This window comes from Gordonia sp. NPDC003950, assembly GCF_053605205.1.
Genome location: NZ_JBSGIT010000013.1, coordinates 1 through 115,343 on the forward strand (window position 1 = coordinate 1; position 115,343 = coordinate 115,343).

Consider the following 115,343-nt stretch of genomic DNA (forward strand, 5'->3'; position numbering starts at 1 on the left):
GTCCGGGCAGCGGGAAGCCCGGCTGGAATACTTCGGCGTGATTGACGAAGCTCACGCCCGAACGCTGATCAATTCGGGACAGTTGGTCACCGTCAGCGAGTGTCCCACCCTGGACATACCCACGATCAGCACCGCCACCTCGTTGGATCGGATACCGGCGGCGTGGCGTCGTCTCGACGATCCGTTCCCCGCGCCACCGATTGACCCGTCCGGGCACGGCGGATATCTCCTCCCACCACCGGGTGCGTTGACGTATCGGGTTCCGGCGTGGTTGCGGGAAGATCATCGAGTTGGATGGCACCTGCCGGTATCCGCAGTGCGGGCGGCCGGCCAGTGACTGCCAGATCGATCACGTGGTGAAGTTCGTGCACCAGGATCCGATCACCGGTGGCTGGACGGTGGAGTTCAACCTGATGCCGCTGTGCACGCCGGACCACCAACGCAAACATATGGGGTTGTTGATCCCCACCATGCTCGCCGATCGGGCGGTCATCTGGCGCGACCCTGTCACCGGGGAAACCATCACCACCTATCCGCGGTAGTCCACTACCGTCGGGTGATGCTGCGCTGCAACCAGTTCCCAGCTCCACGTTGCGTGGTCTCGAGGATCGTCGTTTCGGCGGAGCTCAAGCCAAGGCCCCTCGTTCCTCGGCCTGCGGGACAACGGGTTTCGGCAAGGTTGATCGCCGCGGGTCAGAGGTTGTTCGGATCACGTTCGGGCAGTGGGCGTTCGGCGATCGGCCGACGGCCGACCGGGGTACGAACTCGCCGTTTCGCGGCTGCATAGACCGCCAGGGTGCGGGTTGCGACCTCGGTCCAGGAGAAGTCCGTGCCAAGACGGGCCCGCGCATTGCGGGCTCGGGTGGCGGCCTCGGCCGGGTCCGACAGCGTGGCCCGCACGGCCGCCGTCAGGCCCGCTACGTCGGCGGGTGCGAAACTCAGCCCCGTCGCCGAATCCTGCACCGCCTCACCGAGTCCGCCGGCTCGAGACACCACCAGCGGGATGCCCGTCGCGGCGGCCTCGAGGGCGACGATGCCGAAGGGTTCATAGCGGCTCGGCAACACGATCGCGGTGCACCGGTGCATCAGATCGACGAGACCGTGATGGTCGACGGCGCCGATGAAGCTCACCGCGCGCGACACCCGGTACCGCCGCGCCTGCTCGACCAACCAGTCGCGCTGCGTTCCGGTCCCGGCCACGGTCAGCGTCGTTCCCGGATGTGTCCGACGGATGCGGGGGAGCGCGGCCAGCAGATCCTGCAGGCCCTTCTCATACTCCAGGCGCCCGGCGAACAGCAGCTCGGCCGGTCCCGACGGAGTCGGCCGCGGGGTGAAAGGCCATGCGGTGATGTCGATCCCGTTGTGGATCACCGTGATGTCGGCGACCGGATCGAACAGTCGCGACACCTCGTCGCACATCGACACCGAGCAGGTGATCAGGGCGTCGGACTCCTCGGCGAGCCACCACTCCACCGAATGTACCTGCCGATTGATCCGGCCGCTCACCCAACCGCTGTGCCTCCCGGCCTCGGTGGCGTGAATGGTCGACACGAGTGGGACGTCGAAGATCTCGGCCAACGCGATCGCCGGGTGCGCGACGATCCAGTCGTGGGCGTGCACCACCTCCGGTGACCAACCGCCGTGCGTCGGGTGGTGGCCGCCGAGGATCGTGAGACCGGCCCGGATGAAGGCATGCCCCATCGCGAGGGTCCACGCCATCATGTCCGTGCCGAACTCGAACTCCAACGGGTCTTCGGCGACGGCGATCACCCGCACCCCGTCGACGACGGTGTCGGTCGTCGGATGCGTCAGCGCATCGGTGCCCGGCGGGCGGCGCGTCAGCACCACCACATCGTGTCCGAGATAGGCGAGTTCGGTGGCCAGATGGTGCACGTGACGCCCGAGACCTCCAACCACCACGGGTGGGTACTCCCAGGAGACGAGCAGAATGCGCATCAGATCGACTCCGCGCGGCCTGCGGCCATCGCCGGGGGGACCCGGCGGGCATCCAGGTCGGCGAAGAGGTTGTCTGCTCGAAACCAGTTGTGGCTCAACCGTTGTGCCTCGCGGTCACGTCCGCTCAGTGCGGCATCGACGATTTCGCGGGTGGCGTGGGCGTGGGTATGCGCACGCGTGACGGCATAGTGGGCGGCGGTGTCCTTGGACACCATGAACGGCCAGTCCGACGACACCGTCAGCAGGGTCTCGCGCACGATCTGGTCGGCGACCCGATTGCGTCCGGCACCCGGTACGACGAGCTTGTCAAGGGCGGCCAGGGCGGTCTCGGTGACCTCGGCATTGAGCTGGACCAGATGCGAGACCTGCGGTCCCTCCCACACCCGCCAGTCCTTTCCCGACCCCCACGACGACGCGGGCAGATCCACCGGTTCGCCGACGAAACCGTCGGCCGCGGCACCGGCGAGCGTCCCCACCCGCACGCCCGCCTCGGGAAGTCGACGCAGCACCCGCTCCAACCAGATCGGTCCCTCATGCCACCAATGGCCGAACAACTCGGTGTCGAAGGCGGCCACCACCAGGGCGGGCCGACCGATCCGGGCGGACTCGTCGATCAGGCGCCGGCGGATGTGGGCGATGAAGTCGTCGACGTGGCGATCGATCACCGCATCCGCGCGCTGCGGGTCATAAGGCTTCTTGGCGTGACCGGGGACCTTCTTACCGGTGACCCGGGCCGGTTTCAGTCCGGTGCCGTGGTCGTAGGTGTGGAAGTCGCGGTAGGCGCCGTGACCCGGATAGCCCGACCGCGGTGACCACACGCGATAGCTGACCTGCAGGTCCCGACCGAACGCCAGCACATCGGTGTCACCGACCGGCCGGGCCAGCGCGGTGTCGCCGTGCAAAGTCGGACCATCGACCATGAAGTGACCGACTCCTGCCGCCGCATACTCGGCTTCCATACCGGGCGCGAAGGCGCACTCGGGTGCCCAGATCCCGCGTGGTTGTCGCCCCCACCGTGCATGGGCGTCGGCCAAACCCTCCGACAGCGAGAACCGGCGCAGCCGCGGATCGAGCAAGGGCGTGAAGGGGTGGGCGAGGGGACCGCCGAGGATCTCGACGACCCCGCTGTCGGCGATCCGGCGCAGCATGGGCGAGCTCCCGTGGCGCCAATGTTGCTCGAAGTCGCCCAATGCGGCCGCCGCCGAACGGTACTCACGCGTCCCCAATTCGCGGCGGGCGTCCTCCCGCGACACCGCGGCCTCGCATGCGCGCAGTTGCCAGTCCGCGAGCCATTCGTACATCGACGCGCAGCAGTGCGAATCGTCGAGTTGTGCGGCCAGTACGGGTGTGATGCCCAACGACATGACGTCCCGCAATCCGTCGTCGGCGAGGCGGCGCAGCATGTCGAATACCGGCAGATACGAACCCGCCCACGACTGATAGAGCCATTCCTCGCCTACCGGCCACCGGCCGTGGTGGGCCAGCCACGGCAGATGCGAATGCAGAACCAGCGTGAACTGTCCCGGTACCGGCGTCGCGTCGGTGATGTGGGGATTCAGGGTCGCACCGCGATCGCGAGAAGGTCCAGACAGGCGTCGATGTCGGCGTCGTCGCGGATGTCGAAGTCGGTGGCCGCGACGGCGGCCACATCGTCCACCAGCTCGTCCGGCCACGGTTGACCGGCGAGGGCGCGTTCGATCTGCGCGTCGATCAACGACCCACCCCACTTCTCGTCCAGGCGCGCCAGCGCCGCGCCGTGATGCACTCCGAGCATGGCCGACACGGTGAACCCGCCGTCGACGAGGAGTTCGGTCAGCTCCGCGGCATCGAGCTCGCGGGTGTGGAACGGGTTGAGTGGGGTGTCGCGGTCGGGGGAGAAGGTGATGCGATTGGGGGTCGAGATCAGCAGTTCGCCGCCGGGACGCAGCACCCGCAGGCATTCGGCGATGAACGCCGGTTGATCCCACAGATGCTCGATGACCTGGAAGTTCACCACCACGTCCACCGAGGAATCCGGCAGCGGGAGAGCGATCAGATTCCCTTGGACGATCTCGACCTCGGGGTAGCGCACCCGCGTGTGCGCGACCGCCGCGTCGTCGTAATCCACGCACGTCACCGAGGCACCGGCGGCGGCGAGCATTGCGGCCCCGTAGCCCTCACCGGACCCGGCTTCGAGAACACGCAGGCCCGCGCAGCGCCCGGTGATGTGGGTGTAGGCGATCTCATGGCGGCGGAACCAGTAGTTCTCGGCGGGAATGCCGGGAACGGTGCGTTCGCCGGTGAGGGCGAGGTGCTGGTCGGTCGTCAGTGCCTGCGGCGCGCCGGGCACGTGTGTCCGGTGTACGTCGGTCATCCCCACGACACTAGTCTCCCCTCCGTTTTGTGAGGTAGTCGATGTCCAGCCCGATAATAGGACGGGTTAAAGTGGGGAGACCGATGGCCTTACCCGCCGGTAAGTTGCCGAACCCGACGCAGGAGGTCGACGTAGACCCATGACAAACATTGTCGTTCTGATCAAGCAGGTTCCGGACACCTGGTCCGAGCGCAAGCTCTCCGACGACGACTTCACCCTGGACCGTGAGGCCGCCGACGCCGTACTCGACGAGATCAACGAGCGTGCCGTCGAGGAAGCGCTGCAGATCAAGGAGGCCAACGGTGGCGAGGTGACCGTGCTGACGGCCGGCCCCGAGCGTGCCACCGAGGCCATCCGCAAGGCACTGTCGATGGGAGCCGACAAGGCCATCCACATCAAGGACGACCAGCTGCACGGCTCCGACGCGGTGCAGACCGCGTACGTCCTGGCCCGCGCGCTGGGCACGGTCGAGGGTGTCGAGCTGGTCATCGCCGGCAACGAGGCCACCGACGGTCGTGTCGGTGCCATCCCCGCGATGATCGCCGAGTACCTCGAGCTGCCGCACCTGACGCACCTGCGCAAGCTGACCCTGGAGGGCGAGACCCTCACCGGTGAGCGTGAGACCGACGACGGCATCTACACCATCACCGCGGACCTGCCGGCCATCGTCAGCGTCAACGAGAAGATCAACGAGCCGCGCTTCCCGTCCTTCAAGGGCATCATGGCCGCCAAGAAGAAGGAAGTCGCCGTCCTCACCCTGGCCGAGATCGACGTCGAACCGTCGGATGTGGGCCTGGAGAACGCCGGATCCACCGTTGCCAGCTCCACCCCGAAGCCGCCGAAGACCGCCGGTGAGCGTGTCACCGATGAGGGTGATGGTGGCGTGAAGGTCGCCGAGTACCTGGTCGGCCAGAAGATCATCTAGGCCCCAGCCGGAACCCATCACCGCGCCCGCGCATTCCCCGCGAATGACGCAGGGCCCCACACACATTCAGGAGAAGGAAATGGCAGAAGTTCTGGTTCTGGTCGAGCAGGACGCCGAGGGCGCCCTGAAGAAGGTGACCAGCGAACTCATCACCGCCGCACGCGCACTGGGTACCCCGTCGGCGGTCGTCGTCGGCAAGCCCGGGTCGGCCGATCCCATCATCGACGGCCTCAAGGAAGCCGGCGCCGAGAAGATCTACGTCGCCGAATCCGATGACGCCGCAGGCTATCTGATCAGCCCGCAGGTCGACGTGCTGTCGTCGATCGCCGAGGATGCGGCCCCGGCCGGCGTCCTGGTCGCGGCCACCGCCGACGGCAAGGAGATCGCCGGGCGCCTCGCCGTGCGCCTCGGTTCGGGTGTGCTCGCCGACGTCATCGACGTCAAGGAGGGTGGCATCGGTATCCACTCGATCTTCGGTGGCGCGTTCACCGTCGAGGCCCAGGCCAAGGGCGACGTCCCGGTCTTCTCGGTCCGTCCCGGTGGCGTCGAGGCCGCCCCGCAGGCCGGTGCCGGCGAGCGCGTCGACGTCGCCGTCCCGGACCAGGACGGTGGCGTGAAGATCACCAAGGTCGAGCCGAACGTCGGCGGCGACCGTCCCGAGCTCACCGAGGCCTCGATCGTGGTCTCCGGTGGCCGCGGTGTCGGTTCGGCCGAGAAGTTCTCGGTCGTCGAGGAACTAGCCGATTCGCTCGGTGCGGCCGTCGGTGCCTCCCGCGCCGCCGTCGACTCCGGCTACTACCCGGGTCAGTTCCAGGTCGGTCAGACCGGCAAGACCGTGTCGCCGCAGCTGTACGTGGCGCTCGGCATCTCCGGTGCCATCCAGCACCGCGCCGGCATGCAGACCTCCAAGACCATCGTCGCCGTCAACAAGGACGAGGAGGCTCCGATCTTCGAGATCTCCGACTTCGGCGTCGTCGGCGACCTGTTCAACGTCGCCCCGCAGCTGACCGACGAGGTCAAGAAGCGCAAGTGACGTCCGTGTCACCTCGGTGACACCGGTCTTCCGGTGACCCCCGACCCCCGTGGTCGGGGGTCACCGCGATTTCAGGGGCGGTTCATGCGACGGTCGGTTGGGCCGCCGACGTGTTCACCCGCCCAGCACCGACACGACGCGCCACCGTCGCCGTCGAGATGTGTCACCTCGCTTTCATCTGGGGTATGACATCAGCCCCGGTCACCGTCTTCACCGGCCGATTCCGCACCCTCGTCGATGCGGGCCCGCTACGGGTCATCCTGACCGACGATCCGTCTGCCGTCGTCGCCGCCCAGCGACTGCGCTACACCGTCTTCGCTGCCGAACCCGGATTCGCCGACACGATCGGTGATCACGAGTCGGGCAGGGACGCAGACCATTTCGACGCCCATTGCGAGCACCTGCTTGCCTGGCACGACGATCACGGCCTCATCGGGTGCGCGCGTCTGCTGCCGCCGCCGCGGGCCATCGCCGCCGGCGGGTGGTACAGCTCGGGCGAATTCGACCTGTCCGAACTCGACGAGATCGCCCCGGCCACCGTCGAGATGGGCCGGGCGTGTGTGCTCGACGGCCATCGTCACGGCTCGGTGACTGCACTGCTGTGGGCGGCCCTCTTCCGTCACCTCGACGAGACCGGCTACCGCTACGTCATGGGTTCGGTGTCGGTTCCGCTGGGCGACAACGCAACCCGCAGTTCCGGTCACCTGGCGGCCCGTGGTTCGCTGCTGCGTGGCGTCCGGGATGTCTTGGCGCAGCGCCATCGGGCCGATTGGCAGGCGTACCCCCATGTGCGGGCCCGCATCGACGGCGTGCTGCTCGACGAGATCGAGCCCCCCGCCTCGGTGACGATGCCGCCATTGATGCGCGCCTACCTGCGACTCGGCGCGAAGATCGGCGGTGAGCCGGCCGTCGACCCGGCCTTCGACGTCGGTGATTTCCTCACGGTGCTCGACACCCGCACAGCCAACTCCCGTTATCTCGACCGGCTCCGTGACTCGGTGGCTCGCCTCGGCGGTGACCGATGACCGCGGTGCTCCCGGCCGTCGAAGCCGCACCGGATCGTCTCACCCGGCAACCCCACGGCAAGGTCTGCCGGCACGATCACCACTCGTGGTACCCGACGAGCCCCTGCGGTGCCGAGTGCCTCGACGCCCCGGCGCTGCGGGCGGGACGAGTGATCGTGGCGGCCCGGTTGATCCGGCTGACGATGGTCCTCACCGTGATCGCATTCCTCGGGGCCCTCGTCGCACCCATGCCACGACTGGTGCGACGCGCGTACCTCCGTCGCTCCGCGCAGGCGGTGCTGCATGCCATCGGCATCCGCATCCTCCTCGACGATCACCGCCCCTTCGGTTCCCGCGCCCGCGGTCTCGTGGTCGCCAACCACATCTCCTACCTCGACATCCTCGCGATCGCGGTGGTGCAGCCCGCGCACTTCGTGGCCAAATCCGGCGTCGCCCAAATGCCGGGAATCTCGGTGCTGGCCAGGCGATTCGGGGTCATCTGCATCGACCGCTCGTCGCTGCGCACCCTGCCCACGGTCATCGGCGAGGCGACCGCCGGACTGTGTGCGGACTCCTCGGTGGCGGTGTTCCCGGAGGGCACCACGTGGTGCGGACACGCGCAGGGCAGCTTCCGGCCGGCCTTCTTCCAATCCGCACTCGATGCCGGCGTCGCGGTCCTCCCGGTCGGGATCGCCTTCAGCGCACGCGGCGGACGGTGCACCGCGCCGGGTTTCATCGGCGATGACGGGCCCGCCGACACGTTGCGTCGGGTGCTGGCGCTGCGCGACCTCACGGTGCACGTCAGCCTGCACGAACCCCAACTGCCGCGCGGCGATCGACGCGCGCTCGCCGCGCGATGCGAGATGCTGATCCGATCGGCCCCGGAGCCCTGGGTTCCGAGCGCCACTGCGCCGAGGATCTGACAACATATATGATGCTGCTCGCGTCTGTGATGGACGCGACACCGATGTTGTCTCACGCGCCGGAAGGGACCGCCACATGTCCGACACCGCCACTCCCACACCACCGACGAAGCTCACCGCCGACCAGGCACGCGCCCGCTTCGCTGACCTGCGTGCCGTCGACGGCACCGTCGACGACGCCGAACTCGACGAGATCTGGGCGGCGCTGCCGACCCTGCGTCCCGAGGAGATGCTCGGCCGGTGGAAGGGCGGCGAGTTTACGACGGGTCACCAGACCAACGGGTTGCTGCCCAAGGTCGGCTGGTACGGCAAGACCTTCATCTCCCGCAATGACGTCCAGCCGCTGGTGTGCCGTGACGAGAACGGGGAACTGTTCTCCAACACCAAGCTGGGCAAGGGAGAGGCCAGTCTGTGGATGATCGAATTCCGCGGTGAGGTCACCGCGTCGATGGTCTACGACGGGCAGCCGGTGATCGATCACTTCAAGCGCGTCGACGACACCACCCTGATGGGCATCATGAACGGAAAAGGCGGCGTCATCGACGGCCGCCACCTGTACTTCTACCTCGACCGGGACTGACCGCAGGGGGTCGCGCCGCCCGGCCGGACGGCCGCGAGAGGGTGCTCGTCCAAGCCGTGCGAAGAGATCGGCCAAGCAGTCGACAAGAGGGTTCCAAGATCGTCGGGTGACGGTGGTGGCCGACATACCGGCCCGACGAAGGAAGCCCTGTGCCCACTCCACCGCCCGCGACCACCACACCACCGACCCGTTCCCGCCTCGTCGCGCGGATCACCCTCGGGGTCTCTTGTGCGGCCACCGCGATGCTCATGCTCGACATCGCCGTGGTCAACACCGCCTTACCCGCCATCGCCCGGGAGTTCGACGCCGATTTCGCCGCCCTGAAATGGGTCATCGACGGCTACACACTGGCCCTGGCCACCATCGTGTTGTCGGCGGGTGCGTGGGCGGACCGGATCGGCCGTCGCCGAGTCTTCCGGATCGGCGCGGTGGTGTTCACCACGGCGTCGGCGTCGTGCGCGCTGGCCCCGGACATGCTGCTGCTCAACATCTCTCGTGTCGTCCAGGGTGTGGGTGCGGCATTGCTGTTCGCCACGTCGCTGGCATTGCTGGCACCCGCCTTCCCCGGACCGACCGCCCGCAGCAAGGCGCTCGCCGCCTACGGGGCCACGATCGGTGCGTCGTTCGCCGTGGGCCCCCTCCTCGGCGGTGTGCTCACCGAAACCCTCGACTGGCGTGCGATCTTCCTGATCAACATCCCGGTCGGGGTGGTGATGATCGGATGCACCCGCCTGGTCGACGAGTCCCGCAGCGAGACACCGCGACGCGGTGACAAGGCCGGTGGGGTGACGGTGATCGTCGCCCTGGCCGCGCTCGCCTACGGGCTGATCGAGGCCAACGCCCGCGGATGGACCGATCCGGTGACCCTGACCGCCCTCGGTCTGGCCGCCGCCGCCATCGTGGTCTTCGTGATCGTCGAAGGTCGCGTGGCACAACCGATGATGCCGCTGTCCTTGTTCGCCAACCCGGGTTTCGCCGGGGCGCAGGTGGCGACCTTCGCGATCTCCGCATCGATGTTCGCGGTGTTCATCTACGTCACGATCTTCCTCCAGGGAGTCGTGGGACTCTCGCCCATCGATGCCGGCCTGGTCTACCTCCCCGGAACCATGGTGATGCTGATCGTTGCAGGGCTGACCGACCGCATCCTGGGGCGGGTCGCGCCGTGGCGGCTGATCGCCGGCGGACTGCTCGCGGTGGGTGGCGGCCTCGCCTGGATGACCATCGGCGGTCTGGACAGCAGTGGCTGGGACCTGATGGGCGGCTTCGTGCTCGCCTGCGTCGGCGCCGGCGTCTTCAATCCGGTGATGAGCGGAATCGTGCTCGCCGAGAGCGGTCTCGACGACGCCGGTCTGGCCACCGGAATCAACGACGTGTTCCGGCAGTCCGGCATCGCGCTCGGGGTGGCGGCACTCGGGGCCGTGTTCCCGGTGCAGTCGGTCCTGAGCGGCGGGTCGCCCGCGGACTTCGTGGCCGCACTCGACACCGCATTGTGGATCAGCGCCGCCGTCGCGATCGGCGGTGCGGTGATCGCCGCGCTCACCATGCGCGGTGCCCGGGCCACCACCGGTGACGCCCCGTCGGCGCAGCATGACGCGACCGGCGACGGCACGAGGGGCGTCGCCCCGATGCCGGTGAACCCATGATCCCCGCCGGAATAGACAACCGACGAACTCGCCCGGTCGGTCGCCGCGACCACGCGTTACCGCCTAGAATCCTCGGATATAGGCGACATCTGGATCGGACGATCGATGCAAGCGAGGAATCCGGCATGCGGGAGTACTTGGTGCTGGGGCCGCTCGAGGTACGACGCGACGGCGTCCCCGTCGAATTGGGCTCACCGAAACAGCGGACGGTGCTCGCGGCGCTGCTCCTGGCACGCGGCGGAGTCGTCTCCAGCGATCGTCTGATCGACACCGTCTGGGGTGACGAACCGCCCTCCGCGGCCACCACGAGTCTGCAGGCCTACATCTCGAATCTGCGGCGCGCACTGCGCGGCGATCGGGGTGAGACGTCCCCGATCCAGCGGGTCGCCGCAGGCTACCGACTCGACCTCGGTGCCGACCGGCTGGATCTGGTGACCTTCGGCGACCTCGTCGCAGGCGCCCGGGCGGCGCGGGACGAGGCCCGGTGGGCCGACGCCCTCGCCGACGCGCACGCGGCGCGCTCCCTGTGGCGCGGCGAGCTGCTGGGCGACGAGGGGACCGATGCGGGGTGGATCGTGGCCGAGGCGGCCGCACTCGCCGAGGCACGCATGGCCGTCGAGGACACCCACATCACCGCACTGCTGGCCGCCGGTGACACCGGCGGCGCACTTGCCGGGATCGTCGCCCTCCGAGCCCGGGACCCGTTGCGCGACAGGGGAGTATGGCTGCACATGGTGGCCCTCTATCGCGCTGGGCGATCCACCGAGGCGCTCGAGGTCTACCGCAGGCACGCGGCGACCCTCGACGAGGAACTGGGCCTGGCACCCAGCGGCGAACTCATCGAACTACAGGGCGCGGTCCTCCGGCACGATCCGGTCATCGCGGCCTGGCCGCGCGCCCCGCACTGGTCGGGTGCCACCGAGGTGGCCATGCCGACCGAGGGCACGAAACCGGTGGCGGCGGTGGCCCCGTCGGCCGCCGAGGACGTACCCCTGGTGGGCCGTGCAGCTCAAACAGAGCGCATCGCAGCGCTGTTCGACGGTCCTGCGACGACCAGATGGCTGCTGCTCAGCGGCCCGGCCGGAATCGGCAAGACCCGCCTCGCCGAGGAGGCGGCCCGGCAGGCCGAAGCGCTCGGCGACATCGTGGTGTGGGTGCGTTGTCCCGACGCGGAAGGGGTCCCGGCCTGGTGGCCGTTGCGGCAACTGTGCCGGGCACTCGACGTGTCGCCGAAAGATGTGCTCACCGTTCCGGCCGGCGTCGACGCCGACACCGCCCGCTTCGCGGTGTACGAACACGTGCAGACGATGCTGGAATCGGTGGCGCCGCAATCGTTGACGGTGATCGTCGACGACGTGCACTGGGCCGACGCGATGACCCTCCGCCTCCTGGCCTACCTGACGACCGTGATGCACACCGCGCCGCTGCGTGTCATCGCCACCGCCCGCGACGGCGAGGGCGGCGACGACACCGAGCGACTGCGCACCGCGTTCTCCCGGGCCGGCGGCACCCTGATCGCGGTGCCGCAACTCGCGCGCGCCGAGGTCGCCGAACTCGTCCGCGTTGTCGCCGATGAGACGCTCGGCCCGACCGACATCGAGACCCTCACCCGGCGTACCGGCGGAAACCCGCTGTTCGTTTCGGAATTCGCACGGCTGCCACCCGAGGAGCGGCGTCGCGAGATGGTCCCGGCGGCGGTGCGGTCGGTGCTCGACCGACGGTTGCTCTCCTTGGACCCCGCGGTCCTGGAAGTGGTCGGATATGCCGCGGTCCTCGGCGAGGAGATCGACGTGACCCTGCTGGCCATGGCAATGGACCGGGACGTCGCCGAGATCGCCGACTGCCTCGACGAAGCGGTCGACGAACGCATCCTGGTCACCACGGCAACCGGCGGCCGGACACGATTCGCTCACGCCCTGCTCCGCGACGAGGCGGCGTCGACGATCCGCCCGCTGCGCCGCTGTCGCATCCACCTGCGCTTCGCCGAGGTCCTCGCCGCCACCGGTGGGGTGGACGCTGCGCCGCGCCGGGCGGCGCACCTGCTGGAGGCGCGTCCGGTCGCCGACGCGGCCGAGGTGGTGGCGGCCTGCCGCGCGGCCGCGGACGAGGCCACCGCACAATGGGATTCGCAGACCGCGGCATTCTGGCTCGATGCGGCGCTGCGCACCCACGAATCGGTGGCCGTGCCCGGCGGCGATACCACCGCACGCGATGACCTGCTGATCGCGCTACTGGCCGCCCGAGCCCGCGCCGGGCAACTCCAGATGGTTCTCGACACGGCAGAAACCCGCCTGTACCAATCGATTCGGTCCGGCGCACTGTCCACCGTGGGACGTTTGGCGAGCAGCCTGATCCGGGCCGGTGGGTCGTGGCCATGGATGGGCCCGACAGACGAGAACGAGAGCCTCCTCGCCGCGTTGAGCGCGGCCGCGACCGCCGTCGGGACCGAACCGGCAAGCCTCGCCCGGGTGCTGGCGGCCTCGGCGATCGGTCACTGCTATCACCACGATCCAGGCGTCCCCGCCGAACTCCTCGCCGCGGCAGATGATCTCGCCGCACATCTCGGTGAGGACGTATTGGCCGACGTCACACTGGCCCGCCTGATCACCTACGCCGGCGTGGCCGAATACGCTGCCGTATCCCTGAATTGGGCGGAGACCCTGCGCGGGCTCACCTACCCCGACGCCGGCGTCGACGAGGTCATCGTCGACGCCGCGTTGACGATGGCGACCATGACGCTGGGCGACATCGACACGACCGAGGCGCTCGTGCGCCGTGGCATCGCGGGCAGCGAGCGGCTCCGATTGCCGATCGTGCGGGCGCAGTTGCGGTGGATGGAGATGTCGCTGGCCGCGTGGCACGGTGATTTCTCGCTGGCCCGCAGCCACTACGAAACCGCCGTCGCGGTGCACGAGCAGACCGAACTGTATGTCGCCGGCAGCAATTGGATGGCCATGATGGCCCTGGCCTGCGAACGCGGCATGCTCGACGAGGTCGTCGACACCGAAGGGCTGCAGCCGCTGGACTGGGCTCGTCGGGTCAGTGAGGGGGCCAGCGACAACCAGGTCGCGGTCCTGCTCGCCGCGGGGATCGCCCGGATCGCCGGAGCGGAGGGCGACCGCAGTCTGGCCCGCACGATGATCACCATGTGGGTCGACGACGACAGGCCCATGGTCTGGACGTCGCTGTGCCACGGCGTCCTCCTGGCGCACGTGGTGGCCGAACTCGAACTGTCGGAGTTCGCGCCGGCATTCATCGACTACCTGACCCCGTACCAGGACTGCGTCGCGACCTTGGGGCACGTGGGATGCGTGGGGCCGGTTGCCCTGGCCCTCGCTGAGTTGCACTACCTCGTCGGCGACGAGAAACGTGGTTACGACGCCCTGGTCACCGCGCACCAGATCGCCCGACAGGGACGTGGGGTGCCCTCGACTCTGCGATGCCGGCTGCTCGCCGCGCAGTTGCAGCCACCGTCGACGGAACGGTCGGAGATCCTGGCCGAGATCGAGTTCCGGTCCCGCTCCCTGGGTATGACGCAGGTTGCGGCGACCGCGGGCGCGTTGCTCGCCGAGCCGGTCGAGTCGGGTGGGACACCGGATTCCACCGCCGCGATCCGCTGACGGTTCTGCTCCAAGGACGTTCCAAGAATGGCGCAACCGGCCCGCCGCATTCTCTGAGGGCATCGATCAGCCAGCACCGCTGGATCACAGTCACACAGGAGAACGCATGTCATCGATCCCCGAGGCGACTCGCCCCGTAGCCGCCGACCCGATCACCGCGGACGTCACCGCGCTGCAGGCCGCGGTGCGCGGCGCCGTCCACCGCCCTGGAGACCCCGGATACCCGTCGGTGACCTTCAACGTCGCCGTCGCCCAGAATCCCTGGGCGGTCGTCGACGTCGCCGACGCGGCCGACGTCGCCGCGGTGATCGGATTCGCCTCCGCCCACGGGATGACGGTTGCGGTCCACGCCACCGGTCACGGCGCCACTCCCGTCGGTGACGGGACGATCGTGGTGCGCACCGCCGCGCTCGACGACTGCGTCATCGACCCGCAGACACGGACCGCGCGCGTCGGCGCCGGGGTGCGGTGGCAGACGGTGATCGACGCCGCCGCACCGCACGGCCTGGCGCCGCTGTGCGGCTCCTCGCCGAGCGTCGGCGTGGTCGGCCTCTTGACCGGCGGCGGCATCGGGCCGCTGGTCCGGACCGTCGGCATGTCCGCGGATCACGTGCGGTCCTTCACTGTGGTCACCGGCACCGGTGCCGTCAAACAGGCCACACCCGAGATCAACCCTGAGCTGTTCTGGGGACTCCGCGGCGGCAAGTCCACCCTCGGCATCATCACCGAGGTGGTCATCGAACTCCCGCCCATCGCCGAGATCTACGGTGGCGCACTGTACTTCGACGGGACCGATGCCGAGGCCGTGCTCCGCGGCTGGCGCAACTGGGCGCAGGCGCTGCCCCGGGAGGTGAGCACCTCGCTCGCGCTGCTCCGACTGCCCGAGATGCCCGACGTCCCGCCGATGCTGGCCGGCCGCCTCAGCGTCGCGGTCCGCGTCGCCGTGGTGGGCGACCTCGCCCACGGACCCGACCTGATCGCTCCGCTGCGAACCCTCGGCACCGTGCTCCTCGACGCCGTCGGCGTCATGCCCTACGCGCAGATCGGGGCCATCCACGCCGACCCCACGGCGCCGATGCCGGCTGCCGAATGCGGGACCCTGCTGCGCGAATTCACCGACGACGCGGCCACCGAACTGCTGCGGGTCGCGGGACCGGAATCGGGCTCGCCGCTGACCATCGTCGAACTACGGCTGCTCGGTGGTGCGCTCGCCGACCGGCCCGCGGTTCCCAGTGCCTTCTGCCACCGCGACGCCGCCTACACCCTGCACACGATCGGCGTCCTCGTCCCACCGATCGCCGATCTGGTCACCGCCGCCGGAATGCAGACCGTCGATGCGCTACGACCCTGGGCGCACGGTGGTGAGATGCCCAACTTTGCGACCACCACCGATCCGGCGTACATCCGCCGCTGCTACGACGAGGACACCGCCGCCTGGCTGTCGGCGCTGGCCGCGCAGCACGATCCACGCGGGGTGCTCCACGTCGGCCAGGTGGTCCGGTGACCGAGGCACCACGCCGATGTGGCGGCGTCAGGAATTTGTCGCTGCCGGTCACGCGTTTATCCTTGGCATCGACATGTCTTTCCCCAGCCGAGTGCCCGTCTACCTCGACCACGCCGCATCGACCGCGATGCGTCCGGAGGCGATCGAGGCGATGAATGCCGTCCACGCCCAGCCCGGCAACGCGTCGTCGTTGCACGGGTCGGGCCGCTGGGCGCGTCGTCTCCTCGAGGAGGCCCGCGAGACCATCGCCGCCGCCGTCGGCGCCCGGCCGTCCGAGGTGATCATCACCAGCGGCGGCACCGAGGCCGACAACCTCGCCATCAAGGGGATCTACTGGGCCCGACGGCAGGCCGACGACCGCCGCCGGCGGGTGGTGATCTCCGCGATCGAGCATCACGCCGTCCTCGACGCCGCCGAGTGGCTTCAGGCACAGGGCGCCGAACTGGTGATCCTGCCCGTCGACACCCAGGGATTCGTCTCACCGGCCGATCTGCGCGCCGAACTCGCCGAGCACGGCGCGCAGACCGCGCTGGTCTCGGTGATGTGGGCCAACAACGAGGTCGGCACCGTCGAACCCATCACCGAACTGGCCGCGATCGCCGCGGAGTTCGGCGTGCCCATGCACTCCGACGCCGTCCAGGCCGTCGGGCATATCCCGGTCGACTTCGCGGCGAGTGGACTCTCGGCGGTCAGCATCGCCGCCCACAAGTTCGGCGGACCGCAAGGCGTGGGTGCCCTCCTGCTCGGCCGCGACGTCGCGTGCGTGCCGTCGCTGCACGGCGGTGGACACGAGCGGGATGTGCGGTCGGGAACTCAACCGGTGGCGGCAGCCGTCGGAATGGCGACCGCACTGCGGCTGGCCACCGAGGAACTGGCCGACTCGATGCGGCAGGTCGCTGCGCTGCGTGACGAGTTGTTCGCGATTCTGCTCGACGTTCCGGGCAGCAGCGCGAACGGACCGATGGATGAGCGACGGCTACCCGGAAACGTCCACATCTCCTTCGAGGGCTGCGAGGGCGATTCGTTGCTGATGCTCCTCGACGCCAACGGTGTCGAATGCTCGACCGGCTCGGCGTGCACCGCCGGTGTCGCGCAGGCCAGTCACGTGCTCCTGGGCATGGGCATCGACATGGCCAGTGCCCGCGGATCGCTGCGCTTCTCCCTGGCACCGACCACCACCCGCGCCGACATCGAGACCGTCGCCGAGGTGATCGGTGAGGTCGTCGAACGAGCCCGCGTCGCCGGGCTGGTCGCCTCCCCGAGTGGGAAGGCACGCTGATGCGTGTACTGGCGGCGATGAGTGGTGGCGTCGATTCGGCGGTTGCCGCGGCCCGTGCGGTCGAGGCCGGTCACGACGTCGTGGGAGTGCACCTGGCCCTGTCCACCGCGCCGGGTGCGTTGCGTACCGGCTCGCGAGGATGCTGTTCCCGTGAGGACGCCGACGATGCGCGGCGGGCCGCCGACGTGCTGGGCATCCCGTTCTACGTGTGGGATTTCGCCGATCGGTTCAAGGACGATGTGATCGACGAGTTCGTCGAGGCCTACGCCGCCGGTCAGACCCCGAATCCGTGCCTGACCTGCAATGAGAAGATCAAGTTCGCGGCCCTGGCCGAGAAGGCGATCGCGTTGGGATTCGATGCGCTGGCCACCGGTCACTACGCACAGCTGACCGACGGGGAGCTGCGTCGGGCGGTCGATGCCGACAAGGACCAGTCCTATGTGCTGGCCGTACTCACCCGCGAGCAGCTCGGTCGCGCGATGTTCCCGATCGGCGACACCCCGAAGCCCGAGATCCGTGCGGAGGCGGCACGTCGCGGACTGTCGGTGGCGAACAAGCCGGACTCGCACGACATCTGCTTCATCCCGACCGGCGACACCCGGGCGTTCCTCGGTGCGCGGATCGGTATTCGTCCCGGCGCCGTCGTCGACGCCGACACCGGTGAACGGCTCGCCGACCACGAGGGCGTGCACGGTTTCACGATCGGGCAGCGCAAGGGCCTCGGTATCGAGGCGCCCGCCGCGGACGGGCGGCCACGGTATGTCACCGACATCGATCCGGAATCGGGAACTGTCCGAGTCGGATCCGAGGAGCACCTGCAGGTGTGGACGATCCGGGCATCGCGTGCGGTCTGGACCTCCGGACAGGCTCCCGACGGGCCGGTCGAGTGCATCGTCCAGGTGCGTGCGCACGGCGGGATGGCACCGGCGCTCGCGACCCCGATCGACGACGCCGGCGGACCCGGCATCGAGATCTCGCTGGCCGAACCCCTGACCGGCGTCGCCCGCGGACAGGCTGCGGTGCTGTACTTGCCCGACGCGCAGCGCGGTGACCTCGTGGTCGGCTCGGGACGCATCAGCGTGACCTCGTCGACGAGACCCGCCGACACCCACGCGGTATCGGCACGGTGAGCACCGGCCGATGAGCCAGCCGCCCACCGGCGTGGGAACCGGCGTCGGTTCCATGCCCGGCACCGACCCGAAACAGGCCGCGGCCGTGATCAACGGTGAACTCGACCTCGCCCATCTCGCCGAGCTTCCCGCGCGCGGCATCGGCGCCGACATGATCGGGCGGATGTCCGCGATCCTGGTGGACATGCCCATCGACGCATCGACCTGGGGCTACCGGCTGGGCACCCGGGGATCGTCGGTGGTGCGTCGCGCCCGCGGCTTCCTCAGCGCCGATCTCGATGCGGTGGAGGAGATCTGGGATACCGCGGGCTTCATCGGTACCGGCCGTGCCGTCAAGGTACAGGCGGCGGGACCGTTCACCCTGGCATCCTCGATCGAGTTGACCAACGGGCACAGGGCGATTCGCGATCCGGGGGCGCTGCGTGATCTCACCGACTCGGCCGTCGAAGGCGTCGGAACGCACATCGCCGAGGTCCGACGCCGGTTGGGTGCGGAGGTGACCGTGCAGATCGACGAACCGATGATCGGTGCGGTCCTCGACGGCACGGTGCCACCGCTGACCCGGCTCGACGTCATCCCGCCGCTGCCGATCGCCGACGTCGCGAACGCGTTGGCATCGCTGGCCGAAGGTATCGACGCGCCGATCATCATCCACAATTGCGGTGCGCCGCGCTGGGATCTGATCGCCCGGGTCCCGGGGGTGGCCCACAGCGTCGACGTCAGCGCGGCCACCGCCACGACCATCGGTGCGGCGGCGCTCGACGCGGAGACACTCGACGGCATCGGCGCGCTCCTCGACCGGGGAGACGTGCTCGTCGCCGGCGTGGTTCCGGCAGAACGGGAACGGCCGGGTGTGCGTGCCGAGACGGTGGCCACATCGCTGGCGGCGGTGCTCGACCGCATCGGATTGAATCGAAAAGTGCTGTCGGAGAAGGTGATCGTCACACCCACCTGCGGTTTGGCGGGCGCTTCCCCACAGTGGGCGACGACGGCCCTCGGTATCTGCGCCCAGGTGGGGGAGTTGCTGGCCACCGACCCGGACGCCTTGTAGCCCCGTCGACCACGGTAGATGCGCGTTCTACTCCCACCTGCACGGAATGCGTGGTGGGTATGTGGGAGTTGCGCGTGCACCTACGGTCGTTGATCGGACGCGGTGGAGGGTCAGCCGTCCAGCTTGGCGACCGAACGTTTCGGGGCGACCTGTCGGTAGCTCGCGTCGAGGAGTTCGGCGACCTCGGTCCAGTCGGCATCGTCGTCGAGCAGGATCCCGAGCCACCCGTAGGGGCCCAGATATGCGGGCAGGAAGAACCTCGGATCGGCGCTCAGCGCCTCCCGCTCGGCGGGTTCCGGGATGAACAGCAACGACTGATCATGCCGAGGCCCACCCTTCTCACCGCCACCGTAGTTGCCGAACATCTTTCCGCACCGGAACGTCGGGCGGCCGTGTGCGACAACCTCGGTGGTGTCCGGGAGGGCGAGCGCGATCTCGCGGACCCGGATCAGGTGCGGATCGGCGTCGTCGAACATGATCGGATGCGGCATGGGTGTCCTCTCCCTGCGTGGTCCGGAACCTCTTGCGCCGTACCGTACGCGACTCGGGCGACATTGCAGTGCGGTCTCGGATTCCCGAGGTCCTCGCCACAGCCGACACGCGGACGTAGGCTTCGAACAGATCACGTCGAGCAGCGAGCGTGGTCCGCCATCGAGTAGGACAAACGAAGGAGGCGGCCATGTTCATGACCATCATCAGCGCCATCGTGGTGGGCGCAATCATCGGAGCACTGGCGCGACTGGTGATGCCGGGCAAGCAGGCGATCGGCGTGATCATGACCATCGTCCTGGGAATCGCCGGATCACTGATCGGGTCCTGGATCTGCTATTCGCTCTTCGGATACAGCAACGACAACGGCGGCTGGAAGGTCATCCCGTTCATCGTGGGAATCGCTGTCGCCGCGGCGCTGATCGCGGGGTATGTTGCGCTGATGGGACGCCGAGCGGTGCACTGATCCCGGCTGAGTGGCGGGCGGCCGGAGGTCGACGAGGTCTGTCGGGGGGCTCCGATACCCTCATGACGTGGCAGATGAGGAGCAGACCCCGATCGATCCCGGCATCCGGGAGCAATGGTCGACGCTCGCCGAAGAGATCCGCGAGCATCAGTTCCGGTACTACGTGAAGGACGCCCCCGTCATCTCCGACGGGGAGTTCGATCGGCTCCTCCGCCAACTGCAAGAACTCGAGGACGCGCACCCGGAGCTGGCGACCGCGGACTCGCCGACGAAGCTCGTCGGCGGCGGATTCTCCACCGCGTTCACCCCGGTCGATCACCTCGAACGAATGCTGTCGTTGGACAACGTCTTCGACGCCGACGAGATGCGGACGTGGGTCTCACGCGTCGAGGACGAGGTCGGCGCCGGCGTCGAGTACCTGTGTGAACTCAAGATCGACGGCGTCGCGCTGGCCCTGGTGTATCGGAATGGCGTCCTCGACCACGCGGTCACCCGTGGTGACGGCCGCACCGGTGAGGACGTCACCCTCAACGCCCGCACCATCGAGGACATCCCCGCGCGGCTGACGTCGACACCGGAGTACCCCATCCCCGACGTCCTCGAGGTACGCGGAGAGGTGTTCTTCCGGGTGGAGGACTTCGAGGCCCTCAACGCGTCGTTGGTCGCCGACGGCAAACCCCCGTTCGCCAATCCCCGTAACTCTGCGGCGGGTTCGCTGCGGCAGAAGAATCCGCAGATCACCGCTCGCCGCCGGCTGCGGATGATCTGCCACGGCGTGGGTCACATCGAAGGATGGCGGCCCGATTCGCTGCACCACGCGTATCTGGCGTTGGGTGCCTGGGGCCTGCCCGTCTCCTCGCACACCACCAAACTCACCGGTGCACAGGCGATCCTGGACAAGATTGATTACTGGGGCGAGCATCGTCACGACGTCGAGCACGAGATCGACGGGATCGTCGTCAAAGTGGACGATTTCGGGCTGCAGCGCAGGCTGGGGGCGACGTCGCGGGCGCCACGCTGGGCGATCGCCTACAAGTACCCGCCCGAAGAGGTGACCACCAAACTCCTGGGAATCGAAGTGGGCGTGGGACGGACCGGACGCGTCACCCCGTTCGCCGTACTCCAACCGGTGCTGGTGGCCGGCTCCACGGTGGCGCGCGCGACCCTGCACAACGAGTCGGAGGTCAAACGCAAGGGCGTGCTCATCGGTGACACGGTGACCATCCGCAAGGCCGGCGACGTCATCCCCGAGGTCCTCGGCCCCGTCGTCGACCTCCGCGAGGGCACCGAGCGCGCGTTCGTGATGCCGGATCGATGCCCGGAATGCGGTGCGCCGCTACGTCCGGAGAAGGACAGCGACGTCGACATCCGATGCCCCAACGCCGAGAGCTGCCCGGCACAGTTGCGGGAGCGGCTGTTCCATCTGGCCGGGCGGGGATCCTTCGACATCGAGGCACTCGGATATGAGGCGGCGACGGCGCTGCTGTCGGCCGGGGTCCTGAAGAACGAAGGCGATCTATTCTCGCTGACCGCCGACGACCTGACCAAGACCACCCTGTTCACCACCAAGAACGGTGTGTTGTCGGCCAACGGAAAACGACTGCTGGCCAACCTTGACAACGCCAAACACGTTGCGCTGTGGCGGGTTCTGGTCGGACTGTCGATCCGCCACGTCGGACCGACCGCCGCACGGGCGCTGGCCACCGAATTCGGTTCGTTACAGGCCATCGAGGACGCCACCGCCGAACAACTCGCCGAGGTCGAGGGACTCGGGGCCACCCTCGCCACCAGCATCCGTGACTGGTTCGGCGTCGACTGGCATCGCGAGATCGTCGACAAGTGGCGTGCCGCAGGCGTGTCCATGGAAGACGAGCGCGATGAGTCGATCACCCGCACACTCGAGGGCAAGACCATCGTCGTCACCGGATCGCTGCAGGACTTCTCCCGTGACGGTGCCAAGGAGGCCATCCTGGTCCGCGGCGGGAAGGCGTCGGGGTCGGTGTCGAAGAAGACCGACTATGTGGTGGTGGGGGATTCACCCGGGAGCAAGGCCGACAAGGCCGAGCAACTCGGTGTGCCTGTCCTCGATGAAGACGGGTTCAAACGACTCCTGGAAACCGGTGACGCCGAACCGAGTTGAATATCACCGCGGCACAACATATCTCGTTGCGGATCATTCTGTGGCGGCTCCGCGGGTGGTTGTTCATTTCGCGACAGCGCTGAACGCGTCGAACGCGCGATCATCGAACAACACGAAGCGGACCTGTGTGACCGAGGTGTCGGTGGCCCGCACCGTGGCCGTGGCGATCCGGGCTCCGTCGTCGATCGGCCACCCGTAGATTCCGGTGGAGATGGCCGGGAACGCCACCGACGTCGCACCGAGTTCGTCTGCGACCCTAAGTGTTTCGCGGTAGCAGGAGGCGAGGATCGCCGAACGGTCCTGGTGCGCCGAGTAGACCGGGCCCACTGTGTGGATCACCCACCGTGCAGGAAGGCGTCCGGCGGTGGTGGCCACGGCCTGCCCGGCGGGCAGGCCATCGGGAAATCGCGTGGCGCGCAGATCCCGACATTCGGCGAGGATCTCCGGACCACCCCGACGGTGAATGGCCCCGTCGACACCGCCACCACCGAGCAACGACGAATTGGCCGCATTCGCCACGGCATCCACCGATTCGACGGTGATGTCACCCCGGACCAATGCGATCTCGATCACCCTGCAATTGTCGGCGCAGTTCTGGTCGGGGGCAAGGGGCTGTGCTCGACCCACCGGGGTCACCTTCTGTGATTCAACCTTCTGTAATTCAACCTTCTGCGCGCAGAACCGTCGAGACGATGCCGGCGAGGTAGCCGAGCCGCGCGATCTCCGACGGACGGAAATCGGGACCGCCGATGCGGCCCAACAGGATTGCCTTCGCACCGTCACCCAGCGGCGCCGCCGCCATCCGCGTGTCCATGTCCTGCCACGCCTGCGGTACCCACTCGGCCTCCGAATCGAGTTGCGTGGCGGCGGTCAGCGGCAGCCAGTCGGCCGTCGTCAGCGGGGTCTCCGGCGCACCCGAACTCCCGAACAGCTGCAGGACGCCGCCGGCCGCCCGCGTGATGACGGTGGCCCAAGAGACACGCAGCACGCGGGGCGCGTTGTCGACCAGGATCTGCAATCGGTCCGTGCCGGCGGTCGCGACCTTGTCGACCAGTTCGAGTTCGCGATGGGTGTCCAACACACCCGAATACGGCCGAATCGAATCGACCCGCACACCCTTGACCTTCTCGGCGGCGGTGATCAACGCGTCGGGCAGTGATCCCGGCGCGACCTCGACGACCAGATCGTCGACCGCATAGCCCTCACCGCGTTCGACGACCTCCAGGGAGAGGATGTCGGCGCCCACCGATCCCAGTTGCACGGCGAGCAGACCCAGGCTGCCCGGGCGGTCTTGGAGGTAGACCCGTAGGAGGTACGACACGACGAGCATTGTCGCACCGGTAGGCGTGGCGTGCTCGGGGCGGTGCACCGCCGGCGGATGCCCGGTGGTGACGTCGATCACGTCGACCAGAGTCGAGGCGGTCCGTTCACGGTTGTCGGCAACGAGCGTGCGTCCGGCCGGTGCAGCCGTGACGATGGGGTAATGACGGATCCAGCCGAGAACGCGGTCGACGAGTCCCCACACGTCACGACGTCGGTGGCCCGCCGCATCCAGCCGGGGCGCGAACACGACTTCGTGACCTGGACCGACGCCGGTATCGCGTTGGCCCGCACCTTCCCGGGATTCCTGGGCGGAGGCTGGCTGCGGTCGACCAGAAAACCGGACGAGTACTACGTCGTCTACCGATTCGCCGACGAGGACGCGCTCGACGACTGGAATTCTTCGCCGGTGCGCAAGGCGTGGTTGTCCCGCGGAGAGGGCGTCGCCGTCGAATACGCGACGCACCGGCTGTCGGGGATCGAAGGGTGGTTCGAGCCGCAGCACAACCTCACCAATGCGGTGAAGGTGGTCGGTGCGCCACCGCCACGCTGGAAGCAGGCCATCACCATCTGGCTCGGGTTCTTCCCGATGTCCCTGCTGATCAACGTGCTGGTGCTCGCCCACCTCGACGGCGTGCACATCGTTCTGAAAACGCTGATCGGCACCCTCATCAACACGCCGCTGATGGTGTACCTGGTGTTGCCGTGGATCACCGCCCGCCTCTCCAGGTGGCTGCACTGACCGTGCCGGGCCCGCCGTCGGCGGCGGCGTCTAGGCTTGATGGCGTTGTCGGCACTGCGCCGAGGAGCGGATGAGGTGCGCCCTCGTCTTCGAGTGCCAGGTCAGAAAGGACACGATCGACATGTCAGGGCAGTCAGAGTCCGCGATCACCCGCGAGGAGGTCGCCCATCTCGCGCGGCTGTCGCGACTGGCACTCGACGACGAGGAACTCGACGTCTACGCCGCTCAGCTCGATTCGATCCTGGCGCATGTCGCCCAGGTGTCCGAGGTCGCTGCCGACGATGTCCCGCCGACCGCCCACCCGGCCAAGCTGGCCAACGTGCTGCGCGCCGACGAGGTGGTGCCCGGCCTGACCACCGAGCAGGCGCTCGCGGGTGCGCCGGCCGTCGAGCAGGACCGTTTCGCCGTTCCGCAGATCCTGGGGGAAGAGCAGTGAGTACCGAATCCGCCACCCGCACCGCGAACGAGATCACCGGTCTGTCCGCCGCCGACCTCGCCGCGAAGATCGCCGCCGGTGAGGTCTCCTCGGTGGAGGTCACCCAGGCGCACCTCGACCGCATCGCCGAGATCGACGATCAACTCGGTGCATTCCTGCACGTCAGCGGCGCGGAGGCGTTGGTCGCCGCCAAGGCCGCCGACGACGCGATCGCCGCCGGGGAGACGCCGTCGGCGCTGGCCGGTGTGCCGATCGCACTCAAGGACGTCTTCACCACCACCGATGCACCCACCACCTGCGGATCGAAGATCCTCGAAGGCTGGGTGCCGCCCTATGACGCCGCGGTCACCGCCCGGCTGCGCGCCGCGGGCATCCCGATCCTCGGCAAGACCAACATGGACGAGTTCGCGATGGGAAGCTCCACCGAGAACTCCGCCTATCAGGTGACCCGAAATCCATGGGATACCACCAGGATTCCCGGCGGGTCCGGCGGCGGCAGCGCCGCGGCGCTCGCGTCGTATCAGGCGCCGCTGGCGATCGGCACCGACACCGGTGGCTCGATCCGGCAACCGGCCGCGGTCACCGCGACCGTCGGCGTCAAACCCACCTACGGCACCGTCTCGCGGTACGGACTGGTCGCCTGTGCGTCGTCGCTGGATCAGGGCGGTCCGTGTGGTCGCACCGTCCTTGACACCGCGTTGTTGCACGAGGTGATCGCCGGCCACGATCCGCGCGACTCCACCTCCATCGATGTTCCGGTCCCGGACGTGGTCGGCGCCGCACGGGCCGGCGCCGCAGGCGATCTCACCGGGGTGCGGGTCGGTGTGGTCCGCGAGTTGCAGGGTGAGGGCTATCAGGCGGGGGTCTTGGGCTCCTTCGAGAAGGCCGTCGCGGAGTTGACCGCGCGGGGCGCCGAGGTTGTCGAGGTGTCGTGCCCGAACTTCACCTACGCGCTGGGTGCCTACTACCTGATTCTGCCCAGCGAGGTGTCGTCGAACCTCGCACGCTTCGACGCCATGCGGTACGGATTGCGCGTCGGCGACGACGGGCACCACAGCGCCGAAGAGGTCATGGCACTGACCCGGGAAGCCGGATTCGGACCAGAGGTCAAGCGCCGCATCATGATCGGCACCTACGCGTTGTCGGCGGGCTATTACGACGCCTACTACGGTCAGGCGCAGAAGGTGCGCACGCTGATTGCCCGCGACTTCACCGCGGCATTCGAATCCGTCGACGTGCTGGTCTCGCCGACCACGCCGACCACCGCCTTCCCGATCGGGGAGAAGGTCGACGATCCGCTGGCGATGTACCTGTTCGACCTGTGCACGCTGCCGGTCAACCTCGCCGGGGTGGCTGCGATGTCGGTGCCGTCGGGCCTGTCCGCGGACGACGGACTGCCCGTCGGTTTGCAGATCATGGCTCCGGCCCTGGCCGACGACCGGCTGTACCGGGTGGGCGCGGCCTACGAGGCGGCGCGCGGCCCGATCGGCTGAATCTGCTCGCGTCCATAACGGTGTCCGGTTCCGACGGGCCCGTCGAGAGACGCCGGCAGGTCCACGGACGCCTGGATGAATGAGGCGATGGGCAGCCAGGGTGGTGTGTGCGCCGGTCTGCCCACGCGTCGGGTTCCGTCCGGTGCCGCCGGCCGACGCCACAGTGCCTGTACTGACCAGTGGGTGACCGGGTCTGAGTCGTTGGCCACGATGGTGCGCGGCGAGGACGGGTGAGTGGTGTCGATACTGTCTGCCGGTACCCCGGCCAGCATGGTCGCACTCACCGCACCTGGGTGGGTGCGCTCGGCCCATGCCCGGGCGCGATCCGCCCCCAGGGCACCGAGGCTCTGCCCGTAGAGATACACGCGGGGCAGACGCGCACCACCGGGTCGGCGATCACGCGCGTCGAGCACGTGACGCAACAGTGCGATCGCGCTGCGCGCGGCCGCATCAGGGTCGGTGAGGAACACCCGCCACGACGAGGCATTCGCATATGGCAGGCTGAGGATCGCGACACCGGCGTGCCGGCCGCCCGGGGAAGACTGGCTAGCGGGCAGGAGCCGGCTTTCGGGACGAATCTCGCTGCCACCGAACTGATCCCGAATCTCGGCGATGGCCTGAGGGTCGACCCAGCCGGAGCCGGTCGGTATCGCGATCACCACTGCGGTGCTGTCGAGCCCGCCACTGCGGACCCACCCTCGGGTGAGCGCGGCCGCCGCTGCGTCGATGCGAGTCGGTTCCCGGCCGGTACCAGTGGCGGCTTCCGTCGGGGCGGGTGGGGCGAGGGAGCCTGCGACGAGGGCGGTCAGCAGGCCTGCGATGGCGACAGCGCGATGTGATGTCCACACTGTGATCACGAATGTGACCACGGCGGTCCCGAACATCACCCACCAGTACCTCGCGCCAATCGACGCGACACCGAGATCTGCGCGAATGGTGTTCTGCCACGCGACATTGGCGCTGACGGTGGAGGCCGCGGCGAGAGTGGCGGCCACCAGTATCAGGCGTCGGCGTGGCGACGAGTCCGCGGTCCGTCGGCACGTGCACAGGCGTGCCGCGATCGTGGCGACTCCTACGCATCCGGCGACGACAGCTGCCGAGGAGCCGGTGGAGCGAGGCAGCGAGCCGGGCCACAGTGCGATCATCAGACCGATTGCTGCTGAGATCGGGATACAGGCATGCGGTGCCTCGATGGCACGCGAGGTCCGCACGGCAATCATCGTTCGCCGCCGATGACTCCAAGGTTTCCGTCGACAATCTTCCACATCGTCGTCATCACGATGTGCGACAACGATTCTCGTGATACCGGGGCTTCGCCGTTCTGGCGCCAGGTGTTGACGGCCAATCCGATTCGGCTGGCCTCCGCGGCGGCGGCACAAGGATTGCCGGTGCAGCTGGCGCGCATGCGATCGATCAGCATGCGATCGATGGCGAGCCGGGCCCACGGCTGCAACGGCGCACCGGTCCGCGCGCTGTAGCGGAGTAGGTCATAGCCGAAATCGTGTGTCTTGCAAAGTGGTTCAAACCTCTGCGGTAAGGGTACCGGTGAGGAGCACCGGCCGGTCGGGTTGACCGGGTATCCGTCCGTCAAGAGCGGTCGGTAGCCGATCACTCGTGCGAAATCCGGAGGTAGGTACCGCAGGGTCTGGGCAGGGTCAGGGCCGACCAGGGCGTCGACCGCCGACGTGGCGGCCGGGGAACTGCGCGCGGTCGACATATCGGCCAACTGTCCGCCGGCCGCTGCTGTGGGCACGTGAATGGCGGTGTGGATGAGAGCGGCTGCAAGTAAGCACAAGCTGCAGAAGATGATTCGGATAATCCGGTGCCGGTGGCGGACCGGTCGATGCGGTGTCGGTCGGTGGTGGGTCGGCGGGTGCGGTGCCAAGGACGCGTTCGGGTCATCGTCATGCAGCAAGGTCATGGTTCTCGACGCTAGGAATCGCGCACGCCTGCACACATCGGTCGCAGTGGTGGTTGTGTCTCGCGACGTCGGAGCGGGGTGTGACGTGCGAGGTAGCCACCCGGTATCACCCGCATCTCCCTCTGCAGTATGACGACATGGAGGTCCGCACCCTCTAGCGTGGAGCGGGAGGTGAGTGACATGTTCTTGCGCGTAGTTCGTCAGATCGGCAGCGCGGCCGCCACGGAGATCCGGGGTCTGCCGGTGGTACAACATCCCGATGTCCGTGCCTATCTACGGTCGCCGGTCAACTGGTTCTTCCTGATCTTTGCGGTGGTGTTGTTCGCCGTGGCGTGGCCGACGCTTCCGGAGACGCATGACCTTCCGTCGTATGCGTTGCCGGTGACGGCGGCGGTGGCGACGCTGCCGCTGGCCCTTGCGTGGGCGGCGCCTCTGTTGGGGTGGGCGGTCTGTGTGATCGCCGCGCAGCTGATCGGATTTCTGGTGCCCACCGCCAATGGCTGGCCGTGGACGATTCAGGTCACCCAGATCATTGCGCTACTGGTGCTGACATTCGTGGCGTATCTGCGGTGTCCGTTGCGGTATCTCGCCCCGGTGTGGTTGGTGTCGGCCGCAGCGTTCGCGCTTGCAGCCCCGCCCACCGTCCGAGTGGGGTGGGTGTTCGGCGTGACATCGATGGCGGTGGTCGTTGCCTTGCTCAGAGGATTGCTCAGCTCCCGCAGGCAACTGGCGGCCAGTGCCGAGGAGACCAAGGCGGCTGAATCGGTGACCGCGGTCCTCGAAGAGCGGGCCCGCATTGCCCGAGACCTGCACGATGTTGTGGCGCACCGCATGTCAATGGTGGTGGTGATGGCACAGACTGCGCGTTACCGCATTCCCGATGTCGGCGATGCCGCCGCTGCCGAGTTCGACGCCATCGCGTCGGCCGCCCGAAACTCGCTCGACGAGGTCCGGCAGCTCCTCGGTGTCCTGCGTCTCGACGGGACACAGGCCAGCTCAGCACCCAATCCAGGTCTCGCCGACATCGATTCGTTGCTCGACCACACGCGGCTGGCGGGGGCGTCGGTGACGGTGTCCGACACGCTTGATCATGCGGAGTTCGCGGAGTCATCGGCGCTGGTCATCTACCGCATCGTGCAGGAATCCCTTGCCAATGCGACACGACACGCACCCGGTGCCACGATCGCGGTGACCCTGGTGCCCGCCGACGACGGTGCCGAGGTGACGGTGGTGAACGCGGCTGGTACCGACGCACCGCTCGAACTCGGCGGTGCGGGTGTCGGGATTACCGGGATGAGCGATAGAGCACGGGCAGTCGGTGGATGGTTGACCGCTCATCCCACCCGCGATGGCGGTTTCGTCGTGCGTGCATACATTCCTGCCATTGCCGGCCGCGGTGTCGTCGAGGCACCGGGCCGGTTCGCCGCGGTGTCAGGGTAGCGTTGCGGCCGTGCCGATTACGCTTGTCGTCGCCGATGACCAGGCAATGGTTCGTCAAGGCTTCTCGGCGTTACTTGCCGCGCAACCGGACATCTCGGTTCTCGGCGATGCCGCCGACGGAGTGGCGGCTGTCGAGGTGTGTCGACGGGTGAAACCCGACGTCGTGCTCATGGATGTGCGGATGCCGCGCAAGGACGGAATCTGGGCGGCCGCCCAGATTCTCGGATCGGGCGCGTCACTCGGATCGGGCGCGTCGACGGCTGCGCACCCCGCCGACGGGGCTTCCGGCCGGACCAAGGTGTTGATGCTCACGACCTTCGACATCGATGACTACGTGTACGAGGCCCTGCGGGTCGGTGCTTCCGGATTCCTGCTGAAGGATGCTCCCGCAGACGAGTTGGTCCGTGCGGTGCGGGTGGTCGCCGCAGGTGAGGCGTTGCTCGCCCCGTCGATCACGCGGCGGTTGATCCGCGAGATCACCGACCAGCGTCCCCGTCGCCCTCGATCCGATGCTGCCGACATCCTGACGCCCCGCGAACGTGAGGTTCTCGACCTTGTCGCCGACGGGAAGTCCAATCACGAGATCGCCACCGAACTCTTCGTCGCAGAGCAGACGGTGAAGACACATGTGAGCAGTGTGCTGGCCAAGTTGTCATTGCGTGATCGTGCGCAAGCGGTCGTGTTTGCCTATGAGAACGGTCTCAAGTGAAGTGTTCGACGCTCAGGCGGGCCATCACACGTCCGGCACGAGTGCTCCCAGCGCACTAGATTGAGTGCTGTTCGGGGACGGGACAACCGTTCGCGGAATCAGACGCGGCAGGAGGCACTCAGCGGAATGGCCAAGCGATTCGGGATACTCACGTCCGGCGGCGATTGCCCGGGACTCAACGCGGTGATCCGTGGAGCCGTCCTCAAGGGGGAAACCGTCTACGGCCAGGAGTTTGTCGGATTCCGCGACGGCTGGTACGGACTGGTCTACGGCGACATCATCGACCTCGACCGCAGCGTGGTCCGTGGCCTGTCGAATCAGGGTGGCACGATCCTGGGGACCAGCCGTTTCGGGCCGTACTCCGAGCCCGACGGTGGTCCGGAGAACATCAAGAAGGTGCTCAAGAACCTCGGCATCGACGGGGTGATCGCCATCGGTGGTGAGGGCACCGCGTCGGCGGCGAAGCGTTTGTACGAGGACGGCATCAACATCGTCGGCGTCCCCAAGACCATCGACAACGACATCAACGCCACCGATTACACCTTCGGTTTCAACACGGCCGTCGAGATCTCGACCGAGGCCATCGACCGGCTGCGCACGACCGGCAACTCGCACAAGCGGTGCATGGTGCTCGAGGTGATGGGCCGTCACGCCGGCTGGATCGCACTCAACTCCGGCATCGCCGGTGGTGCGCACGCGATACTCATCCCGGAACAGCCGGAGAGCATCAATCAGATCTGTGCGTGGGTGACCAGTGTCAAGAATCGTGGCAGGTCACCGATGGTGGTGGTGGCCGAGGGATTCAAGCTTCCGGACATGGACTCCGCGCACTCGACCAAGGGCCTCGACGGCTTCAACCGTCCCCGGCTGGGCGGAATTGCCGAGGTGCTGGCCCCGATGATCGAGGAACGCACCGGCATCGAGACCCGGGCCACCGTGTTGGGACATATCCAGCGCGGTGGTACGCCGACGGCGTTCGACCGGGTGCTCGCGACGCGGCTGGGGATGGCGGTGTCCGACCTCGTCGCCGACAAGGAGTGGGGTCACATGGTGGCGTTGCACGGCACCGAGATCGCCCGCATCACCTTCGATCAGGCGTTGGCCAACCCGAAGACGGTGCCGTTGGATCAGTATCAGGAGATCCGCGTCATCTTCGGGTGACCGGTGCACCTCGGGGTTGCTGTCGGCCTCAGGCGGGGTCGCGGGGGATGACGATCCACAGCAGCAGGTAGAGGAGCACCTGCGGGCCGGGGAGCAGAATCGACGCGACGAACAGGACTCGGATCAATGTGGGATCCCAGCCGTAGCGTTGGGCGATTCCACCGCAAACGCCGCCGATCCAGGCGTCGCTGCGTGAACGGGTGAGGCGTCGCTCCGGCGTCGGTTGCGACAGCGGGGTGGGTGAATAGTCGGTGGCCATCGGGCGCTCCCTAGTAGTCGATGATCAGGTGATTTCCACGGTAGGAACCGGGGGGCAGTACCGCATCGGGGATGACCCGTAACCCGCACCCGGAGATTTCCCGAGCGGGGTCCGGGGTGTTCTCACCCGTCGCGTCGTGGAGGTTCGGCGCCGCATAAACTGGTGGCCATGACTGCCGCAGCTGCCGACTTGATGGATTACGACCAGGTCATCGCCGAGTTCGATCCGGTGATGGGCCTGGAAGTCCACGTCGAACTGGGTACCGCGACCAAGATGTTCTGCGGCTGCCCGACCGCCTTCGGTGCCGACCCCAACACCCAGGTCTGCCCGGTGTGCATCGGACTGCCCGGCTCGCTGCCGGTGGCCAACGCTAAGGCCATCGAATACGCCATCCGCATCGGACTGGCGTTGAACTGCTCGATCCGGCCGTCGAGTGTGTTCGCACGGAAGAACTACTTCTATCCCGATCAGCCGAAGAACTACCAGATCAGCCAGTACGACGAGCCGACGTCCTATGACGGCTACCTCGACGTGGTGCTCTCCGACGGAACGACGTGGCGCGTCGACATCGAGCGCGCGCACATGGAGGAGGACACCGGAAAGTCGCTGCACATCGGCGGTGCCGGACGAATCCATGGCGCCGATCACTCACTGCTCGACTACAACCGCGCCGGTGTCCCGCTGGTGGAGATCGTCACCAAGCCGATCGTCGGTGCGGGGGAGCGGGCACCGGAGGTGGCGCGCGCCTATGTGACTGCGCTGCGGGATCTGCTCAAGGCGCTCGACGTCTCCGACGTCCGGATGGATCAGGGTTCACTGCGTTGTGACGCCAACGTGTCGCTGATGCCCAAGGGCGCAAGCGAATTCGGCACACGCACCGAGACCAAGAACGTGAACTCGCTGAAGAGTGTCGAGGTTGCGGTCACCTACGAGATGCGGCGCCAGGCAGCCATTTTGGCGGCGGGTGGCGAGATCATCCAGGAGACCCGGCACTATCACGAGACCGATGGGACCACCTCTCCCGGCCGTCGCAAGGAGACCGCCGAGGATTATCGCTACTTCCCGGAGCCGGATTTGCCTCCGGTGCAGCCGGATCCGGCGTGGATCGAGGAGATCCGGGCGACGTTGCCCGAGTTGCCGTGGGTGCGTCGTGCGCGCATCCAGGAGGAGTGGGGTGTCTCCGACGAGGTGATGCGTGACCTGGTCAACGTGGGTGCCGTCGACCTGATCATCGCGACCGTCGACGCGGGCGCAGCGCCCGAGGCGGCTCGTGGTTGGTGGGTGTCGTTCCTGGCGCAGCAGGCGAATTCCCGTGAGATCGAGCTCGCCGATTTGCCGATTTCGCCGACACAGGTTGCCACGGTCATCGGTCTCGTCGACGCCGGCAAACTCACCAACAAGCTGGCACAGCAGGTCGTTGTCGCCGTCCTCGACGGTGAGGGTGAGCCCGAGCAGATCGTCGCCGATCGTGGCCTCGAGGTCGTGCGCGACGACTCCGCCTTGCAGAAGGCCATCGATGAAGCGCTCGCCAACAACCCCGACATCGTGGAGAAGATCCGCGGTGGCAAGGTCAAGGCGGCCGGCAAGATCGTCGGCGATGTCATGAAAGCGACTCGTGGGCAGGCAGATCCGGCTCGGGTTCAGGAGCTTGTGCTGGCTGCCTGCCAGTAGTTCACGGCCTGCCGGCTGTTTCGCCGCGGGCCGGGTGGGTTCGGATAAAGTGCCGCAGTGGTCGCGCTGTTTCTCTGTGGAGTCCTTACGAAATCAATGGTGAGGGGCGAGCTGACCTCAGGTAGATATGGCCGGCCCCGGGAGGACGAACAGCCGAGGTGCGGAATAACGTGACGGACTCACCCCCCTCAACCTGGGAATTACATGACCGCTGACACACGGGGCACTATCTCTCTCTGAGCAGGCAAAGTACGCTTTCATCGCCTGAAGAGGTCGACCGGACCCACTGGTTGTACGGGCATTCTTCCGGATCCGAGGCGCGACCTCCCACGCGATAGTTGGCCGACAGCGACCCACAGTCGGCGTGGTAGAACTCGGTAATCTTCGAACCTTCATACTCGTAGTGAACGCACGTGCCCGGTGCGGCGGTGCGAATCGAATCGGCAACCGAGTCTCGTTGCCCATCAACCGCCAGCCACGCAGCGACTGAGCCGGCAGTAATGACAACCAGCAACGAAATGATGGACATGGCGATGGTCCGTCGCCTTCTCGTGCGCAAGCGTGACCGTTCTGAGTTCGTGACCCTGGCCTGTGCGGTCCCTGTCGGTTCCCGTGTCGAAATCGCCCGGTCTACGTGGGTAGTGGATGGCGGACGGCGCTCCTGGGTAATCCCCGCTGATTGGACAACGGTCGATGCGTCCGAAGGAGCGTCTGGTGCGGAACCAGTATGCTCCGACGGAGTCGGTTCAATCGCCATATGGGGTGGGACGATGGTCGGCGCGAACTGAAGGGCCGCTTGTTGTGCTGCCGTTTTGTCTTGGCGGGGTGAGGTCTTAAGTGCCTCGAAGGTGAGTTCATGTGTGAAGTCGCGACAGGTTGTGAACCGTTCGGGTGAACTCTTGGCGAGTGCCTTTGACAGTAGTTGATCAAACCGGCCAAGGGTGCGGTCCTGCTCCAGTAGTGGCGGATACGGTCGCGAGATATGCGCCATCATCAACGCCGAAGGCGTTGAATCGGTGAAAGGCATTGTGCCGCAGAGTAGTTCGTAGATGGTGCAGCCGAGCGCATACTGATCCGACGCCGGCGATGCCGGATGGCCGTCGATGATCTCCGGCGCAGTGTAGGCGAGCGTTCCGATGAACGCGCTGCTCGCGGTCAAACCCGTGGCGTCGAGGAGTTTGGCGATACCGAAGTCGAGGACGACGGCGCGTTCGATGGCGCCATCGTCGTCGCGGAGCACAACGATGTTGGCGGGCTTGATGTCTCGGTGGACGACGTGGCGGCGGTGGGCGTAGTCGAGGACTGCGGCGACGTGTCCGGCGACCTCGACGACCTCTTCTGTGGTCAGTGATTGGTGGGTGGGGTTGGCGCCGTCGAGATGCTCCATGGTGAACCACGGGGTCTCGTCCTCGACGCCGTAGTGATAGATGGTGACGATCGCGGGATGGCTCAGGGCGGCCGCGGTTTGGGCCTCCTGGGTGAAACGGCGTTGGAAGTCGGAGTCATGAGCGCCCGCCGCGGAGATGACCTTCAACGCCTCGCGGCGGCGCAGGTGCGGATTCTCGACGAGGTACACCTGACCCATGCCGCCGCGACCGAGGAGAGAGATGATCCGGTATCCCGCGAACTCGTCGCCCGGTTGGAGCGCCACCCATCACCTCCGCATTGATTGTGCATCGGCACATTACCGGCAAACCGGTGGTCGGGCCGCGAATGTAGTCCGGACGGATGGCTGACATCAGGCGTGTGACGAAGCTGTCTGCCGACCATCGAGCTGTGACGCGGCTCTGGACTACGTCCGACTCTCACCCGCCGGCGGAGCGATGAACCTTACGACACGATCATCGGTGCTGACCGGCTGGCCGTAGGCGCGGTTGACCGTCGCGAACTGGATGACGCCGTTCTCCAGCGCGGTCATTCTGCCGAGAGCCCCATACCGCTTGTCCAACACGACGGTCGGCGGATTGACGGTGGGGTTGTCACGTGTCGGGGCGGTGATCGCCTCAATCCGCTGCCCCCGTGTCTCACTGACGAAGACCTGACCGGTGGTGGCCGCGCATCCGGCGATCTGTGGCTTGTCCGGCCAGGTCCACAGCACGGTCGCGGTGCCCGACTCGTCGACCGACTGCAGGCGGTCCTCGGTCTGGCCCTGGTCGGCGATGTACAACGTGCCGGAAGTGTTGGGGCACAGCGACACATTGGAGCCGAGCCCGGAGGTGAGAACCTTCGGGCGAGCATTGCCGCCGGAGGACAGATCGGTGATCGAGAGCAGCTTTCCGGCCAAGGACGCCGGGTCGTTGGCCGCTGCCGGGTTACCCGCGTTTCCGGTCGCCACCACCAGTTCGGTGGGTGAGGCGAACAGCATGGCGCCCATGTTTCCGGTGGCGCCCTTCGGGATTCCCGTCAGGATCGGTTTGGGGACGTCGCCCGGCGCCAACCGCACCACCCGGTTGTCGCTGGGGGTGGTGATCAACGCATAGATCAGCTGATCCTGGTCGTAGGTGGGAGAGAATGCGAAGTCGATGAGACCACCGTCGCCTGAACCGTCGACCGGGAAGGTCGCGACGGTCCGCGGCGGTCCGTAGCGCTTGGTGGTGATGATCTTGCCGGTGGTGCGCTCGGCGACGATTGTCACCTCACCCTGGTCGTCGCCGGCACGCAGGCCGCCGGTGGAGGCGAGGCAGGTGGCGATGACCGCCGGGTCCGGGTCAACGCACGGCCCCGGCGGCGGAGGCGACGGACTGGGCCCCTCCTGCGGAGTCGACTGCGGCGGAGTCGATGGGAGATTGAAGTTCTCATCGTTCTCACTGAATTGTCCGGCTGCCTGATCGCGGTCCTGTTGGGAGAAATCACAACCGGCTAGCGCGACGACGAGTCCAAAGATTCCCAAGAGGACCGCAACACGATTACGGACAGCGGCGATGCTCCGCCGGGACCGTGAATCCCGGCCTCGTCGGTGAATATGCCGCCCCTGTCGCATGCCCACCACAGTAGCGATCACCAATCGTTGCCCTCCGACCGCGCGGCGGTCGACCGCCTCCACCGTCGAAACCTCTAGCATCGGCCATGTGAGCGAGCGTGGACAGTCCGACGCCGGCGACGATAACTTTCAGCCGCCGAGCCCGTACGACGAACCGACGGGCTCGTTCCGGGTACCCGAGATCAGTGAAGCCGACCGCGACGCCTTCTACGAACGTCACCGCCGTCGCCCCGGCCAGGTCTCAAGGGTGGAATCCCTCGACGACATCGGGCCCGACGAAGTCGAGACCAGGCCGCTGCAGGTCCCGCCTTCGGCCAAACGGCGCAACCCGGTGCCCATGCCGCCGGTGACCCCGGTCGACCCGCCCACGTCGCGCACCGGCGATGGCCCCTCGGCGGCGGATACCGCGCCCACCGCCAAGATCGGCACTGCGCCGAAGTCGGCGACCCCGACCGGACAGCCGAAGGCGCCGTCAGCGGAGGATCGGGCGCCGTCAGCGGAAGAGGGGGCCGGCGCGTCGTCGGCACAAGGCGTGCCTGCGGCGGCCGCCGCGACGGAAAACACCACGACCGCGAAGACCGCCGCGCAGGAGACCGAGAAGATCGACGCCGAGGCAACCACACGGCAGCCTCCCACACCGATCCCGTCGGTCGAGGAAACCTTCCCGGAGCTTGCGAAGACGCGGCGCGAGGACGCCCAGTCCGACGGTCCTGCGCCCACCCGGGCACTGACCGATGAGGACTTCGACACCTCCGACGACGGGGATAGCCGCACCGCGGCCATGCCGGCCCCGGCGGCCCTCGCCGCCTACGACAGTGACGAACCGCACGAGCAGTCCGATCAGCCGGACCACGACGGCGACCGCGAACCCGTGACGGTGGCCGCGGTTCGGGAACCGCGCGGCACCCTCGATCTGGGCCTGCTGGTTCTGCGGCTCGGTCTCGGCGTCGCAGCGGTGGCGCACGGCCTGCAGCATCTGTTCGGGTGGTGGGGTGGACCCGGGATCTCGGGGTATCAGGACTTCCTCGCCAACGACGCCGATCCCGCGCTCGGGTTCCATCCCGACGCGGTGCACATCCTGGCGATTGCCGGCGGCGTGACCGAGGTCGTCGGTGGCGCACTCATCATCCTCGGACTGTTCACGCCGATCGGTGCCTGCGCGATCCTGTCCGTGATGCTGTTGGCCACGACGTTCCGGGTCACCCTTGCCGGCGGGTTCTCCTACTTCGCCTCTGCCGGTGGCGTCGAGTACGAGATCCTGCTGGCCGTCGCGGCCGCTGCGTTGATCCTCACCGGGCCCGGGCTGTATTCCCTGGACCGACCACGTAAGTGGGCGCGACGGCCGTTCATCGGGTCGGTGGTGTGGCTCGCGCTGGCGATCGCTGCGGCTGTCGTCGTGTGGATTTTCCTGAACGGCGCCAATCCGCTTGAGTCGCCCGGCAATCCGGGCTGAGTGGTTCCGGCCTCGGCATGCGAAGGAGACCTCGATACGCCCGCTCCTTCGTCGCGGGCTACTCGGCCGGCAGGCAAGTACCCACTCGGGCCCGGCGTGGTGCGGGCTACGCGGTCGACGGGGGAGCCGACTCAGTCGACCTTGCGGACGGCTCCCTTGTCGGCCGAGGTCGCCAGTTTCGCGTAGGCACGCAGCGCGGTGGTGACCGGACGCTGACGATCCTTGGGCTGCCACGGACGCTCCGAGGCCTCCATCTTGGCGCGACGTTCGGCGAGCACCTCGTCGTCGACGAGGACCTCGAGGCGTCGGGTCTTCACGTCGATCAGGATCGGGTCGCCGTCCTCGATGAGGCCGATGACGCCGCCTGCGGCGGCCTCGGGCGAGATGTGGCCGACCGACAGACCCGACGAACCGCCGGAGAACCGGCCGTCGGTGATCAGTCCGCACTTCTTGCCCATGCCGGTGCCTTTCATGAAGGCGGTCGGATGCAGCATCTCCTGCATGCCCGGACCGCCGGACGGGCCCTCGTAACGGACCACGAGGACCTCGCCGGCCTGGATGGTCTTGCTCAGGATGACCTGGACGGCCTCCTCCTGGCTTTCCACCACGCGGGCCGGGCCCTCGAAGTGCCACAGGTCCTCGCTGATGCCGGCGGTCTTGAGCACGGCACCGTCGTCAGCAAGGTTGCCCTTGAGGACGCACAGTCCGCCCTCGACGGTGTAGGCGTGATCGAAGTCGCGGATGCAGCCACCCTCGGCGTCGGTGTCCAGGGAACTCCAGCGGTTGGCCGTGGAGAACGGGGTGGTGGTGCGCACGCCTCCGGGTGCGGCGTGGAACAGCTCGAACGCCTCGTCGGTGGCGGTGCCGCTGCGGATGTCCCAGTCGTCGAGGGCCTTCGCGAGGGTCGGCGAATGGACGGTCGATGTGGTGTCGTCGATCAGGCCGGCGCGGCGCAACTCGCCGAGGATGGCCGGGATTCCGCCGGCTCGGTGCACGTCCTCCATGTGGTAGTCGGAGTTCGGCGAGACCTTCGACAGGCAGGGAACGTTGCGGCTGATCTGATCGATCACCGACAGGTCGAAGTCGGCGACCTCGCCCTCCTGCGCGGCGGCCAGAATGTGCAGCACGGTGTTGGTGGATCCGCCCATCGCGACGTCGAGGGCCATCGCGTTGCGAAACGCCGTGGCCGAGGCGATGCTGCGCGGCAGGACCGACGCGTCGTCGTCGCGGTACCAGCGGGTGGCGGCCTCCACGACCACCTGACCGGCACGTGAGAACAGGGCGCGGCGGGCCTCGTGGGTGGCCAGCGTCGAACCGTTGCCGGGCAACGCAAGTCCGAGGGCCTCGGTCAGGCAGTTCATCGAATTGGCGGTGAACATGCCCGAGCACGATCCACACGTCGGGCACGCGGAGCGCTCGACCTCGGTGAGGCCGTCGTCGTCGACACCGGAGTTGGCCGATGCGGAGATGGTGGTGATCAGGTCGGTCGGCGCCTGCGCGACACCCTCGACGACGACCGCCTTGCCGGCCTCCATCGGTCCGCCGGACACGAACACGGTGGGGATGTTCAGGCGCATCGCGGCATTGAGCATGCCCGGGGTGATCTTGTCGCAGTTGGAGATACACACCAACGCATCCGCGGTGTGCGCATTGACCATGTATTCGACGGAGTCGGCGATGATCTCGCGGCTCGGCAACGAGTAGAGCATCCCGCCGTGACCCATCGCGATGCCGTCGTCGACGGCGATCGTGTGGAATTCGCGGGGCACGCCACCGGCCGCACGCACCGCCTCCGCCACGATCTCACCGACGTCCTTGAGGTGCACATGCCCGGGCACGAACTGCGTGTAGGAGTTCGCGATCGCCACGATCGGCTTGCCGAAATCGTCGTCGGTCATTCCGGTGGCACGCCACAGGGAACGGGCTCCGGCGGCTTCACGTCCGACGGTGGTGGTGCGTGACCTCAAGGCTGGCATGGCTTTTCCTCGATCGGGTGGTTCTTCGCGCGTACGTGCGACGTGCGCGTGGACTGATGCGGGTCAACGCATGCACCGCCGCGGATATTCGCGGGCGGAACCGATCGGGACGGGGTGGGGCGTGTCACCATCCGACCGGCGCTGACCACGATCGTCGGCGTTGTGCGTCGACGATCTCACCGAGCGTCCACGGTACTCCTGCCTGACGTGGGCAAACAAAACCGGCCATCCCTTGTGACGGCACTGCCGTCTCAGATTCCGAGAACCGCCTTGGCGATGGAGAAGTAGATGATCAACCCCGTCGCGTCGCAGAACGTCGAGATGAACGGTGTCGAGAAGACCGCCGGATCGACTCCGATGGACTTTGCGATCAGTGGCATCACACCACCGACGGTGGCCGCCATCGTGCAGATGGACAGGATGGTCAGACCGATCACCGCGCCGATGTCCATGTCGTAGGCGAGCGACGCGACGCCGAATCCGACGAGGCCGAGCAGCACACCCAGGGTGAGACCCACGCGCAGTTCCTTGCCGACCACGAGTGCCACATCGCGCGGGGACACCTCGTCGACGGCCAGCGCGCGGGTGACGGTGACCGCGGCCTGCGAACCGGTGTTGCCGCCGATCCCCGTGAGCAGAGGGATGAACAGGGCCAACGCCACCATCTCGTCGAGTGTGGCCTCGAAGATCTCGAGCACGTTGACCGTCAGGATGGCCGACACGGCCAGCACGAACAACCAGACGATGCGCGAGCGGGTGATCGAGAGCACCGACGCCACCAGATACGGCTCGTCGAGGGGTTCGCTGGCACCGGCACGCGCCTGGTCCTCGTCGCGGGCCTGGTTCATCACCCCGACCGCATCATCGAGGGTGAACACGCCGATGACGTGGCGCTCGCTGTCGAGGACGGGGATCGCAAGGATGCCGCGCTCCACGCAGAGCAACGCCGTCTGCTCGGCATCGTCGCTCGCAGCGGCCGAGATCGGGGTGCGCATCAGGCTCGACAACAGGGTGTCGGGATCGGCGAGCAGCAGATCGCGCAGGCTCACCACCCCGGCCAGGACGTGGTCGCGATCGACGACGGGGACCATGTAGATGGTCTCCACCTGGTGGCCGACCTCGGTCACCCGGTCCAGCGCTGCCGCGGCCGAATCGTCGGTGTAGGCGTGCACGATCTCCGGACTCATCCGACGTCCCACCGAGCCCGCCGGAAACCCGAGAACCAGCCCGGTCGCCTCACGCTCGCTGCGTTCCAGGGATGCGACGAGGTCGTGTGCGACGGGTGCGGGCAGCTCGTCGAGGAGTTCCGCGCGATCGTCGGGATCGAGACTCCCAAAGAACTCGCCCACCTCGCTGGTACCCAGCTGTTCGATCAGCCGATACTGCACCTTGGGGCTGAGGTCCTCGAAGACCTGGAGCGCGACGTCCTTCGGGAGGAGCCGGAACGCGATGCTCGCCTGTCGACGCGGAAGCCGGTTGCCCACCGCCGCGATCTCGCCGGGCGGCATCGTGGCGATCAGATCCGTGAGTTCGGCGAGCTCGCCCCTGGCGATGAGCTCTTTGACCTGGTGCGGGCGGACCGCGTGTGTGACCACCCGAGAACGTTAACCAGCGGTGGCCGGAATCTGCATGCGGTGAAACCGATCGTTAAGGTGCCGGTAAACCCACGGTCGACGGGCGGCGCAATGTGGTCGCCGGCATGTCACGAATCGGCGTTTGCCGCCGCCGCGAACGGGTCCGGGATGCGGCCCCGGCTGGCGGCCGACAGGCGTGGCAGGTCCTGGAAGGTGATCGCGGGCAACCGCACCGACGTCTCGTCGACGAGCACCGCGCGCACCGGCCCCCATCGGGTGAATCGGAGTCCGTCGATCTCGGCCCACGTCACGTCCCGGGCGCCAAACGTGCCCACCACATGCAGACCGTCCTCGGTCACCACCGTTCTGATCCGCCCGATCCACACCGCGAGCAGCACCGGCAGAACGAATGTCCAGCCGAGCCACGCCAGGCTCGTGCCGGCCAGGATCAGGGCGACCAGCAACGCCGCCGGAACGGCGAAGTAGGCGAGTTTGCTCAGCCGGAACACCTGCGGCAACGCCAGCTCGTCGGAGGCGGGTTCGGCATCGCCGGCCGCCGATGCCGAGCGACGGGACGCAAAACCCGAGGAGGACGATTGCGGTTCCGGGGCTGAAGCAGACACGCCACCATTCTGGCACTCTCGCGGGACCGCCCCTGCGTGAGGTGCCGCAGACCAGTGCATTCCCAGATCGTGGGATGACGACGACCGTGGTTTGACTCTTCAGTATCTGCAGTCCTACCGTGAGTGACGTGATGCATGACGAACTTCTCGTAGTAATCGGCCGGCGCGTCGTCGCCTGACCGGTCACTCACGAGACCCCAGCATCGACGCGCCACCCTCGAACAGCCTCGCTGTCGGGGGTTTTTTGTTGCCAGGATCCACCCACCCAATGATCACCAAGATGAAGGACCGTGCAGTGAGCGCACCAACAGCACGTACGGACACCAGCGGAAAAGCGTCCGCCCCACGCCAGGATTCCCCGGCGGGCGGCAGCCTCCGCGCGGTGCGGCAGAACACCGTCGCCCCCGAACGCGTCAGTGGCGCGAAGTCGGTGGTTCGATCGCTCGAGGAGCTCGGTGTCGAGGTCGTATTCGGTATCCCCGGCGGTGCGGTGCTCCCCGTCTACGATCCGCTGCTCGACTCCAAGAAGGTCCGGCACGTCCTGGTGCGCCACGAGCAGGGCGCCGGTCACGCGGCCACCGGCTACGCGCAGGTCACCGGCCGCGCCGGCGTCATGATGGCGACGTCGGGTCCCGGTGCCACCAACCTCGTCACGCCCCTGGCCGACGCGCAGATGGATTCGGTCCCGGTTGTCGCGATCACCGGGCAGGTCGGTCGCGCACTCATCGGCACCGACGCATTCCAGGAGGCCGACATCTCCGGCATCACCATGCCGGTCACCAAGCACAACTTCTTGGTGAGCAACGCCGCCGACATCCCGCAGGTCATCGCCGAGGCATTCCACATCGCCGAAAGTGGCCGTCCCGGAGCGGTTCTCGTCGACATCCCGAAGGACATCCTGCAGGCCCAGACCACCTTCTCGTGGCCGCCGCAGATCGATCTGCCGGGCTACCGTCCGGTGACCAAGCCCCACGGCAAGCAGGTCCGTGAGGCCGCCCGCCTGATCAACGCCGCCAAGAATCCCGTCCTCTACGTCGGTGGCGGCGTCATCAAGGCCAACGCGTCGGCCGAACTGCTCGAACTGGCCGAACTGACCGGTATCCCGGTGGTCACGACGCTGATGGCGCGGGGCGCGTTCCCCGATTCGCATCAGCAGCACCTCGGCATGCCGGGTATGCACGGCACCGTCGCCGCGGTGGCCGCACTGCAGCGCAGCGACCTGCTGATCACCCTCGGTGCCCGCTTCGACGACCGCGTCACCGGCCAGCTCGACTCGTTTGCGCCGGACGCCAAGGTCATCCACGCCGACATCGATCCCGCCGAGATCGGCAAGAATCGGCACGCCGACGTGCCGATCGTGGGCGACTGCAAGGCCGTCATCGTCGACCTGATCGAGACGCTGCGCGCCGAGCGGGCGACCACCGACGAGACCCCCGACCTGACCGCGTGGTGGCGGTATCTGGACGGCATCCGTCGCACCTACCCGCTGAGCTACGACCGGCCCGCCGACGGCTCGATGTCGCCGGAGTTCGTCATCTCCCAGGTCGGCAAGTTCGCCGGACCGGATGCGGTCTACTGCGCCGGCGTCGGCCAGCACCAGATGTGGGCGGCACAGTTCATCTCCTACGAGAAGCCGCGCACCTGGCTCAACTCGGGCGGACTCGGCACGATGGGCTACGCGGTTCCGGCCGCGATGGGCGCCAAGATGGCCGCACCCGAGAAAGAGGTGTGGGCCATCGACGGTGACGGCTGCTTCCAGATGACCAACCAGGAGTTGGCGACCTGCGCCATCGAGGGCATCCCGATCAAGGTCGCGCTGATCAACAACGGCAACCTGGGCATGGTGCGTCAGTGGCAGACGCTGTTCTACGAGGAGCGGTACTCCAACACCGACCTCGCGACGCATTCGATGCGCATCCCGGACTTCGTGAAGCTCGCAGAAGCATTGGGCTGCGCGGCATTCCGCGTCGAGAACGAATCCGAGGTGGACGAGGTCATCGCCCAGGCGCGCGCGATCAACGACCGCCCGGTCGTCATCGACTTCATCGTCGGCGCCGACGCCCAGGTGTGGCCGATGGTCGCCGCGGGCACCGGCAACGACCAGATCATGGCCGCGCGCGACATCCGGCCGCTGTTCGACGACGACGCGTCGGCGTCGGATCCGGCCGACATCCACGAGGTCGTCAACCAGAACACCAATCTCGGCCAGGAGGGTGAGAAGAAATGAGTACCCATACCCTCAGCGTCCTCGTCGAGGACCGTCCGGGCGTCCTCGCCCGCGTGTCCGGTCTGTTCTCCCGGCGCGGATTCAACATCGAATCCCTCGCCGTCGGACCGACCGAACTCAAGGGCATCTCGCGGATGACCATCATGGTCTCGGTCGAGGACTTCCCGCTCGAGCAGGTGACCAAGCAGCTCAACAAGCTGATCAACGTCATCAAGATCGTCGAGCAGGATCCGTCCAACTCGGTGTCCCGCGAGCTGATGATGGTCAAGGTCCGCGCCGACTCCACGGTGCGCACCGAGGTCATCGAGGTCGTGAACCTGTTCCGCGCCAAGGTCATCGACGTCTCGCCGGAGTCGCTGACCGTCGAGGCCACCGGCACCTCGGAGAAACTCGAGGCGCTGCTGCGGATGCTCGATCCGTACGGCATCCGTGAGATCGCCCAGTCGGGGGCGGTCACCCTGGGACGCGGACCCAAGAGCATGTCGGCCAACCGCTGACGTACGCACCACCAACGCGCCCCTCGCGTGCAGAACCGATTCGCCTGGGGCACACCACATATCGAAGGGAATCCAACTGTGGCGATCGAATTGTTCTACGACGACGATGCGGATCTGTCGATCATCCAGGGCCGCAAGGTCGCGGTCATCGGCTACGGCAGCCAGGGACATGCGCACTCGCTGAGTCTGCGTGACTCGGGCGTCGACGTGGCGATCGGTCTGCGCGAGGGCAGCAAGTCGCGGGAGAAGGCCGCCGAGCAGGGCCTGAAGGTGATGAGCAACGCCGAGGCGGCAGCCTGGGCCGACGTCATCATGATCCTGGCCCCCGACACCAGCCAGGCGAAGATCTTCACCGAGGACATCGAGCCGAACCTCAAGGACGGCGACGCCATCTTCTTCGGGCACGGCCTCAACATCCACTTCGGTCTCATCAAGGCTCCGGCCAACGTGACCGTCGGCATGGTCGCCCCGAAGGGCCCCGGCCACCTGGTGCGTCGGCAGTTCGTCGACGGCAAGGGCGTGCCCTGCCTGATCGCCGTCGACCAGGACCCCAAGGGTGAAGGTCAGGCCCTGGCCCTGAGCTACGCGTCGGCCATCGGTGGCGGCCGCGCCGGCATCATCAAGACGACCTTCAAGGAAGAGACCGAGACCGACCTCTTCGGCGAGCAGGCCGTGCTCTGCGGTGGCACCGAGGAACTGGTCAAGACCGGCTTCGAGGTCATGGTCGAGGCCGGTTACGCACCGGAGATGGCCTACTTCGAGGTGCTGCACGAGCTCAAGCTGATCGTCGACCTCATGTACGAGGGTGGCATCGCCCGGATGAACTACTCGGTGAGCGACACCGCGGAGTTCGGTGGGTACCTGTCGGGTCCGCGCGTCATCGACGCCGACACCAAGGAGCGCATGCGCGGCATCCTCAAGGACATCCAGGACGGCACCTTCGTCAAGCGACTCGTCGCCAATGTCGAGGGCGGTAACGCCGAGCTCGAGGCGCTGCGCAAGAAGAACGCCGAGCACCCCATCGAGGTCACCGGCAAGAAGCTGCGCGACCTGATGAGCTGGGTGGATCGCCCGATCACCGAGACCGCCTGATCTCCTTCGCCCCGTCGTGGCCCCGACTCCCGCCCGGAGTCGGGGCCACGGTCGTTTCCGGGTTCATCTCGCGGCCGTCGGTGGGACTCGTGAGCGGGAGCGGCCTGTGGATGGTTGACCGCCGATTCGGCCCCGATGACCTATCGTGTCGGATCAGACGACAATCACGAGGGGGTGTGGGGTGGACGTCAATCCCGAAGCGCTGCGACAGTTCTCGGCATCGGTGACCGGCCTGGCGGACCGGATCCCGGCGGCTCCCATGCCCGCCGATCTGGCGGCCGTCGCCGACTGCCTCCCGGGATCGTCGACGCAGTATTCCGCCGCGACCGCCGCCGAGGCGATCGGTGAACCGTTGCGGGCGGTGGCGCGGTACTTCCAGGGCGTCGCGGACGCGGTGTACACCGCAGCGGGCACCTACGAGGTGGCCGATGACGCCCTCGCCGCCCGATTCCGTTCTCTTGCAGGCGCATCCGAATGATCCCGAGCCGCACGGTCTTCGACGGATGGCGGCCCGAGGCGCTCCTCGCGGCGGGGGACACGCTGCGGGCCGACGCCGAGGGATTCGCCGACAGCGTCGCCGATTCCTGGTACGAGGTGCTCGGACTCGCCCACGACGGGTTGTGGACCGGTCCGGCGCAGGTCGCCGCCGAGGAGGCCGTCGAGGTCGGTCGCGAACGGGTGAACCAGATCGTCGCGATCGCCACCGGATCGGCCGTCGGGATCGGGCGCTTCGGGCCGCAGCTGGTGGAGGCCACCACCGGCATCCGGCACCTGCTGGGCGTGATCGAGTCGGGCGATCTGTTCGTCGCCGACGACTGGGTGGTGCTGCCGCGGGTGAAACGCTATGCGCCGCAGGTGATCAAGGCACTCGCCCTGGCCGCCGCCGGCTTTCAGGATCAACTGAACCCGAAGTTGACCGCGCTGGGCTACGCCGACTATGACCTGGGCAACTTCATCCGCCACCAGGTGACGCGCAATGACCTCGGGATCGAGCTTCCCGAACTCCACCTGGACCCACGCGCACCCCAGGACTTCACCAAGGATCCGTACGCCGACACCACACGCGGGGAGAATCCCGAACTGGGACGCACCCATCAAAACCGGCGTCTGACCGAGCACCTGCTGGGCAGTGTGGTCGAGTCGTCGACCACCACCCACAACGGCATCACCGAAACCACCGTCTCGATGCTGGACGGGAGTTCGCAGGTCTACATCTCCGGACCCGGCGGTGAACGCACCGAGTTCTTCGATCCCACCGGCCGCCGAACCGCCATCCGCACACCCAATCCCGACGGTACGACGCGGATCGAGTTGATGCGTGAGGGACGGTCCCCGGTGATCGTCACCGAACGCGCCGACGGCACCGCGGTCGCCGACATCGACGGATTCCAGGCGCCGATTCCCAGTTCCCAGGACATCACCGTGGCGTTGGCCGCCGGTGGGATGGCGGCAACGGAATCCCAGGTGACCCGAGGGTTGCCGTATCTGTCGGCGGTGCAGGCCCAGCAGCTGCAGGCCGGCGCCAAGGTCGCCGGCCCGGGCCTGACGATCCTGTCCACCGCACTGAGCGTCGCCACCGCCGAGAACCAGTACGAGGTCTGCAAGGCGGGGGTCGCGGGCGGGGTATCGCTCGGCGTCGACCTGGTGGCGCTGGCCACGATGCCGGAGATGACGGCGGGCAAGGCATTTCTGGTCGGCACCGGCACCAGTCTCGGTGCGTCGACCCTGGGCAACGTGGTCGGACAGTTGGTGTGCAAGTGAGAATTCCGGTGTGAACAAACAGATCTCGGCCGAATCGGCTGCCGGATACCCGGTCCCGTCGGCGTGGTTGGGCCGCTCGTGGCGTCTGAGCCTGTTCGGATATCTCCTGGCCGGTGCCGCCGTGCTGCTCGGCTGGGCGGCCGTGCACACCCTGGCCGGCGGCCATCCGCTGACCGCCGCAGCCGCGGCATCCGGGAGTGCCGGGGTGGCGTTGTGGGCGTGGTCGTGGTGTCGCACCGGCCGGCGGCAGCGCAGCGGGCGGATCGAGTTGGCGGGTGTCCGCTTCCACCGGCATGCGCTGCGTCTCGGCGTCGACCCGGTGGCGCTGTGCTGCGACATCGCCTCGGCGCTGGGCATGGGTGCGGCGGGTGTCCTCGCGTTCGTCGCGGTGTGGCGCGGTGACCTCGACATGTCGTGGATGCAGGACTCGCCGCGGCATCCGACCGCCTACACCTTTCTCGCCGTCGGTGTCGTCGGGGCCGTCGAGGCGCTGCTGGTGATCCGTCGTGGCAGATCGGCGGTCACGGTGTCCCCGGACGGTGTCGACGTCGGTGCCCTGGCCGGCCGGCGTCGCTTCCTCCCCTGGGGCGAGGTGGTCGCGGTGCGGGCGGTACCGACGGCGGCGAGCCGACGCGAGGGCGTCCGGATGACCACCACCGCGGAGAAGGACGCGACAGCGATCCGCGCCGGCGAGATCCGGCTGGACCCGCTGCATCTGGGGGCATCCGGGACCTTCTGGCTCATCGATTTCTATGCCCGCCACCCCGAGTTGCGCGACGAACTCGGTGACATCCGGGCGACGGGGCGGCTGCGCACGGGCTCGCTCGTCGAGGACGCCGGTCGCCATGTCCGATGATCCGGCCGACCGGGGAGCCGACACCCCGATTCCCGCGGAATATCTTGCGGTGCTTCGTGATCTCGGAGCCGATCCACGGAACCGGGCGGAGATCCGCGATGTCGTCGGCGCACTGGGCGATGAGACGATCACCGACACCGTCTTCCCGATGCCCGCACAATGGCGCTCCGACGATTACGCGCTGTTCTGCGCCGACGAGCGGGTACGCGAGGCGGAGTACCGGCGTCGCCTCGCGGTGGCGATGGACGAATGGATCGACACCGGCGGATGGTCGTGGCGCAGCGGGGGACTGGCGCCGGCGGACCTGAACCGGATCGGAGCCTGGGTGCGCGCCCAGCTCGACGACGAGATCAACAGCTGGCGCAGCTCCCGTCCGTGACGCCGCAGTTCCCGTCCGTGACGGCACCGGGGATGAGACGACAAGACCCGGGACGCAACGCGCGGCCCGGGTCTCGTCGTCGACGGTGATCCGTCCGATCAGATCGGTGTGAAGCCCTTGTAGTTGGTGGACTTCACGTAGTTGAGGATCGCGGCGGCGTTGGTGCCCTTCTCCGGGCCGACGCAGCCGAGCAGGTAGTACGCGTTGACCATGCCGACGAGGCGATTGCCGACGACCACCGGGCTGCCGGAGTCGCCTTCGATGACGCACATCTGGGTGAGGTGGACGTCGCCGTCGGAGAACCACGCCACGCCGCAGGTGTTGCCGGTGGTGCGTCCCTGCTTGCAGGCGATGGTCGGGAAGCCGATCGGTCGCGTGTCGATGCCGCTGATGGTGACGCCCTGCACGGTGCGCAACGGAACGACATTGCTGTTGAACTTGATGATCGCGATGTCTTCCTTGGGGTCGGAATGCGTGATGACCCCTGCCACGCCGCGATCGGAGAAGCTCTCGGAGAGCACCTGCTGATTGGGCTGGCCGCAGTGTCCGGCGGTGATGCCGATCAGCTCACCGGTCTTGGCGTGGCCGATGGTGGTCAGTGTGCACGCGGCCGCCGAGTTGCCGCCCTCGAGGACCAGAATCCCGGAGCCGCCACCGAGGTAGATCTTCGGTTGCGCAGCCGTGGCCGTGCCCGGAGCCCCCCAGCCGGCCAGTACCGTTGCCGCCAGAACAGCCAACAGTACTGTCAGCTTCTTCTTCATCCACACACTCCACTCTTGTTCTTGATCCACGGCGACCGGCGCGGGTGGTGGACCAATTCATTGCGATCGACACACGTGATCGACTGGGCGACGCGACCCCCCGAACAGTCACCGTACCGGCGCCGGGGAGGCATCGATCTCACGCAAGGATTCCGCTACTGCATTGGAATGCTTCCGTAATGCCGCTCACAATGTACACGTCGAACCTGAGCGTCGAGCCCGAGTTGGCCGCCCGGTTGTCCGACGTCGATGCGGTGGCCTCTAAGCTGTGGGGCGGATGTCATTACGACATCGCACCCGATCTCGCAACCGATTCTGGAGAACAAACGTGACCTCAGCAGGCCTGCCGGTCGTCCTCATCGCCGACAAATTGGCCCCATCCACCGTGGAAGCCCTCGGCGACGGCGTAGAGGTGCGCTGGGTGGACGGTCCGGACCGTCCCAAACTTCTCGAGGCCGTCGTCGACGCCGACGCGATCCTGGTTCGATCCGCCACCACCGTCGACGCCGAGGTGCTCGACGCCGGTAAGAAGCTGAAGATCATCGCACGTGCCGGCGTCGGACTCGACAACGTCGACGTGCCCGCCGCCACCGACCGTGGCGTGATGGTGGTCAACGCGCCCACCTCCAACATCCACACCGCCGCCGAGCATGCGATCGCCCTGCTGATGTCGGCGGCGCGACAGATCCCGGCCGCCGATGCGACGCTGCGCGAGCACACCTGGAAGCGTTCCTCGTTCAACGGTGTGGAGATCTTCGACAAGACCGTCGGCGTCGTCGGACTCGGCCGCATCGGGCAGCTCGTCGCCGCCCGGCTGGGCGCCTTCGAGACCCACGTGATCGCCTATGACCCGTATGTGTCGCCGGCGCGTGCCGCCCAACTCGGCATCGAACTGGTCTCCCTCGACGAACTCCTCGAGCGTGCCGACTTCGTCACCGTGCACCTGCCCAAGACGCCGGAGACCCTGGGCCTCATCGGGGCCGAGCAGCTCGCCCGCACCAAGAAGGGTGTCGTCATCGTCAACGCCGCCCGCGGTGGGCTCGTCGACGAGCAGGCCCTGGCCGACGCGATCACCTCCGGACAGGTGCGTGCCGCCGGTCTGGACGTCTATGCCACCGAGCCGTGCACCGACTCCCCGCTGTTCGAGCTCCCGCAGGTCGTGGTGACCCCGCACCTGGGAGCCTCGACCAGTGAGGCACAGGACCGCGCCGGCACCGACGTCGCCAAGAGTGTGCGGCTGGCCCTGGCCGGACACTTCGTGCCCGACGCGGTCAACATCGTCGGCGGTGCCGTCGACGAAGAGGTCGCCCCGTGGCTGGAGATGGCCCGCAAGCTCGGTGTGCTCGTCGGCGCGATCAGCTCCGAACTGCCGAGCTCGATCGTCGTCGACGTCCGCGGCGAGTTGGCGTCGAGCAAGGTCGACGTGCTCGGTCTGTCGGCCCTGCGCGGTCTGTTCGAGGCGGCCCTCGAGGAGCCGGTGACCTTCGTCAACGCCCCCAAGGTGGCCGAGGATCGCGGCGTGACCAGCGAGGTCACCGTCGCCACCGAGAGCCCCAACCATCGCAGCGTGGTCGACGTCAAGGCGGTCTTCGCCGACGGTTCGGTGCACAACGTGGCCGGTTCACTCACCGAACCGCATCAGGTGGAGAAGATCGTCAACATCAACGGCCGCAATTTCGATCTGCGTGCCGAAGGCCTGAACCTGCTGGTCAGCTACGCCGATCGGCCGGGTTCGCTGGGCAAGATCGGCACCCTGCTCGGTGATGCCGGGGTCGACATCCTGGCCGCCGGTCTGTCGCAGGATGCAGAGGGCGGCGGCGCCACCATGGTGCTGCGCATCAGCCGCAAACTCGACGACTCGCTGGTCGACGCGATCTCGGCGGCGGTCGGCGCAACCCTCATCGAACAGGTGGATCTGTCATGAAGCTCGCAGTCATCGCCGGCGACGGCATCGGACCCGAGGTCATCGGCGAGGCACTCGAGGTGCTGCGCGCGGTGGTTCCCGACGTCGACACCACCGACTACGACCTCGGTGCGCGCCGCTACCACCGCAACGGTGAACTGCTGACCGACGCCGACCTCGATTCGCTGCGTGAGCACGACGCGATCCTGCTGGGCGCGATCGGTGATCCGTCGGTGCCCTCGGGCATCCTCGAACGCGGTCTGCTGCTGAAGATGCGGTTCGCGCTCGATCATCACGTCAATCTGCGTCCGTCGCGGCGTCTGCCCGGGGTAACCTCGCCGCTGGCCGGTGATCCCGACATCGACTTCGTCGTGGTCCGGGAGGGCACCGAGGGTCCCTACACCGGCAACGGCGGTGCGATCCGGGTGGACACCCCGCACGAGGTGGCCACCGAGGTCAGCGTCAACACCCGATTCGGGGTGGAGCGTGTGGTGCGCGATGCCTTCGAGCGGGCCACCCGCCGCCGTAAGCACCTCACCCTGGTCCACAAGACGAATGTGCTGACGTTCGCGGGATCGTTGTGGAGTCGCACGGTCGCCGAGGTGGGCAAGGAGTTTCCCGACGTCACCACCGATTACTGCCATGTGGACGCGGCCACCATCTACCTGGTGACCGATCCGGGACGCTTCGACGTCATCGTCACCGACAACCTGTTCGGCGACATCATCACCGACATCGCGGCCGCGGTGTCCGGCGGTATCGGCCTGGCGGCGTCGGGCAACATCGACGCCACCCGCACCAACCCGTCGATGTTCGAGCCGGTGCACGGCAGCGCGCCCGACATCGCCGGGCAGGGCAAGGCCGATCCCACGGCGGCGATCCTGTCGGTGGCGTTGCTCCTCGACCACGTCGGCCGGTCCGATGACGCGCGCCGCGTCGAGAAGGCGGTCGCGGACGATCTCCTCGAGCGCGACGGCGCGCAGCTGTCGACGTCCGAGATCGGCAAGCGCATCCGAGAGCGGCTGTAGCGCAACCGCTTCGGCGTAGCTTTCGTTCATCAGACACCGATGGCCGGTCCCGAACAGGGGACCGGCCATCGGTGTTCGGTCGGCTCCACTTGTTCTATTTGCACTAGAACTATAGGATCAGGGTGTGTTGATTCGCATCGATCCGACCGATCGGACGCCGATCTTCGCCCAGATCGCGTCATCGGTCCGCCGGTCGATCGCGGACGGAGAGGTGCATCCCGGAGAGCGACTGCCGGCGGCACGCGAGTTGGCCGCGTCCCTGGACGTCAACATGCACACGGTGTTGCGCGGCTACCAGATTCTGCGCGACGACGGACTGGTCGAGTTGCGACGGGGCCGCGGCGCGGTGGTCTCCGCGCACGCACCGGTTCGCGCCGAGATGGGTGATGCGCTCGACCGTCTGGTGGAGGTGGCGCGGCGGTTCGGCGTGAGCGCACCCGAACTGGCTGCGGAGATCACGAGGAGGATGACATGAACGACGTTCGACCGGCCCCGACGTCACGGTCGCTGTGCATTGTGGTGGCGATCGTGACCGTTCCGGCGGTGACGATGGCCCTCACCGGTGCCCTCGCCCTGACATCGTGGTGGCCCGACCTGCCCGATCCCGTTGCCTCCCATTGGGGTTCAAGTGGAGTCGACGGCACCAGCAGCCTGTTCGGCGTATGCGTCACCCTCGCCGCGGTAATCGTCGTCGGAGCCGTCGTCGGCGGCCTCGCGGTGGTCGGTGCGGCCACCGGCCGAGTGGCCGACTCGCGCGCACTGCGATGGATCCTGGCCCTGGCCAACGGTTTGTCCGTCTTCGTGACCGTGCTGCTGCTCGGTGCGATCGAGGCGCAGCGCGGCGTCACCGACATCCACCGGGTGTCGCCACCGGCCCTCGCGATCGTCGTCGCGGCGGTGTGTGGGCTGAGCGTCGCGGCACTGTCGGCGATCGCGGTACCGTCGTGGCCGTCGCCCCGACGTGATCCCGTCGGTGTGGTGCCCACCGCGCAACTCGGTGCGGCAGAACGCTTTCTGTGGCAGCGCCGGGTGGCGATGTCGACGATCCCGACGATCGTCGTGATCGCGTCACTCGGGACGGTGATCATCGTCGCGGCCGTGACCGGGCTGTGGTGGTTGCTCATTCTGGTGGCGGTACTCGCCACGCTGATGGCGGCATTCTGGTCGGTCCGGGTGACCGTCGACCGCAACCACCTCGCCGTGCAGAGCATGATCGGATGGCCGCGAATCCGCGTCCCGATGACCGACATCGTCCGCGCCGAGGTGGTGAGGGTGCACGCGCTGCGTGACTTCGGCGGCTACGGTCAGCGGATCGCCATACGCGGACCCCTCGCCGGCGCACAGGGATTCGTGATCCGGTCCGGAGACGCGTTGCTGGTCACCCGATCCGACGGGCGGCGTGACCTCGTCGTCGTCGACGACGCCGCGGTGGCCGCGGGGCTCATCAATGCGACTGTGGCGCAGGAGAAGACGTAGAGGCGCTGTTTCATTGGCTGCCCTGCCTCACCGACTCCGGCCGGGGCGCCGGGTCATCGGGGACCAACGGTGCGGCGATGGCCGGGGCGATCGCCCCCGCGGCGAACGCGAGGGGAAATCCGACGGCGGTGATGACAGCCCCGAAGATCGGCGTCGTGACCGCGGTCGCGAGGTACTGGGCCGTGTTTTGCACGGCCAGACCGCGTCCACTCCAGCGCGGGCCGGCGAACTCGGCGATCGCGGTGAACGCCAGGCCGTTGTCGGCCACCGACGCGATCGACGCGATCACCATGAGCACCACCGACATCGAACTGTCGCGCCAATCGGTGAATGCCAACACGCCCATCGACAACCCGGCCGCCACCGCGATCACCCGGATCGGACGCATTCTCGACAACCACGCATCCGACCAGCGGCCGGCCGCGATCCGGCCGAATGCCCCGATGGTCTGGGTGATGGTGACCAGGATGCCCGCCGTGGCCGGCGACCAGTGCCGCGCCACGATCAGCCAGGTCGGCACGAACGTCCAGAGCATCGACTGCGGGATCACCAGCAGCACACTGACCGCGTGCACCCGGGCCAGGAACCAGCCCTGCCGGTAGGGGTTTCGGGTGGATTCCGGTGCGGTGCCGTCGGCTCGGCGGAGCGGTGGTGGATCGGCGATTCCCAGCAGGCATGCGAGCAGCCCGATGAGCGTGACGGCGACCGGAACCACCAGGGCCGCAGCGATTCCGTGCCGTTCGGCGAGTACCGGCATGGTCAGCGCACATACGGCGATGCCCAACGGCTGGGCCATCTGCCGCACGCCCATCGCCGTGCCGCGTTGCTGCGGTGGGAACCACCCGACCACGATCCGCCCGGATGCCCCGTTGGCCGCGCCCGACCCGAGTCCGCCCAGGAACAGGCAGGCCGCCAGTACCGAGAACGGTGCCGAGGTGGCGGCGGCGATCGCGGTGGCCACCGCGGCGAGAAGGGTGATCGACAGGGACACCGTCAGGATCAGCCGCTCGCCGTGGCGGTCCAGCAGCGCACCCCAGCCGAGGATCGCCAGCATCAGACCGACGGTCGGAATCGCCGCGAGGACCGATGCCTGCGAGACGGTCATACCCGACGCATGCAGTGCGGGAATGAGATAGGCGACGCCACTGACCACGCAGGTGGTCGTCATCGCGGCGACCAGCGAGCAGACGAGCATCACCCACCTCCGGGTGGTGCCGACGTTCTCGACAGTGCGCATCACACCTCCGCAGGATCGGCGAATCTCAAATATTGAGAATCAGTTTCCACATTCTAGAACCGGATCGTGTCGCGGGACCAACCGACGTCTCGAAGTGTGGACATCTGCGGTGCGATACCCTCGCATCTATGCGCCTAGGTCGAATCGCCAGTCCGGACGGTGTCGCGTTTGTCTCGCTCGACGATTCCCCGGAGGGGATCGTCGCCAAGGAGATCGCCGAGCATCCGTTCGGCACACCGACGTTCACCGGACGTTCGTGGCCGCTGGCCGACGTCCGACTGCTCGCGCCCATCCTGGCCACCAAGGTCATCTGCATCGGCAAGAATTACGCGGCACATGTGGCGGAGATGGGTGGGCAGGCACCCGCATCGCCGGTGATCTTCCTCAAGCCGAACACCTCCATCGTCGGTCCCGAGGTGCCGATCGTGCGGCCGCCGTCGTCGGAGCGGGTCGACTTCGAGGGGGAGTTGGCCGTCGTGATCGGACGGCCCTGCAAGGACGTCAAGGCCGCCGACGCCAAGAGTGCGATCCTGGGATACACGATCGCCAACGATGTCACCGCGCGTGATCAGCAGTCGATCGACGGTCAGTGGACCCGGGCCAAGGGTTATGACACCTTCTGCCCGCTCGGCCCGTGGATCGACACCGACTTCGATCCCGCCGACGCCCAGATCACCACCGAACTCGACGGTGAGGTCCGTCAGCGCAGCCGCACCTCACTGATGTTGCACGACGTGGGGGCGATCATCGAGTGGATCTCCCGGGTGATGACGCTGCTGCCCGGCGACGTCATCCTGACCGGCACACCCGACGGGGTCGGCCCGATGGTGGCCGGACAACGGGTGTCGGTCAGCGTCGAAGGCCTGGGCACCCTGACCAATCCGGTGGTGGACAAGCCGTGACCGCGCCCGCGCAGACCGTGCGCGTCAACGGGATCGACATCGCCTACGAGGTCGCGGGAACCGGTCCACTGGTCGTGATGGTGATGGGCACCGGAAGTCCGGGCCGGGTGTGGAAGGCCAATCAGGAACCGGCGCTGCGCAAGGCCGGCTATCGCGTGGCGCTCTTCGACAACCGGGGTATCGCGCCGTCGTCGGAGTGCGCCGACGGCTTCACCCTCGACGACATGGTCGCCGACACCGCGGCACTGATCGAGCATCTCGGCGGACCGGCGTTCGTCGTCGGGACGTCACTGGGTGCCCGGATCGCCCAGGAACTGGCCCTGGCTCGCCCCGACCTCGTCCGCGGTGCGGTCATGCTCGCCACCTACGGGCGCAATACTCCACTGCAGGAAGCGATTTCGGCGGGGGAGCGCGCGCTCTACGACCGGGGCATCACCCTGCCGCCGGACTACGCGGCCGCGATCACCGCGCACCTCAACCTCTCACCGCACACCCTCGACGACGACCGCGCCGCACGCGACTGGCTCGACATCATCGGGTTCTCCCCGCAGACGGTGACGCCGGGGGTGCGGGCGCAGCTCGAGTTGCACCACGGCGAGCTCAACCGGCTGGCCGCCTACCGCCAGATCTCCCGGCCTGCGCTGGTGGTCGGTTTCGCCGACGACCGCACCCTGCCGGCGAAACTGGCCCGCGAGGTCGCTGAGGCGATCCCCGGCGCCGAGTACGCCGAGGTCGCCCGGGCCGGCCACTTCGGCTATCTCGAGCAACCCACCGAGGTGAACAAGCTTATCGTCGACTTCTGCGACCGCCACCGGGACTGACCTCGGCATCGGCGCATTCGATACGCTGAGCGCCATGGCCAGTACCGATCCAGTCAGCACCGACGCCTTCCGGGTTCGTTTCTGCCCGTCGCCCACGGGTACGCCCCACGTCGGCATGGTGCGCACCGCGTTGTTCAACTTCGCCGCGGCGCGTCACCACAAGGGCACCTTCGTCTTTCGTATCGAGGACACCGACGCCGCACGTGACTCCCAGGAGTCTTACGACGCCATTCTGGAGTCGCTGCGGTGGCTCGGTCTGGACTGGGACGAGGGCCCCGAGGTCGGCGGCCCCTACGGTCCGTACCGCCAATCGCAGCGACGCGACATCCACCTCGACGTGGTGCGTCGCCTCCTGGAATCCGGTGCGGCCTACGAGGCGTACTCCAGCCCCGAGGAGGTCGAGGCCCGCCACCGTGCCGCCGGCCGTGACCCCAAGCTCGGCTACGACAACTTCGATCGGGAACTGACCGACGAGCAGCGCGCCGCCTACCGCGTCGAGGGCCGTAATCCCGTTGTGCGACTTCGCATGCCGGATCGCGACATCGCGTGGGACGATCTGGTGCGCGGCACCACCACCATCAAGGCCGGCACGGTGCCCGACTTCGCGCTCACCCGCGCCAACGGGGATCCGCTCTATACCCTGGTCAATCCCGTCGACGATGCGATGATGAAGATCACCCACGTCCTGCGCGGTGAGGATCTGCTCAGTTCCACGCCGCGTCAGATCGCGCTCTACGAGGCGTTGATGGGTATCGGTGTCGCCGAGCGTGTTCCCGAGTTCGGGCACCTGCCGTTCGTGATGGGGGAGGGCAACAAGAAGCTCTCCAAGCGGGATCCGCAATCCAGCCTGTTCCACCATCGCGATCGCGGCTTCCTGCCCGAGGGCCTGCTCAACTACCTGGCGCTGCTCGGCTGGGGATACTCGCACGAGACCGACGTCTTCACCCTTAAGCAGATGATCGGCGCGTTCGAGGTCGGCGACGTCAACTCCAACCCGGCCCGCTTCGACCAGAAGAAGGCCGACGCGATCAACGCCGAACACATCCGGATGCTCGAACTCGGCGACTTCACCGCACGCCTCAAGAGCTACCTGACCGAGCACGGGCACCTGCCGGCCCGCGTCGATGACGCGGCGTTCGCCGTCGCCGCGGAGCTGGTGCAGACCCGCATCCAGGTCCTCGGCGATGCGTGGGGACTGATCTCGTTCCTCTACGTCGACGAGGCGGACTTCACCATCGACGAGAAGGCCGCGGCCAAGAATCTCGGTGCCGACGCCGTCGAGGTACTCGACGCCACCATCGCGGCGACGGAGTCGTTGGACTCGTGGCAGACGACGGCGCTGCACGATGCCCTCAACGCCGCGCTGATCGACGATCTGGGGCTCAAGCCACGCAAAGCGTTCGGGCCGGTGCGGGTGGCGGTGACGGGCTCCGCGGTGAGTCCGCCGCTGTTCGAGTCGATGGAGTTGCTGGGCCGCGACGTCAGCCTGGCCAGACTGCGAGCGGCTCGCGAACTGGCCGCAAAATAGCCTCTGACCAGCCGATTTGTGGTTGCACGGTAGACCTCTGCTAATCTATCGCAGGTTCTTTTCCGAGAGGAAAAGAGAAAACCTTGGGGTATGGTGTAATTGGCAACACAGCTGATTCTGGTTCAGCCATTCTAGGTTCGAGTCCTGGTACCCCAGCGACCACACAAGGTCCATGGCCCCGTCGTCTAGCGGCCTAGGACGCCGCCCTCTCAAGGCGGTAGCGCGGGTTCGAATCCCGTCGGGGCTACAAGAAGGCCCCCTTCCCGGAACACCGGGGAGGGGGTCTTTTTCTTACGCGTTCGCGCATGCGGCGCGCCGATCAGTGGGGACCTGTGGGGTACCGGTCACTGCTGATGTCCGAAGACCTGCCCCCTCGAGTTGCCCGAATGGTTCGTGCTCAAGTGGCGTGAGAAGTATCACTTCGGCCACGACCGTGACGGTCGGCCGGGCCGGCCCCTGGTAAGTCGGTCGGAGAAGAAGTTCTACGACGCCCCCGCGCGAAGAGATTCTCATCGATCTGCAGCGAATCGTCGCCGCCGAGAAGACCTGGCTGCATGGACTCGACCCGGTGCTCCTGCACGAGGACGGCCAGATCACCTGGATTCGGGTCACCGCCGACGAGGTGACCTTCGCCGAGTCATTGCTCTGGCGGCGCGTCGAAGAGATCATCCCCTTTTGCGGTCCCGGTTTCCTGGAGGAGTGAGCGCGGTGTGCTGTGCGAGCAACGCACGGTGAACGGGTTCGGACGCACGGTGAACGGGTTCGGACGCACACTCGACGGGTTCGGACGCACACTCGACGGGGTCAGAGGTATTCCGCGGTCGACCCCGACGCAGGCATGGCCGGGATACCCAACTTGCGGTGATCCCAGGACCGGGTCCGGTTCGGGATGAAGCGCACCGCCACCCGCTTGTTCATCATCTGCTCCACGAACGGTTTGGACTCCTCGGTGTAGGGCGCGGTGTAGCGCTCCCACACCGAGATCCCGACCTTCAGGCAGGAGTCCGGACCGTCGAGGATCTCCGCGGTGCCCTCGATCGCGATGCCGCGCAACGTGTCGTAAGTGTCGCCGTCCTCGATCATCACCGAGCACGCGGGAGTGCGGCGCAGGTTGACCGCCTTCTGCGACTTGGCCTTGGTCTCGAACCAGATCTCACCGTCGACGACGCCGTACCACATGGCGACCAGATGGATCTGGCCCTGCGGGCCGGTGGTGGCCAAGGTCGCGGTGCGACTGCGGGCGATGAAGTCGGTGATCTCGTCCTCGGACATGACGATCTGCTGTCTCTGATTGGTTCCCATGCCCGATGACGCTAGTGGGTTGAATCCGGGTGTGGTAACCCAGATCACGTTTCTGGCCCGAACTCAGCCCTGGGTGACGAGGCGTTTGTGGATCGCGTCGGCGGCCGCGAGAAGGTCGGCGGCCCACCGGGCGCCGGGTCGGCGGCCCATCCGGTCGATCGGACCCGACACCGAGATCGCCGCGATCACCTCGCCGTCGGCGTCGCGCACCGGGGCCGAGACGCTGGCCACGCCGGCGGCCCGTTCGCCCGCGCTCTGCGCCCACCCGCGCCGCCGGATCTCATGCAGCGCACGGTCGCTGAACACGCTGTCGGCCAACAGCGAACGCTGGGTATGCGGGTCGGCCCAGGCGAGCAAGACCTTCGCCGCCGACCCCGCGCTCATCGGGAACCGGGTACCCACCGGCACGGTGTCGCGCAGCCCGGTCGGCGGTTCCATCGCCGCGATGCAAACGCGTTCGGACCCCTCGCGGCGATAGACCTGCACCGACTCCCCGGTGATCTCGCGTAGGCGTGGCAGCACCATCAGGGATGCCTCGCGGACGAGATCGTGTGCGGAGGAGGCCAGTTCGTTGAGTGCGGGACCTGGGTACCAGCGTCCCGCCGCGTTGCGTGCGAGCAGCCGATGGGCCTCCAGTCCGACCGCGAGACGATGGGCGGTGGCCCGGGGCAGTGCGGTGCGGTCACACAACTCGGTGAGATTGCACGGTGTTTCGGCGATGGCGCGCAGCACGGTCACCGACTTGTCGAGGACTCCGATTCCGCTGGTCGGTTCCGATGCGCTATCCTTTCCCATAGGACGATACTAACTGTCCAAATAGTGAGATGCACGTCGATGGCCGATTCAGCCCGCTTCGGTCGCCGCCCCCGACGTGACCGAGATGGATGTGAGTGCAGCCATGACGAACAGCCCGACCGGCGCCGTGCAGCACGGCGCACCGCGCACGCTTGCCGAAAAGGTGTGGGACGACCACGTTGTCGTTCGCGGGAACGGCGAGCAACCCGACCTCATCTACATCGACCTGCACCTCGTCCACGAGGTGACCAGTCCGCAGGCCTTCGACGGTCTGCGCCTCGCCGGGCGTCCGGTGCGGCGCCGCGACCTGACGATCGCCACCGAGGACCACAACGTCCCGACCATCAAGACCGACCTGATCGCCGATCCGGTCTCGCGCACCCAGGTGGAGACCCTGCGCCGCAACTGCGAGGAATTCGGCATCCGGCTGCATCCGATGGGCGATGCCGAGCAGGGGATCGTGCACGTGGTCGGCCCGCAACTGGGGCTGACGCAACCGGGAATGACGGTGGTGTGTGGCGATTCCCACACCTCCACGCACGGTGCGTTCGGGGCGCTGGCGATGGGCATCGGCACCTCCGAGGTCGAGCATGTGCTCGCCACGCAGACGCTGTCGCTGCGTCCGTTCCGGACGATGGCGATCACCGTCGACGGTGAGTTGCCCCCCGGCGTCACGAGCAAGGACCTGATCCTCGCGGTCATCGCCGAGATCGGAACCGGTGGCGGGCAGGGTTATGTGCTCGAGTACCGCGGCCCGGCCATCGAGAAGCTGTCGATGGAGGCCCGAATGACCATCTGCAACATGTCGATCGAGGCGGGTGCGCGCGCCGGCATGATCGCGCCCGACGCGATCACCTATGACTTCCTCAAGGGACGTCCGAACGCCCCGCAGGGCGACGACTGGGATGCCGCAGTGGCCTACTGGGATTCGCTGCGCACCGACGACGGGGCGCAGTTCGACGCCGAGGTGCACATCGACGCCGCACGGTTGTCGCCCTTCGTCACCTGGGGCACCAACCCCGGGCAGGGCGCGCCGCTCGGCTCGGTGGTGCCCGATCCGGCCGACTTCGGCGACGAGAACGCCGCCACCGCCGCGGCGAAGGCCTTGCAGTACATGGATCTGGCACCCGGAACCCCGCTGCGCGAGGTTGCCGTCGACACCGTCTTCGTCGGATCGTGCACCAACGGCCGCATCGAGGACCTGCGTGCGGTCGCCGAGATCCTCAAGGGCCGCAAGATCGCCGACGGTATGCGGATGCTCGTCGTCCCGGGTTCGATGCGGGTGCGGGCGCAGGCCGACGACGAAGGGCTCGGCGACATCTTCACCGCGGCGGGAGCCGAATGGCGGCAGGCGGGATGCTCGATGTGCCTGGGAATGAACCCCGATCAGCTCGCTCCCGGTGAGCGCTGCGCCTCGACGTCGAACCGGAATTTCGAAGGCCGACAGGGCAAGGGCGGTCGGACGCACCTGGTCTCGCCGGCCGTGGCGGCCGCGACCGCCGTCCGCGGAACCCTGTCCTCCCCGGCCGACCTTTAGCGGGCCGAAGCTCCGGATTCGTTCAGGCGCTTCTCAACTCCAGATCAACCCTGCCTCAGGCATACCTCACCTCACAGAGCGGAGCCACCCTCATGGAACCCTTCATCTCCCACACCGGGATCGGGGTGCCGTTGCGCCGCAGCAACGTCGACACCGATCAGATCATCCCTGCCGTCTACCTCAAGCGGGTGACGCGAACGGGTTTCGAGGACGGACTCTTCGCCGGATGGCGTAGCGACCCGGACTTCATCCTCAACGCCGAGCCCTGGAGCCACGGCTCGGTTCTGGTGGCCGGACCGGACTTCGGAACCGGATCGTCGCGCGAGCATGCCGTCTGGGCACTGTCCGACTTCGGTTTTCGGGTCGTCATCTCGTCCCGGTTCGCCGACATCTTCCGCGGCAACGCCGGCAAGGCCGGCCTGGTCGCCGCGCAGGTCGAGCAACCCGACGTCGAGCTGCTGTGGAAGCGACTCGAGGAGCAGCCGGGCCTGGAATTGACGGTGAGCCTTCCGGAGCGGACCGTGACCGCCGGAGACCTCGTGGTGCCGTTGACAATTGACGACTACACCCGCTGGCGTCTGATGGAGGGTCTCGACGACATCGGACTGACATTGCGGCAGGTAGAAGCCATTTCCGAGTACGAAAGCGGCCGTCCGCCTTTCAAGCCGGTGACCATGTAGAGTTCACTGATCCGCCCGCGGCACAACCCCGCGACGCGATCGACGGAACGTGGTTGCGCACCTCACATTTTCGCAACACGGCCCGTCGATTGGCGTGGAAGATGGACGTTTTCGTCTTCGACGTTTACCGTGTGGGGTTAGCTGGCCTCAACCGATCGGTCAGAACAGCTTGCGGAGGTATTCCCATGAACAAGGCAGAGCTCATTGATGAGCTGACCAAGAAGCTCGACGCGGATCGCAAGACTGCGACCGAAGCCGTCGAGCTCGTCGTCGACACCATCGTCCGCGCGGTCAACCGCGGCGAGAGTGTCACCATCACCGGATTCGGTGTCTTCGAGAAGCGTCGCCGCGCACCGCGCGTCGCCCGTAACCCACGCACTGGCGAGACCGTGAAGGTGCGCGCCACTTCGGTTCCGGCGTTCCGCCCGGGCGCGCAGTTCAAGGCCGTCGTCGCCGGCAAGCAGAAGCTGTCGGCCTCGGGCCCCGCGGTGAAGCGTGGCGCCGGTGCCGCCGCCCCGGCCAAGAAGACCGCGGCGAAGAAGACCACCACGGCCGCCAAGAAGGCCCCGGCCAAGAAGGCCCCGGCGAAGAAGGCCCCGGCCAAGACCACCGCGGCCAAGAAGGCCCCGGCGAAGAAGGCTCCCGCCAAGACCACCGCGGCCAAGAAGGCCCCGGCGAAGAAGGCCCCGGCCAAGACCACCGCGGCCAAGAAGGCCCCGGCAAAGAAGGCTCCCGCCAAGAAGACTGCGGCCAAGAAGGCTCCCGCCAAGAAGACCACGCGCCGCTGACGTTCGCGTCGGCGACTCGACACACCGCACAACTCACCCCTGACGCCCTTCCCTCGTCAGGGGTGAGTTGCTGTGTGGAGACGGCACTTCCGGCGGCGGAGCGGCACGCGGGCGGTCGATGCCGGCCGATGCCCCGGACGACTCAGCCGGTCTGCAGTGGAAGCGGACTGTCGACGTGGTCGGCGGCCACCAGCCGACCGTCGTCGAAGGACAGCACCCACACGCTGCCCTTGCGGTTGCGCGCCGGCGGCAGTTCGACGTTGTCGAGCCCGGCCCACCACGCGAGGAGTGGCTCAATCACCTTGCCCTGACTGCACACTGCCCGCACCTGGCCCGGACCCGACGTGGTGGCGAGTTCGCGGAACCGACGGCGGGTCGATTCCGGATCGGCGGCGTAGGCCTCCTCGGACAGGGCCGGCTCGTCGACGATCGGCAGCCCGGTCGCGCTGCTCGTGGGTTCGAGGGTCTGCACGCACCGCACCCGGTCGGCGCTGTGGAGTTCGGTGACGCCGTATGCATTCAGCAGCGGCGCCAGTGCCGCGGCCTGCGCGCGGCCCAGTGTGTCCAGCGGGCGTAGCCGATCGTCTCCGCGGTACTTCGACCGGCGGCCTGCGCGGGCATGCCGGATGATCACGAAGGTCGTCAGATCCACCGGCAGGCGGACGAACTCGCGGAGCACCTTGCGGTCGAGTCGGTAGCTGAGCAGGTGATCCGCCTGATCCACCGGCAACCACTCGATGGCATCCACCTCGTGGTTGGGCTCGAATCGACCGCTTGTCGACTCCGCCGACCAGTAGCGGACGTGCTTGCGCCCGTTGGGGAGATCGTAGGACACCGTGGACAACAGGCGCCCCAACCGGGTGTGGTGACCGGTCTCTTCGGCGATCTCGCGCACCGCGGTGTCGATCAGGGTCTCGCCGTCATCCGTCTTGCCCTTGGGGAGCGTCCAGTCGTCGTAGCGCGGGCGGTGGACCAGCCCGATCTCCACGGACTCACCGCTGTGGCGCCACAACACACCGCCCGCCGCCCAGATCGTCTTGGCGCCCGGGGACGATCCGGACGTGCGTTCCCGGCCTGGGGATGATCCCTGTGACTTTGACATCGCCGCAGATACTAGTACGCGCGGGTTATCGGCAGGTGTCGGCAGGCGGCACGATGCGCCCGCACCCGGGCGTACTCACGCACCCTGATCCCGGCGGTGATTGCGCCGCATCATCTGTCGCTGGTGATCGCGGACCTCCTCGCCGGCCGCCGGCGACGCCACCCAGCTGCCGTCGGAGTGCAGCACCCAGCAGCGGGTTCGGGGATCGAGGGCAGAGGAGAAGATGTCGTTGAGTTCTCCGGTCAGCCGTTCGTCACGCACCTGCACCATCACCTCGATCCGTCGATCGAGGTTGCGGTGCATCATGTCTGCGCTGCCGATCCAGTACTCGTCGGCGGCACCGAAGTGCAGGATGCGGGAGTGCTCGAGGAACTGGCCCAGGATCGAGCGCACCGTGATGTTGTCGCTGACGCCCGGCATGGCGGGTCGCAACGCGCAGATCCCGCGGACCACGATCTCGACGGGCACCCCGTTCTGCGACGCCCGATACAGCGCGTCGATCACCTGCTCGTCGACAAGCGCGTTGGCCTTCAAACGAATTCGGGCACGCTCGTTGCCCTCGTGAAAGGCGGTGATCTCCCGGTTGATACGTTCGATGATGCCCGAGCGAATCCCGTTCGGGGCCACCAGGATGTTGCGGTACTCCTTCTTCCGCGAGTATCCGGTGAGCGTGTTGAACAGGTCGGTCAGGTCCGCGCCGATGTCCGGTGCGGCGGTGAGCAGACCCACATCTTCGTAGAGCCGCGCGGTCTTCGGGTTGTAGTTTCCGGTGCCGATGTGGCAGTACCGCTTGATCGTCGAGCCCTCGCGACGGACCACCAGACATGTCTTGCAGTGCGTCTTGAGGCCCACCAGGCCGTAGACCACGTGCACGCCGGCCTGTTCGAGTTGCCGGGCCCACTTGATGTTGGCCTGCTCGTCGAAACGCGCCTTGATCTCCACGAGGGTGACCACCTGCTTGCCGGCCTCGGCGGCGTCGATCAACGCGTTGACGATCGGCGAATCGCCGGAGGTGCGATACAGCGTCTGCTTGATCGCGAGGACCTGCGGGTCGGCGGCGGCCTGCTCGATGAACCGCTGCACGCTCGTGGAGAACGAGTCGTAGGGGTGATGGACGAGGACGTCACCCTCGCGCAGTGTGGAGAACACACTCTTGGGGGTTTCCCGTTCGCCGAAGGCCGGATGCGTTCCGGGGACGAAGGGCCGGTCCTTGAGGTGGGGTCGGTCGAGCGCATACACCTCGAACAATGCCGACAGATCCAACAATCCGGGTACCTGGATGACGTCGGCCGGGTTGACGTCGAGTTCACGCAGCAACAATTCGAGCATGTGCTCGCTCATGTCGTCGGCCACCTCGAGACGGACCGGTGACCCGAACCGTCGTCGGGCGAGTTCTCGTTCGAGTGCCTGCAGGAGGTCCTCGTCGCGATCCTCCTCCACCTCGAAATCGGCGTTGCGGGTGATCCGGAAGACGTGGTGATCGACGATCTGCATCTCGGGGAACAGATGCTTGAGGTTGGCCGCGATCAGGTTCTCCATCGGCAGGAGCACCGCGGGATGATGTCCGCGCCCGTCGGTCTCGGCCGAGCCCGGCGCGAGTTGGTCGACACGCACGAACCGATTGACGTTGTCGGGCACCTTGACTCGCGCGAAGTGCTCGCCGCCCTCGTGTGCATCCTTGACAGTGACCGCCAGGTTCAGCGACAACCCCGAGATGTAGGGGAAAGGGTGGGCGGGGTCGACGGCCAGCGGGGTCAGGACGGGGAACACCTGCTCGTGGAAGTATTCGACCATCCGCGTCTGCTGATCGTCATCGAGTTCGGCCCAGGTGACCACATGAATTCCGTTGGCCACCAAGGAGGGCCGCACGGAGTCGAGGAAGACGCGGGCATGCCGGTCGGCCAGCGTCTGGGTGCGGCCGGCGATGCGCAGCAGCTGCTCGCGCGGCGACAGGCCGTCGGCGGAGCGGACCGACAGGCCCGTCTCGTCACGCCGTTTGAGGCCGGCGACCCGCACCATGAAGAACTCGTCGAGGTTCGAGGCGAAGATTGCCAGGAACTTGGCCCGCTCGAGCAGGGGAAGGGAGGTGTCCTCGGCGAGTGCCAACACCCGCGAATTGAAGTCCAGCCAACTCAATTCCCGGTTCAGGTACCGGTCTTCGGGCAGATCGGCCGATTCTTCCGGCGTCAACGTCGCTGCGGGTGGGGCGCCGGGGATCGCCGTCACGGTCTGCGTCCCGGTGTCGTCTGCTGGGGTCACCGGTCAATGATGACCCATCATCGGATGGTTGCGCAGCCGCACCTGTCACCTACGGCGCTTCACCCGCGTCCGCCGGCATCGTGGGACGGGTCGATCCCCAGTGCCGCCCGCGTGTGCCGCCCGAGTCCCAGTGCCCAGGCGCGACGCAGATCCGCGGCGGTGTCGACGTCTGTGCGCAGGTCCGCCCAGCGGCTCCGGGTGGCGTCGAGATCGACGGCCCCGTCGGCGCGGTGCGCGGCCGCCGAGTCGATTCCGAAGCGCGGCAGCATGTTCAGTTCGACCGGGCGCAACAGCATCGCGGTGCCATCGCCGGCGGCGTCGGTGACCAGCGCCTGCGGCAGGGCATCGGCGGCGTCGATGACCTGCCGGATGCTGTGGGCGTCGGCCGCCGGCAGGTCCGCCTGCACCAACAGCACCCGTGGGCACTCGGGTCGGTGTCGGCGGATCCAGTCGATGCCCTCGGCGTAGGCGTGGTTGAGCGAGGGATCGGTGCGCGGAATCTCCCGGACCGCGTGGGCGCCGGCGGCGGTGACCTCGCCCAGCACCGCGGCATCCGGGCTCACCACCACGATCGGGTCCAGACCGGCGAGATGAACGGCGGTCATGGTGTCCAGGAGCATCGCCAGCACCAGGGCACGGTGATCCACCGGTCCTCGCCCGATGCCGGCGATCGGCAGCGACGCCGCGAGCCGGGTCTTGGCGGCGTCGAGGTTCTTGACCACCAACACCGCCCCGACCCCGCCGCCAAGGGTATGCGCGGGCGCACCGTCGCCACGCACCACACCATCGGGTCTCACGTCACCATGATGGACGACGGGCGACGAGCCCGACGATCGGGTGCGGGCAACCCCGGCCGGGGCCCGGATCGGGATTCGACGGAAAGTTCACGACGCGGCGGCGGCGGGACACTAGGGTGAGAGTGACGTTCGGTGAGCAGCGAAGGATGTGACACGTGCGCGCGGTGGTGATGGGTGCCGGTTCCTGGGGTACGGCGGCGGCGAAGGTCCTCGTCGACGCCGGCACCGAGACGACGATCTGGGCACGGCGGGCCGAACTGGCCGACACGATCAACGCCGAGCACACCAATCCCGATTACCTCCCCGGCATCTCCCTGCCCGAGCAACTGCGCGCGTCCAGCGTCATCGCCGAGGTGTTGCCCGACGCCGACATCGTCGTCTGCGCGGTGCCCTCACAGTCGCTGCGGGACAATCTGAGCGACTGGACCCCGCATCTGCGATCGGATGCCACCATGGTGTCTCTGGCGAAGGGTATCGAGACCCACACGTTGATGCGGATGAGCGAGGTCATCGCGGAGGTCACCGGATTCGGGCAGGCCCAGATCGCGGTGCTCACCGGGCCCAATCTGGCGCGGGAGATCGCCGAGGGGCAGCCGGCGGCGACGGTGATCGGGTGCGTCGACGAGGCGCGTGCCACCACCCTCCAATCCGCCTTCGCCACCGGGTATTTCCGTCCGTACACCAACACCGACGTCGTCGGCTGTGAGATCGGCGGGGCCGCCAAGAACGTCATCGCGTTGGCGTGCGGGATGGCCAGCGGTGTCGGTTTCGGTCAGAACACCCTGGCCACCATCATCACCCGCGGGCTGGCGGAGGTCATCCGGCTCGGTGCGGCGCTCGGTGCCGAGATCGAGACTCTCGCCGGGTTGGCCGGAATCGGTGACCTGGTGGCGACGTGCTCGTCGCCGTTGTCGCGCAACCGGACCTTCGGTGCCCGCCTCGGTGAGGGGGCGACGATGGAGGAGGCCCAGGAGGCCACCCACGGTCAGGTCGCCGAGGGCGTGAAGTCGTGTACGTCGGTGCGTGCCCTCGCCGAGAAGCATGGAGTGTCGATGCCGCTGACCGATGCGGTGCACGGGGTGTGTCACTCTGGGGTGTCGGTGGCCGACGCGGTGGCGTCACTGTTGGGGCGCACCACCAAACCCGAGGTGTATCGGGACTGACCCTCGTGCCACTGACCCCGTCAGTGCCCTGTCGGCGTCAGCCGAAATCGAGTGCCCTGTCGGCGTCAGCCGAAATCGAGTGGGCCCGACGGCAACACCTTGCCGATCGCCGCGGACACATCGGTGATCGAGGCGTTGCCGCCGGTGACCGGCACCCACAGGGCCACGTAGGGACGATGGTCGACACACACGTAGGCCTGCCCCCGTCCGTCGATGGTGTCGGTGATGAACCACTGGACGCCGTTGACCGTCTGCAGGCGGCTCGACGGGGCCAGTTCGCCGGGACGATCGACCCCGCAACGCACCGTCACCGGGTCACCGTCGTCGGTGCCGGACCAGGTCGCGGTGTCGCCGTCGACCGACTTCGATCCGAAGCCCTCGAAGGCGTTGGGCAGGGCGGCAAGCAGTTTCGCGCAATCAGCGCTCACCGCCGACTCGGCGGAGGCGTAGGAGGCGATGGGTGTGTCGCTCGACTGGGCCGACTTCATCGCCGCGAACGTGATGAATCCGACGATGACCATCACCGGGACGGCGACGAGGGTGGCGATCAGTGCCGGACTCAAGCGGGGACCGGACCCGGTGTCGGGAGAACTCACCAGCCCACCCTAGGTCATGTCCCCGTACACGCTGTTCGGTCCGGATCGACCGGGATCTGCGTCGCGCCGCCGGGGTTGCTGGGCCTCGTGGCGCTCAGTGGCCGGTGGTCACCACCGGGCAGGTCAGGGTTCGGGTGATGCCGTCGACCTTCTGGATCTGGGGGACCACGTCGTTGCTCAGGTGCGCGGCGTCGGCAGCATCCACACGGACGATCACGTCGTAAGGTCCGCTGACCTCCTCGGACGAGGCGACCCCCGAGATCTCTGCGATGGTCGCTGCGGCCAGTGCCGCCCGTCCGACCTCGGTCTGGATCAGTATGTATGCCTGAACCACGGCCATCCTCTCGATGTCTGCCACGTCGCGGGAATCGGGCTGATGACCCCGCCGCGGTGCGGTGGCGATCGGGGGAGACAGACCCGCGGACCACTACACTGCTGGCACACATTGTCGCTGACAACCTCGCGGGAGGCGAGTCGGCAGCAGAATCGAAGGGGCTCATCGTGCCGTCCGACGCCGTCCGCGACCCCGATGGGTCCGGACCCGACCGCACCAAGACGCTGGCTGAGGTCGGTGAGCGCGCGATCATCGCGATGTTCACCACAGCGGCCGCCGACGGTGGACCGGACATCGTGATCGGTTCGGGCGACGACGCCGCCGTCCTCGATGTGGGACCGACTGTGATCAGCACCGACACGGTGGTGCAGGGGCGCCATTTTCGGCTCGAGTGGTCCACTCCGGCCCAGATCGGCGCGCGCGCGGTGGTGCAGAGTGCCGCCGACATTGCCGCAATGGGTGGTCGCACCGTCGGCGTCGTCGTCTCGCTGGCCTGTCCGGCGGATACCGGGGTGGGGTGGTTACTCGATCTCAACGGCGGGATCGTCGACGCCGCCCACGCGCTCGACGCGCGTGTGCTGGGCGGTGATCTGGTCGGCGCCGACGAGATCGTGGTGGGTATCACGTCGGTGGGGGCACTCGACGGACTGGCGCCGGTCACGCTGTCGGGGGCCCGCGCCGGGGATGTGCTGGCCGTCAGTGGGCCGTTGGGTGCAGCAGCCGCGGGTCTGGCGGTGATCGGTCGGTCCGGGGTGGCCCCGATGGCCCGCTGGCGCCGTGACGCCGATGCCCGGGCCGCGGTTGTCGAGGCATTCCTGGTTCCCGCGCCCGATCTCGGTGAAGGAGTCCGTGCGGCGCGGGCCGGTGCGCACGCGATGACCGACATCTCTGACGGCCTCGTCGAAGAACTGGTGACGATGTCGGTGTCGTCGGGGGTGGCTCTCGCGATCCGCAGTGAACTCATTCCGCGGCTGCCGGCGGTGACCGACGTGGCCGCGCTGCTCGGCGCCGACGCCGACGAGTGGGTGCTCACCGGAGGGGAGGACCACCAGTTGCTGGCGGCGCTGCCGCCCGCGGCGGTGCCGTCCGGGTGGGTGGTGATCGGCGAGGTGGCGCCGGGGCCCGCGTCGGTCACCGTCGACGGTCGACGGGCCGACACGATGCACGGCTGGCAGGCGTTTCGCTGACCTCACCCCGGGTGGGTGGGCCAGGTCCCGATCGCCGGGTGATTAGATCCTCGGTATGGCGATTTACGCACTCGATGACCGAGTACCCGATCTGGGTGAAGATGTCTACGTCCACCCCGACGCGACCGTCATCGGTGCGGTGACATTGGCCGACGGGGTGTCGGTGTGGCCGGGCGCGGTGCTGCGCGGCGACTACGGCACGATCACCATCGGGCGGCGCACCAACATCCAGGACGGCACCGTCATCCATTGCACACCGGTCGACCCGACGGTGATCGGTGCGGGATGTGTGGTCGGCCACAATGCGCATATCGAGGGCGCCACGATCGGTGATCACTGCCTGATCGCGTCGGGATCGGTGGTGCTCAACGGATCCCGTATCGGGGAGGGTTCCATCGTCGGCGCCGGAGCGGTGGTGCCGTTCAACGCCGAGATCGGCGAACACTGCATGGCACTGGGTGTTCCGGCGCGGGTGCGGGAGGGATACCGGGTTCCGGTCGGGCACATCGATCTGAACGTGGACATGTACTTCCACAACGCGACGCATTACCGGACCGCGCTGCGGAGGATCGACTGACGATGGCGCCCAAGTCCCTTGCCGAACTGATCGACCCGGGTTGGGCCCGGGCGCTGGAACCGGTGGCAGATGTGATCACCGCGATGGGACAGTTCCTGCGCGACGAGAATGCGGCGGGCCGTGGCTATCTGCCCGCCGGGCAGAATGTGTTGCGCGCCTTCACCCAGCCCTTCGACGAGGTCAAGGTTCTCATCGTCGGGCAGGATCCGTACCCCACACCCGGACATGCGGTGGGGTTGAGTTTCTCTGTGGCGCCTGATGTTTCGCCGATTCCGCGGTCACTGGCCAACATCTACACCGAGTACTGCGAGGACCTCGGGTACCCGCGTCCGGCTACCGGCGACCTCACACCGTGGTCCCGGGCGGGAGTGTTGCTGCTCAATCGCGTCCTCACCGTCGCCCCTGGGCAGCCGGCATCGCATCGGCGCAAGGGCTGGGAGGCGGTCACCGAATGCGCGATCAAGGCGCTGGTGGATCGTGACGAGCCCCTCGTCGCGATTCTGTGGGGTCGCGATGCGGCCGATCTGGCGCAGTGGATGCCGGACGTCCCCACGATCATCTCCGCGCACCCGTCGCCGCTGTCGGCGAGCCGCGGATTCTTCGGATCACGGCCGTTCAGCCGCGCCAACGACGAACTCGCCGACCTCGGCGGCGAACCCGTCGACTGGCGGCTGCCCTAACCGGCGTCGTCCGCCCGGGGCCGGTGGTTCAGCGGATGAATCTGCGCGTGTTCGGATCGGTACGGGCCTGCCATCCGACGCGTTCGAGTTCGGGTACCTCGCCGGTGGTTTCGGGATATCCGAGGCAGAGGTAGGCGGTGAATCGCCACGAGTCGGGCACCTCCAACGTCGCGGTCGCGGCGTCGGCGTCGAGGATCGACACCCAGCCCAGGCCGATCCCACGGGCCCGCGCGGCGAGCCATAGTGTCTGGATCGCCGCGACGGAGGAGTAGGCGAGTGTCTCCGGCATCGTGGCGCGGCCGAGACCATGCCCCTGAAGGCAGGTCTCGTCGGTGAACACCGCGAGGTGCACGGGCGCCTCGTCGAGCCCGGCGAGTTTGAGGTCGGCGTAGGAGCGGGCCCGGTCCCCGTGGTAGCCGGCGAGGGCGTCGGCGTTGGCCGCGACGAAGTTCGCGCGGATCTGCGCACGGGCCGACGCCGAGGAGACCTCGACCCATCGCCAGGGTTGCGAATTGCCCACCGACGGAGCGAGTTCGGCGCGCTCGAGAATCGACTCGACCAGTTGTGGGTCGAGTGGGTCGATCCGGAAACGACGGACGTCGCGACGCAACCGGAGCAGCACGTCGAGCTCGGCGAGGAAGTCGGGTCCGAAGCCGGTCTCGGCGTCAGTGTCCGCGTGCGGCACCGAAATCCGGACGTCGCTTCCCGAGGAAGGCATCGACACCCTCGGTGCCCTCCGGTTCGCCGCTGCGCGCCGAGATCGACGCCGCCTCGGCCGCAAGATGTTCGGCGAGGGAATCGGTCGTCGACGCGGTCAGCAGTCGACGGGTGGCCGACAGAGCGGAGCGGGGGCCGGCGGCGAGTTTCTCGGCGACGGCCGCGGCCTCGGCGGCCACCTCGGTGTCGTCGACGATGCGGGAGAGGATCCCGATCGCGAGGGCTTCCTCGGCGTCGATCACGCGGTCGCTCAGGATGATGTCGCGTGCGCGCGCCAGACCGACGACGCGGGGCAGCATCCACGACATCCCACCGTCCGGGGTCAGCCCGATACCCGGATAGGCCGGCCGGAGTTTGGTGCCGGCACCGCCGATGGCGATGTCGGCATGCAGGACGATGCTCATACCCGCGCCGGCCGCCCAGCCGCTGACCGCGGCGACCACCGGGCGGTCGGCGGCGGCGAGCGCCAGGACGAAGGCGTGGAAATTGTCGGCGAGATCCCGCAGGTAGGTCGGGCGGTGCGCGGCCGCGGCGAAGGCACGGACATTACCGCCGGCACAGAAGTTCGCGCCGGTTCCGCGCAACAGGATCGCACCGACCTCACGTTCGCCGGGCCACCTCGTGCAGGGCGGCGGTGCCGTCGGCCAGGGCACGGTCATCGAGGGAGGTTCCGGCGGCCGGACTCGACATGGCGATCGTCAGGACCGATCCCGTCTGGGTCACGGGTGAGGTGGTCGGGGTGTCGACGGAAGGGGTGTCGACGGAGGGGGTGTCGACGGTTGCTGCGGTATCGGTGATCCCTGTCATACGGTCACCTTATCCTCGGCATGCAAAAGACCCGACCCCGGGCCGAGCGTTTGCTCGGTGGGTCGGGTCTGCTCGACGACATCAGCTGGTCCGAGGACCACCGATGATCAGACGAGGGTGGTCTTTCCGGCCTTCAGGCAGGAGGTGCACACGTTCTTGCGCTTCCGGTTGCCCGGGGCGACCTCGACGCGGACCGACTGAATGTTCGGGTTCCAGCGACGGTTGGTGCGGCGGTGCGAGTGCGAAACGGACTTGCCGAAGCCCGGACCCTTGCCGCAGACGTCACAGACGGCAGCCATATCGAACTCCTCGAGGGTAAATGGATGGTGTTCTCTTCTCGGCCCGCCGTCGGAATGGGAAGCGATCGGCGCGTGCCCGAAGGGCATCAACCGAAACGACCACCACGACTCGCGGCAAGGCAACCCTGCAAGGATAGCGGGAGGGCGGCGCCCCGACCAAATCCGGCCCGCGCAGCGCGAGGTGATCGGGCGGCCGTCGCGGGGTCGTCGGAGTCCACGAGTAATCTCGACCACAGTTCTTCGGACGTGGCGGCGGGTGGGGAGGTCCGCCTCATCTGCAGGGTATCGAGGAGGTGGATGTGGCGGCGTTCGACGGTGGTCTGACGCACACGATGAGTCCGCAGTTGTTGCGTGACTGGGCACAGGCCTGCGCCGACGGCCTCGAGGCCGTGCGCGGCGAGATCAACGACCTCAACGTGTTTCCCATCCCGGACTCCGACACCGGCAGCAACATGGCCTTCACCATGGCCGCCGCGGCTGCGGCCGTCGCCGACCTTCCCGCCGATGCCGCCCTCTCGGTGGTCGCGCGGTCCCTCGCCGACGCGGCGGTCGCCGCTGCGCGAGGCAACTCGGGAATCATTCTCTCCCAGGTCCTCGTCGGTGTGGCCGACGCTGTCGAACTCGCCGCGCCCGGTGAGTTGAGCCTGTCGTACCTTGCGAGCGCGGGCCTGCGGCTGGCCGGTCTGGCCGCACGTCGTGCGGTCAGCGAACCCCGCGAGGGCACCGTCCTGACCGTCATCCGGGTGGCGGCGGAGACCGCGAGCCGCCATGCCGACGACGCGCCTGCCGACCTCGTACGCGCGGTCGCCGACGAGTGCGCCCTGGCCCTCGACGAGACCACCGCCCAGCTTCCCGAGTTGGCCTCGGCCGGCGTCGTCGACGCCGGTGCCCGCGGCTTCCTCGTCATCCTCGACGCGATGGTGCTCGTGGTCACCGGGGTGGCGGCACGCCGACGGCGGTACCGCGGCTCTCTGATGGGTGGCGGCCTGCCCGGCCACCCGGATCAGGACACGTGCACCGGAGCCTCGGAGATGGATTTCGAGGTGATGTACCTGCTCGACCGCGCGGCGAGCGAGTCCATCGGGGTGCTGCGCGCCGAGCTCGACGAGATCGGTGACGCGGTGGTCATCGTCGGCGACAGTTCCGGCGGCGACGGGGAACGGTTCTCGGTGCACGTGCACACCTGCGAACCGGGGCGCGCGGTGGAGGCTGGGCTCGCCGCGGGCGCCCTGTCGGAGATCCGGATCAGTTGTTTCGCGCTCGACGCCATCCGCTCCCAGATCGACACCGCCGAACCGCCGCCGCGGCACAAGCGGGCCATCGTGACCATCGTCAAGGGCGAGGGCGCGGCGTCGTTGTTCGCCGACGCCGGCGCCGCGGTGATCCGCGCCGACGACGGCGTCACCGCCGAGGAATTGACCCGCGCCATCCGCGCCACCGACGCCGCACACGTGGTGGTGATGGCCAACGGGTCGATGACCAGTCAGGACCTGGTGTCGGTGGCCGCCGAGGTCCGATCGAGCCAGCGTTCGGTGGTGTCGCTGCCGACCTCGTCGATGGCGCAGTGCCTGGCGGCGCTGGCCGTCCACGACCCGAGCGAATCGGCCGACGCCGACGCCTACGCGATGGCCGAGGCCGCCGCGGGAGCCCGTTGGGGTTCGCTGCGTCGCGCCGAGGTCAGGATGATGACGTTGGCCGGCACCTGTGAGGTCGGGGATGTCCTGGGACTCATCGGTTCCGACGTGCTGGTGATCGCAGCCGATCAGACCGGGGCGGCGACGGCCCTGATCGATCTGATGCTCGCCACCGGTGGTGAGCTGGTCACCGCCCTCGTCGGTGCCGACGTCGATCCGGGCGTCGTCGAGGCGCTCGATGCGCACCTCCGGCGTAACTTTGCCGGCGTCGAACTCGCCACCTACGACACCGGTCAATCCGACGATCTCATCCAGATCGGGATCGAATAGTGCTGGATCTGTCGGATCCGCTCGACGGCATCTTCGGGCCCACGACGCTGGCCGGCCTCGAGTCCATCGGGGTGACCACCGTCGGGGCGCTGGTGCGGTACGCCCCGCGCCGGTGGGTGCGGCGCGGGCAGGTGTCCCAAGCGCAGGATATCGAAGCGGGGGAATGGCTCTCGATCGTCGGGGAGGTCGTCAGTTCCGCCACGAAGCGGATGACGACCCGTCGCGGCAGCTTCCTGAAGGTGGTCGTGAAGGACGACCGGCAGGTGTACGAGGCCACGTTCTTCAACGCTGCGGCCATCGGTCGCATCATGGTTCCCGGAACCCGGGTGATGCTCGCCGGAACCGTGAAGTTCTTTCGCGGGCAACCACAGTTGACACATCCGCAGTGGCTGTTGCTACCCGCGGACGACGATCCCGACGGCAAGGTCAGGGGCTCGGCGATGCTGACCGAGTTGTGGGACTTCGAGCGGGACCGTCTCGGCGACGATGGCGGGGCACCCAACCCGGCGACGATCTTCGAGCGGCCGATCATGCCGATGTACCCGGCCACCAGCAAGATCCAGAGCTGGGAGATCTGGACGGCGGTGCGGCAGGTGCTGGATATGCTGGGGCCGCTGCCGGAGGCCCTCGACGAGAGCGAGCGGCGCCGGCGTGACCTGATGACGACCGACGAGGCGATCCGCACGGTGCATCTGCCCGATCGGATGTCGGAGGTCGACGCGGCGCAGGACCGACTCAAGTTCGACGAGGCCCTGGCGATCCAGCTGGTGCTCGCGCAGCGTCGGCTGGTGGGCCGCGACGCCGCGGCGCCGGCCTGCCCGCATGTCGACGGCGGTCTCGAAGATCGCCTGCGGCAACGGCTTCCGTTCACCCTGACGCGTGGTCAGGTGACGGTGTCGGAGGACATCGACGTCGACATCGCGCGTACCGAACCGATGAACCGCCTACTCCAGGGGGAGGTCGGATCGGGTAAGACGCTGGTGGCGCTGCTCGCGATGCTGCGGGTGATCGATTCGGGCCATCAGTGCGTGCTGATGGCTCCCACCGAAGTCCTTGCCGGACAGCACTTTCGGTCGATCACCGCGATGCTCGGCGATCTCGGATACGGGGAGCGGATCGATGCGGCCGAGGGTGCCACCGCCGTGGCGCTGGTCACCGGGTCGATGAAGACCAAGGAGAAACGGCAGACGCTGCTCGATGTGGTGACCGGGAAGGTCGGCATCATCATCGGCACACACGCACTACTCGAGGAGAACGTCACCTTCTTCGATCTCGGACTGGTCATCGTCGACGAGCAGCATCGTTTCGGTGTCGAACAACGGGATACGTTGCGCGGCAGGGGTCGTGACGGTGCTGTTCCGCATCTGCTGGTGATGACCGCGACACCGATTCCCCGGACCGTCGCGATGACCGCGTTCGGTGATCTCGACACCTCGGTGCTCGCCGAGTTGCCGGCCGGTAGGCAACCGATCACCAGCACCGTGGTACCCGCGGACAAACCGGCATGGGTGGCCCGGGCATGGGAGCGGGTCGGCGAGGAGGTCGCCGCCGGGCGCCAGGTGTATGTGGTGTGTTCGCGGATCGGTGAGGATCCCGACGCGCCGGCCGCACCGAAGAAGAAGGCCGCCGCGGCCCCGGACGACGACACCATCTCGGTTGTCGAACAGTACGAGGAACTCCTCGCCGGGCCCCTCGGCACACACCGTATCGGGCTGCTGCACGGACGGATGGCGTCGGAGGACAAGGCCGCCGTCATGGATGCGTTCTCGCGCGGCGAGATCGACATCCTGGTGTCGACGACGGTGATCGAGGTCGGCGTCGACGTCCCGAACGCGACGACGATGGTCATCATGGACGCCGAGCGGTTCGGCGTCAGCCAGCTACATCAACTCCGTGGCCGCGTCGGCCGCGGGGGACTACCGGGCCTGTGCCTGTTGATGACCGGGATTCATCCCCAATCGCCGACCATGCAACGGTTACGGGCCGTCGCCGCGACCAATGATGGATTCACACTCGCCGAGATCGATCTGACGCACCGAAAGGAGGGTGATGTCCTTGGCTCGCTGCAGTCCGGCGCCAAGACGTCACTGCATTTCCTGTCGCTGCTGGAGGACGGCGACGTCCTCGCCGACGCACGTGCCCTCGCGCAGCAGGTGGTCGCGGAGGATCTCACGTTGCGCGACCACCACGAGATGGCTGCGCTGGTCGGTTCGATCCTGGTGGCGGACAAGATCGACTACCTGGACAAGTCGTAGTGGGCTGAGCACCCCGCAGATCAGCTGGCCAATTCGGCGCTGGGCCGTTCTGATCGCGGTGGTGGGCACCGTGGTCGCCGTCGCGGTGACAGTGAACCTCGACCGACCACCCGCCGACGACGGACTTCGCGCGGCCGCTTACCACGCGCTCACCGTCCTTGCCGGTGTGCCGATTCTTGCGCAGCGACCCTCCCGCGACGACTATCAACGCACCGCCTTCGGGACCGCGTGGAGTGATGCGGTGTCGGTGACCGGCGGCGGCAACGGTTGCGACACACGAAACGACATCCTGTCGCGGGACCTGGCCGAGCAGACCACCGGCGCGGTGCGCAGCTGCCCGACGGCGGTGCTCGCCGGCGAGTTCCGTAGTCCCTACACCGGCGATCACGTCACCTTCCGGCGCGACCGCGCCGCCGGCGCGGTGCAGATCGATCACATTGTCCCGCTGGCATATTCCTGGGACATGGGGGCGTGGTCATGGCCGGCGCGACGCCGCGCGGACTTCGCCAACGACCCGGCGAACCTGGTGGCGGTGGATGCCGCATCCAACCAGGACAAGAGCGATTCCGAACCCGCCCGCTGGATGCCGGAGCTCTCGGGATTCCGGTGTCGGTACTCGGTCCAGTTCGTCGAGGTGTCCGCCGGATACGGGTTGTCGCTGGATGCGGGCTCGGTGCGGGTGCTGCGCGATGCACTCGAGGACTGCTGAGAACCCATCGGCTGAGCACCCATCGGCGCAAAACGTCGTCGCCGACGGCGATGATCTGGTCCCATCGAGATCATGGGATGGAACCTCTCCACGGGATGGACCTTCCGCCGTCTGACCCGAGCCGACTTCGGCCTGCTCGGCGAATGGCTGGCCGATCCCGAGGTGGCGCGCTGGTGGTGCCACGACAGTGATCCCGCGGCCGTCGAACGTGACTTCGGTGCCGGCGTCGACGGTGACGAACCCGGCGAGGATCTTATCGCCGAGATCGACGGGCGGGCAGTGGGTCTCGTGCAACGCAGTCGTGTCGGCGACTATTCGGAGGACGAGGCGCATTTCCGTCGGTTGCTCCCCGACCTCCCGGTGGGCGCTCGCACCCTCGACTATCTCGTCGGTGCGCCGGCCGACCGCGGTCACGGCGTCGGTGCTGCGATGATCGATGCCGCCGCCTGTGACGCCTTCGACAGATACCCGGACACACCGTGCGTCGTCGTCGCCGTCGTGGCCGCGAATCGTCGGTCGTGGCGGGCCTGTGAGCGGGCCGGGTTCCGGATCGTCGCGACCGGAGACATCCCGCCGGACAACCCGATCGACGACCCGCGTCACCACATCCTGCGGCGCGATCGCGGCGATCACGCCGAGCCGGACTCCTGTTGCGGGAATCCCGTTGAGCCACAAACTTGTTGACCTCGATCCGTGGCCGGCGCGGCCACCTCGGTGCGCCGGCCACGACGGTGGCTGTCAGTTCGGGGGCATCAGCACGGTGTCGACCAGATACACCGTGGCATTCGCGGTCTTCACCCCACCACACACGACCGAGGAGGAGTCGTTGACCTTGATGTCGTCACCCGACCCGGTGACGGTGACCTCCTGACCCTCCAGGGTCTTGTGGGTACCGTCGATCTCCGACGGCGGAACCTGGCCGGACACAACGTGATACGTCAGGATCTTGGTCAACATCGCCGAGTCCGTCTTGAGGCTGTCGACCGTGGCGGCGGGCAGCTTGGCGAACGCGTCATCGGTCGGCGCGAAGACCGTGTACTGCCCGTTGTTGAGGGTGTCGACCAGGTTGACCTGAGGATTCAACTCGCCGGAGATGGCCTGTGTCAGGGTTTTCAGCATCGGATTGGCGGCTGCCGCGGTCGCCAGCGGGGCCGTCGCCATCCCGTCCACCGACGCCGGACCGGTCGGATTGGCGGCCGCGTAAGCGGCACAACCACTTCCGACAAGATCCGCAGCGGGGGCGGCGCTGCTCATCGCCGAGCCCGACATCGGCATCGATGACATGGGCATCGACGACATCCCCGTCATCGACGACATGTCGCCGGTCGACGACGACGAATCGGAATCGCTGGAACAGCCGGCGACGAGCCCGGCGCCGAGCACGAGAGTCGCTGCGGCCATGGTGATCCGGGTGGATGGTGTGAAACGCATGGGGAATTCCCGTCTGTGGACGTGAGGGCCGGCCTGTTGGCCGGTCTCATAGGGTGATTCGGGCGGCGGCGTCGGGCGGATGGGTCACCGACGAGAATCGCCCGAAATCGACGCCCTGCTCGCCGGCCCGGCGCCCGACCCATCCGAGTCGTGTCGGCGGTCGAATGCCCGGGCATGACCCGACAACTCGATGTGCACGGCACGCAGCACGACCGGCCGGCGGCCGGACAGGTGAGCCGGCCACGCGCCGCGGTGGCCGGTGTCCTGGCGGTGGGCGCGGGGCTGGCGGTCGGGGATCTGTTCGCGGCCCTGATCGCGCCGCGGGCCGCGCCGATCAGCGTGGTGGGGGCGCTGCTGGTCGACCACGCACCCGCGTTCGCCCGCGAGTGGGCCATCGACACGTTCGGGGTGCACGACAAGATCGCGCTGCTGATCGGCGTCGGTGCGGCCGTCGTCGTGCTGTCCGCCGTCGCCGGTCTGGTGTACCCCCGCGCTCCGCTTGTGGCGGTGGGGTTGGTGGTCGCCTTCACCGCGGTCGGAGTGACCGCCGGAGTACTGCGTCCCGCCGGCACCTGGCTCTATGTGCTGCCGCCGCTGATCTCGGGGGTGGTCTGTGCGGTGGTCCTGGTGCTGTTCGGCCGGTCGGCGATCCGGTCTGCGCGGGATGCGGCCGGGCACGACACCGGTGATGACCCTTGTGGCGGGCATCCGAGGATTGCCGCCGGATGGTCGCGGCGCCGATTCCTCGGCGTGGCGGTGGTACTGGCCGGGGCCATCGCGGCAACCGAGTATGCGGTACGCGCGATCTCGGCCGCCGGTGGCGCGATGGCCGAACGGATGAGACTACGACTGCCCGGCGCAGCCGACCCGGCGCCGCCGATCGGAGACGGCGTCGACATCGGTGTGCCGGGCACCACCCCTTTCCTCACATCGGCCGCGGACTTCTACCGCATCGACACCGCGCTCGCGGTGCCGTCGCTGACCACCGACGAGTGGTCGCTGCGGATTCACGGCATGGTCGACGAGGAGGTGACACTGACGTGGGAGGACCTCACCGCACTACCGGCGATGGAGCGAATCGTGACCCTGACGTGTGTCTCCAACGAGGTGGGCGGAGACCTGGCGGGTAACGGTCGCTGGCTGGGGTACGCGATGCGGCCGCTGCTGGAGCGGGCCGGGATCCACCCGGACGCCGACATGCTGTTGTCGACGAGCGTGGACGGGTGGACGGGCGGCACCCCGCTGTCGGCGGTCCGTGACGGTCGTGACGCGATGCTGGCGATCGGACTCAACGGTGAGCCGTTGCCGTTGGAACACGGCTATCCGGTGCGGCAGGTGATTCCCGGCCTCTACGGCTACGTCTCGGCATGCAAGTGGGTGGTCGACTGGGAGATCACGCGCTTCGATCAGGCGCAGGCCTACTGGACGCGACGCGGGTGGGGCGTGCGGGCGCCGATCAAGACCGCCTCCCGCATCGACCGGCCGGCCCCGCTGGCGGTCCTGCCGCCCGGCCCGGTGGTCGTCGCCGGTACCGCATGGGCACAGCATCGCGGGGTGCGTCGGGTCGAGGTCCGCGTCGACGGCGGACCGTGGCAGACGGCGAGACTCGCCCGCGAGTACTCCACCGACACGTGGCGGCAATGGTCCTGGGAGTGGGACGCCGCACCGGGACTGCACACCGTCGAATGCCGGGCCACCGACGCCACCGGTGCCACTCAACCGGAGGATCGGGTGCCGCCCATCCCCGACGGCGCCACCGGATGGCACAGCCGGGTCTTTCGGGTGCAGGACTGACCCGATCGCGTGCGGACACCGGAATGTGGGAGTCGGGGTCGTCGTTGGGTGAGGGGCACACCGCACGTAGTCTGGTGGTCGACATAGTCCGCGCCCGACCGTGCGAGATCCCCCGGGAGGAACCGATGAGCGCACCCGCCGTGAGCCCCGCCGACACCGACGTCGAGCTGGCGGTCACCGCGCTGGCCAAGGCCGCCAAGTCCGCGTCACGATCGCTGGGCCGCCTGACCACTATCGCCAAGAACGAAGTGTTGATCGCCGCTGCCGATGCGATCGAGGCGGCCACCGAGTCGATCGTCGCCGCCAATGCCGACGACCTCGAGCGCGGGCAGGAATTCGGTATGGAGGACAGTCTCCTGGACCGGCTGCGCCTGACGCCCGAACGCGTCGCGGGCATCGCCGGTGGACTGCGGCAGGTGGCGGCTCTACCGGATCCGATCGGTGAGGTGATCGCCGGCAAGACCCTGCCCAACGGGCTGCGGTTGCGTCAGGAACGCGTACCGCTCGGTGTGGTCGGCATCGTCTACGAAGCGCGGCCCAACGTCACCGTCGACGCCTTCGGCATCGCCTTCAAATCCGGCAACGCGGTGCTGCTGCGCGGATCGTCGTCGGCGGCGTCGTCGAACGCCGAACTGGTGCGCATCCTGCGGGAGGTGTTGCGCGACAACGGGGTGACCCCGGATGCGGTGGCGTTGCTGCCCAGCGAGGATCGGTCCAGCGTCACCGCACTGATCCGCGCCCGCGGGCTCGTCGACGTGGTGATCCCGCGCGGCGGTGCGGGTCTGATCCAGGCGGTGGTGGCGGGTGCCACGGTGCCCACGATCGAGACCGGCACCGGCAACTGCCACGTATACGTTCACGCTCTCGCCGACGTCGACGTCGCGACACGTATCGTCCTCAACGCCAAGACGCGGCGGCCGAGCGTCTGCAATGCCGCCGAGACCGTGCTCATCGACAAGGCGATCGCGGCCGAGGCGATGCCGAAGATCACCCAGGCCCTGCGGTCGCAGGGGGTGGTGATCCACGGCGACGAGGCGGACATGGAACCCGCCGACGACACCGACTGGGCGGAGGAGTACCTGTCCCTGGATATCGCGATGAAGGTCGTTGACGACATCGACGCCGCGATCAATCACATCGACACCTACGGCACCGGACACACCGAGGCGATCATCACCACGGATCTGGCTGCGGCACAAGAGTTCACCGACCGGGTGGATGCGGCCGCAGTGATGGTCAACGCGTCGACCGCGTTCACCGATGGTGAGCAGTTCGGCTTCGGCGCCGAGATCGGTATCTCCACGCAGAAGCTGCATGCCCGAGGGCCGATGGGGCTGTCGGAGCTGACCTCCACCAAGTGGGTCGTGTGGGGCGACGGCCACATCCGGCCGGCGTGAGGGGAGTCGACGTCATGACTGCCACCGAATCGTCTGTGCAGCCGTCGTTTTCCGGCGTTCCCGATGTGGCCGCCCGGCTGCGCGACACCGGGTATCTCGCCGACGACGCGACGGCCACCGCCACCTTCCTGGCCGACCGGCTAGGCAAGCCGCTGCTGGTGGAGGGGCCGGCCGGCGTCGGCAAGACCGAACTCGCCCGCGCCATCGCGGCGGCGACCGACGCCGAGTTGGTGCGCCTGCAGTGCTACGAGGGTATCGACGAGGCCCGCGCGCTCTACGAGTGGAATCACGCCAAGCAGATCCTGCACATCCAGGCCACCGGCACCCGTGACTGGGCCGAGGCGAAGACCGACATCTTCTCCGAGGAGTTCCTGTTGCCGCGGCCGCTGCTGACCGCGATCTCACGGCCGGGGGCGACGGTGCTGTTGATCGACGAGATCGACAAGGCCGACGTGGACATGGAAGGTCTGCTGCTGGAGGTGCTGAGCGATTTCGCCGTCACGATCCCGGAGATGGGGACGGTGGTCGCGGCGCGACGTCCGGTGGTGTTGCTGACCTCCAATGCCACCCGTGAGTTGTCGGAGGCTCTCAAACGTCGCTGCCTGTATCTCTACATCGATTTCCCGGATGCCAAGCGGGAGAAGGAAATTCTGGCGTCCCGGGTGCCTGCGCTGTCGGCTTCGCTGGCGGCGGAACTGGTGCGCGTCGTCGGCGTGCTGCGCACTCTCGACATCCGCAAGAAGCCGTCGGTCGCCGAGACCATCGATTGGGCGAACACGCTGCTGGCCCTCGGTGTCGGTGACGGCGTCGAGGGTGCCCCGTCCGGGCGGGGTCTGGACAACGGACTGATCGCGCGGACCCTGGGCGTGGTGCTCAAGCATCGGCCGGATCTGACGACAGCGATCAAAGAACTCAAACTGGGGTGACACCTCGGGATCGGAGGCGGTGATGGGTGTCGAGGTGCAGACCGCGCCGTTCATCGCGCATCTGACGGGCTTCGTGGACGAGTTGCGTCGCCGCGGGATGGTGGTGGGTCCGTCGAATCTGATCGATGCGGCGCGCGCGGTGGAGGTGCTCGACCTGCTCGACCGCACCAGTCTGCGCGAGGGCCTGGCCGCCACCCTGCTCGACGATCATCTGCATCGTCCGGCCTTCGATCGGCTCTTCGATCTGTGGTTCCCCGCCGCACCCGGTGCGCGGACTGTCGTCGACGAGTTGCCGACCACCGAGGACGGTGAGGTCGACATCGCGGCCACGCGGGATGCGCTGGCGGCGTTGCTCGCCGATCCGGAGGCCGACTCCGACGGCCGTCTCGATGCGATGGTCGCCGAGATCGTCGAGCAGCTCGGGCGGTACGAATCGGTTCGGGGTCAAGCATATTCGGCGTATCAGGCGTTGTCGTCCATCGATCCGCAGACCCTGATCGCGCGGATCGCGGCGGCCATGGCCGGTGGGGCCCCGGCCGATCTCGAGGTCGGTACCGAACCGATGTTCCGTCGCGCCGCGCGGGATCGGGCGGCTGCGGTGCGGGCCGCGATCGAGCGGGAGACGCAGCGTCGGATGGCCGGCCGCAATGGTCGTGAACGGGTCGGGCAGTATGCGGTGCCGTCGTTGCCGGAGAACATCACCTTCCTCACCGCGGGTGCCAGGGAGCAGGCGCAGTTGCGTCGGACGATCGATCCGCTGGCGCGGTTGTTGGCGTCTCGTCTGGAGATCCGTCGTCGACGCGCCCATCGGGGTGCGGTGGATGTGCGGTCGACGTTGCGTGCGTCGATGTCGACCGGGGGAGTGCCGATCGACCTGCGGCACCGCAAACCGCGGCCCGGCAAGCCCGAGCTGATCGTGATCTGTGACGTGTCGGGGTCGGTGGCGGGGTTCTCGCAGTTCACCCTCAATCTCGTGTACGCGCTGCGTCAGCAGTTCTCCAAGGTGCGGGTGTTCGCCTTCATCGACACCGTCGACGAGGTGACCGATCTCTTCGACCCGCGCAACGACGCCGATGTCGGCTTCGGTGGTGACGCGAAGGCGGCGATGCACCGGATGATCTCGACCGCCCGGCTGATCACCCGCGACGGCCACTCCGACTACGGGAACATGTTGCGCGGGTTCGTCGACGAGTACGCCGATTCGTTGACCCATCGTGGCGCGTTGCTGATCCTCGGTGATGCCCGCACCAACTTCGGGTTCGCGCGGGTGGAGTTGCTGGCACAGCTGGTGGAACGGGCCCGCCATGCGTACTGGCTCAACCCGGAGGAGGGGCGCGACTGGGGCACCGGCGACTCCGCCGCCGATGAGTATGCCGAGGTCATCGACATGTTCGAGTGCCGCAACGCCACGCAGTTGGCGAAGGTGATCGGCGAGTTGCTGCCGGTATGAGCGCCTTGATCGGCGGCTCGCGCCGCCCGACCGGCTAGACTGACCCTTCATGTCCTCCGACCGCCCGCAGGTGCGCCGTCGTATCGGTGTGATGGGTGGGACGTTTGATCCCATCCACAACGGTCACCTGGTGGCCGCCAGTGAGGTCGCGCACCGGTTCTCGCTGCATGAGGTGATCTTCGTGCCGACGGGGCGGCCGTGGCAGAAGGTGGCCGACGCCGGGAGCGGAGCGAGCGGGTCGAGTGTGGCCGACGCCGGGAGCGGAGCGAGCGGGTCGAGTGTGGCCGACGCCGGGAGCGGAGCGAGCGGGGCCGATGGGTCTGAGGGCGCTGCGACGGCGTCCGGCGAGGATGATCACAGCCGGTCGGTGAGTCCCGCCGAGGATCGGTATCTGATGACGGTGATCGCCACGGCGTCGAATCCGCGGTTCTCGGTGAGTCGTGTGGACATCGATCGGGAGGGTTTCACCTACACGGTCGACACCTTGCGTGATCTGCGGGCGATCCTGCCCGATGCCGAGTTGTACTTCATCACCGGTGCGGACGCGTTGGAGTCGATTCTGGGCTGGCAGAACTGGGAGGAATTGTTCGAGCTCGCGAATTTTGTGGGTGTGTCTCGCCCCGGATATGAGCTCAATGCCAGCCATCTGGCCCAGCACCTGCAGAAGTTGCCGCCGGATACCCTGCAGATGCTGGAGATCCCGGCCCTGGCCATCTCGTCGACGGAGTGCCGTGAGCGGGCGGCGCAGGGCCGCCCGGTGTGGTACCTGGTGCCCGATGGTGTGGTGCAATACATCGCGAAACGTCGGTTGTACCGTCCGCTCCGGAATAATTCGCCGAGGGTGTCGGCGCCGTGACGGAGGTATCGGTCGTCGGGTGTTCGGCACCGACGGCAGTGGAGTGCAACGCAGTGAAAGGACTTGTGTGACTGCATCACCGGAGGCATTGGCGATGGCGCGGGTGGCCGCGTTGGCGGCCGAGGACAAACTCGGCCATGACGTGTCGGTCATCGATGTGTCCGAGCAACTCGTCATCACCGACCTGTTCGTGATCGCATCCGCCGACAATGAGCGGCAGGTCAATGCGATCACCGACGAGGTCGAGGACAAGATGCGCGAGGCGGGATATCAACCGGTGCGCCGCGAGGGTACCCGCGAAGGTCGTTGGGCACTCTTGGATTACATCGATGTGGTGGTCCACATCCAGCACAGCGACGAGCGTGCGTTCTATGCGCTCGAGGCGTTGTGGAAGGACTGTCCGACGGTCGAGATCACCGCTGAGTCCGATACCGCCGAGTCCGATACCGCCGAGTCCGATACCGAGGTGTCCGACCCCGGGGTGTCCGATACCGAGGTATCCGACCCCGAGATCGGTTCCGGACAGTGAGCGGCGACCCCGACCAGGGGGATACCTCGGTCGAACGGCTCACGCCGGTGGTGCGTCGGTTGATTCTGTTGCGGCACGGCCAGACCGGGTACAACGCGACGAGCCGGATGCAGGGACAGTTGGACACTGATTTGTCCGAACTCGGTGTGCAGCAGGCGAAAACGGTCGCCTCGGCTCTCGCCGAGAAGAATCCGATCAGCATCCGGTCGTCGGATCTGCGTCGTGCCCGGGACACGGCGGAGGCGTTGGCGCGGGCGACGGGGCTGGACGTGAGCACCGACGAGCGGTTGCGTGAAACCCATCTCGGTGACTGGCAGGGGATGACGCATCTGGAGGTCGATGCGGCGATGCCGGGTGCGCGTGCGGTGTGGCGTGACGATGCGACGTGGCGTCCGCCGGGTGGGGAGAGTCGCGTCGACGTGGCGGCCCGGTCGGTGCCGGTGGTGGCCGAACTGGTTGCGGCAGCGCAGGATTGGGGTACCGGTGAGTCGGGCGAGGGTCCGGTGGTGCTGGTTGCCCACGGTGGGATCATCGCGGCGTTGACAGCGGCGTTGCTGGATCTGCCGGTGGCGCGGTGGCCGGTGCTCGGCGGCCTGGCCAACACGAGCTGGGTGCAGCTGTCGGGGCACGGCCCGGCGGGTGAACCGCCGAAGTGGCGTCTGGATGTCTGGAATGCCTCGGCCGAGGTGGCCGATTCGGCGATCCAGTGACGTCGGTGTCGACGGGGGAGCGGCGGACGGGTCCGGTCGGGGAGCCCGGGCTGTTGGTGCTGTCGGATTCCTTGGCGTATTACGGTCCTGCCGGTGGGCTGCCCGCCGACGACGAGCGCATCTGGCCGTCGATCGTGGGGCGACGGCTCGGCTTGCGGACCCGCCTGTTCGGTCGGGTCGGCTGGACCAGTCGTGACATCTGGTGGGCTTTGACGCAGGACCCGAACATCTGGGCGGCGGTCCCGAGCGCCCGGGTGGCGATCTTGGCGGTGGGTGGCATGGACAGTCTGCCGTCGCCGCTGCCGACGGCGCTGCGGGAGCAGATCCGCTATGTGCGCCCGGCGCGCTTGCGGCAGGTCGTGCGTGACGGCTATCAGTGGGTGCAACCGCGGGCGTCGCGCGCGGGGTGGCCGATGGCGTTGCCGCCGCGTGTCACCGTCGAGTACCTCGAGAAGGCGCGTGCGGCACTGTCCCACCTGCGGCCCGATCTGCCCATCGTCGTGTGTCTGCCGTCGACGCATCGCAGCCCGTACTACGGGCACGTGCATTCGGGGCGCATCCCGACGACCGCGGCGATGCGACGGTGGGCTCGTGAGCATGACTTGCCGATCGTCGATCTCCATCCGATCACCCGTGATGCCTTCGCCGATCCGGCGGCCGAGATGAATCCGGACGGCATCCACTGGGGCTTCGACTGCCATCGTCAGATCGCCGACGCCGTCGCCGCGGTCGCGGAGACCGCACTCCGCCGATGAGGCGGGTGCGTCATGTCCGGGGGTGCCGCGGTGATCTGCACCGTCGACAGCGGATGTGGATGCACCGGCTACCGTAGACGGGTGCCTGTCGTTGTCGTCACAGATTCCTCGTCGCGGATCCCGCAAGCGGTGGCCGATCACTACCGGATCTCGGTGGTGCCGTTGCATTTGGCGCTCGACGGCGACGATTTCCGGGAGGGCGTCGACGACATCCCCGACGACCTGATCACCCGTGCCGGGGTGACCACCTCGGGTGCCAATCCGCGGGAGTTGACCGAGGTATTCGGCCGGGCGGTGGACGCCGGCGCAGGTGACGGTGTGGTGGCGGTGATGATGTCGCGGCGCTTGTCCGGCACCTGGAGTGCGGCGCGGTTGGCGGCCGAGGAGTATCCCGGGCAGATCCGGGTGGTGGACTCGCGTGCGGTGGGGCTGGGACTGGGGTTCGCGGCCATCGGGGCCGCTCAGGGGGCCGCGGCCGGTGACGATCGCGACCGGGTGTACGAGGCCGCGATCCGGCAGGCGTCGGTGACGGAGTCGATGATCTGTGTGCAGAATCTCGACAATCTGCGCAACAGCGGACGGATCAGCGCGGCCAGCAAACTGCTGGGATCGGCCCTGTCGATCAAACCGATCCTGGCGATCGACGACGGCCTGCTGGTCCTGCGGGAGAGGCAGCGTACCTTCTCGAAGGCGATGTCGCGGATGGTCGACGCCGCCGTCGAGTTCGCCGACGGCCGCCCGATGACCCTCGGTATCCAGCACTGTCAGGCGCCCGACCTCGCGGCCGAGGTCGCCGAGACCCTGCGCGGTCGACTCCGCGGGGTGACATCTCAGCTGACCGTCGATCTGGGACCGATCCTCGGCAGCCACATCGGGCCGGGCGCGGTCGGGGTGGTATTGACCAGCCATCTCGACCCGATCGTGGGCGCCGACGACCTGTCCTGACGCCGACGGCGCCGCGTTGCGCGACGAGCGACTGTCCACAATCGGGCCTGCGTCCACAGGATCGGGCGGGCCGGGCGAATGCGCACGATCGGGGCGAGGGTGATCTCCTACCGTCGTCGCCATGAGCGATTCGGCACAGATCCCTCGATCGGGCGGCGATGGCGGACACCGCAACCCTCGACGCCGATCCGCGCTGGATCGATTGGCCGCGGTCCCCGCCCGGCAGGTGGTCGGCCGCGCAGCGCCCGGAGGTGACGGCCCCGACCCGGGCGATGCGGATTCCCCCGTTCCGGATCATCGTGCACCGGACCACGGCGAGCCCGACCATGTGCCTCCAGAGTACGTGCCTCCAGAGTATGTTCCTCCAGAATATGTTGCGCCCGAACATGATTCCACCGAGGAAGATGTGGATGGTGACGCGGGGCCCGGCCCGGGCGGTGATGGCGACGGGTGGCCCGAGGTGGCGACGCCGGCCTGGCTGACCCCGGCCGGCGGATCGCCTCGTTCGTCGTCGCCGTTGTCGTCGCCGCCGTTGTCGTCGTCGCCCGGTCCGACCGGTTTCGGGATCGGTGACCTCGATGATCCCGACGGGCGGGACGACGATGACGAGCCGGACGGCGATCCGCCGGCGCGGCGGTTCGCGGTGGCGCCCCCGGCGGCCATCGCCATCATTCTGATCGGCATCATCGCCTGTGCCGCAGCAGGATTCGGACTTCTTCGGACATCGGAAGCGGCCCCGGCCGTGGACTTCCCGGCACCGGGGGCGAGTTCACCGCCGGCACCGGCGCCGGCGTCACCGGGCGCCTCGGCATCCTCGGAGGTGGTGGCACCGCCGACGCCGACGGCCACCCTGGTGGTCAGCGTCGTCGGGCTCGTCCACCGTCCGGGACTGGTGACGCTGCGGTCCTCGGCCCGGGTGGCCGATGCGATCGCAGCCGCGGGCGGTGCGCGCCCGGGTGCCGACACCGTGTCGCTCAATCTGGCTCAGGTGCTGCGGGACGGCGATCAGGTGCTGGTCGGGTATGCCGGGCCGGAAGGGCGGATGACGATGCGCAGTGCTGTCGTGTCGGGTGCGGGAACCGCTTCGAGCGCAACGGATTCCGGGACCGCATCAAGCGGGGCACCGGGCTCCGGCGCGGGTGGGTCGGGTGCGACGGCGTCCGGTGGTGGGCTGGTCAATCTGAACACGGCGTCGGAAACCGAATTGGATGCGTTGCCGGGTGTCGGGCCGGTGACCGCCAAGGCAATCATCGAGTGGCGCAGCCGCAGTGGGGGATTCTCTTCGGTGGATCAGCTCGGCGAGGTCGACGGAATCGGTCCGGCCCGCCTGGCCAAGCTGCGCGATCTGGTCACCGTGTGAATGCGGGACGCGGATGCGCGGTTGGTGGGGCCCGCGGTGGTGGTCTGGGCGGTGACGGCGCTCTGCCTGTCGTGTTCGCCGGCCGGAGCGATGACGGTGGCCGTGATCGCCGCGGTCGGCGGGGTCGTGATGGCCGGGCTGTGGTGGTCCGGGACCCTGCGGTGGGATCTCGTCGGCCCCGTGGTGATCTGTGCGGGACTGGCGGTGAGCGCCGCGACTGCCATCGCGTTGCGGTTGGAAGTGTCCGATCGTCACCCCGTCACCGACGTGCACGGCAAGACGACGATGGTGATCACGCTGCGTGAGGATCCGACCGCGTTCGGTCCGGCGGCGGCGGGACGGATCCGGGCCCGGGTCGAGATCGAGACCCTGGCCCGTCGGCCGGTCCGGCGGGCGAGTGCCGAACTCACCGGACGAACCGAGGACTGGGTGGGGCTGGTGCCCGGACAGCGGTTGCAGGTGGTGGTCTCGGTGCGTCCACCCCGCCCCGCCACCCTGTCGGTGGCCCGACTTGACGCGGTCGGAGCGCCCCACCTCCTCGGCCGTCCGCCGCCGCTGCAGCGGGCCGCTTCCCACATCAGGAACCGTCTGCAGCAGAGCGCGTCCCGTGCGTTGGCCCCCGACGCGTCGGGACTGTTTCCCGGGCTCGTCCTCGGCGACGAGAGCGCGGTGTCCGAGGATCTGCGGGAGGACTTCCGCGCCGCCGGACTGCTCCATCTCACGGCCGTCTCCGGCGCCAACTTCTCGCTGGTGGTGGGTGTGGTGATCGTGGCCGTGCGGCTCGCGGGTGGTTCGCCCCGGGTGGTCGCCGTCGCGGGGGCGGTGACGATCCTCGGATTCGTGATTCTGGTGCGGCCGTCGCCGAGCGTGCTGCGTGCCGCGATCATGGGCGCCGTCGGCCTGCTGGCGGTGCTGTCGGCGCGGCGCGCGCAGGCGTTGCCGGCGCTCGGTGCCGCGGTGATCGGTGCGGTGTTGTGGTGGCCGGAGTTGTCCAGGGAACCGGGATTCGTGCTGTCGGTGGTGGCGACCGCGGGACTGGTTGTGCTGGCGCCGGGATTGCGCGACGGACTGCGGCGAATTCGGGTTCCGGCCGGGGTGGCGGAGCTGGCGGCGATGGCCATCGCCGCGCAACTCGTGTCCGCGCCGATGATCGCGTATCTGACGGGGACCGTGAGTGTGGTGTCGGTGGTGGCCAATGTGGCGGTGGCGCCGGTGGTGGCGGTGATCGGGCTGGTGGGCACGTCGGCGGCGGTCGTCGGTGCCTTCGGCGTCGACCACGGGCTGCCGATCATGGTCTCGGAGTTCCTGATTCGCACGATGGCACCGGAGATGTGGTGGCTGATCTGCTGCGCGCGTCACCTCGGTGGGCTGCGGTGGGCGGTGTTCGAGGTGCCCGACGGCGCGATGGGCGCGCTGTGGGTCGGGGTGGCCACGGTGGTGGCGGCGGTCCTCATCCGGTTCGGTGCACCGCATGGCGTTGCGGTGGGGCGAGGAGCCCTCGCCCGGTGTCGGCGCGGTCTGGCACGATGGGCGCCGTGACCGAACGTCTGCATCTGCTCACTGGCGACGACGATTTCCTGACCGGCCGCGTCGTCGACGCCGTCGCCGCCGAACGCTCGGCGGCGAGTGGGGTCGACGTGCCCGTGACCCGGGTGCGGGCCGGCGATGTCACCGGTCCCGAGCTGGCCGAACTGCTCAGTCCGTCTTTGTTCGCCGACGAGCGGATCGTGGTGATCGAGTCCGCCGCCGAGGCGGGGAAACAACCGGCCGCGCTGATCGCCGAGACGGCACGCGCTCTGCCCGGCGGCATCACCCTGCTGGTGATCCACACCGGCGGCGGCCGGGCCAAGGCGTTGGCCGGCGATCTGCGCAAGGCCGGTGCCGTCGAACACGAATGTGTCGCGCCCCGGTGGCCGTCGGAGCGGATTGCCTTCGTACGCAACGAGTTCCGCACCCTGGGGGTGCGGGTGTCCAACGACGTCGTGGAATTGATCGTCGAGTCGGTGGGGGCTCAGCTTCGAGAACTGGCCGCGGCGTGCAGTCAGTTGGTGGCCGACACCGGCGGCAAGGTCGACGAGGACTCGGTGCGTCTGTACTACCAGGGCCGGCCGGAGGTGACGGGATTCGAGGTGGCCGACAAGGCCGTGGCGGGGGATCGGTCGGGAGCGCTGGAGTCGTTGGCCTGGGCGATGCATCACGGTGTCCCCCGCGTGCTCCTCGCCGATGCGCTCGCCGAGGCCGTGCACGCCATCGCCCGGGTCCGGGCCCTGGGCAACGTCGACGCCTCCGCGGCCGCCGAACTCGGCATGTCACCGAAACGCGTGAAGAACGCCCAGGCGCAGGGCCGGGCGTGGGATTCGGAGTCGATCGCCGCGGCGGTGGTCGTGGTGGCCGGCCTCAACGGGGATGTGAAGGGTCAGGCTGCCGACGCGGACTTCGCACTGACGGACGCCGTGGCGCGGGTGGCCTCGCTGCGTCCGGGTGGCCGGCGCCGCGCCGGCTGAGCGAGGCGAATTCCGGCGCATCGTCGCCCGACCTGCTCCAGTACTCGGCGTCGCGTCGACATGTCGTGGCGCCACCACGCACTCCACCCCGGTGACCGCGTGGGAGTCACCGGGGTGGAAGGTGCGTGTCAACGTCCCGGCGCTGCCGCTCGGTTGGGGCGCGCTGCGGGCCGTTGTCGGCTCAGTCGAGGATCAGAGCTTGTTGAGAGCCAGCGCCATCGCCGACTTCTTGTTGGCGGCCTGGTTGGCGTGGATGACGCCCTTGCCGGCAGCCTTGTCCAGCTTGCGGCTGGTGCTGGCGAGGAGCTCGCCGGCCTTGTCCTTGTCGCCGGCGTCGACGGCCTCGCGGAATCCGCGGATGGCGGTACGCAGCGACGAGCGCACCGACTGGTTGCGCTGACGGCGGACCTCGTTGGTCCGGTTACGCTTGATCTGCGACTTGATGTTTGCCACGCGTGTCTACCTCGTCTGTTCGTTCGGTGTTGTTGGTCGTTCGGTGTCTGGTCTTCGTCGGCGGGTTCCGGAGTTGCGCTCGCGCGCCGCGTCCGGGTCCAGCCCCGAGCAGGTCGGATACGGTGGCCAGGGACGGTCCGGATCGACACTGCGACAGCGATCGAGTTTACCAGCCGGAAACCGGCGCACCCAAATCGTCGCGGGAGCACCTCCGGGGCGGTGCACAGTGAACGTAGGGGAATCACCGCTACGGTGACTCCCATCATGTCAGTTGTATACATCCATGTAGGACTTCCCAAGACCGGCACCACCCATGTGCAGAACCGGCTCTGGCGTAACCGTGACCTCGCGCTGCGGGAGTCCGGACTGCTGTATCCGGGCAACTCGATGGCTGATCACTTCCACGCCGCCGTTCATCTGCAGCCCGAGCGGTATCTGGACTGGGTCGATCCGGCGTTCGCCGACGTCTGGCCGACGATGGTCGCTCAGATGAAGGCGTGGCCGGGGTCGTCGTTGATCTCTCACGAGTTGTTTTCGACGGCCAACGAGGCACAGATCGCGACCCTGCTCGACGACGTGTCCTTCGCCGACGAGGTGCACGTGATCGCCACCGTTCGTGACCTCGCCCGCCAGCTTCCGTCGTCGTGGCAGGAGAATGTGAAGAATCAGCGCCGGGCCTCGTTCACCGAGTTCGTCGAGTCGGTGCGTGCGCATTCGCGGCCGGGGCCGGGGCAACCCGCTCCCGCCGACCTGCCCGCCGGTGTGGCGGTCGAGGAGGAACCCTTCTGGGAATTCCAGGACTACGTCGCGATCCTGGCGCGATGGGCCGCGCAGGTCGGCGGCGATCGGGTCCACGTGGTGACGGTGCCACGCACCCGCGGGGTGGCAGGTGACGGCCTGTGGGAGCGATTCCTGGGTGTCCTCGGCGTCGATCCCGACCCGTTGACCGTTGAGGTGGCCGAGCTGAACCTGTCGTTGTCGGCCGCGCAGGCGGATTGCGTCCGCGCGCTCAACCTGCGGCTGCAGCCCGAGGACATCGAGTGGCAGCGCTACGAGAACATCGTCAAGAAGATCGTCGTCGCGCAGATCATGGGCGCTCAACCCCGTGGGCCGGCGCAGGGACTGTCGGCATCACACCGGGTGTGGGCGGCCAACCAGGCCCAGGCGATGACCGCCGCGATCACCTCGGCCGGATACCGGGTGGTCGGCAGCATCACCGATCTCGGGGTGAGCCGTGACGTCGACCCGGCGACGGTCGAACCGTCCACCGACGAGGTCCTCGATGTGGCACTGGACACGTTGGCCGAGGTGATCAAGGTCATGCCGATCCCGGTCGAGGCGCGGCGTCTGCGCACGCGGGCGAAGGATGTCGTGCGGCGCTCCCGACGACGCCTGCTCGGCCTGCGGAGGGTTTCGCGGGACGCGTGATGGTGGTGGTGGCCGCGACGCGCGGCCCGACCACCATGCCGAGTCGGGCGATCTGAGGCAACATGTCACCCATGAGCCCTACATCGACTGATTCGTCGGCCAAGAAGGCGCGCAAGACTGCCGCCGGAAAGGCCTCCACCCCGAAGTCCGCGGATGCCAAGTCGGCGTCGAATGGGCGGGGCGGTCGGTCGAAATCGGTCAAGGTATCCGAAAAGCCCACGGCAACAGGGATTTTCGCGGGATATGAGAATGCCAAGTCGTTCGGCCGGGCCTTTGACGAGATGTTCGACGCCGACGGCGAGGTCCGCCCGGCCTACCGCGGCATCTTCAAGGTCATGGCGCAATCCGAACGCGCCGACATCGACGCGCGTATCGACGCGCTCGGACGCGCCTTCATCGATCAGGGCGTCACCTTCTCGCTGTCGGGAAAGGAACGTCCCTTCCCGTTGGATGTTGTGCCACGCGTGATTTCGGCATCGGAGTGGTCCAAACTCGAGGCCGGGATCACCCAGCGGGTGCAGGCACTGGAACTGTTTCTCGACGACATCTACGGCGAGCAGGAGATCCTGCGTGACGGCGTGCTGCCCAAACGCCTGGTGCACTCGTGTGAACATTTCCATCGGCAGGCTGCAAACATCCGCCCGCCCAACGGCGTTCGTATCCACGTCGCCGGAATCGACCTGATCCGCGATGCCAACGGCGACTTCCGGGTGCTCGAGGACAACCTGAGATCACCCTCGGGCGTGTCCTACGTCATGGAGAACCGGCGCACCATGGCCCGGGTCTTCCCCGACCTGTTCTCCTCCCACCGGGTCCGGGCCGTCGCCGACTACCCCGGCCACCTGCTGCGCGCCCTGCGCGCGTCGGCGGCCTTCAACGAGGCCGATCCCAACATCGTCGTGCTCACCCCGGGTGTGGCCAACTCGGCCTACTTCGAGCATTCGCTGCTCGCCCGGCTCATGGGCGTCGAACTCGTCGAAGGCCGAGACCTGTTCTGTCGCGACAACGTCGTCTACATGCGCACCACCGAGGGTGAGCAACGCGTCGACGTGATCTACCGACGCATCGACGACGACTTCCTCGACCCGATGCAGTTCCGTCCGGATTCGATGCTCGGCGTGGCAGGCCTGCTCAACGCGGCACGGGCGGGCAACGTGGTGATCTCCTCGGCGGTCGGCAACGGCGTCGGCGACGACAAACTGATCTACACCTATGTGCCCGAGATCATCGACTATTACCTCGGTGAGAAACCGATCATCTCCAACGTCGACACCCTGCGGTGCTGGTTGCCCGAGGAATGCGAGGAGGTTCTCGATCGCATCGACGAACTCGTCGTCAAGCCGGTGGAGGGTTCCGGCGGATACGGGATCGTCTTCGGTCCCGACGCCACCAAGGCCGAACTCGACACCCTGGCACGCAAGGTCCGCAACGATCCGCGCGGCTGGATCGCGCAGCCGGTGGTGCAGTTGTCGACGGTGCCGACGAAGGCCGGCGATCAGCTCAGCCCGCGGCACGTGGATCTGCGGCCCTTCGCGGTCAACGACGGCGAGTCGGTGTGGGTGCTGCCCGGCGGGTTGACCCGAGTCGCCCTGCCGGAGGGGTCGCTGGTGGTCAACTCCAGCCAGGGCGGTGGATCCAAGGACACCTGGGTGCTGGCCTCACGCAGCTCCGAGGGGGAGCGTGAACTCGCCGGGGTGAAGGTCGTCAGCAAGCGGGGGGTGGCCGCGGCACGTCCGGCCGAGAGTGCCCCGGATCCGCTGCTCCAGCAGACGCAGCAACAACAGCAGTCGGGGCAGGGTCACCCGCAATCCCAGTCGCAGTCCCAATCCCAATCCCAGTCGCAGAAGCGTTCCCGACAAGGCGGTGATCTCCGATGATGCTCGCGCGTAACGCCGAGTCGCTCTACTGGATCGGACGGTACGTCGAACGAGCCGACGACATGGCCCGCATTCTCGACGTGGCGATTCATCAGCTGCTCGAGTACACCACGGCCGATGTCGACGAACATGTGCGCCTGGTGATCAAGGTCCTCGGTCTCGAGGTTCCCGACGTCGACGACGACCTCGACGTGTGGGCGCTGACCGAGCGGGTCGTCTACAACAAGGATGCCGTCGGATCGATCGTCGATCTGATCCGGTCGGCCCGCGAGAATGCCCGCGGCGCCCGGGAGGTCACCTCCAGCGAGATGTGGGAGTGCCTCAACACCACGTACAACGGCCTCGCCGACTCCGAGCGCCGGGCCCGGCGCCTCGGTCCGCACGAGTTCCTCAGCTACGTCAAGAATCGTGCCGCGATGTTCGCCGGCCTGGCCGACGCGACCCTCAGCCACGACGACGGCTACCGCTATCTGCTGCTGGGGAGGTCGGTGGAACGCGTCGACATGACCATCCGCATGCTGCTGGCCCGTGCCGGTGACCGGGCCGGTTCGCCCGCGTGGGTCAACGTGCTGGTGTCGGCGGGTGCCCACGACACCTTCCTGCGCACCTACCGAGGCGTGCTCAACGCCGAGAACATCGTCGAGTTCATGTTGCTCGATCGCCTGTTCCCGAGGTCGGTGTTCCATGCGCTGTCGGTTGCCGAACACAACCTCGCCGACCTGGAGAAGGGCCCCAGCCGCACCGGCGCCCAGGCCGAGGCGGTGCTGTTGCTGGGTCGGGCGCGTAGCTCGCTGGAATTCCTGGAGCCGGGTGATCTGCTCGACGGATTACAGGACCGTCTGCTCGACCTGCAGGACACCTGCCGAGCGGTCAACGAAGCCGTCACCGGCCAGTACTTCCATGTGTCGCCGTATGTGTCGTGGGCCGATGCCCGGGTGAGCGACGGCGAAGAGCACGTCATCGAGGAGAGTGAACTGTGAGCTGGCGACTGAGGGTCGTGCATTCGACGGGCTTCGCCTACAAGAGTCCGGTGACCTCGTCGTACAACGAGGCCCGGTTGACTCCGCGCAGCGACAACCGGCAGAACGTCATCGTCAACCGTGTCGAGACGGTGCCGGCCACCCGTTCCTACCGCTACACCGACTACTGGGGGTCGGCGGTCACCGCCTTCGACCTGCACGCCCCGCACGAGGAACTCGAGGTGTCGGGGATGTCGGTGGTGGAGACCGAGCCCGGCGAACGCCCCGATGATGACCGCAAACGCGATTGGGAGGGCATCCGCAACGCGGAGGTCGAGGACCGCTACGACGAGATGCTGTCCAACACCGCCTATGTGCCACGCAACCGGTCGCTGGTGGCCACTGCCCGGCGCCTGACCAAGGGGCTGGATCCGGAGGAGGCGGTGGAAACGATCTGCCGGTACGTCCACCAGGAGATGGAGTACGTTCCGGGCACCACCGGCGTGCATACCACCGCCGTCGACGCGTGGAACGAACGCAAGGGTGTGTGCCAGGACTACGCCCACCTGACGCTGCTGATGCTGCGTGGCCTGGGCATCCCGTCGCGATACGTCTCGGGCTATCTGCATCCGAAACCGAATGCGGCGATCAACAAGACCGTCGAGGGCCAGAGTCACGCGTGGATCGAGGCATGGACCGGTGGTTGGTGGGGGTACGACCCGACCAACGACACCCCGATCAGCGAACAGCATGTGTCGGTGGGTGTCGGACGCGACTACTCCGACGTGTCGCCGCTCAAGGGCATCTACACCGGTGGTCAGGCCACCGATCTCGACGTCGTCGTAGAGATCACCCGACTGGCCTGAGCCGCGGGCCCTCAGGGCCGGCCGTGCTCAGGCCCAGCCGTATTCGCTGCGCAGCCGGGCGGCGATGCGATCGAAGCGCGCGCGCTCGAGGATCGCGCCCTCGCGACGGATGCCGGTTTCGGCGACGAGGATGATGCGGTCGAGGCGGACGAAACTGTCGCGGCCCTCGGCATCCCATGTGCCGCTGCCGAGTTCCATCCAGTTCTCGTCGTCGCGCCGGCGGTCCCGGCTCGACAACATCAGCCCGAGCAGCATGTCGTCGGCGTCGGCGTCGGCGCGGGCGGTGCGGCCCATCACCAGGACCGGCCGGTCCTTGCCCTGATGCGGGTCGTCCTCGTACACCACCCACGTCCACACGATTTCGCCCGGGTCGGCTGCGCCGTCGATGTCAGGGGCGTAGACGACGTGGCGCGCGAGGTCGGCAGTGGGCCGGTATTGCGGCGTCGGGGTCATCGGGTTCCTCCGGTGAGCAGGTCGGCGACCGCGTCGGCGGCCAGGGGAGCGGTGGGCTTGCGGTCGGGTTTGAGGTCGTGCCCGGCCTTGTCGATCTCGACGAGTCGGTGCGGCGCACCGATCAGTGCGATGGCGGCGGTGATCTCGTCGGTGGTGGCGAACGGGTCGGTCGAGCCGTGCACGATCACCGTCGGGACGCTGATGTCGGGCAGGTGCTCGGTACGGGCCCGTTCGGGTTTGCCGGGCGGATGCAACGGGTAGCTGCTGAGGAGCAACAGGTCCGCGCCGCCGCCGTCCTCGGCGATCACCATCGACGCCTGGCGTCCGCCGTAGGAGTGCCCACCGACGACGAGCGGCCCGGACGCCTCGTCGCGCAGCAGTGTGATCGCCGCGCGGATGCCGTCGCGGTCGGCGGCGGCCGTCGACGGACTCGGTGGGCCCTTGGGTCGTCGTTGCCGATACGGCAGGTCGATTCGCGCCACCGCATAGCCGCGGCGGCAGAACTCGTCGGCGTAGGCGTGCAGGATCTTCGCGTCACGATTGCCGCCGGCGCCGTGGGCGAGGATCACGACGCCGATCGGTTCGGTGTCGGGTCGGTGCACATCGGCGACGACGCCGTCGGCGGAGCGGGACTCGGTGATCATGCCAGCCAACTTAATTCAGTGGGTCGAGGGAATTGTCCGCGGTCGTCGAAGTCGATCCGCTCGTCGTCGTCATGGCGGACCTCACGCCACCCGACGGGGCGTGAACCGTACCGCCACCGCTGCGTTCTCGGTGTACGCCTGTCAAGGCTGAGGGGCAGTGAGTGGCGTCGAGTTCGCTGGGACGGGTGGCGGCGTGAGAAACTCAGAGGTGATATGTGCCGGTGTCCCGGCCCGCCGTCCAAGGAGTGAGTGACATCCCCAGTTTCGCCGACACCACCTTCACCAATCCCGCGCAGATCCGGAACTTCTGCATCATCGCCCACATCGACCATGGCAAGTCGACGCTGGCCGACCGCATGCTGCAGTTGACCGGCGTCGTCGAGGAACGTGAGATGCGTGCCCAGTACCTCGACCGGATGGACATCGAGCGGGAACGCGGCATCACCATCAAGGCGCAGAACGTCCGGCTGCCCTGGAAGGTCGGCGACGACGACTACGTCCTGCACCTCATCGACACCCCCGGCCACGTCGACTTCACCTACGAGGTGTCGCGGGCGCTCGAGGCATGCGAGGGTGCGGTGCTGCTCGTCGACGCGGCCCAGGGGATCGAGGCGCAGACCCTGGCCAATCTGTACCTGGCGATGGAGAACGACCTCACCATCATCCCGGTGCTCAACAAGATCGACCTGCCCGCCGCCGACCCCGACCGGTACGCCGGCGAGATCGCGCACATCATCGGATGCGAACCCGACGAGGTGCTGCGGGTGTCCGGCAAGACCGGTGCGGGTGTCCCGGAGTTGCTCGACGAGGTGATCCGGCAGGTACCGGCGCCGCAGGGTGATCCCGACGCCCCGGCCCGCGCGATGATCTTCGACTCCGTCTACGACACCTACCGGGGCGTGGTCACCTACGTGCGTGTGGTCGACGGCAAGATCGTGCCCCGCGAGAAGATCGCGATGATGTCGACCGGCGCCACCCACGAACTGCTCGAGGTGGGCATCGTCTCGCCGGAGCCGAAACCGTCCAAGGGACTCGGCGTCGGCGAGGTCGGTTACCTCATCACCGGCGTGAAGGACGTGCGTCAGTCCAAGGTCGGTGACACGGTGACCACCGCCCGGCACGGCGCCACCGAGCCGCTGACCGGCTACCGGGAACCGCGTCCGATGGTCTACTCGGGTCTGTACCCGGTGGACGGATCGGACTATCCGGTGCTTCGCGACGCCTTGGACAAGCTGCAACTCAATGACGCCGCACTCACCTACGAGCCAGAGACCTCCGTGGCGCTGGGGTTCGGATTCCGTTGCGGTTTCCTGGGTTTGCTGCACATGGAGATCACCCGGGAACGCCTCGAGCGTGAGTTCGACCTGAACCTGATCTCCACTGCCCCCAACGTCGTTTATCGGGTGGTCATGGAGGACGGCGAAGAGCACGTCGTGACCAATCCGTCGGACTGGCCGGACGGCAAGGCCCGCAACATCTTCGAGCCCATCGTCAAGACCACCATCATCGCACCGAGTGAGTTCATCGGCGCGATCATGGAACTGTGTCAGTCGCGGCGTGGTGAACTGGGCGGGATGGATTACCTGTCGGAAACCCGCGTCGAGATGCGGTACACGATGCCGATGGCCGAGATCATCTTCGACTTCTTCGACTCGCTGAAATCGCGGACACGCGGTTATGCCAGCCTCGACTACGAGGAGGCCGGTGAGCAGGAGGCCGACCTGGTGAAGGTCGACATCCTGCTGCAGGGTGAGGCGGTCGACGCATTCAGTGCCATCGTGCACCGCGACGCGGCGTTCACTTACGGCAACAAGATGGCCACCAAACTCAAGGAACTCATCCCGCGGCAGCAGTTCGAGGTGCCGGTGCAGGCCGCCATCGGCTCGAAGATCATTGCGCGCGAGAATATCCGGGCAATCCGCAAGGACGTGCTCGCCAAGTGTTACGGCGGCGACATCAGCCGCAAGCGCAAGCTGCTCGAGAAGCAGAAGGAAGGCAAGAAGCGCATGAAGACCATCGGTCGCGTGGATGTGCCGCAGGAGGCGTTCGTTGCGGCGTTGTCGACCGACTCGATGGGTGACAAACCGAAGGGGAAGTGATGACCTCAGCCGGACCTGCAGTCAACCCTGTTCTCGCCCATAGCGATCTGCCGCACGGATTACCGGACTTCGCGTCGATCACCGACGACGATTTTCTGCCGGCGTTCGGTGAGGCGATGGCCACGCATCTCGACGAGATCGCCGAGATTGCCGGCAACCCGGTGGCGCCCACCTTCGCCAACACCATCGAGGCGCTGGAGTTCTCCGGCCGCGACCTGGCGCGGGCCTCGGGAATCTTCTTCAATCTCGTCGGCCCGGATACGAATCCGAAGCGCAACGAGATCTCGCAGGAGCTCTCGACCCGGCTGACCGATCATGCGAACTCCATCGCGATGAATCCGGAACTGTTCAAACGGATCTCATCTCTGCACGAGAAGGCCGACGATCTCGGCCTGACCGAGGCGCAGCGGCGGCTGCTCGATACTCGTTACCGCGACGCGGTGCGGGCGGGCGCCGGACTCAACGGGACCGAGCAGGATGAGATGCGTCAGATCTCGTCGCGTCTGGCGTATCTGAGCACCACGTTCTCGCAGAAGATCCTTGACGACACCAACGATTCGGCGGTCCTCGTCACCGACGTCGCGGAACTCGCGGGGATGACGAAGGGAGCGATCGCCTCGGCCCGCCGTGCCGCGGCGGACGCCGGCCACGAATCGGGTTACCTTCTGACGTTGGAACTCCCGACCAGTCAGTCGGTGCTGACCGAGTTGGGTGATGCCGGCACGCGGCAGCGGGTGTTCGACGCATCGGTCGGTCGGTGTTCGCGTGGCAATGACTTCGATACGCGCGAGACCGTTCTGGAGATCGTGCGCCTGCGGGCGCGGCGTGCCGAGTTGCTCGGGTACCGCGATCATGCGGGGTACGTCATCGCCGAACAGACGGCACCGAATCCGGCGGCCGTCGATGATCTTCTCGGCGAACTGATCACGGCTGCGATGCGTGCCGGTGGTGCCGAACTCACCACCCTGACCGAGTTCGCGCGTTCGGTCGACCCCAATGCGAAGATCGGGGCCGCCGACGTCACGTATTGGCTTGCACGACAGCGGCGGTCGTCGTCGGAGATCGACCTCGATGCCTTCGCCGACTACTGCGAACTCGACACCGTGATCACCCGCGGGGTGTTCTACGCGGCGGGCAAGCTCTACGGACTGAGCTTCACCGAACGACCCGATCTGCACGCCTACCATCCCGACGTCCGCGTGTGGGAGGTCTTCGACGAGCACGGCACGAGCATCGGGTTATTCCTCGGTGACTACTTCGCGCGGCCGTCCAAGCGGGGCGGGGCATGGATGAGCAACATCGTCGATCAGTCGACGATCCTGGCAACCCAGCCGATCATCGTCAACGTGCTCAATGTGCCCAAGCCGGACGGGGATTCACCGGCACTACTGAGTATCGATCAGCTCACCACCCTGTTCCACGAATTCGGCCACGCACTGCACGGGCTGCTGTCGGCGGTGGACTATCCCTCGCAGTCGGGAACGTCGGTGCCCAGGGACTTTGTCGAATTCCCGTCGCAGGTCAACGAGATGTGGGCATTGCATCCCGACGTCCTGGCGAACTATGCACGCCACTACGAGACCGGAGAATCCATCCCGACAGAACTCGCGGACGCGGCGCGCGCGAACGCGGGCGCCGACACCGCGCACGGCACCATCGAATACCTGGCTGCCTCTGCCCTCGACCTGGCCTGGCATCGGCTTTCCGTCGAGCAGGCCGCGGCCGTCGACGATGTGGAGGTGTTCGAGGCCACCGCATTACGTGAGGCCGGTGTGGGTACCGAGTTGATCCCACCGCGGTACCGCAGCGCCTACTTCAACCACATCTTCGGTGGCGGCTACTCGGCCGGTTACTACTCCTACATCTGGTCCGAGGTTCTCGACGCCGAGACCGAACAGTGGTTCCTCGCCGAGGGCGGCTTGCTACGCAACAACGGCAAACGCTTCGCCGACTCGACGTTGTCGCGCGGCGACAGCGTGGATCCACTTGTGGCGCATGAGCATCTGATCGGTCATACGCCGCAGATCGGTCCGTTGATGCGTCGGCGCGGGTTGGTGGCGGCCGGTTCGGAGTCGGGCGGGGCGTGACCCTTCTCGAGCGGTATCGGGCGGGGGTCGCCTTGCGGTGTGGCACGAACTTCGTCAGCTCGGCGGCTCCGTCCGTCACCCAGACGTTCTCGAAGACGCCCAGAGTGTCTGCGACGAGATGGCCGGTCGAGCGGTTCGTAGCGGCTCCCGATCGGCTCCACAAGGCCAGTATCAGTGGCGGCGCTCCCTAAGGTTTCTTCCTGCCCGATCGATCGGCCAGAGGACCCTGGTCGCCGACGACTTTCAGATGCCGTTCGTCGGTACTTGAACAGGGTCTTTGCGAGTGGGGATTCCCAGATCCCGCAGACCCGTCTGGTCCTGGCATGCGGATTTGTAGGCAGCTTTCCGAAGGCATGCTCAAGCTCTGAGGATGAGCGGGCCGATCCACCTGTCCCGCCGGCCGAGCCGGCCTTTCCGTCGGTCGAGTCGGTCCGGAGCGATAGCCGCCGCGTTGAGCTCCGTCGAAACGGAGGATCGTGTCGAGAATCCGCAGCCCGACAGCGAAACCATCCTGCCGCCAACCGAACACAGATCTGCTGACGCGGACAGCGTTCACCCCCAAACGCTTCCGCGCCGAAGAAACTTGTCGGTGGTCGTCGCTACACTTGAGTCAGTTCAGTTGGAGCGACCGAGCAGAGGGGGTGAACATCATGGCCGACACCACAATTCGCACGACTACCGCGCCGGAACTGTCGATGACCGCCGACGACGCGGCCTTGATCGATCACCTTCCTGTCGAGCAGGCCACCGCTCTGGCCCGATCGTTGCAACGCCAGGAACGGCAGGTGATCGCCCGGAAGGTGCTGTCGGCGGCGCGGGTCGGGTACGCCGTGTACGACGAGATGCTGCTGTCGGGTCATCAGACCAACGTGCACACCACCGGTGGCGTCGACAAGGCTGCGACCGGCAAGGTGTCGGCCGCGCTGGGTGTGTCGGTGCCGCAGGCCACCGCGTGGATGAGGTTGAGTTTCTTGCTGTCGACGCTTCCGACGGTGACCGCGGCGTTCTTGGCCGGTGACCAGTCGTTGGAACGTATCCGCATCATCGCCGACGAGATCGTCGTGCTGTCCGATGACGATGTGCGTGCGTTCGCCGAAACCCGTGCACTGCAACTGGCCGGACGTAATCAGGCGGATACGACATTGCGGGATCAGGTCGCCGAGATGGTGATCGCGCTGGATCCCGACGGTGCCGCCGACCGCCGCGAGGAAGCTGCCGCACGCGATCAGAACGTGCGGGTCCGTCGGGACACCAACGCGCACTGCAGCATCTCCGTCTACGCCCCCGGCGAGATGGGTGCGCATCTGGCGGCGCGGATCGCACAGATGATCAGTCAGCGGATCTGCCCACGTGATCCACGCCGCCGCGGACAGGTGCAGGTCGCGGCATTCGCCGAAATCCAAGGACTACCCGGCGCGTACCTGTCGTGTGAATGCGGGCGGGGTGACTGCTCGCGCGCGATCCCGCTGCCGGAAGAACCCAGTAGCCTGACCGACCTCGACATCGACCCCGACGCGACTGATCTGTCTGGCGATGTCGAAGCCGAGCGCGGTGAGGCTGACGAGACCACCGAACCCGAGACGACCGACGATCCCGAGACGGTCACCGACGACGACGCTGATTGTGACGACGCTGATTGTGCGGCAACAGATACCGTCGAGGCGCACCCCAACACCGAATCCGACACCGACACCGACACCGACACCGAACCCGAAAACGATTTGCAGTTGTCGCTGTCGTTGATCACCGATCCGTCCGGGCAGCGGGAAGCCCGGCTGGAATACTTCGGCGTGATTGACGAAGCTCACGCCCGAACGCTGATCAATTCGGGACAGCTGGTGACCGTCACCGAGTTTCCCACCCTGGACATACCCACCATCAGCACCGCCACCTCGCTGGAACGGATACCGGCGGCCTGGCGTCGCCTCGACGACCCGTTCCCCACAACCCCGATCGACCCGACCGGACACGGCGGCTATCTCCTCCCACCACCGGGTGCGTTGACATATCGGATCCCGGCCTGGTTGCGGGAGAAGATCATCGAATTGGATGGCACCTGCCGGTATCCGCAGTGCGGGCGGCCGGCCAGTGACTGCCAGATCGATCACCTGGTGAAGTTCGTGCACCGCGATCCGATCACCGGTGGCTGGACGGTGGAATTCAACCTGATGCCGCTGTGTACCCCGGACCACCAACGAAAACACATGGGCTTGCTGATCCCCACCATGCTCGCCGATCGGGCGGTCATCTGGCGCGACCCCGTCACCGGGGAAACCATCACCACCTACCCGCGGTAGGCGGCTGCCGTCGGCCTACCGTCGGGTGGTGCTGCGCTGCAATCGGTTTCCGGCATCAGGTTGCGAAAGTGGCCTCGACCTCGACAAGCTCGGCCCGGCGGACACGCCACGGGCTCGCAAGCTCGCACGAGCGTTGCACTGAGACCAGCGGGCGCACCGACTCAGTGATTGGCCGGCTGGAACTGCCCATGGCTGGCGGCCTCCTCAGCGCGGATGACGTGCATGACCGCGTTGATCAACGCCAGGTGGGTGAAGGCCTGCGGGAAGTTTCCCAGGTGCTGACCGGTCTTGGCGTCGATCTCCTCGGCGTACAACTTCAGTGGACTCGAGTACGACAACAGCCTCTCGCACAAGGTCTTTGCGCGTTCCAACTCGCCAATCTCGACCAACGCCGACACCAGCCAGAAGGAGCAGATGGTGAAGGTGCCCTCCTCGCCGGACAGGCCGTCGTCGGTCTCCTCGACCTTGTAGCGCAGGACGAGGCCGTTATCGGTGAGTTCCTCGGCAATGGCCAGGACGGTGTTGCGGACGCGGTAGTCGTCCGATGGCAGGAATCGCAGAAGCGGAACCAGGAGCAGCGAGGCGTCCAGAGCGTCGTCGCCGTAGCGTTGGGTGAACACGCCGCGGTCGTTGACGCCGAACGCGAGGATGTCCTCCCGGATCTCATCGGCGATCTCCGCCCACTCCCGGGCGTACTCCTTCTCCTCGTGCAACGCCGCGAGTCGGGCGCCGCGGTCGAGGGCCACCCAGCACATCACCTTCGACGAGGTGAAGTGCTGCGGTTCACCGCGGACCTCCCAGATGCCGCGATCGGGCTTGCGCCAGTTGCGAACCGCCTCGTCGACCTGCGCCTTGAGCACCGGCCACAGCGTCTCTGGCACCGACTCGCTGGACTTGGTGTTGAGGTACACGGAGTCGAGCATCGTGCCCCAGATGTCATGCTGCGCCTGGTTGTACGCGCCGTTGCCGATCCGCACCGGTCGGGCGCCGTCGTAGCCGGTCAGGTGCCCGAGTTCCTCCTCCTCCAGGGTGCGTTCGCCACCCACCCCGTACATCACCTGCAGCGGATGCTGTTCGCCGCTGGTCACGCCGGAGACGTCGGCGATGAAGGAGAAGAAGTCGTCGGCCTCGCGGTCGAGGCCCAGGGTGTAGAGCCCCCACAGTGCGAAGGTCGAATCACGCACCCAGGCGTACCGATAGTCCCAATTGCGTTCGCCGTGAGGTGTTTCCGGCAGTGATGTGGTGGCCGCGGCCAACAGTGCGCCGGTCGGGGAGTAGGTCAGCCCCTTGAGCGTCAACGCGGAACGCTGCAGATGTGTACGCCACGGATGGTCGGGGAAGGACCCGATGTTGATCCACTGCCGCCAGCATTCGGAGGTGGCCCACATCTTCTGCGCGGCCTCGGTGAAGTTCTGCGGGGCGGGCTGTTTGGACCAACTCAGGGCGACGAACCGGTCGTCACCCTCGACCAGCCGGGTCCGCGCCCGAGCCTCGCGACCCTCGAGGCCGAGCCGCAGATCGGTGGTCAACTTCAGTGTCGGACAGGTGGCGTCGGTGTTGATGGCCGTGGCGATCGCCTCGCCGTACGCGGGACCCGAGTACTCCCACTTCGTGCGGGCACGGTGATAGTCGAAGGCCGGTTCGCAACTCATCGCCAACTCGACGGTGCCCGACACGCAGCGCACGGTGCGGAGCAGGATGTGCTCGGCGTCCCAATCGGTCGGTGTACGGCGATGAGTGGTCGAGCGGCGCTCGTTGTCATGCCAGGGGCCCATCACCAGCGCGTCACGCACGACGATCCACCCGGTGTCGGTCTGCCAGGTGGTCTCCACCATCAGGCTGCCCGGCAGATACCGACGATCGACGGGAACGTTCACGCCGTACGGCGCAAGACGGAAGTGGCCCGCGCTGCGATCGAGGATCGCCCCGAACACACTCGGCGAGTCGGGTCGTGGTGCGCACATCCATTCCACTGACCCGTTGCGGGCGATGAGACAGTTCGTCTCGGTGTCGGAGAGGAACGCGTAGTCGCCGATCGGCGGGAAGGAGGTGACGGTATGCGTCGCCGGGGAGAAGGCTGCGGCCTCCGGCTCGACCGGCATGGGCGGTACATCCGGCTCGGCCACCGCCGCATCGGTGATATCCGAGTCGAGGGCGGAGTCGTCTGTGGCCGTCATGGATATATCATTGCGACCGGTCCGCAATGCCGCTACTTGAGTGGCGACGGCCGGATCGGAGAGTTCGAATCAGGCTGAATGAAAGTCCACAGCCGAGCGGGGACTGACGAGGTGATGGGTGTGAACGGGGTACTCGCCTGGTGGGACGGTGTCGAGGAATGGCTGACCGGTCTGGCCTTCGTTCCCCAACTCCTGGTCACCCTGGTGGTCCTGGTTCCCTGCGCCATCGCCGCCGCGATCGCGCTGAATGCGCTGGTCGACGGCGTGATGTCGGTGATTGATCGTCGCCGGTTCGCCGACGACGACCAGAAAGGTTTGTAGGTGGTGTTCCGCTCGCGTGTGACCTGGGCGCTCGTCGCGCTCATCGTTCTCGTTCTCTTGGCCTGGCTCCTCACTCGATAGCACCTTCCGCCGGCGAGGGCCAGAAGGTTGCTCGCAGGTTTCGGTGAGCCCCACGAGGGTTGTTAGCGTAATTCGTCCGCTGGTCGCGGCCCATGTCGACCGGCGTCGAAATCACATCCTCGGAGGAGCCTGTAGTGAACGCTGCATCCATCCCGCGACGCAGGACGCCGATACTGGTGTGTCTGCTGGCCCTGGCGATGGTCGCGGTGGCCGGTTGTGGCGGCGGATCGACCGACGAACCCGGTGGCGTCGACATCTCCAGCGGCTCCCGCCACCTGGACCTCGTCGCCTACGCGACGCCCAAGCTCGGATTCGACCACATCATCCCGGCCTTCCGTGCCACCCCCGAAGGCCACGACATCGGGTTCTCGGCCTCCTACGGGGCCTCCGGAGACCAATCCCGCAAGGTGGCCCGCCACGTCCCCGCCGACGTCGTCAACTTCTCCGTCGAACCCGACATCACCCGACTGGTGAAAGCGGGTCTGGTCGACAAGGACTGGAAGACCCAGGCGCCCTACAACAGCACCCCGTTCGGGTCGGTCGTGGCGTTGGTCGTGCGCAAGGGCAATCCCAAGAACATCCACGACTGGAACGATCTGCTGCGTCCCGGCGTGCAGGTGGTGACACCCAACCCGGGCAGCTCGGGATCGGCGAAATGGAATCTGCTGGCGCCTTACGCGGCGATGAGTAATGGGGGTCAGAACTCGCAGGCCGGCCTCGACTACGTGGCCGAACTGGTCCGCGACCACGTGCGCGTGGTGCCCAAGTCGGGCCGCGAGGCGACAACCGCCTTCGAGCAGGGACAGGGCGATGTGCTGATCAGCTACGAGAACGAGGCGATCATGCTCGACCGGGCGAATGCCTCGGCGGCGCCGTCCGCGCAGGTGGAGTACGTCATTCCGCCACAGACGTTCAAGATCGAGAACCCGGTCGCGGTGGTCAACACCTCCGATGACCTGCCCGCCGCGCGCGCCTTCGTCAACTACCTGTTCACCGATGAGGCCCAGTACATCTGGGCGCGACAGGGCTTCCGGCCGGTGGTGCCGGCGGTCGCCGCGGCCACCGCGAACCTCTTCCCGGGTGACATCGAGAAGTTGTGGACGATCAAGGAACTCGGCAAGGTCCTCGGCCAGGGCACCGCCGCGGACAACGACGGCGTGGACCTCACGGGATGGAAGGCCGTCGACAGCGCACTCTTCGGCACCAAGGGCGCCATCACCAAGATCTACGACGCAGGGGGTGTCCAGTGACCTCGGAAACCGTACCGGCCCCGCGACCGGAGGCGGTGGGTTCGCAGCCGCCGGGCGGATTCCTCGGACGTTCGCGGACCTTCGCCGGCGTCAGTCCGATCACCATCGGGGTGGCGTGGCTGTGGCTGAGCCTCATCGTGCTGCTGCCGCTGGCGGCGATCACTGTGCAGTCCTTCGACGACGGGTGGAGTGGATTCTGGGATGCGGTGACCGCTCCCGCGGCACTCGACACCCTCTGGATCACGGTGCTCGTCTCTCTCGTCGCCGCACTGATCAATGTCGTCTTCGGCACGCTGATCGCCTGGGTGCTCGTTCGGGATGACTTCCCCGGCAAAGGATTCGTCAACGCGATCATCGACCTGCCGTTCGCCTTGCCGACCATCGTCGCCAGCCTGGTGTTGCTGAGTCTGTACGGGCCGAACAGTCCGATCGACATCCATCTCAACGCCACCAAACCGGCGTTGATCATCGCGTTGACCTTCGTGACGTTGCCGTTCGTGGTGCGTCAGGTGCAGCCGGTGTTGATCGAACTCGACGTCGACGTCGAAGAGGCCGCGGCGGTGCTCGGCGCGCGCAACTGGACGACCTTCCGCAAGATCATCCTGCCGGCGCTGCTGCCGTCCATCCTGACCGGCGCCGGACTGGCATTCACCCGCGCGATCGGTGAGTTCGGTTCGGTCGTCCTGATCGGCGGCAACATCCCCGGCGATACGCAGGTCGCCTCGCAGTACATCCAGCAGCAGATCGAGATCGACAACCCGGTCGGTGCCGCGGCGATCTCGGTGGTGTTGCTGCTCATCGCCTTCGTCACCCTGCTGATCCTGCGTATCGCCGGCCGGTGGCAGTCCAAGCGGGAGGATGCCGACCGATGAAAGTCTCGCCACTGACCCGGTACGGGCTGCGCACGATCGCACTGGTGTACCTGTTCATCCTGCTGGTCGTGCCGGTCGGCACGATCTTCTACCGCGCCTTCGAGCACGGCATCGTGCAGTTCTGGGAGTGGATCACCACCCCGGCGGCGATCTCGGCGCTGCAATTGAGCTTGCTGATCGTGGTGATCGTGGTGCCCCTCAACGTCATCTTCGGGGTGCTGATCGCCCTGGCCCTGGCGCGTGGCCGCTTCCCCGGCAAGGGGGTGCTGCAGGCCGTCGTCGACCTGCCGTTCGCGGTGTCCCCGGTCGTCGCCGGTGTCGCGCTGATCCTGCTGTGGGGCTACGGCGGCTGGTTCGGTGGCATCGAAAGCCTCGGCTTCCGTGTCATCTTCGGCTTCCCCGGACTGGTGCTGGCCACCCTCTTCGTCACCCTGCCGTTCGTGGCACGCGAGGTCGAACCCGTCCTGCGCGAGATCGGCACCGAGCAGGAAGAGGCCGCGGCCACCTTGGGCGCCAACGCCTGGCAGGTGTTCTGGCGGATCACCCTGCCGGCGATCCGATGGGGCCTGACCTACGGCATCGTGCTGACCGTCGCCCGCGCTCTCGGCGAGTTCGGCGCGGTGACGATGGTGTCGTCGAACTATCCGGGTATCTCGCAGACGTTGACGCTGCTCGTCAACTCCCGCTACACCGACGACTACAACGAATTCGGCGCCTACGCGGCCGCAACACTGCTGATGATGGTCGCGATCCTGGTGCTGGTGCTGATGTCGCTGATCGAACGACGGGCCAAATCGCGTCTGGCCGATGTCAGTACGTCCGTCACCGGCGAGGTGGACACCGTCGAACCGGAACTGACGGTCCCGCACGGCCCCGAATCGCTCGACGCCGAGCAGGTCGTCCACACCCACTCCCACTCCGCCGCAGGCAAGAAAGGCGTCTGACATGTCCATCTCGGTGATCGGTGCCAACAAACGGTACGGCGATTTCGCCGCCCTCGATGACGTCTCGATCGAGATCGCCGACGGTCAGTTGACCTCGCTGCTCGGGCCGTCCGGGTCGGGGAAGTCGACGTTGCTGCGGGCCATCGCAGGGCTGGACACCCTCGATTCCGGCACGGTCGTCATCAACGGCAACGACGTGTCCGGCAAGGCACCACAGAAGCGGGACATCGGTTTCGTGTTCCAGCACTATGCGGCGTTCAAACACCTCACGGTGCGCGACAACATCGCGTTCGGCCTCAAGATCCGCAAGCGACCGAAGGCCGAGGTCGACGCGAAGGTCGACGAACTGCTCGAGGTGGTCGGTCTGACGGTGTTCCAGAAGCGCTTTCCCTCACAGCTTTCCGGCGGCCAGCGGCAGCGGATGGCGTTGGCACGCGCGCTCGCCGTCGACCCGAAGGTGCTGCTCCTCGACGAACCCTTCGGTGCCCTCGATGCCAAGGTGCGTGACGACCTGCGCCGCTGGCTGCGTCGCCTGCATGACGAGGTCCACGTGACCACCGTGCTGGTCACCCACGACCAGCAGGAAGCGCTCGACGTCAGTGACCGGATCGCGGTACTGAACAAGGGCCGCATCGAGCAGGTCGGCACGCCCGACGATCTCTACGACCGACCGACCAACGAATTCGTCGCATCCTTCCTCGGATCGACGGTGCGCCTCAACGGAGAACTGGTGCGGCCCCACGACATCCGCATCGGACGCAAACCCGAACTGGCACTGCCCGCCGCGGACCCGAGCCTGGACACCGGGGTCATCAAGGCGACGGTGAACCGGGTGGTGAACCTCGGATTCGAGACCCGCGTCGAGTTGACGTCGGCGGCCACCGGCGAGGAATTCGCGGCCCAGATCACCCGCGGCGACCAGAACGCGTTGAACCTCAACGCCGGTGAGACCGTATACGCGCGAGCCACCAAGGTGGCGGCTCTCTCGGAGATCTGAGCGTCGAGGGCGCTGACAGTGCTGAGGTGAGCGCTGTCAGCGCTGAGGTGAGCGCTGTCAACGTCACCGGGAGCGCCGTCAGTGGACGGAGATACCTGTCCAGGCGTGCCGACGGTAGGCGGTGGTCACCGCATCGACGAGTGCCGGGTGGGCACCGATCGGACCGGCCACCAGGCAATCCGGGGTGAGACGGTCCAGGGCGGTCTCGACGCGTTCGGTCAACAGGCCGGCCGACAGGAAGTAGGGACTCACCGCGATCCGCGCGGCGCCGGCCTTCTTCAGGCGGCGAATGGCGTTGCGCAGGTACCGGTCTCCGCCGCCGAGTCGGGTGGCGAAGACGACGTCGACGGGGCGGTGCAGCCGGGTGGACAGTTCGACGGCGCGGCGTCGAACGAGTAACTCGGCCGCCGGATTCGTGGAGCCGACCGCGGTCAGGATGATCCCGTCGTCAGGCCGCAGGCCCGCCTCGTGCAAGCGGTCGCTCAGTGCGTCGGTCAGCGAAGTGCGACCGACGACATCGGTGATCGTCACCGAAGCGGCGGCGTCGGCCTCGGCGACGATCCCGGGCAGGTCGACCTCACTGTGGTAACCGGGCGCAAGCAGCAACGGCACGACGATGATCTCACGGTCGTCGCCGAGTCCGGTGAGGCACTCGGAAACCGTCGGGCTGTCGAGATTCAGGAACGACAACACCACCTCGGCGTGCGGAAGCTGCTGGGCGACAGCCGCTCTCACACGCCGAGCGGTGTCGCCGAAACGTGGGTCCCGGCTCCCGTGGGCGACCAGCAGAAGGGTCGGACTCACACCAGCTCTTTGAGGTGCAACGAGGCCAGTGCGTCGCCGACGAGCCCCGCCGCGAGGGTGTTACCGCCCTGCGGATCGATCAGCAGGAAGCTGCCCGACTCGCGGTTGACCTGATAGTCGTCGGCCGGGATCGGCTCGGCGGTCTGGATCGAGATACGCCCGATCTGGTTGAGCTCCACGGTGTCCGGTGTCTCGGACACCGACAGGTTCTGCTCGTCGAAGAGGGCGTCGAGGGCGCCGACGATGGCCTGGGTGGTGCGAGTGCCGTGCTTGAGCAGCACCCGCGCACCCGGCCGCAACGGCTTGTCCGCCAGCCAGCACACCGTCGCGGTGAACTGCTGGACGGGTTCGGGAGCATCGGCGACCGCAGCGATGAGATCACCGCGGGAGATGTCGACGTCGTCGGCGAGCAACAGCGTGACGCTGCGACCGGTGTGCGCGGTCGCCAGCTGGCCGTCGGCGGTGTCGATCTGGGTGACGGTGGTGCGCACCCCCGACGGCAGCACGACGACCTCGTCGCCCACCGACACGCGGCCTGCGGCGATCTGACCCGCGTAGCCGCGGTAATCCGGGAATTCCGCTGTGCGCGGCCGGATCACGTACTGCACGGGGAAGCGCAGTCCGACCTGCTTGCGGTCGGTGACATTCGGCACGGTCTCCAGATGCTCGATGAGCGTCGGGCCGTCGTAGTACGGGGTCTTGTCCGATCGGGTGGCGACGTTGTCGCCGTGCAGTGCCGAGACCGGGATGGCCTGCACCTGTTCGGGCGACCAGCCCAGCGTATGGGTCAGCTCGGCGAACTCCGCGGAGATCTCGGCGAAAACGGATGCCGCGTCTCTGTCATTCGACCCGCTCGCTCCGCTCTCGGCGTCGTCGACGAGGTCGATCTTGTTGACCGCCAACACCAATTGCGGCACGCCGAGCAGCGCCATCACCGCGGCGTGGCGGCGGGTCTGGGCGACGACACCGTTGCGGGCGTCGACGAGCAACATCACCAGTTGCGCGGTCGACGCGCCGGACACCGTGTTGCGGGTGTACTGCACGTGGCCGGGGGTATCAGCGAGCACGAATGACCGTGCGGGCGTGGCGAAGTAGCGGTAGGCCACGTCGATGGTGATGCCCTGCTCACGCTCGGCCCGCAGTCCGTCGACGAGCAGCGACAGGTCCGGGCCCTGGAGGCCACGGTCCACCGAGGCGCGGGTGACGG

104 protein-coding genes, 2 tRNA genes and 2 pseudogenes (1 of these 108 running past the window's edge) are annotated in these 115,343 nt (G+C 67.5%); 75 read left to right on the forward strand and 33 right to left on the reverse strand.

Annotation, left to right across the window (positions count from 1 at the left end; translation table 11 throughout):
- Positions 1-337, forward strand: a pseudogene (locus ACWETB_RS12970) (hypothetical protein); the annotation flags it as partial.
- A gap of 28 nt (positions 338-365) precedes the next feature.
- Positions 366-542 (forward strand): hypothetical protein, encoded by a 177-nt coding sequence (locus ACWETB_RS12975; protein WP_452211491.1) that lies wholly within the window; start codon positions 366-368, stop codon positions 540-542.
- A gap of 151 nt (positions 543-693) precedes the next feature.
- Here the strand turns inward: ACWETB_RS12975 and ACWETB_RS12980 are convergent, their stop codons facing one another.
- The 3 genes from ACWETB_RS12980 to ACWETB_RS12990 are packed head-to-tail and all read right to left on the reverse strand — an operon-like array spanning position 694 to position 4,309.
- On the reverse strand, positions 694-1,956 hold the full coding sequence (locus ACWETB_RS12980; protein WP_449743033.1) for a glycosyltransferase family 4 protein: 1,263 nt from the start codon (positions 1,954-1,956) through the stop codon (positions 694-696).
- Entirely contained in the window at positions 1,956-3,503 is a 1,548-nt protein-coding gene (locus ACWETB_RS12985; RefSeq protein ID WP_449743270.1) for a 1,4-alpha-glucan branching protein domain-containing protein, read from the reverse strand. The genes ACWETB_RS12980 and ACWETB_RS12985 overlap by 1 nt, the downstream gene beginning before the upstream one ends.
- Before the next feature lie 8 nt (positions 3,504-3,511).
- A complete protein-coding gene (locus tag ACWETB_RS12990; protein ID WP_449743032.1) occupies positions 3,512-4,309 on the reverse strand; it encodes a class I SAM-dependent methyltransferase in 798 nt (265 codons plus the stop codon).
- A 139-nt stretch (positions 4,310-4,448) separates the two neighbouring features.
- Between ACWETB_RS12990 and ACWETB_RS12995 the strand changes: the two genes are divergently transcribed.
- The 11 genes from ACWETB_RS12995 to ACWETB_RS13045 all read left to right on the forward strand — a co-directional run bounded on the left by ACWETB_RS12995 (position 4,449) and on the right by ACWETB_RS13045 (position 19,001).
- Positions 4,449-5,234 carry an electron transfer flavoprotein subunit beta/FixA family protein gene (locus ACWETB_RS12995; RefSeq protein ID WP_452211493.1) on the forward strand — a complete coding sequence of 262 codons (786 nt, stop codon included), beginning with the start codon at positions 4,449-4,451 and terminating at the stop codon, positions 5,232-5,234.
- A 79-nt stretch (positions 5,235-5,313) separates the two neighbouring features.
- On the forward strand, positions 5,314-6,267 hold the full coding sequence (locus ACWETB_RS13000; protein WP_449743030.1) for an electron transfer flavoprotein subunit alpha/FixB family protein: 954 nt from the start codon (positions 5,314-5,316) through the stop codon (positions 6,265-6,267).
- 158 nt (positions 6,268-6,425) lie between these two features.
- Complete coding sequence (locus ACWETB_RS13005; protein WP_452211638.1) at positions 6,426-7,292, forward strand: GNAT family N-acetyltransferase; 867 nt, start codon at positions 6,426-6,428, stop codon at positions 7,290-7,292.
- Positions 7,289-8,194, forward strand: a complete 906-nt coding sequence (locus ACWETB_RS13010) for a lysophospholipid acyltransferase family protein (RefSeq protein ID WP_452211495.1) — start codon at positions 7,289-7,291, stop codon at positions 8,192-8,194. Before ACWETB_RS13005 ends, ACWETB_RS13010 begins: the two co-directional genes overlap by 4 nt.
- Positions 8,195-8,270: 76 nt before the next feature.
- Positions 8,271-8,774: a DUF4334 domain-containing protein gene (locus ACWETB_RS13015; RefSeq protein ID WP_449743028.1), complete on the forward strand. Its 504-nt coding sequence runs from the start codon at positions 8,271-8,273 to the stop codon at positions 8,772-8,774.
- Positions 8,775-9,016: 242 nt separating this feature from the next.
- Entirely contained in the window at positions 9,017-10,417 is a 1,401-nt protein-coding gene (locus tag ACWETB_RS13020) for an MFS transporter (protein WP_449743268.1), read from the forward strand.
- A gap of 125 nt (positions 10,418-10,542) precedes the next feature.
- Positions 10,543-14,037, forward strand: coding sequence for a BTAD domain-containing putative transcriptional regulator (locus ACWETB_RS13025; RefSeq protein WP_452211498.1), 3,495 nt, complete (start codon positions 10,543-10,545; stop codon positions 14,035-14,037).
- Positions 14,038-14,143: 106 nt separating this feature from the next.
- Positions 14,144-15,541: an FAD-binding oxidoreductase gene (locus ACWETB_RS13030; RefSeq protein WP_449743026.1), complete on the forward strand. Its 1,398-nt coding sequence runs from the start codon at positions 14,144-14,146 to the stop codon at positions 15,539-15,541.
- Between the two features lie 73 nt (positions 15,542-15,614).
- On the forward strand, positions 15,615-16,820 hold the full coding sequence (locus ACWETB_RS13035; RefSeq protein ID WP_449743025.1) for a cysteine desulfurase family protein: 1,206 nt from the start codon (positions 15,615-15,617) through the stop codon (positions 16,818-16,820).
- Positions 16,820-17,950, forward strand: coding sequence for a tRNA 2-thiouridine(34) synthase MnmA (gene mnmA / locus ACWETB_RS13040; RefSeq protein ID WP_452211500.1), 1,131 nt, complete (start codon positions 16,820-16,822; stop codon positions 17,948-17,950). The genes ACWETB_RS13035 and mnmA overlap by 1 nt, the downstream gene beginning before the upstream one ends.
- 10 nt (positions 17,951-17,960) lie before the next feature.
- The gene (locus ACWETB_RS13045; RefSeq protein WP_449743023.1) at positions 17,961-19,001 is read left to right on the forward strand and encodes a vitamin-B12 independent methionine synthase; all 1,041 of its coding nucleotides are present in this window, start codon (positions 17,961-17,963) and stop codon (positions 18,999-19,001) included.
- 110 nt (positions 19,002-19,111) lie between these two features.
- Here the strand turns inward: ACWETB_RS13045 and ACWETB_RS13050 are convergent, their stop codons facing one another.
- Complete coding sequence (locus tag ACWETB_RS13050) at positions 19,112-19,492, reverse strand: MmcQ/YjbR family DNA-binding protein (protein ID WP_449743022.1); 381 nt, start codon at positions 19,490-19,492, stop codon at positions 19,112-19,114.
- 188 nt (positions 19,493-19,680) lie between these two features.
- Here ACWETB_RS13050 and ACWETB_RS13055 point away from each other — a divergent pair, with 188 nt between their 5' ends.
- A complete protein-coding gene (locus tag ACWETB_RS13055) occupies positions 19,681-19,956 on the forward strand; it encodes a GlsB/YeaQ/YmgE family stress response membrane protein (protein WP_348806661.1) in 276 nt (91 codons plus the stop codon).
- A 67-nt stretch (positions 19,957-20,023) separates the two neighbouring features.
- Positions 20,024-22,096: an NAD-dependent DNA ligase LigA gene (gene ligA, locus ACWETB_RS13060; protein WP_449743021.1), complete on the forward strand. Its 2,073-nt coding sequence runs from the start codon at positions 20,024-20,026 to the stop codon at positions 22,094-22,096.
- Positions 22,097-22,159: 63 nt separating this feature from the next.
- Here ligA and ACWETB_RS13065 read toward each other — a convergent pair whose 3' ends face one another.
- Together ACWETB_RS13065 and ACWETB_RS13070 are read right to left on the reverse strand one after the other, a co-directional pair.
- Positions 22,160-22,669 (reverse strand): O-acetyl-ADP-ribose deacetylase, encoded by a 510-nt coding sequence (locus ACWETB_RS13065; protein ID WP_452211504.1) that lies wholly within the window; start codon positions 22,667-22,669, stop codon positions 22,160-22,162.
- A gap of 88 nt (positions 22,670-22,757) precedes the next feature.
- Positions 22,758-23,426 carry an amino acid-binding protein gene (locus ACWETB_RS13070; protein WP_452211640.1) on the reverse strand — a complete coding sequence of 223 codons (669 nt, stop codon included), beginning with the start codon at positions 23,424-23,426 and terminating at the stop codon, positions 22,758-22,760.
- 153 nt (positions 23,427-23,579) lie between these two features.
- Here ACWETB_RS13070 and ACWETB_RS13075 point away from each other — a divergent pair, with 153 nt between their 5' ends.
- The 3 genes from ACWETB_RS13075 to gatA all read left to right on the forward strand — a co-directional run bounded on the left by ACWETB_RS13075 (position 23,580) and on the right by gatA (position 26,087).
- On the forward strand, positions 23,580-24,158 hold the full coding sequence (locus ACWETB_RS13075) for an antibiotic biosynthesis monooxygenase (RefSeq protein ID WP_449743019.1): 579 nt from the start codon (positions 23,580-23,582) through the stop codon (positions 24,156-24,158).
- Positions 24,159-24,279: 121 nt separating this feature from the next.
- A complete protein-coding gene (gene gatC, locus ACWETB_RS13080) occupies positions 24,280-24,594 on the forward strand; it encodes an Asp-tRNA(Asn)/Glu-tRNA(Gln) amidotransferase subunit GatC (protein ID WP_449743018.1) in 315 nt (104 codons plus the stop codon).
- Positions 24,591-26,087: an Asp-tRNA(Asn)/Glu-tRNA(Gln) amidotransferase subunit GatA gene (gatA, locus tag ACWETB_RS13085; protein WP_452211506.1), complete on the forward strand. Its 1,497-nt coding sequence runs from the start codon at positions 24,591-24,593 to the stop codon at positions 26,085-26,087. The genes gatC and gatA overlap by 4 nt, the downstream gene beginning before the upstream one ends.
- Here the strand turns inward: gatA and ACWETB_RS13090 are convergent.
- Positions 26,057-27,307 carry an alpha/beta-hydrolase family protein gene (locus tag ACWETB_RS13090; protein ID WP_449743016.1) on the reverse strand — a complete coding sequence of 417 codons (1,251 nt, stop codon included), beginning with the start codon at positions 27,305-27,307 and terminating at the stop codon, positions 26,057-26,059. The genes gatA and ACWETB_RS13090 overlap by 31 nt on opposite strands.
- Positions 27,304-27,840 carry a hypothetical protein gene (locus ACWETB_RS13095; protein ID WP_452211509.1) on the reverse strand — a complete coding sequence of 179 codons (537 nt, stop codon included), beginning with the start codon at positions 27,838-27,840 and terminating at the stop codon, positions 27,304-27,306. Before ACWETB_RS13095 ends, ACWETB_RS13090 begins: the two co-directional genes overlap by 4 nt.
- Positions 27,841-28,188: 348 nt before the next feature.
- Here ACWETB_RS13095 and ACWETB_RS13100 point away from each other — a divergent pair, with 348 nt between their 5' ends.
- The 3 genes from ACWETB_RS13100 (at position 28,189) to ACWETB_RS13110 (ending at position 31,318) form a co-directional block, all read left to right on the forward strand.
- Positions 28,189-29,448, forward strand: a complete 1,260-nt coding sequence (locus ACWETB_RS13100) for a sensor histidine kinase (RefSeq protein WP_452211511.1) — start codon at positions 28,189-28,191, stop codon at positions 29,446-29,448.
- Between the two features lie 10 nt (positions 29,449-29,458).
- The gene (locus tag ACWETB_RS13105) at positions 29,459-30,157 is read left to right on the forward strand and encodes a LuxR C-terminal-related transcriptional regulator (protein ID WP_449743013.1); all 699 of its coding nucleotides are present in this window, start codon (positions 29,459-29,461) and stop codon (positions 30,155-30,157) included.
- 126 nt (positions 30,158-30,283) lie between these two features.
- Complete coding sequence (locus ACWETB_RS13110; RefSeq protein ID WP_348806670.1) at positions 30,284-31,318, forward strand: 6-phosphofructokinase; 1,035 nt, start codon at positions 30,284-30,286, stop codon at positions 31,316-31,318.
- Positions 31,319-31,346: 28 nt separating this feature from the next.
- Here ACWETB_RS13110 and ACWETB_RS13115 read toward each other — a convergent pair whose 3' ends face one another.
- Positions 31,347-31,577, reverse strand: coding sequence for a PspC domain-containing protein (locus tag ACWETB_RS13115; protein ID WP_449743012.1), 231 nt, complete (start codon positions 31,575-31,577; stop codon positions 31,347-31,349).
- Between the two features lie 168 nt (positions 31,578-31,745).
- Between ACWETB_RS13115 and gatB the strand changes: the two genes are divergently transcribed.
- Complete coding sequence (gene gatB / locus ACWETB_RS13120; RefSeq protein ID WP_449743011.1) at positions 31,746-33,248, forward strand: Asp-tRNA(Asn)/Glu-tRNA(Gln) amidotransferase subunit GatB; 1,503 nt, start codon at positions 31,746-31,748, stop codon at positions 33,246-33,248.
- Between the two features lie 226 nt (positions 33,249-33,474).
- Here the strand turns inward: gatB and ACWETB_RS13125 are convergent, their stop codons facing one another.
- Both ACWETB_RS13125 and ACWETB_RS13130 read right to left on the reverse strand, forming a co-directional pair.
- Positions 33,475-34,899 carry a serine/threonine-protein kinase gene (locus ACWETB_RS13125; protein ID WP_452211514.1) on the reverse strand — a complete coding sequence of 475 codons (1,425 nt, stop codon included), beginning with the start codon at positions 34,897-34,899 and terminating at the stop codon, positions 33,475-33,477.
- Positions 34,900-35,040: 141 nt separating this feature from the next.
- Positions 35,041-36,228: a PQQ-dependent sugar dehydrogenase gene (locus ACWETB_RS13130; RefSeq protein WP_452211516.1), complete on the reverse strand. Its 1,188-nt coding sequence runs from the start codon at positions 36,226-36,228 to the stop codon at positions 35,041-35,043.
- Between the two features lie 88 nt (positions 36,229-36,316).
- On the opposite strand from ACWETB_RS13130, the gene ACWETB_RS13135 reads away from it, so the two are divergent.
- Positions 36,317-37,681, forward strand: a complete 1,365-nt coding sequence (locus ACWETB_RS13135; RefSeq protein WP_452211518.1) for a DoxX family membrane protein — start codon at positions 36,317-36,319, stop codon at positions 37,679-37,681.
- A gap of 131 nt (positions 37,682-37,812) precedes the next feature.
- On the opposite strand, the gene ilvD is transcribed toward ACWETB_RS13135, so the two are convergent.
- From ilvD to ACWETB_RS13150, 3 genes are all read right to left on the reverse strand, one after another.
- Entirely contained in the window at positions 37,813-39,657 is a 1,845-nt protein-coding gene (gene ilvD / locus ACWETB_RS13140; protein WP_449743876.1) for a dihydroxy-acid dehydratase, read from the reverse strand.
- Positions 39,658-39,908: 251 nt separating this feature from the next.
- On the reverse strand, positions 39,909-41,252 hold the full coding sequence (mgtE, locus tag ACWETB_RS13145; protein WP_452211520.1) for a magnesium transporter: 1,344 nt from the start codon (positions 41,250-41,252) through the stop codon (positions 39,909-39,911).
- Positions 41,253-41,359: 107 nt separating this feature from the next.
- Positions 41,360-41,854 carry a PH domain-containing protein gene (locus ACWETB_RS13150; protein ID WP_452211522.1) on the reverse strand — a complete coding sequence of 165 codons (495 nt, stop codon included), beginning with the start codon at positions 41,852-41,854 and terminating at the stop codon, positions 41,360-41,362.
- A gap of 295 nt (positions 41,855-42,149) precedes the next feature.
- Between ACWETB_RS13150 and ACWETB_RS13155 the strand changes: the two genes are divergently transcribed.
- From ACWETB_RS13155 to ACWETB_RS13185, 7 genes are all read left to right on the forward strand, one after another.
- A complete protein-coding gene (locus ACWETB_RS13155) occupies positions 42,150-44,081 on the forward strand; it encodes an acetolactate synthase large subunit (protein ID WP_452211524.1) in 1,932 nt (643 codons plus the stop codon).
- Positions 44,078-44,578 (forward strand): acetolactate synthase small subunit, encoded by a 501-nt coding sequence (gene ilvN / locus ACWETB_RS13160; protein ID WP_348806679.1) that lies wholly within the window; start codon positions 44,078-44,080, stop codon positions 44,576-44,578. The genes ACWETB_RS13155 and ilvN overlap by 4 nt, the downstream gene beginning before the upstream one ends.
- A gap of 78 nt (positions 44,579-44,656) precedes the next feature.
- Positions 44,657-45,670 (forward strand): ketol-acid reductoisomerase, encoded by a 1,014-nt coding sequence (gene ilvC / locus ACWETB_RS13165; protein ID WP_348806680.1) that lies wholly within the window; start codon positions 44,657-44,659, stop codon positions 45,668-45,670.
- A 181-nt stretch (positions 45,671-45,851) separates the two neighbouring features.
- Entirely contained in the window at positions 45,852-46,148 is a 297-nt protein-coding gene (locus ACWETB_RS13170) for a type VII secretion target (RefSeq protein WP_452211527.1), read from the forward strand.
- The gene (locus ACWETB_RS13175) at positions 46,145-47,431 is read left to right on the forward strand and encodes a hypothetical protein (RefSeq protein ID WP_452211529.1); all 1,287 of its coding nucleotides are present in this window, start codon (positions 46,145-46,147) and stop codon (positions 47,429-47,431) included. The genes ACWETB_RS13170 and ACWETB_RS13175 overlap by 4 nt, the downstream gene beginning before the upstream one ends.
- A gap of 10 nt (positions 47,432-47,441) precedes the next feature.
- Positions 47,442-48,287 carry a PH domain-containing protein gene (locus ACWETB_RS13180; RefSeq protein WP_348806683.1) on the forward strand — a complete coding sequence of 282 codons (846 nt, stop codon included), beginning with the start codon at positions 47,442-47,444 and terminating at the stop codon, positions 48,285-48,287.
- Positions 48,277-48,666: a hypothetical protein gene (locus ACWETB_RS13185; protein ID WP_452211531.1), complete on the forward strand. Its 390-nt coding sequence runs from the start codon at positions 48,277-48,279 to the stop codon at positions 48,664-48,666. The genes ACWETB_RS13180 and ACWETB_RS13185 overlap by 11 nt, the downstream gene beginning before the upstream one ends.
- A 98-nt stretch (positions 48,667-48,764) precedes the next feature.
- Here the strand turns inward: ACWETB_RS13185 and ACWETB_RS13190 are convergent, their stop codons facing one another.
- A complete protein-coding gene (locus ACWETB_RS13190; RefSeq protein WP_348806685.1) occupies positions 48,765-49,427 on the reverse strand; it encodes a trypsin-like serine protease in 663 nt (220 codons plus the stop codon).
- Between the two features lie 328 nt (positions 49,428-49,755).
- On the opposite strand from ACWETB_RS13190, the gene serA reads away from it, so the two are divergent.
- From serA to ACWETB_RS13210, 4 genes are all read left to right on the forward strand, one after another.
- Complete coding sequence (gene serA, locus ACWETB_RS13195) at positions 49,756-51,351, forward strand: phosphoglycerate dehydrogenase (RefSeq protein ID WP_452211533.1); 1,596 nt, start codon at positions 49,756-49,758, stop codon at positions 51,349-51,351.
- A complete protein-coding gene (locus ACWETB_RS13200) occupies positions 51,348-52,358 on the forward strand; it encodes a 3-isopropylmalate dehydrogenase (protein WP_452211535.1) in 1,011 nt (336 codons plus the stop codon). The genes serA and ACWETB_RS13200 overlap by 4 nt, the downstream gene beginning before the upstream one ends.
- A gap of 124 nt (positions 52,359-52,482) precedes the next feature.
- Complete coding sequence (locus tag ACWETB_RS13205) at positions 52,483-52,833, forward strand: GntR family transcriptional regulator (protein WP_348807903.1); 351 nt, start codon at positions 52,483-52,485, stop codon at positions 52,831-52,833.
- Positions 52,830-53,834, forward strand: a complete 1,005-nt coding sequence (locus ACWETB_RS13210) for a DUF1648 domain-containing protein (RefSeq protein ID WP_452211538.1) — start codon at positions 52,830-52,832, stop codon at positions 53,832-53,834. The genes ACWETB_RS13205 and ACWETB_RS13210 overlap by 4 nt, the downstream gene beginning before the upstream one ends.
- Before the next feature lie 10 nt (positions 53,835-53,844).
- Here ACWETB_RS13210 and ACWETB_RS13215 read toward each other — a convergent pair whose 3' ends face one another.
- Entirely contained in the window at positions 53,845-55,071 is a 1,227-nt protein-coding gene (locus tag ACWETB_RS13215) for an MFS transporter (protein ID WP_449743866.1), read from the reverse strand.
- A gap of 128 nt (positions 55,072-55,199) precedes the next feature.
- On the opposite strand from ACWETB_RS13215, the gene ACWETB_RS13220 reads away from it, so the two are divergent.
- The 6 genes from ACWETB_RS13220 to ACWETB_RS13245 all read left to right on the forward strand — a co-directional run bounded on the left by ACWETB_RS13220 (position 55,200) and on the right by ACWETB_RS13245 (position 59,025).
- Positions 55,200-55,973 carry a fumarylacetoacetate hydrolase family protein gene (locus ACWETB_RS13220; RefSeq protein ID WP_449743865.1) on the forward strand — a complete coding sequence of 258 codons (774 nt, stop codon included), beginning with the start codon at positions 55,200-55,202 and terminating at the stop codon, positions 55,971-55,973.
- A complete protein-coding gene (locus ACWETB_RS13225) occupies positions 55,970-56,794 on the forward strand; it encodes an alpha/beta fold hydrolase (RefSeq protein WP_449743864.1) in 825 nt (274 codons plus the stop codon). Before ACWETB_RS13220 ends, ACWETB_RS13225 begins: the two co-directional genes overlap by 4 nt.
- Positions 56,795-56,828: 34 nt before the next feature.
- The gene (gene gltX, locus ACWETB_RS13230; protein ID WP_452211541.1) at positions 56,829-58,322 is read left to right on the forward strand and encodes a glutamate--tRNA ligase; all 1,494 of its coding nucleotides are present in this window, start codon (positions 56,829-56,831) and stop codon (positions 58,320-58,322) included.
- Between the two features lie 84 nt (positions 58,323-58,406).
- Positions 58,407-58,478: transfer RNA gene (locus ACWETB_RS13235), tRNA-Gln, on the forward strand.
- A gap of 18 nt (positions 58,479-58,496) precedes the next feature.
- A tRNA-Glu gene (locus tag ACWETB_RS13240) sits at positions 58,497-58,569 on the forward strand.
- Between the two features lie 321 nt (positions 58,570-58,890).
- The gene (locus ACWETB_RS13245; protein ID WP_449743862.1) at positions 58,891-59,025 is read left to right on the forward strand and encodes a hypothetical protein; all 135 of its coding nucleotides are present in this window, start codon (positions 58,891-58,893) and stop codon (positions 59,023-59,025) included.
- Positions 59,026-59,126: 101 nt separating this feature from the next.
- On the opposite strand, the gene ACWETB_RS13250 is transcribed toward ACWETB_RS13245, so the two are convergent.
- A complete protein-coding gene (locus ACWETB_RS13250; protein WP_449743861.1) occupies positions 59,127-59,624 on the reverse strand; it encodes a PPOX class F420-dependent oxidoreductase in 498 nt (165 codons plus the stop codon).
- A 63-nt stretch (positions 59,625-59,687) separates the two neighbouring features.
- Entirely contained in the window at positions 59,688-60,419 is a 732-nt protein-coding gene (locus ACWETB_RS13255; RefSeq protein WP_449743860.1) for an IclR family transcriptional regulator, read from the reverse strand.
- Between the two features lie 103 nt (positions 60,420-60,522).
- On the opposite strand from ACWETB_RS13255, the gene leuC reads away from it, so the two are divergent.
- The 3 genes from leuC (at position 60,523) to ACWETB_RS13270 (ending at position 63,424) form a co-directional block, all read left to right on the forward strand.
- The gene (leuC, locus tag ACWETB_RS13260; RefSeq protein ID WP_452211544.1) at positions 60,523-61,956 is read left to right on the forward strand and encodes a 3-isopropylmalate dehydratase large subunit; all 1,434 of its coding nucleotides are present in this window, start codon (positions 60,523-60,525) and stop codon (positions 61,954-61,956) included.
- A 92-nt stretch (positions 61,957-62,048) separates the two neighbouring features.
- Complete coding sequence (gene leuD / locus ACWETB_RS13265) at positions 62,049-62,636, forward strand: 3-isopropylmalate dehydratase small subunit (RefSeq protein ID WP_449743859.1); 588 nt, start codon at positions 62,049-62,051, stop codon at positions 62,634-62,636.
- 185 nt (positions 62,637-62,821) lie between these two features.
- Positions 62,822-63,424, forward strand: a complete 603-nt coding sequence (locus ACWETB_RS13270) for an HU family DNA-binding protein (protein WP_449743858.1) — start codon at positions 62,822-62,824, stop codon at positions 63,422-63,424.
- A gap of 142 nt (positions 63,425-63,566) precedes the next feature.
- Here ACWETB_RS13270 and ACWETB_RS13275 read toward each other — a convergent pair whose 3' ends face one another.
- The 3 genes from ACWETB_RS13275 to cofC all read right to left on the reverse strand — a co-directional run bounded on the left by ACWETB_RS13275 (position 63,567) and on the right by cofC (position 67,582).
- Entirely contained in the window at positions 63,567-64,526 is a 960-nt protein-coding gene (locus tag ACWETB_RS13275; protein ID WP_449743857.1) for an NUDIX domain-containing protein, read from the reverse strand.
- Between the two features lie 75 nt (positions 64,527-64,601).
- On the reverse strand, positions 64,602-66,785 hold the full coding sequence (locus ACWETB_RS13280) for an RNA degradosome polyphosphate kinase (RefSeq protein ID WP_449743856.1): 2,184 nt from the start codon (positions 66,783-66,785) through the stop codon (positions 64,602-64,604).
- A 59-nt stretch (positions 66,786-66,844) separates the two neighbouring features.
- Positions 66,845-67,582, reverse strand: coding sequence for a 2-phospho-L-lactate guanylyltransferase (gene cofC / locus ACWETB_RS13285; protein WP_452211547.1), 738 nt, complete (start codon positions 67,580-67,582; stop codon positions 66,845-66,847).
- Positions 67,583-67,737: 155 nt separating this feature from the next.
- Between cofC and ACWETB_RS13290 the strand changes: the two genes are divergently transcribed.
- Entirely contained in the window at positions 67,738-68,745 is a 1,008-nt protein-coding gene (locus ACWETB_RS13290; RefSeq protein ID WP_449743854.1) for an NAD(P)H-dependent glycerol-3-phosphate dehydrogenase, read from the forward strand.
- A 65-nt stretch (positions 68,746-68,810) separates the two neighbouring features.
- On the opposite strand, the gene ACWETB_RS13295 is transcribed toward ACWETB_RS13290, so the two are convergent.
- Together ACWETB_RS13295 and ACWETB_RS13300 are read right to left on the reverse strand one after the other, a co-directional pair.
- Positions 68,811-69,341, reverse strand: a complete 531-nt coding sequence (locus ACWETB_RS13295) for a DUF3515 domain-containing protein (RefSeq protein WP_449743853.1) — start codon at positions 69,339-69,341, stop codon at positions 68,811-68,813.
- Positions 69,342-69,435: 94 nt separating this feature from the next.
- Positions 69,436-69,681, reverse strand: a complete 246-nt coding sequence (locus ACWETB_RS13300; protein ID WP_348806738.1) for an Lrp/AsnC ligand binding domain-containing protein — start codon at positions 69,679-69,681, stop codon at positions 69,436-69,438.
- A 161-nt stretch (positions 69,682-69,842) separates the two neighbouring features.
- On the opposite strand from ACWETB_RS13300, the gene ACWETB_RS13305 reads away from it, so the two are divergent.
- From ACWETB_RS13305 to ACWETB_RS13315, 3 genes are read left to right on the forward strand one after another with little or no spacing between them, the layout of a single operon-like run.
- The gene (locus tag ACWETB_RS13305; RefSeq protein ID WP_452211550.1) at positions 69,843-70,862 is read left to right on the forward strand and encodes a thiamine-phosphate kinase; all 1,020 of its coding nucleotides are present in this window, start codon (positions 69,843-69,845) and stop codon (positions 70,860-70,862) included.
- A gap of 55 nt (positions 70,863-70,917) precedes the next feature.
- Entirely contained in the window at positions 70,918-71,439 is a 522-nt protein-coding gene (locus ACWETB_RS13310; protein WP_449743851.1) for a gamma carbonic anhydrase family protein, read from the forward strand.
- A gap of 2 nt (positions 71,440-71,441) precedes the next feature.
- The gene (locus ACWETB_RS13315; RefSeq protein ID WP_449743850.1) at positions 71,442-72,119 is read left to right on the forward strand and encodes a uracil-DNA glycosylase; all 678 of its coding nucleotides are present in this window, start codon (positions 71,442-71,444) and stop codon (positions 72,117-72,119) included.
- A gap of 28 nt (positions 72,120-72,147) precedes the next feature.
- Here the strand turns inward: ACWETB_RS13315 and bluB are convergent, their stop codons facing one another.
- The 3 genes and pseudogenes from bluB to rpmB form a co-directional block, all read right to left on the reverse strand.
- On the reverse strand, positions 72,148-72,804 hold the full coding sequence (gene bluB / locus ACWETB_RS13320; protein ID WP_452211642.1) for a 5,6-dimethylbenzimidazole synthase: 657 nt from the start codon (positions 72,802-72,804) through the stop codon (positions 72,148-72,150).
- Positions 72,785-73,526: pseudogene (locus ACWETB_RS13325) on the reverse strand (enoyl-CoA hydratase/isomerase family protein). Before ACWETB_RS13325 ends, bluB begins: the two are co-directional and overlap by 20 nt.
- A 224-nt stretch (positions 73,527-73,750) precedes the next feature.
- Positions 73,751-73,942, reverse strand: a complete 192-nt coding sequence (gene rpmB, locus ACWETB_RS13330; RefSeq protein WP_020792652.1) for a 50S ribosomal protein L28 — start codon at positions 73,940-73,942, stop codon at positions 73,751-73,753.
- Between the two features lie 332 nt (positions 73,943-74,274).
- Between rpmB and ACWETB_RS13335 the strand changes: the two genes are divergently transcribed.
- The 4 genes from ACWETB_RS13335 (at position 74,275) to ACWETB_RS13350 (ending at position 79,554) form a co-directional block, all read left to right on the forward strand.
- Positions 74,275-75,906 carry a DAK2 domain-containing protein gene (locus ACWETB_RS13335; protein WP_449743888.1) on the forward strand — a complete coding sequence of 544 codons (1,632 nt, stop codon included), beginning with the start codon at positions 74,275-74,277 and terminating at the stop codon, positions 75,904-75,906.
- A complete protein-coding gene (recG, locus tag ACWETB_RS13340) occupies positions 75,906-78,161 on the forward strand; it encodes an ATP-dependent DNA helicase RecG (RefSeq protein WP_452211553.1) in 2,256 nt (751 codons plus the stop codon). The genes ACWETB_RS13335 and recG overlap by 1 nt, the downstream gene beginning before the upstream one ends.
- Before the next feature lie 4 nt (positions 78,162-78,165).
- The gene (locus tag ACWETB_RS13345) at positions 78,166-78,870 is read left to right on the forward strand and encodes an HNH endonuclease family protein (protein WP_452211644.1); all 705 of its coding nucleotides are present in this window, start codon (positions 78,166-78,168) and stop codon (positions 78,868-78,870) included.
- A 72-nt stretch (positions 78,871-78,942) separates the two neighbouring features.
- Positions 78,943-79,554 carry a GNAT family N-acetyltransferase gene (locus tag ACWETB_RS13350; protein WP_452211555.1) on the forward strand — a complete coding sequence of 204 codons (612 nt, stop codon included), beginning with the start codon at positions 78,943-78,945 and terminating at the stop codon, positions 79,552-79,554.
- Between the two features lie 54 nt (positions 79,555-79,608).
- On the opposite strand, the gene ACWETB_RS13355 is transcribed toward ACWETB_RS13350, so the two are convergent.
- The gene (locus tag ACWETB_RS13355; RefSeq protein ID WP_449743845.1) at positions 79,609-80,301 is read right to left on the reverse strand and encodes a fasciclin domain-containing protein; all 693 of its coding nucleotides are present in this window, start codon (positions 80,299-80,301) and stop codon (positions 79,609-79,611) included.
- Positions 80,302-80,475: 174 nt separating this feature from the next.
- On the opposite strand from ACWETB_RS13355, the gene ACWETB_RS13360 reads away from it, so the two are divergent.
- The 12 genes from ACWETB_RS13360 to holA all read left to right on the forward strand — a co-directional run bounded on the left by ACWETB_RS13360 (position 80,476) and on the right by holA (position 93,527).
- Positions 80,476-82,095: a molybdopterin-dependent oxidoreductase gene (locus tag ACWETB_RS13360; RefSeq protein ID WP_452211557.1), complete on the forward strand. Its 1,620-nt coding sequence runs from the start codon at positions 80,476-80,478 to the stop codon at positions 82,093-82,095.
- Positions 82,096-82,220: 125 nt separating this feature from the next.
- Positions 82,221-83,492, forward strand: a complete 1,272-nt coding sequence (locus ACWETB_RS13365; RefSeq protein WP_452211559.1) for a glutamate-5-semialdehyde dehydrogenase — start codon at positions 82,221-82,223, stop codon at positions 83,490-83,492.
- Positions 83,493-83,506: 14 nt separating this feature from the next.
- Positions 83,507-84,418: an AAA family ATPase gene (locus tag ACWETB_RS13370; RefSeq protein WP_452211561.1), complete on the forward strand. Its 912-nt coding sequence runs from the start codon at positions 83,507-83,509 to the stop codon at positions 84,416-84,418.
- A gap of 22 nt (positions 84,419-84,440) precedes the next feature.
- Positions 84,441-85,868 carry a vWA domain-containing protein gene (locus ACWETB_RS13375; RefSeq protein ID WP_452211563.1) on the forward strand — a complete coding sequence of 476 codons (1,428 nt, stop codon included), beginning with the start codon at positions 84,441-84,443 and terminating at the stop codon, positions 85,866-85,868.
- 49 nt (positions 85,869-85,917) lie between these two features.
- Positions 85,918-86,724 (forward strand): nicotinate-nucleotide adenylyltransferase, encoded by an 807-nt coding sequence (nadD, locus tag ACWETB_RS13380; RefSeq protein WP_452211565.1) that lies wholly within the window; start codon positions 85,918-85,920, stop codon positions 86,722-86,724.
- 67 nt (positions 86,725-86,791) lie between these two features.
- The gene (gene rsfS / locus ACWETB_RS13385; RefSeq protein ID WP_452211567.1) at positions 86,792-87,253 is read left to right on the forward strand and encodes a ribosome silencing factor; all 462 of its coding nucleotides are present in this window, start codon (positions 86,792-86,794) and stop codon (positions 87,251-87,253) included.
- On the forward strand, positions 87,250-87,963 hold the full coding sequence (locus ACWETB_RS13390; protein ID WP_452211569.1) for a histidine phosphatase family protein: 714 nt from the start codon (positions 87,250-87,252) through the stop codon (positions 87,961-87,963). The genes rsfS and ACWETB_RS13390 overlap by 4 nt, the downstream gene beginning before the upstream one ends.
- 5 nt (positions 87,964-87,968) lie before the next feature.
- Entirely contained in the window at positions 87,969-88,718 is a 750-nt protein-coding gene (gene octT, locus ACWETB_RS13395; protein WP_452211571.1) for a diglucosylglycerate octanoyltransferase, read from the forward strand.
- An 81-nt stretch (positions 88,719-88,799) separates the two neighbouring features.
- A complete protein-coding gene (locus ACWETB_RS13400) occupies positions 88,800-89,663 on the forward strand; it encodes a DegV family protein (RefSeq protein WP_348806721.1) in 864 nt (287 codons plus the stop codon).
- A 406-nt stretch (positions 89,664-90,069) separates the two neighbouring features.
- Entirely contained in the window at positions 90,070-91,023 is a 954-nt protein-coding gene (locus tag ACWETB_RS13405; protein ID WP_452211573.1) for a ComEA family DNA-binding protein, read from the forward strand.
- A complete protein-coding gene (locus ACWETB_RS13410) occupies positions 91,024-92,562 on the forward strand; it encodes a ComEC/Rec2 family competence protein (RefSeq protein WP_452211575.1) in 1,539 nt (512 codons plus the stop codon).
- Positions 92,550-93,527 carry a DNA polymerase III subunit delta gene (gene holA, locus ACWETB_RS13415; protein ID WP_452211577.1) on the forward strand — a complete coding sequence of 326 codons (978 nt, stop codon included), beginning with the start codon at positions 92,550-92,552 and terminating at the stop codon, positions 93,525-93,527. The genes ACWETB_RS13410 and holA overlap by 13 nt, the downstream gene beginning before the upstream one ends.
- A 192-nt stretch (positions 93,528-93,719) precedes the next feature.
- Here the strand turns inward: holA and rpsT are convergent, their stop codons facing one another.
- Positions 93,720-93,980: a 30S ribosomal protein S20 gene (gene rpsT, locus ACWETB_RS13420; protein WP_348806724.1), complete on the reverse strand. Its 261-nt coding sequence runs from the start codon at positions 93,978-93,980 to the stop codon at positions 93,720-93,722.
- Positions 93,981-94,244: 264 nt separating this feature from the next.
- On the opposite strand from rpsT, the gene ACWETB_RS13425 reads away from it, so the two are divergent.
- The 4 genes from ACWETB_RS13425 to ACWETB_RS13440 all read left to right on the forward strand — a co-directional run bounded on the left by ACWETB_RS13425 (position 94,245) and on the right by ACWETB_RS13440 (position 99,110).
- Positions 94,245-95,408 (forward strand): sulfotransferase family protein, encoded by a 1,164-nt coding sequence (locus tag ACWETB_RS13425; protein ID WP_452211579.1) that lies wholly within the window; start codon positions 94,245-94,247, stop codon positions 95,406-95,408.
- A 71-nt stretch (positions 95,409-95,479) separates the two neighbouring features.
- Positions 95,480-97,285 carry a circularly permuted type 2 ATP-grasp protein gene (locus ACWETB_RS13430; RefSeq protein ID WP_452211581.1) on the forward strand — a complete coding sequence of 602 codons (1,806 nt, stop codon included), beginning with the start codon at positions 95,480-95,482 and terminating at the stop codon, positions 97,283-97,285.
- Positions 97,282-98,265: an alpha-E domain-containing protein gene (locus ACWETB_RS13435; protein WP_452211583.1), complete on the forward strand. Its 984-nt coding sequence runs from the start codon at positions 97,282-97,284 to the stop codon at positions 98,263-98,265. Before ACWETB_RS13430 ends, ACWETB_RS13435 begins: the two co-directional genes overlap by 4 nt.
- On the forward strand, positions 98,262-99,110 hold the full coding sequence (locus ACWETB_RS13440; protein ID WP_452211585.1) for a transglutaminase family protein: 849 nt from the start codon (positions 98,262-98,264) through the stop codon (positions 99,108-99,110). The genes ACWETB_RS13435 and ACWETB_RS13440 overlap by 4 nt, the downstream gene beginning before the upstream one ends.
- Positions 99,111-99,137: 27 nt before the next feature.
- Here the strand turns inward: ACWETB_RS13440 and ACWETB_RS13445 are convergent, their stop codons facing one another.
- On the reverse strand, positions 99,138-99,563 hold the full coding sequence (locus ACWETB_RS13445) for a type II toxin-antitoxin system PemK/MazF family toxin (RefSeq protein ID WP_348807921.1): 426 nt from the start codon (positions 99,561-99,563) through the stop codon (positions 99,138-99,140).
- Complete coding sequence (locus ACWETB_RS13450; protein ID WP_449743831.1) at positions 99,560-100,207, reverse strand: alpha/beta hydrolase family protein; 648 nt, start codon at positions 100,205-100,207, stop codon at positions 99,560-99,562. The genes ACWETB_RS13445 and ACWETB_RS13450 overlap by 4 nt, the downstream gene beginning before the upstream one ends.
- 245 nt (positions 100,208-100,452) lie before the next feature.
- Between ACWETB_RS13450 and lepA the strand changes: the two genes are divergently transcribed.
- From lepA to ACWETB_RS13465, 3 genes are all read left to right on the forward strand, one after another.
- Positions 100,453-102,306 (forward strand): translation elongation factor 4, encoded by a 1,854-nt coding sequence (gene lepA, locus ACWETB_RS13455; RefSeq protein WP_348807923.1) that lies wholly within the window; start codon positions 100,453-100,455, stop codon positions 102,304-102,306.
- On the forward strand, positions 102,306-104,393 hold the full coding sequence (locus ACWETB_RS13460) for a M3 family metallopeptidase (RefSeq protein WP_449743830.1): 2,088 nt from the start codon (positions 102,306-102,308) through the stop codon (positions 104,391-104,393). The genes lepA and ACWETB_RS13460 overlap by 1 nt, the downstream gene beginning before the upstream one ends.
- A gap of 650 nt (positions 104,394-105,043) precedes the next feature.
- The gene (locus ACWETB_RS13465; RefSeq protein ID WP_452211589.1) at positions 105,044-106,690 is read left to right on the forward strand and encodes an HNH endonuclease; all 1,647 of its coding nucleotides are present in this window, start codon (positions 105,044-105,046) and stop codon (positions 106,688-106,690) included.
- A gap of 161 nt (positions 106,691-106,851) precedes the next feature.
- On the opposite strand, the gene ACWETB_RS13470 is transcribed toward ACWETB_RS13465, so the two are convergent.
- Positions 106,852-108,792: a glycoside hydrolase family 15 protein gene (locus tag ACWETB_RS13470; protein WP_348808095.1), complete on the reverse strand. Its 1,941-nt coding sequence runs from the start codon at positions 108,790-108,792 to the stop codon at positions 106,852-106,854.
- Between the two features lie 195 nt (positions 108,793-108,987).
- Between ACWETB_RS13470 and ACWETB_RS13475 the strand changes: the two genes are divergently transcribed.
- The 5 genes from ACWETB_RS13475 to ACWETB_RS13495 all read left to right on the forward strand — a co-directional run bounded on the left by ACWETB_RS13475 (position 108,988) and on the right by ACWETB_RS13495 (position 113,332).
- Positions 108,988-109,188 carry a hypothetical protein gene (locus ACWETB_RS13475; protein WP_348807926.1) on the forward strand — a complete coding sequence of 67 codons (201 nt, stop codon included), beginning with the start codon at positions 108,988-108,990 and terminating at the stop codon, positions 109,186-109,188.
- A gap of 173 nt (positions 109,189-109,361) precedes the next feature.
- The gene (locus ACWETB_RS13480) at positions 109,362-110,519 is read left to right on the forward strand and encodes a sulfate ABC transporter substrate-binding protein (RefSeq protein WP_452211591.1); all 1,158 of its coding nucleotides are present in this window, start codon (positions 109,362-109,364) and stop codon (positions 110,517-110,519) included.
- Positions 110,516-111,391 (forward strand): sulfate ABC transporter permease subunit CysT, encoded by an 876-nt coding sequence (gene cysT / locus ACWETB_RS13485; RefSeq protein WP_348804246.1) that lies wholly within the window; start codon positions 110,516-110,518, stop codon positions 111,389-111,391. Before ACWETB_RS13480 ends, cysT begins: the two co-directional genes overlap by 4 nt.
- Positions 111,388-112,335 (forward strand): sulfate ABC transporter permease subunit CysW, encoded by a 948-nt coding sequence (gene cysW, locus ACWETB_RS13490; protein WP_452211593.1) that lies wholly within the window; start codon positions 111,388-111,390, stop codon positions 112,333-112,335. Before cysT ends, cysW begins: the two co-directional genes overlap by 4 nt.
- A 1-nt stretch (position 112,336) precedes the next feature.
- The gene (locus ACWETB_RS13495) at positions 112,337-113,332 is read left to right on the forward strand and encodes a sulfate/molybdate ABC transporter ATP-binding protein (protein WP_348804244.1); all 996 of its coding nucleotides are present in this window, start codon (positions 112,337-112,339) and stop codon (positions 113,330-113,332) included.
- Between the two features lie 78 nt (positions 113,333-113,410).
- On the opposite strand, the gene ACWETB_RS13500 is transcribed toward ACWETB_RS13495, so the two are convergent.
- Both ACWETB_RS13500 and ACWETB_RS13505 read right to left on the reverse strand, forming a co-directional pair.
- Positions 113,411-114,136, reverse strand: coding sequence for a sirohydrochlorin chelatase (locus tag ACWETB_RS13500; protein ID WP_452211596.1), 726 nt, complete (start codon positions 114,134-114,136; stop codon positions 113,411-113,413).
- On the reverse strand, positions 114,133-115,343 hold the 3' portion of the coding sequence (locus ACWETB_RS13505; protein WP_452211598.1) for a sulfate adenylyltransferase subunit 1. The gene runs 121 nt beyond the window's last position; the window shows 1,211 of its 1,332 coding nt (coding positions 122-1,332); its start codon lies beyond the right edge, outside the window — the gene reads right to left on this strand; its stop codon occupies positions 114,133-114,135. Before ACWETB_RS13505 ends, ACWETB_RS13500 begins: the two co-directional genes overlap by 4 nt.

Excerpts from the sequence above, each read along its gene's own strand:
- ACWETB_RS13050 (WP_449743022.1), bottom strand. The coding sequence starts at position 19,492 with ATGCCGCATCCGATCATGTTCGACGACGCCGATCCGCACCTGATCCGG.
- ACWETB_RS13130 (WP_452211516.1), bottom strand. The coding sequence starts at position 36,228 with ATGCGACAGGGGCGGCATATTCACCGACGAGGCCGGGATTCACGGTCC.
- ACWETB_RS13335 (WP_449743888.1), top strand. The coding sequence starts at position 74,275 with ATGAGTCCGCAGTTGTTGCGTGACTGGGCACAGGCCTGCGCCGACGGC.
- leuD (WP_449743859.1), top strand. The coding sequence starts at position 62,049 with ATGGAACCCTTCATCTCCCACACCGGGATCGGGGTGCCGTTGCGCCGC.
- ACWETB_RS13200 (WP_452211535.1), top strand. The coding sequence starts at position 51,348 with ATGAAGCTCGCAGTCATCGCCGGCGACGGCATCGGACCCGAGGTCATC.
- gatB (WP_449743011.1), top strand. The coding sequence starts at position 31,746 with ATGACTGCCGCAGCTGCCGACTTGATGGATTACGACCAGGTCATCGCC.
- ACWETB_RS13115 (WP_449743012.1), bottom strand. The coding sequence starts at position 31,577 with ATGGCCACCGACTATTCACCCACCCCGCTGTCGCAACCGACGCCGGAG.
- ACWETB_RS13495 (WP_348804244.1), top strand. The coding sequence starts at position 112,337 with ATGTCCATCTCGGTGATCGGTGCCAACAAACGGTACGGCGATTTCGCC.
- ACWETB_RS13300 (WP_348806738.1), bottom strand. The coding sequence starts at position 69,681 with ATGGCCGTGGTTCAGGCATACATACTGATCCAGACCGAGGTCGGACGG.
- ACWETB_RS13035 (WP_449743025.1), top strand. The coding sequence starts at position 15,615 with ATGTCTTTCCCCAGCCGAGTGCCCGTCTACCTCGACCACGCCGCATCG.
- ACWETB_RS13030 (WP_449743026.1), top strand. The coding sequence starts at position 14,144 with ATGTCATCGATCCCCGAGGCGACTCGCCCCGTAGCCGCCGACCCGATC.
- ACWETB_RS13045 (WP_449743023.1), top strand. The coding sequence starts at position 17,961 with ATGAGCCAGCCGCCCACCGGCGTGGGAACCGGCGTCGGTTCCATGCCC.
- ACWETB_RS13460 (WP_449743830.1), top strand. The coding sequence starts at position 102,306 with ATGACCTCAGCCGGACCTGCAGTCAACCCTGTTCTCGCCCATAGCGAT.
- ACWETB_RS13370 (WP_452211561.1), top strand. The coding sequence starts at position 83,507 with ATGACTGCCACCGAATCGTCTGTGCAGCCGTCGTTTTCCGGCGTTCCC.
- ACWETB_RS13090 (WP_449743016.1), bottom strand. The coding sequence starts at position 27,307 with ATGATTGCCGTGCGGACCTCGCGTGCCATCGAGGCACCGCATGCCTGT.
- ACWETB_RS13360 (WP_452211557.1), top strand. The coding sequence starts at position 80,476 with ATGACCCGACAACTCGATGTGCACGGCACGCAGCACGACCGGCCGGCG.
- ACWETB_RS13020 (WP_449743268.1), top strand. The coding sequence starts at position 9,017 with ATGCTCATGCTCGACATCGCCGTGGTCAACACCGCCTTACCCGCCATC.
- ACWETB_RS13190 (WP_348806685.1), bottom strand. The coding sequence starts at position 49,427 with ATGAAGAAGAAGCTGACAGTACTGTTGGCTGTTCTGGCGGCAACGGTA.
- ACWETB_RS13275 (WP_449743857.1), bottom strand. The coding sequence starts at position 64,526 with ATGTCAAAGTCACAGGGATCATCCCCAGGCCGGGAACGCACGTCCGGA.
- ACWETB_RS13350 (WP_452211555.1), top strand. The coding sequence starts at position 78,943 with ATGGGATGGAACCTCTCCACGGGATGGACCTTCCGCCGTCTGACCCGA.
- ACWETB_RS13365 (WP_452211559.1), top strand. The coding sequence starts at position 82,221 with ATGAGCGCACCCGCCGTGAGCCCCGCCGACACCGACGTCGAGCTGGCG.
- ACWETB_RS12980 (WP_449743033.1), bottom strand. The coding sequence starts at position 1,956 with ATGCGCATTCTGCTCGTCTCCTGGGAGTACCCACCCGTGGTGGTTGGA.
- ACWETB_RS13185 (WP_452211531.1), top strand. The coding sequence starts at position 48,277 with ATGTCCGATGATCCGGCCGACCGGGGAGCCGACACCCCGATTCCCGCG.
- ACWETB_RS13470 (WP_348808095.1), bottom strand. The coding sequence starts at position 108,792 with ATGCCGGTCGAGCCGGAGGCCGCAGCCTTCTCCCCGGCGACGCATACC.
- ACWETB_RS13055 (WP_348806661.1), top strand. The coding sequence starts at position 19,681 with ATGTTCATGACCATCATCAGCGCCATCGTGGTGGGCGCAATCATCGGA.
- gatC (WP_449743018.1), top strand. The coding sequence starts at position 24,280 with ATGTCAGGGCAGTCAGAGTCCGCGATCACCCGCGAGGAGGTCGCCCAT.
- ACWETB_RS13315 (WP_449743850.1), top strand. The coding sequence starts at position 71,442 with ATGGCGCCCAAGTCCCTTGCCGAACTGATCGACCCGGGTTGGGCCCGG.
- nadD (WP_452211565.1), top strand. The coding sequence starts at position 85,918 with ATGTCCTCCGACCGCCCGCAGGTGCGCCGTCGTATCGGTGTGATGGGT.
- ACWETB_RS13100 (WP_452211511.1), top strand. The coding sequence starts at position 28,189 with ATGTTCTTGCGCGTAGTTCGTCAGATCGGCAGCGCGGCCGCCACGGAG.
- ACWETB_RS13255 (WP_449743860.1), bottom strand. The coding sequence starts at position 60,419 with ATGGGAAAGGATAGCGCATCGGAACCGACCAGCGGAATCGGAGTCCTC.
- ACWETB_RS13435 (WP_452211583.1), top strand. The coding sequence starts at position 97,282 with ATGATGCTCGCGCGTAACGCCGAGTCGCTCTACTGGATCGGACGGTAC.
- rpmB (WP_020792652.1), bottom strand. The coding sequence starts at position 73,942 with ATGGCTGCCGTCTGTGACGTCTGCGGCAAGGGTCCGGGCTTCGGCAAG.
- ACWETB_RS13215 (WP_449743866.1), bottom strand. The coding sequence starts at position 55,071 with ATGCGCACTGTCGAGAACGTCGGCACCACCCGGAGGTGGGTGATGCTC.
- ACWETB_RS13025 (WP_452211498.1), top strand. The coding sequence starts at position 10,543 with ATGCGGGAGTACTTGGTGCTGGGGCCGCTCGAGGTACGACGCGACGGC.
- gltX (WP_452211541.1), top strand. The coding sequence starts at position 56,829 with ATGGCCAGTACCGATCCAGTCAGCACCGACGCCTTCCGGGTTCGTTTC.
- ACWETB_RS13375 (WP_452211563.1), top strand. The coding sequence starts at position 84,441 with ATGGGTGTCGAGGTGCAGACCGCGCCGTTCATCGCGCATCTGACGGGC.
- holA (WP_452211577.1), top strand. The coding sequence starts at position 92,550 with ATGGGCGCCGTGACCGAACGTCTGCATCTGCTCACTGGCGACGACGAT.
- leuC (WP_452211544.1), top strand. The coding sequence starts at position 60,523 with ATGACGAACAGCCCGACCGGCGCCGTGCAGCACGGCGCACCGCGCACG.
- ACWETB_RS13210 (WP_452211538.1), top strand. The coding sequence starts at position 52,830 with ATGAACGACGTTCGACCGGCCCCGACGTCACGGTCGCTGTGCATTGTG.
- ACWETB_RS13015 (WP_449743028.1), top strand. The coding sequence starts at position 8,271 with ATGTCCGACACCGCCACTCCCACACCACCGACGAAGCTCACCGCCGAC.
- ACWETB_RS13465 (WP_452211589.1), top strand. The coding sequence starts at position 105,044 with ATGGCCGACACCACAATTCGCACGACTACCGCGCCGGAACTGTCGATG.
- ACWETB_RS13075 (WP_449743019.1), top strand. The coding sequence starts at position 23,580 with ATGACGGATCCAGCCGAGAACGCGGTCGACGAGTCCCCACACGTCACG.
- ACWETB_RS13410 (WP_452211575.1), top strand. The coding sequence starts at position 91,024 with ATGCGGGACGCGGATGCGCGGTTGGTGGGGCCCGCGGTGGTGGTCTGG.
- ACWETB_RS13270 (WP_449743858.1), top strand. The coding sequence starts at position 62,822 with ATGAACAAGGCAGAGCTCATTGATGAGCTGACCAAGAAGCTCGACGCG.
- cysW (WP_452211593.1), top strand. The coding sequence starts at position 111,388 with ATGAAAGTCTCGCCACTGACCCGGTACGGGCTGCGCACGATCGCACTG.
- ACWETB_RS13450 (WP_449743831.1), bottom strand. The coding sequence starts at position 100,207 with ATGATCACCGAGTCCCGCTCCGCCGACGGCGTCGTCGCCGATGTGCAC.
- ACWETB_RS13000 (WP_449743030.1), top strand. The coding sequence starts at position 5,314 with ATGGCAGAAGTTCTGGTTCTGGTCGAGCAGGACGCCGAGGGCGCCCTG.
- ACWETB_RS13175 (WP_452211529.1), top strand. The coding sequence starts at position 46,145 with ATGATCCCGAGCCGCACGGTCTTCGACGGATGGCGGCCCGAGGCGCTC.
- ACWETB_RS13355 (WP_449743845.1), bottom strand. The coding sequence starts at position 80,301 with ATGCGTTTCACACCATCCACCCGGATCACCATGGCCGCAGCGACTCTC.
- ACWETB_RS13070 (WP_452211640.1), bottom strand. The coding sequence starts at position 23,426 with ATGCTCGTCGTGTCGTACCTCCTACGGGTCTACCTCCAAGACCGCCCG.
- ACWETB_RS13010 (WP_452211495.1), top strand. The coding sequence starts at position 7,289 with ATGACCGCGGTGCTCCCGGCCGTCGAAGCCGCACCGGATCGTCTCACC.
- ACWETB_RS12990 (WP_449743032.1), bottom strand. The coding sequence starts at position 4,309 with ATGACCGACGTACACCGGACACACGTGCCCGGCGCGCCGCAGGCACTG.
- ACWETB_RS12995 (WP_452211493.1), top strand. The coding sequence starts at position 4,449 with ATGACAAACATTGTCGTTCTGATCAAGCAGGTTCCGGACACCTGGTCC.
- mnmA (WP_452211500.1), top strand. The coding sequence starts at position 16,820 with ATGCGTGTACTGGCGGCGATGAGTGGTGGCGTCGATTCGGCGGTTGCC.
- ilvD (WP_449743876.1), bottom strand. The coding sequence starts at position 39,657 with ATGCCAGCCTTGAGGTCACGCACCACCACCGTCGGACGTGAAGCCGCC.
- ACWETB_RS13220 (WP_449743865.1), top strand. The coding sequence starts at position 55,200 with ATGCGCCTAGGTCGAATCGCCAGTCCGGACGGTGTCGCGTTTGTCTCG.
- ACWETB_RS13425 (WP_452211579.1), top strand. The coding sequence starts at position 94,245 with ATGTCAGTTGTATACATCCATGTAGGACTTCCCAAGACCGGCACCACC.
- ilvN (WP_348806679.1), top strand. The coding sequence starts at position 44,078 with ATGAGTACCCATACCCTCAGCGTCCTCGTCGAGGACCGTCCGGGCGTC.
- ACWETB_RS13110 (WP_348806670.1), top strand. The coding sequence starts at position 30,284 with ATGGCCAAGCGATTCGGGATACTCACGTCCGGCGGCGATTGCCCGGGA.
- ACWETB_RS13005 (WP_452211638.1), top strand. The coding sequence starts at position 6,426 with ATGTGTCACCTCGCTTTCATCTGGGGTATGACATCAGCCCCGGTCACC.
- ACWETB_RS13430 (WP_452211581.1), top strand. The coding sequence starts at position 95,480 with ATGAGCCCTACATCGACTGATTCGTCGGCCAAGAAGGCGCGCAAGACT.
- ACWETB_RS13250 (WP_449743861.1), bottom strand. The coding sequence starts at position 59,624 with ATGGGAACCAATCAGAGACAGCAGATCGTCATGTCCGAGGACGAGATC.
- ACWETB_RS13445 (WP_348807921.1), bottom strand. The coding sequence starts at position 99,563 with ATGACCCCGACGCCGCAATACCGGCCCACTGCCGACCTCGCGCGCCAC.
- ACWETB_RS13310 (WP_449743851.1), top strand. The coding sequence starts at position 70,918 with ATGGCGATTTACGCACTCGATGACCGAGTACCCGATCTGGGTGAAGAT.
- ACWETB_RS13480 (WP_452211591.1), top strand. The coding sequence starts at position 109,362 with ATGTCGACCGGCGTCGAAATCACATCCTCGGAGGAGCCTGTAGTGAAC.